The sequence below is a fragment of the Paracoccus sp. J55 genome, assembly GCF_000513975.1.
Lineage (GTDB): Bacteria > Pseudomonadota > Alphaproteobacteria > Rhodobacterales > Rhodobacteraceae > Paracoccus.
Genome location: NZ_AZVA01000012.1, coordinates 1 through 108,802, shown reverse-complemented (window position 1 = coordinate 108,802; position 108,802 = coordinate 1). Strand labels below are relative to the sequence as shown.

Here is a 108,802-nt window from a genome sequence, read left to right as displayed (position 1 = left end):
CATTTCGCGGTCGACGATGATGCGCAGGGCGACCGACTGCACCCGGCCCGCCGACTTGGCGCCGGGCAGCTTGCGCCACAGGACCGGCGACAGGTTGAAGCCGACCAGATAATCCAGCGCCCGGCGCGCCAGATAGGCATCGACCAGCGGCTGGTCGATCTGGCGGGGCCTGGCCATCGCCTCGGTCACGGCATTCTTTGTGATGGCGTTGAAGGTGACGCGGCTGACTTCGGCACCCTTCTTCAGCGCCGGCGCCAGCGTCTCCAGCAGGTGCCACGAGATCGCCTCGCCCTCGCGGTCGGGGTCGGTGGCCAGGATCAGCTTCGGATCCGCGGCCAGCGCATCCTTGATCGCCTTGACATGCTTCCTGGATTCCGAGGCGACTTCCCATTTCATGGCGAAATCCGCCTCGGGATCGACGCTGCCATCTTTGGGCGGCAGGTCCCGCACATGCCCGAACGAGGCCAGAACCGTATAGTCGTCGCCCAGGTACTTGTTGATCGTTTTGGCCTTGGCCGGGGATTCAACGACGACGACGGGCATGAAAATTCCTTCGCATGATTCGGCGCCGGAACATGGGCACAGCCCGGCGGACTGTCAACGCCGGGCTTCTTTCTTGTCCAAATATCCTGCGGGGGTCCGGGGGCGCAAAGCCCCCGGCAGCGGCTCAGATCCCGTCGCCGACAAAGGCCTTTTCGACCACGAATTCCTTGGGATCGCTGTTGGCACCCTCGCGCAGGCCGAAGCCTTCCAGCACCGCCTTCACATCGGTGTTGAAGGCCAGGCTGCCGCAGATCATGGCGCGGTCATTTGCCGCATCCATGGGCGGCAGGCCCAGATCCCGGAACACCTTGCCCGAGGTCAGGTTGTCGGTGATCCGGCCCATGAAGGGCGATTCCTCGCGCGTCGTGGTCGGGTAATAAAGCAGCCGGCTGGCGAATTCCTCGCCATAAAGCTCGCCCAGCAGCGGGTCGTGGCGCAGGTTCTCGACCAGTTCGCGGCCATAGGCCAGCTCGTCGGCGGTGCGGCAGGTATGCATCATGATGACCTGCTCGAAACGCTCATAGCTCTCGGGCTCGCGCATCAGGCTGGCGAAGGGCGCGATGCCGGTGCCGGTGGCCAGGAACCACAGCCGCTTGCCGGGCAGAAGCGCGTCCAGCACCAGCGTGCCCACCGGCTTCGGGCGCAGGATGATCTCGTCGCCCGGCCGGATGTTCTGCAGCTTCGAGGTCAGAGGCCCGTCCGGCACCTTGATCGAATAGAATTCCAGCTCGTCGTCCCAGGCCGGCGAGGCGATGGAATAGGCGCGCAGGATCGGCTTGCCGTTGTCGCCGGGCAGGCCGATCATCACGAACTCGCCCGAACGGAACCGCAGGCTGGCCGGGCGCGTCACCCGGAACGAGAACAGCCGGTCGTTCCAGTGCCGGACCGAGGTCACGGTCTGCGCGTCGGGCAGGGTCTTGGCGGGTTTGGCGGCGAGGTCCACGGAGAGATCCAGTGTCATTTCGGGGTCCCGGTTTATCTAATGCATGGGAAGGCGGGGCGAAACCCCGGGTGTCAGCCGGCCAGACGCGACCGATGGTCCCAGTCCTGCCAGTCGGCGCGATAGAGCCATTGCTCCTGCGGCTGGCGCGCGGCCAGCGCGGCGGGGATCTGCACCTCGTCGAAGCCGACGCGGCGGGCCATGGCATATTGGTCCGAGATCAGCCCGCCCACGGCGCGCAGCCGCCCCCGATAGCCCTTTTCGCGCAGCAGGCGGGCCAGGGTAAAGCCGCGACCGTCGGTCATGGCCGGAAAGTCGATGGCGATCAGCGGCTGCTCCAGATAGCCGTCCAGCGCCGCCGGATCGGTATCCGGGGCCAGCACCACCGGCTCGGCCCCGTCATGGGGGTGAAAGCCGTCATCGCGGACCAGAAAGAAATCGCTCATGCATTCGCTCCCGTGCGGACCATCTTGCCGCCGATGAAATGGATGCCGCATTCGGTCTTGTTGCTGCCACGCCAGCGGCCGGCGCGCGGGTCCTCGCCCGGCTTGATCGGCGAGGTGCAGGGCGCGCAGCCGATCGAGGCATAGCCCTTGGCGACCAGGGGGTGACGCGGCAGGTTGTTCTCGGCCATGTAGTCCTGAACGTCCTGCGGACGCCAATGCGCCAGCGGGTTGATGCGCAAGCGCGAGGGCGGCTCGGATTCGAAGAATTCCAGCTGCTGGCGCTCGCCGCCCTGGAACCGCTTGCGGCCGGTGATCCAGGCGTCGAATTTCGACAGCTCGCGCTCCAGGGGAATGGTCTTGCGGAAATCGCAGCAGGCGTCGGTGTTGAACTGGTGCAGCGTGCCGTCCGGGTCGTTCAGCGCCACCTCGCGTTCGCTGGCGCGGATCACCCGCACGTCGGTCAGCCCCAGCTTCTGCGTGACCTCGACCTGGTAATCCAGCGTCTCCTGGAACAGCATCATCGTGTCGATGAACAGCACCGGCGTCCCCGGGGCCACCACCGAGACCATGTGCAACAGCACCACCGATTCCGCCCCGAAGCTCGAGACCAGCGTGGTCGAGCCCAGGTCGGGGTCGCGCAGGGCACGCCGCAGCACCTCGGTCGCGGCGTGATGGCGATAGCGGTCGTTCAGCCGCGCCGCGCGGGCATCCAGCGTCTGATCAAGCATCGGCCGGATACAGCGCCGCCTTGAACGGAGCCACCCCCACACGGCGATAGGTGTCGATGAAACGCTCCTCGGGCATGGCGCGCAGCTCCAGATAGGCGTTGATGACGCGGTCGATGGCCGGCACCACCTCTTCGGCCGGGAAGCCGGCGCCGGCGCGCTGGCCGATGGCCGGGATGTCGTAGCCGTCGCCGCCCAGCGTGATCTGGTAGTTCTCGACCCCGGCGCGGTCGAGGCCGAGGATGCCGATATGGCCCAGATGGTGATGGCCGCAGGCGTTGATGCAGCCCGAGATGCGGATGTTGAACTTGCCGATCTCCTCCTCCAGGCCGCGGGCGCGGAAATGCGCCGCGATGTCCTGCGCGATCGGGATCGAGCGGGCGGTGGCCAGGGTGCAGTAATCCATGCCGGGGCAGGCGACGATGTCGCTGATCAGCCCGGCATTGGCCGTCGCCAGCCCCGCCGCATTCAGCTCCTGGTAAAGCGCGAACAGGTCGGACTTGTGGACATGCGGCAGCACCACGTTCTGCTCGTGGCTGATGCGCAGGTCGTGATGGCCGTAGCGTTCGGCCAGATCGGCCAGCAGGCGCATCTGCTCGGCCGAGGCATCGCCAGGCGTCTGGCCCGGCGCCTTGAAGGTCACGGTGACGCTGGCATAGCCGGGCGTCTTGTGGGCCGAGAGGTTGGTGTCGGTCCAGCTGCGGAAGGCGGCATTCGCGGCGCGGCGCTCTTCGTAATCGCCCTCGGGCTCGTTGCGGAAGGCCGGCGGAGCATAAAGGTTCTTCAGCGCGGCCAGCAGGTCCTGGTCGGCACCGGTGAAAGTCTCGCGGCGGCGCTGGAACTCGGCCTCGATCTCCTCGCGCATCACCTCGAGGCCGCGCTCGGCCACGGTGATCTTGATGCGGGCCTTGTACTTGTTGTCGCGGCGGCCCGAAAGGTTGTAGGCGGCGATGATCGCCTCGACATAGGGCAGCAGGTCGGCCTCGGGCAGGTATTCGCGCACCACCTGGCCCAGCAGCGGCGTGCGGCCCAAGCCGCCGCCGATCCAGACCTGATAGCCCAGCTCGCCCTTGTCGTTCCTGACCAGCCGCAGCCCGATGTCATGCGCGGCGATCACGGCGCGGTCCTTCTTGCCGCCCGAGACGGCGATCTTGAACTTGCGCGGCAGGAACTGGAACTCGGCATGGTCGGTGGACCATTGCCGCAGCAGCTCGGCATAGGGGCGCGGGTCCGTCACCTCGTCGGCGGCGGCGCCGGCAAAGGCATCGGTGGTCACGTTGCGGATCGTGTTGCCCGAGGTCTGGATGGCGTGCAGCCCGGCATCGGCCAGCGCGTCCAGCATGTCCGGGATATCGACCAGCTTCGGCCAGTTGAACTGGATGTTCTGCCGCGTCGTCCAGTGACCGTAGCCCTTGTCCCATTTCTCGGCCAGCAGCGCCAAGGTGCGCATCTGGTCGGGGCTGATGGTGCCGTAGGGGATCGCCACGCGCAGCATGTAGGCGTGCAGCTGCAGATAGACACCGTTCATCAGCCGCAGCGGCCGGAACTCGTCCTCGGTCAGGCTGCCGTTCAGCCGGCGCTCGACCTGCTGGCGGAACTGCTGGGCGCGGTGGCGGAGATATTCGTTATGCTGGGGACGCGCGTCAAACATTGCTGGCCTCGAGTTCGGACTGGGCGAATTCGGCTTGCTTGCCATGGAAGTAGTTGGAGGGCCCGCGGCGGCGGAACGCCTCGCGGAAATGCGTGGGCTCGGGGCGGCCGTCGGGACCGCGGCGGGCCTCGGCCAGATAGGGGCCGACGACGACGTCCGACTGGCCGACGGCTTCGAGCAGCGCCAGCTCGGCGATGGCCTCGTCCTCGAAAAGCTCGGCCTCGCGCGGGTCGGCCGTCCAGCCGCCGTCACGCATCCACACGCAATGGCCCATGCGCAGGTCATTCGCGGTGATGACGGCGGGGGTCGCGGGGGATGGGGTGAAGCCTTTGGACATGGCTGTGCCTTTCGTTTTCTCTGGCGTATATATAGAAAAAAATCCCCCATATTGACGAGTGGGGCGGGAAAATAAGAAACATCTTCGCATGTCCGCCCGGCAGGAAGGATCAGGTTTCACGATGAGCGACGACAGACAAACACCCATCCGGCTGGACGACACGGACCGCAAAATCCTGTCCCTGCTGCAAGAGGACGCGACGCTGTCGCTGGACGACATCGCGGCCCGAGTCGGCGCCTCGAAGACCCCGGTCTGGAACCGGATTCGCAAGCTGCGCGAGGCGGGGGTGATCCGCGGCCAGGTGGCCTTGCTGGACCCCGATTCCCTGGGACTGGACGCCTGCTTCTTCGTGCTGATCCGCACCAGCGAGCACGACCCGGACTGGGCGCGGCGCTTCCTGGCCGCCGTGCGCGCCCGGCCCGAGGTGATCGAGGCGCACCGACTGGCCGGCGACATCGACTATATCCTGAAGGTGCGGGTGCGCAACGCGCGGGCCTATGACCGCTTCTATCAGGCGCTGATCTCGGAGGTGCGGATCCACAACGTCACCGCGCTTCTGTCGATGGAGGAGCTGAAGGCGACCACGGCGCTGCCCTTGGACTGACCTGCGCCCGCGGCGCGGCCGCATGGGTGTTTGGACAACGAAGAAGCGGTCAGGCCAGCGCCTTGAGTGCGCGGGGCAGCGCCTCGGCCAGGACGGCAAGTTCCGGTTCGGGCGCGCAGGAGACGCGGATGCAGCGGTCCAGCGGCGCGACGCCCGGCATGCGCACGAAGACGCCCTGCCCGGCCAGCGCCTCAAGCAGGGCGCGGGCGAAGGCACCGTCGCGATGCGTGTCGAGGGCGACGAAATTCGTCGCCGAAGGCAGGGCGGTCAGCCCGTTCGATTGCGCGATGGCAGCGATGCGGTCGCGGGCGGCGGCAACCTCGGCGCGGACATGCGCCAGCCAGTCCGCATCCTCCAGCGCCGCCAGCGCGCCGATCTGCGCCGTGCGGTTCATGCCGAAATGGTTGCGGATGCGGTCGAAGCCGGCGATCAGCTCGGCCGGGCCGATGGCATAGCCCACCCGGGCGCCCGCCATGGCATAGGCCTTGGAGAAGGTGCGGAAGCGGATCACCCGCGCGTCCTCGGGATCGATGCGCGGGATCGCCTCCGCCGGGGCGAATTCGGCATAGGCCTCGTCCAGCACCAGCAGGCCGGTTGCGGGCAGTTCGTCCAGCATGGCCTCGATCCGGGAACCGGGATGCCAGCTGCCCATGGGATTGTCGGGATTCGCAAGATAGACCAGCCGGGCGCCATGGCGATGCGCGGCGGCGGCCAGCGCCTCGGGGTCCTCGGCATCCTTGCGATAGGGCACCTTCACCAGCCGGCCGCCGAAGCCCGCGACATGGTAGTTGAAGGTCGGATAGGCCCCGTCCGAGGTCACCACCACCTCGCCCGGCGCCAGCATCAGCCGCACCAGCAGGCCAAGAAGCCCGTCGATCCCCTCTCCCACCATGACGTTTTCGGGTGCCGCCCCGTGCCGCGCCGCCAGCGCATGGCGCAGGTCGTGGCTGTCCGGGTCGCCGTATTTCCAGATCTCGGCCGATGCCCGGGCCATGGCCTCGACCGCCTTGGGCGAGGGGCCGAAGCCGTTCTCATTGGCGCCCAGCCGGGCGCGGAACGGCGCGCCGCGGCGGCGCTCCAGCGCCTCGGGGCCGGTGAAGGGGACCGTCGCGGGCAACGCGGCGGCGATGGGGGCAAAGCGGAACCGGGTCATGCCGCCACAGAAACCGCAATCCCGCGCGGCGCGCAAGGGCGCGCGTCCCGATGGCCCGGACGCCCGACGCAGCGCCTCGCCGCATCCGGCCGCCGGCAAAGCCCGATCGGCCCCGCCTACGGCCTCGGCATCGTCCTGCGCAATCGGCAGGCGGCCCGGGAACCGGCAGCCCGGCAGAGATGCGGTCTGCCGGGTCAAGGAGGCGAGTGCAGGTAGATCCGCCCCGGGCTGTCCGCCCGCCGCGAATCGCGCCGGACATGGATGCCGGTGCCCTGGCCATAGGCCAGCCATTCGTCGCGGGGCTGTTCGCGCCGCCGTCCATGGGCGCGCCTCGACCGCCGGCCGAGCCACAGGCCGAGGAGAAAGCAGAGGATTTCGGGCAGCAGGGACAAGCGGCGACTCCGGCGATTTCGCCCCCGGTCTAGCGCGAAATGGCTAAGGCCGGCTTAACGCGCGGCGAACTCTTCCCCGCCGTCCAGCGCGTCGAGGATCAGCCGGCCGTCGAGATGGTCGGCCTCGTGCTGGGCGATGCGGGCCTCGATGCCGTTCAGGGTCAGCAATTGCAGCGCCCCGCTCATGTCGAAACAACGCATCGAGATCGTGACCGGCCGCGTCACCGCCATCGGCCGGCCGGGGATCGAGAGGCAGGCTTCCTCCATGGTCGCGACCTCGCCGCCCAGCGGGGCGATCTCGGGGTCCATGACCACGCGGGGCAAGGGCGCGCCCTCCTTCCAGCCGTGATCCATGACGAAGATGCGCCAGCCTTCGCCGATCTGCGGCGCGGCGAGGCCGCGGCCGCCGGCGTCGTACATGGTCGCCAGCAGGTCGGCGGCCAGTTGCGAGACCTGGTCCCAGCCGAGCCGGCCGACCGGATCGCAGAGGCGGCGCAGCGCCGGGTCGGGATGAAGCAGGATCGGGCGGATGCGCCCGCGGGCGGCCAGCGCGGCGGGGTCGGGCCCCCCGGACGCCTGCGCGGCGTCCTGGCCCGACAGGGGCTCAGGCACGGTTCCGCTCGCGCTTCAGCTTGACCATCTTGCGGGTGATCATCTGGCGCTTGATCGGGCTCAGGTAGTCGATGAACAGCTTGCCGTCGAGATGGTCGATCTCGTGCTGGGCGCAGGTGGCCCAGAGCCCCTCGAACTCGCGCTCATGCGTCTTGCCGTCGAGGCCGAGCCAGCGCACCCGGACCTGGGCCGGGCGGGTCACGTCGGCATATTGGTCGGGGATCGACAGGCAGCCCTCCTCATAGGTGTTCAGCGCCTCGGACGTCCAGGTCACTTCGGGGTTGACCATGACGACGGGGTTGCGCGGCGCCTCGGGGTCCTTTTCGCAATCCATGACATAAAGCCGCGACAGCACGCCGACCTGCGGCGCGGCCAGGCCCACGCCCGGCGCGTCATACATGGTGGCCAGCATGTCGGCGGCCAGGGTCTCGATCTCGGGGGTGATGCGGGCCACGGGCTCGCAGGGCTTCTTCAGCCGCGGATCGGGGTGGAGGATGATGCTGCGCAAGGTCATGACCGTGATCTAGGGCAAGCCTTGGCCTTGCGCAACAAGCCGCTATGCTGCACGGCGACGGAAAACGAGGGGAAACCATGGCCCAGCCCGATTTCGACGAAATCATCGACCGCACCGGCACCGCCTGTTCCAAATGGGACGACATGCAGGCGATCTACGGCGTCTCGCCCCAGGACGGGATCGCGATGTGGGTCGCAGACATGGATTTCCGCCCGCCGGCCTCGGTGCAGCGCGCGGTCGAGGCGATGGCGGCGCATGGCGTCTATGGCTATCCCGGCGCCAACCCGGCCTATGTCGAGGCGATCCGCTGGTGGATGGAGACGCGCCACGGCTGGCAAGTGCAGCCGGAATGGATCCTCTCGGCGCACGGGCTGGTCAACGGCACGGCGGTCTGCGTCGATGCCTTCACCCGGCCGGGCGACCGGGTGATCATCATGACCCCGGTCTATCACGCCTTCGCCCGGGTGATCCGCGCGTCAGGCCGCGAGGTGGCCGAGTTCCCGCTGGCCATGCATGACGGGCAGTATCGCATGGACTGGGAGGGCTGGCAGAAGCTGCTGACCGGGCGCGAGCGGATGCTGATCCTGTGCTCGCCCCACAATCCCGGCGGCAGGGTCTGGAGCGCCGAGGAATTGCGTCAGGTCGCCGATTTCTGCGCCGCCCATGACCTGATCCTGGTCTCGGACGAGATCCACCACGACCTGGTCCTGCCCGGCGGCCCGCGCCATTCGGTGCTGGCCACCGTCGCGCCCGAGGCCGCGCCGCGGCTGGTGACGCTGACCGCCGCCACCAAGACCTTCAACATCGCCGGCGCCCATATCGGCAACCTGATCGTGGCCGACGAGAGGCTGCGCAAGCGCCTGCAAACCCGGCTGATGGCCCTGGGCATCTCGCCCGGGCTGTTCGGGCCGGGCATGGTCGCCGCCGCCTATTCGCCCGAGGGCGCGGCCTGGGTCGATGCGCTGACCGGCTATCTGGACGGCAACCGGCGGCTGTTCGACGACGGGGTGAACGCGATTCCCGGCCTGCGCTCGATGCCCTTGCAGGCAACCTATCTCGCCTGGGTCGATTTCTCGGACACCGGCATGGAACGCGCCGAGTTCACCCGCCGCGTCGAGCAGGGCGCCCGCATCGCCGCGAACCACGGCGGCAGTTTCGGCACCGGGGGCGAGGACTTACTGCGCTTCAACCTCGCCACCCCGCGCGCCCGGGTGGCCGAGGCCGTGGCGCGGCTGCAAGAGGCGTTCCGCGACCTGCAATGAAGCGGCTGGGCGGCATCTTCTCGGCGCTGTGCCTGGCGGCGGTGCTCTGGGGGCTGTGGCTGATCTGGGCGCCGCAGCCCGCGCCGCAGCCCCAGCCCCAGCCGCCGGCGGCGGGCTGGCACTGGCCGGGCTTGCCCGATCTGCGCCTGCCCGAGTTCCGGCTGCCGCGCATCACCCTGCCGCCGGTCTTCCAGCGCCCGCCGACAATGCCGGAGGCACCCATCGCCTCGCCCGTCCGGCGCATCCTGGTCGAGAAATCCGCCCGGCGCATGACCGTCTGGCAGGAAAGCGGCCCGCCCCGGACCTTCCGCATCGCCCTGGGTTTCGCGCCCGAGGGCGACAAGAGCCGCGAGGGCGACGGCCGCACGCCCGAGGGCATCTTCCGCATCGACCGGCTGAACCGGCAAAGCGCCTATCACCTGTCGCTGGGCATCGACTATCCGCAGGCCCGCCACCGCGAGGCTGCGCGCCGGCTGGGCGTCAGCCCGGGCGGCGACATCATGATCCACGGCCAGCCGAACCAGATCCCCGACGGCTTTCGCGTCAAGGGCGACTGGACCGCCGGCTGCATCGCCGTCGACAATGCCGAGATCGAGGAAATCTTCGCCCATGCCCGCATCGGCACCGAGGTCGAGATCCGGCCCTGAAACCTGCCCCGGCGTGACGGCTTGCCGCAGGCCCTGCCCAAGGATAAGGCAGGGCGCATGACGTTCAGCCGCTACGCCCCCCATCTCGGCGCGACCCTCGCGCTTGGACTGCCGCTCGTCGGCAGCCATCTGGCCCGCATGGCCATCCATGTCGCCGATACGGTGATGATGGGCTGGTATGGGGTGACGGAACTGGCGGCGCTGGTCATCGCCGTGTCCTTCTTCAACATCCTGTTCTTCCTCGGCATGGGTTTCGGCATCGGCGTCATGGGGGTGATCGCCGCCGCCATCGCGCGCAAGGACGAGGTCGAGGTGCGCCGCGCGGCGCGCATGGCGCTGTGGCTGTCGATCCTCTACGGCGTGCTGGTGCTGCCGGCGATGTGGTATTCCGAACCGATCCTGCTGGCCGTCGGCCAGGCGCCCGAGGTGGCCCTGCTGGCCCAGGACTATCTGCGCATCGAGGGCGTCGGGCTGATCGCGGTGCTGTGCCAGCTGACGCTGAACAGCTATCTCGCGGCGATGGAGCGCACGCAGGTGGTGCTGTGGATCACGCTGGCCGGGCTGCCGCTGGTGATCGTGCTGAACTGGGTGCTGATCTTCGGCAATCTGGGCGCGCCGGAGCTGGGGGTGCGCGGCGCGGCCATCGCCGCCGTGGCCGTGCAATATGCCGGGCTGCTGGCGATCGCCGCCTATGCGGCCTGGCTGCCCGTGGCGCGCAAGTATCACCTCTTCCAGCGGTTCTGGCGCCCGGACCGGGCCGCGATCCGGGCCGTGTTCCTGCTGGGCCTGCCCATCGGCCTGACCATGGTGGCCGAAGGCGGGCTGTTCGTCGGCTCGAACGTGATGATGGGCTGGATCGGCACCCGCGAGCTTGCCGCGCATGGCATCGCCCTGCAGCTGGCCTCGCTGACCTTCATGCTGCATCTGGGCATGTCGAACGCCGCCACGGTGCGGGTCGGCCAGGCCAAGGGCCGGGGCGACGCCCTCTGGATGCGCGACGCGGGCGTGACGGTGACGGCGGTCTCGGTGGTGATCGCGCTGCTGGCCATGGCGGCCTTCGAGCTGTTCCCGCGCCAGCTGGTCGGGCTCTATCTGGACGAGGCCCATCCCGAGACCCCGGCGATCATCGAACTGGCCGCCGGGCTGCTGTTCTATGCCGGGCTGTTCCAGCTGATGGATGCGATGCAGGTGATCGGGCTCGGGCTGCTGCGCGGGGTGCAGGACACGCGCGTGCCCATGGTGATCGCGGCCATCAGCTATTGGCTGATCGGCATCCCGGTGGCCTACGGGCTGGCCTTCGTGGCCGGCATCGGCCCGGCCGGCCTGTGGCTGGGCCTGGTCGCCGGGCTGACCTTTGCCGCCGTGCTGCTGATGCGCCGCTTCTGGCGCGGGCTGGCGCGCGGGGACTGGACCCGCGCCGCGCGCCCGGTCTAGTCTGGCCGCGCCAGAGATCGAGAGGTTCGCCATGCGCCCGGTTTTCGTCCAGTTCCGCTGCTCGCCCGGCAAGACCTATGAGGTCGCCGATGCGATCTACGACCGCGAGATCGTCAGCGAGCTTTACTCGACCTCGGGCGATTACGACCTGCTGGCCAAGATCTACGTCCCCGAGGATCAGGATGTCGGGCATTACCTGTCCGAAAAGCTGTTCGACATCCCGCATATCGTGCGGACGCTGACCACGATCACTTTCAAGGCGTTCTAGCCCGGCCCCACCGGGCCCGCGGCCCGGAAAGCCTGCCCCCCGCGCGTGGTCCGGGCATCCGCCGAACGGGCGGGCAATGCCGCTCCCGCCCGCCCGCCGCCGCAGGCCGCCGCTGGCGGGCCGGCACCGGGTTCGCGCCGATGACGCTGCGACGGGCTGCTGCGCGGCCTTTTCTTTGCCGCGGCAGCCGCTTAACCTCGGCCCGAACGGGCGGCGGCACGGCGCCTTCGCGAAATCCCCGCGTCCCGCGCCCGAAGTCCCGTTCCCGAAACCCGCCCGCCGCCCCCGGCGGGCCAAGCCCGAGAGACGGTCAGGCCAGTGATGTTTTCCGTGCTGCCCCTTCTTGCCGGCCTGCTGTTCTTTGCCGCCTCGCTCACGCCCTCGCTGATCCCGCGGGACTGGCTGATGCAGGGCGTGCTGGCCGGGGTCTCGATGGCGGCGGGCTATGTGATGACCCAGTTCCTGCTGGCGCTGTGGCGGGCGCTGGAGCTGCCGGTGCTGAAGGGCCGGCCGGCGCGCATCGCCCATGCGGTGCTGGCCGTGCCGGTGCTGGTGCTGCTGGGCCGCGGGGTGATCCTGTCGGGGGAATGGCAGAACAGCATCCGCGCCCGCATGGGCATGCCGGACCTGGAGGTGAACAACACCGCCAAGATGCTGGCCCTGGCCTTGGCGGTGTTCCTGGCGCTGTTCGTGATCGGCAAGGCGATCCAGGCGCTGTTCGACCTGCTGCGGCTGCGTCTGGCGCGCTATATCCCGGTGCGCAGCGCCAATGTGCTGGGCCTGCTGCTGGCGGCGCTGATCGTGGTGACGCTGACCCGCGACGGGGTGGTGAACGGGGCGATGCGCATCGCCGACAGTTCCTATGCCGCGGCCCAGCACCTGACCGACCCGAATGTCCCTCCGCCCGCCGAGCCGTGGCAGGCCGGCTCGGTCGCCTCCGGCATCGACTGGGAGCTGATGGGCAAGCCGGGGCGCGACTTCGTGCTGGGCGGGCCGCGCGCCCGCGCCATCTCGGGCTTCACCGGCCGGCCGGCGAAAGAGCCGCTGCGCATCTATGTCGGCCTGGCGCAGGACAAGGACCCGGAGGTGCGCGCCAAGGCGGCGCTGGACGAGATGCTGCGCGTGGGCGCCTTCGACCGCAAGGTGCTGGTTCTGGCCAGCCCCACGGGCACCGGCTGGATGGATCCGGCCAGCTATGACGCGCTGGAATACATGCATGGCGGCGACGTGGCGACGGTGGCGGTGCAATATTCCTATCTGCAAAGCCCGCTGGCCCTGATCTTCGAGACCGAGGCCGGGCTCGACCAGACCACGGCATTGATGCGCGCGGTCTATGAACATTGGCGCCACCTGCCGGCGGACCGCCGGCCGCGCCTGTATCTGCACGGCATATCGCTGGGCGCCTGGTCGTCCATGTATGCCTTCAACCCGTTCCAGATGATGAACGAGCCGGTCGCCGGCGCCTTCTGGGTCGGGCCGCCCTTCCCCTCGACGCTGTGGCGGCAGGCCAACGGCGCGCGCCAGCCCGGCAGCCGCTTCGTCCTGCCCGAACTGGATGAGGGCGAGGTGATCCGCTATGCCAGCCAATACGCGCCGCCCGACCGTTCGGGCCGGCCCTGGGGGCGGCTGCGCATCCTGTTCCTGCAATATGCCAGCGATCCGATCGTGTTCTACGATCCGGCCTCGCTGTGGCGGGCGCCGGAATGGATGCGCGAGGCGCCGGCGCCCGATATCTCGCCCCGGCTGCGCTTCACCCCGGTGGTGACGCAGCTGCAGCTGGCGGTGGACATGCTGGTTTCGACCTCGGCGCCGCCGGGCTTCGGCCATACCTATCACGCCCGCGACTATATCGACGGCTGGATCGCCGTCACCGCGCCCGAGGGCTGGACGGCAGCCGATACCGAAAGGCTCAAAGCGATCTGCGGCCGGGACGGAAGGCTCGGATGCGCAAACGGCTGATCCTCGCGCTGGCGATGCTGGGGCTGGTGGCGCTGGCGCTGGGGCTGAACACGGCGCGCAACTATGCCGGCTGGCAGCCCGCGACCGAGACCCCGGACGAGCGGCTGGCCCGGCTTGAGCCGCATTGGCGCATCCTGCGGCCCGAGGGTCCCGGCCCGCACCCCGCCGCGGTGCTGCTGTCGGGCTGCGACGGGGTGCATGACAACATGGATTATTGGGCGCGGCAATTCGTGGCCATGGGCCGGGCGGCGCTGATCCTCGACAGCCATGCGCCGCGGCTGCTGGACAAGGCGCAGGCCTGGCGCGCGCTCTGCGCCGGGCAGGTGCTGCCGGGGGCCGAACGCGCCGGAGACCTGGCCGTGGCGCTGGCGGCGCTGGGGCGGATGCCGGACATCGACGCCTCGGACGTGGCGCTGCTCGGCGCCTCGCATGGCGGTTGGACGGCGATGGAACTGCTGCGCGCACTCGGCGAGGACGAGCCGCCGCCCGGCCTGACCGCATGGCCCATCCCGCGCGACAGCCTGGCCGCGCAGCTTGGCCCGGTGGTGCTGCTTTACCCCTATTGCGGCCTCTTGAACGGCGCCGCAAAGGGGCCCTGGCCCGGCCATGTGCGGGGGCTGATGCTGCTGGCCGAGCTGGATTCGATCATCGATTCCGCCGATTGCCAGAGGATGGGCAAGGATCTGGTCGCCCGGGGCGCGCATCTGGCCGTCATCACCTATCCCGGCATCAATCACGGCTTCGACCAGCGCGAACGCTCGTCGCTCTCGCCGCTGGAATTCGACGCGCGGGCGCGGGCGCGCGCCACCCGCGACATCCGCGCCTTCATGCAGGGTTTTGCCGCGCCGGCGCCCGGGATATGAGGTCCCGACACAAGGAGGGCAGAGATGCGCGTCGTCTTCATGGGCACACCCGATTTCTCGGTCCCGGCGCTGCGGGCCATCGCCGCGCGGCACCAGGTCGTCGCGGTCTATTCCCAGCCGCCCCGCGCGGCGGGGCGCGGGCAGAAGCCCCGCCCCTCGCCCGTGCATCGCGCCGCCGAGGAACTGGGCCTGCCGGTCCGCACGCCCGAGCGGCTGAAAGCGCCGCAGGACCAGGCGGATTTCGCCGCGCTCGCCGCCGATGTGGCGGTGGTGGTGGCCTACGGGCTGATCCTGCCGCCGCCGGTGCTGGAGGCGCCGCGGCTGGGCTGCCTGAACATCCACGCCTCGCTTCTGCCGCGCTGGCGGGGGGCGGCGCCGATCCATCGGGCGATCATGGCCGGCGACGCGGAAACCGGCGTCGCCATCATGCAGATGGAGGCGGGGCTGGATACCGGCCCGGTGCTGGCCGAGGCGCGCACGGCCATCGGCCCCGGGGACACCACCGCCGACCTGCACGACCGGCTGGCCGAGATGGGTGCCGCGCTGATCGTCGAGACCCTGCACCGCCTGCCCCTGCCCGCCCGGCCGCAGCCGGCCGAAGGCGTGACCTATGCGCAAAAGATCGACAAGGCCGAGGCGCGGATCGACTGGACCCGGCCGGCGGCGCAGGTGGACCGGCAGATCCGCGGCCTCTCGCCCTTTCCCGGCGCCTGGTGCCTGATCGGGGGCGAGCGGGTGAAACTGCTGCGTTCGCGCCTTGCCGCCGGTTCTGGCGCGCCGGGCCGGGTGCTGTCGGGCTTCACCATCGCCTGCGGCGAGGGCGCCATCGAGGTGCTGGAGGCGCAGCGCGAGGGCAAGCGCCCGATGCCGGCGGCCGAGATCCTGCGCGGCATGAGCCTGCCCGAGCGGCTGGACTGACGGCATTGTAGCAAATCCGCCACAACTTTCGGTTGTTGAGCCCCGCGCGGGCCGTTCCGCGCAACCCCATGTTAACCTTTCCCTGTCAGGCCGGGTGCGAGGCTTTTCGATCCGGCGATCCCGAAAGGGCCTGAAAAGGGGGACGACTATCATGGAAAACCTGATCCGGGTGATGGCCGCTCACTGGTGGGTGCCGCTGCTGCGCGGCATCGCGGCGATCCTGTTCGGCCTGATGGCGCTGATCTGGCCGGGGCTGACCGTCTATGCACTGCTGCTGGTCTTTGGCGCCTATGCGATCTTCGACGGGGTGATGGCGATCGTCACGGCCTTCCGGCGCAAGGCAGCGGATGACCGCTGGTGGGCCTGGGCGCTGGACGGCGTCCTGTCGATCCTCATCGGCCTGATGGCGCTGTTCTGGCCCGAGGCGACGGCGCTGGCCTTCATCCTCTGGATGGCCGCCTGGGGCGTGGTCGCCGGCGTCTTCCGCATCATCGCCGCCATCCGGCTGCGGGACGAGATCGAGGGCGAATGGGCGCTGGGGCTCAGCGGCTTGCTGCTGGTCGTCTGGGGCGTGCTGATGGCGCTGGTGCCGGCCGCAGGGCTCTTGGGCATCGCCTGGCTGATCGGCCTCTTCGCGCTGCTGATCGGCGTGGCGATGATCGTGCTGGCCTTCCGGTTGAGGGGGTTGCGGACGGCCTAGGTTGCGCGGTTGCCGGAGTATTTGGGAAACGGTGAAATGGTCAGGTGCCGCGCGGCTTGGCGCGGGTGGTCGGGTCGGCCTCAGCCGGGTTTTCCGGCCAGGGATGGCGCGGATAGCGGCCGCGCATGTCCTTCCTGACATCGCCGTAGCCCCCGGCCCAGAAGCCGGGCAGGTCTGTGGTCACAGCGACGGGCTTGCCGCCGGGCGACAGCAGGGTGATGCGCAGGGGCCGGTTGCCGACCACCGGATGGCGCGACAGGCCGAACAGTTCCTGCAGCTTCAGCTCGACCGAGGGTGTCTCGTGGTCGTAGTCGATGGGCACCCTGCGGCCCAGCGGCGTGACGAAATGCGCCGGCGCCGCCTGGTCCAGCCGGCGCTGGCCGTCCCAGCCGATGCGCGCCTTCAGCGCCTCGGCCAGGTCCAGCCCGCGCAGGTCGGCCAGAGTCCGGGCCTTGCCCAGCCAGGGCAGCAGCCAGTCGGGATCGGCCAGCAGGCTGTCGTCATCGACCGGGCCGAGTTCCGGGATCAGCGCGATCCGCGCCCGCAGCCGCGCGGCGCCGGGGCTCCAGGTCAGCCCGTTGGCCCGCAGCCCCTCGAAGGCGGCGCGGGCCAGCGCCTGCAGGTCGGGATCGTCCAGCGCCCGGTCGGCAAGCGCCAGCGCGCCAAGGCGTTCCTGCCGCCGCGCGATGACGCGGTTGTCGCGGCGGGACCATTCCACCAGCTCGGCGGTCTCGATGCGGTCGGGGAACAGGGCGCGGATCTCGTCCTCACGCACCGCCACCGCCATGCGGATGCGGGCCTCGCGCGTATCGCCATCGAGGTCGGTGGCCACGATCAGCCGCTCGGCGGTCAGCGCGTCGCCCTCGGGCAGGATCGCGCCCTTGCCGCCCGACAGCACATAACGCGGCTGCCCGCCCTTGCGGCGCAGCCCGATGCGGTCGGGATAGGCCAGCGCCGCCATGGCGCCGGGCGAGAGGCCCGCGCCCTCGCCCGCCATGCGGCGCAGGCGCTTCGCCTCGTCGCGGATGCGGTGCAGCGTGCCGGGATTGACCGGCCAGGGGTGGCGGTCCTGATAGGCGCGCAGGTCGCGGATCGCCGCCAGCCGCAGGGTCAGGTCGGCGGGGGCGCCGGTCAGCGGGTCGCGCTCAGCCATCAGCGCGGCAAGGTCGGAGGCCTCGCGCCCGGCCGTGACCAGCATATGCGCCAGCCGCGGATGCAGCGGCAGCGGCGCCAGACGCCGGCCGTGCGGGGTGATGCGGTTGCCGCCATCCAGCGCGCCGAGGTCGCGCAGAAGCGCCCGCGCCTCGGAAAGCGCCGCTTCGGGCGGCGGGGTCAGGAAGGCGAGGTCGCGCCCGTCCGAACCCCAGATCGCCAGCTCCAGCGCCAGCCCGGCCAGGTCGGCCACGGCGATCTCGGGCGGGGCGAAGGCGGGCAGCGCGCCTTCTTCGGCCCGCGCCCACATGCGATAGCAGATGCCCGGCGCGACGCGGCCGGCTCGGCCCCGGCGCTGCTCGGCCTCGGCGCGGCTGACGCGCTCGGTCACCAGCCGCGACATGCCCGAGCCGGGATCGAAGCGCGCCCGCCGCGCCCGGCCGGCATCCACCACCACCTTCACGTCGGGAATGGTCAGCGAGGTTTCCGCGATCGCGGTCGCCAGCACGATCCGCCGCCGCCCGCCCGGGGGTTGCAGGGCGGCGCGCTGCGCCTTGAAATCCATGGCGCCATAAAGCGGCAGCACCTCGGCAGCGACGTCCAGCATGGCCTGGACGCGGCGGATCTCGCCCTCGCCCGGCAGGAAGGCCAGGATGGTGCCGCCGGTGTCGCGCGTCGCCGCCTCGGCCTGGGCAATCAGCCGCGCCGCCTCGGGCACCAGCCGGGCGCCCGCAGGCAAGGGGCGGTCCAGCCAGCGCGTCTCGACCGGGAAGGCGCGGCCTTCCGAGCGGATGACCGGCGCGCCCTCCATCAGCGCCGCGACCGGCTCGGCATCCAGCGTCGCCGACATCACCAGCAGCGCCAGGTCGGGCCGCAGCGCCTGCCGCGCCTCCCATGTCAGGGCCAGGCCAAGGTCGGCGTTCAGGCTGCGCTCGTGGAATTCGTCGAAGATCACGCAGCCGACGCCGGAAAGCTCGGGGTCGGACTGGATCATCCGGGTCAGGATACCCTCGGTCACCACCTCGATGCGGGCGCCCGGCACCGCCTCGCCGCGGATGCGATAGCCGACGGTGCGGCCCAGCGGCTCGCCCAGCGTCTCGGCCATGCGCTCGGCCGCGGCGCGGGCGGCGAGGCGGCGCGGCTCCAGCATGACGATACGGCCGGGGATGGCGGGCAGCAGCGCCAAGGGCACGCGGGTGGTCTTGCCCGCCCCCGGCGGCGCCATCAGCACGGCGCGGCCATGCGCGGCCAGCGCGGCGGTCAGGTCGGGCAATACGGCGTCGATGGGCAGATCCATGCCGCCTTATGGCAAAGCGCCGTCGGGGCGAAAAGAGGTGCCCCTACACATCCGCCGCCGGCCTGCCTATCTTGACCCGGCCAAAGCGAGGGACGGAATGGGTATCGCCGACGATCTGATGCAGGGCCTGGGCATCTCGGACCCGGTGATCCGGCTGGGGGTGACGGGGCTGTCGCGGGCCGGCAAGACCGTGTTCATCACCTCGCTGGTGGCGAATCTGCTGGATCGCGGGCGCATGGCGGCGCTGCGGGCCGCGGCCGACGGTTCGCTGAAGGCGGCGTGGTTGCAGCCGCAGCCCGACGACACCGTGCCGCGCTTCGATTACGAGCGGCATCTGGCGGCGATGACCGGCCCCGACCCGCATTGGCCCGAGGGCACCCGCCATGTCAGCCAGCTGCGCCTGTCGCTGCGCATCCAGCCGCGCGGGCTGATCGCCGGCTGGCGCGGCCAGCAGGTGCTGCATCTGGACATCGTGGACTATCCGGGCGAGTGGCTCTTGGACCTGCGGCTGATGGAGAAGGATTTCGACCAATGGTCGCAGGAGGTACTGGACCGCATGGCCGGCCGTCCGGGGGCCGAGGATTTCCGCGCCGCGCTGGCCGCCACCGACCCGGCCCGCTTTGACGAGACGGCGGCGCAGGCGCTGGCCGCGTCCTATACGAGGCACCTGCACCTGGCGCGCGAGGCGGGCTGGTCGGACTGCACGCCCGGCCGTTTCCTGATGCCGGGAGAGCTGGACGGCTCGCCGGCGCTGACCTTCACGCCGCTGCCGCACGAGATGCGGGCGACGCCCCTGGGTCGTGAGTTCGCGCGCCGTTTCGGAGCCTACAAGGCGCGGGTGGTGAAGCCGTTCTTCCGCGACCATTTCGCCCGCATCGACCGGCAGGTGGTGCTGATGGACGTGCTGGGCGCCATCCATGCCGGGCCGCAGGCGGTCGAGGACATGCGCCGCGCCATGGCCGACATCCTGACCGCCTTCCGCCCCGGCCGCGCCGGCTGGCTGGCGCAGCTGCTGGGCTCGCGCCGGGTGGGGCGGATCCTGTTCGCCGCGACCAAGGCCGATCACCTGCACCACATCCAGCACCCGCGCCTGACCGCGATCACCGCCGCCATGCTGCGCGAGGCCCGCGACCGCGCCGATTTCTCGGGCGCGCGGACCGAGGCCATGTCCATCGCCTCGCTGCGCACCACCACCGAGGAGATGATCCGAGAGGCAGGCGAGGAGCTGCCCGCGGTGCGCGGCACGCTGATGGACGGGCGGCAGGCGGCCTTCTATCCGGGTGAGTTGCCCGCCAATCCGGCCGAGCTCTTGGTGCCGGCAAGCCAGGGCGCGACGCGCTGGCTGGAGGGCGATTACGCGATCATGGATTTCGCCCCGGCCCCCGGCACGCTGCGGCCGGGCGACGGGCCGCCGCATATCCGGCTGGACCGCGCGGCCGAGTTCCTGATCGGCGACAGGCTATAGGAGAGCGCCATGGCTGAACCTCCGAAACGGCGCGGGCCGGTGCTGAAGGAGATGGGCGAGGCGCAGGGCGAACAGGCCGCGGCCGCCAGCCCCGCGCAGGCGCCGGGCGCCGCCCCGAGTCCTGGTGCCGGACCGGAGCGGCCCGGTCCCCTGGCCGTGGCTCCGACCCGCCCCGACCAGCGCGACCGCAAGGCGCCGCGGGCCGAGTGGCGCGAGGGCGAACCCGCGCCCTCGCCCGCCGATGCGCCGATGATCGACGACGGGCTGGCCCCGCCCTTGCCGCAGCCGCGCACCATGCAGCTTGTCGCCCGGCTGGTCGGGCGCGGGCCGTCGCGGCTGACGCGCTTCTTCATCAATACCGGGGTGGCGCTGTTCACCTTTCTGCTGTCCGTGGCGGCGCTGCGCTACCTGACCGGCCTGCTGAACAGCTATCCGCTGCTGGGCTGGATCGGCATCGCGCTGATGGTGCTGTTCTGCCTCGCGGCGCTGGGGATGGCGTTTCGCGAATACCGCGCCTGGTCGCGCTTTGCCGCCATCGATGGCATCAACCGCGAGGCCGGGGCGGCGCTGGCCTCGGGTGACCTGAAGGCCGCGCAGCATGTGGTGGCGCGGATGGAGAGCCTGTATCGCGGCCGGCCGGAGCTGGAATGGGGCCTGACCCGGCTGCGCGAGCGCAAGCCCGACGCCTATGATGCCGAGACGCTGATCGCGCTGGCCGAAACCGAGTTGCTGGCCGCCCTGGACCTTGAGGCCCGGCGCGAGATCGAGGCCGCCGCCCGCACCGTCGCTGCCGCCACCGCGCTGATCCCGCTGGCGCTGGCCGACGTGATCGCGGCGCTGGCGGCGAACCTGCGCATGATCCGCCGCATGGCCGAGATCTATGGCGGCCGCGCCGGCGCCGTCGGCGGCTGGCGGCTGGCGCGGACGGTGATGACGCATCTGATCGCCACCGGCGCCGTCGCCGCCGGCGACGACCTGATCCATACCGTGGCCGGCGGCGGCCTGCTCGCCAAGGTCTCGAAACGCTTCGGCGAGGGGGTGGTGAACGGCGCCCTGACCGCCCGCGTCGGCATCGCGGCGATGGAGGTCTGCCGGCCGCTGCCCTTCCTGCACCAGCCCCGGCCCCGGGTCGGCAACCTGATCGCGCGGGGCCTGAAGGGGCTCTTCGGCGAGGAGGAGGCGAAGTAGCCGCGGGTTGCGCCGCCGCGTGAGTATTTGGGAAACGGTGAAAGGCGGCGACATCCGGGCAGCGGCACGGTCGCATGAGCATTTGGGGAGCGAAGAAGGCGAGTTCTTTCCCGGCCGCGTCTGGCGTATTGATGGGGCATGAGATCGCGCCGCTTCGCCCTGTCGCTGATGGCTGCCGTCCTGGTCCTGGGCATCGGGGCCGGGGCGCGGGATCGCTTCGACGCCTGGGTCGATGCCACCGCTCTGCCCCGGCTGGAGGTGCCGGTCGGGGTCGAGGTCGCGGCGCGGGACGGCACGCTGCTGCGGGCGTTCCAGGTCGCGGACGGGCGCTGGCGGCTGGCTGCGGGGCCGGTCGATCCGCTGTTTCTCGACATGCTGATGATCTGGGAGGATCGGCGGTTCCGCCGCCATGCCGGGATCGATGCGCGGGCGCTCTTGCGCGCCGGCTGGCAGGCGGCGCGGCATGGGCGGGTGGTCTCGGGCGGCTCGACCCTGACCATGCAGGTGGCGCGGCTGATCGAGGAGGGGCCGACCGGGCAATGGGCCGGCAAGGCGCGGCAGATGCGGCTGGCGCTGGCGCTGGAGCGTCGGTTGGAGAAACGCGGGATCCTGGAGCTTTACCTGCGCCTTGCCCCCTATGGCGCCAATGTCGAAGGGGTCCGCGCCGCCAGCCTGCAATGGTTCGGCAAGGAGCCGCGGCGGCTCTCCCCCGCCCAGGCGGCGCTGCTGGTGGCGCTGCCGCAATCGCCCGAGACCCGGCGACCGGACCGTTTCCCGCTGGCCGCCAAGGCGGCGCGGGACCGGGTTCTGGGGCGGGCGGCGCGGGCCGGGCTGATCTCCGATGCCGACGCGCGGGCGGCGATGGAGGAGCCGGTGCCACGGATGCGCCGCGCCTTTCCGGCGCTGGCGCCGCTGCTGGCGGCGCGGCTGGTGCGGGAAAACCCCGGCGCGGCGCGGATCGAGACCACCATCGACGCGCGCCTGCAGCGCCGGGCCGAGGAGCTGGCCTCGCGCGCCGTGCGCAGCGCCGGGCGGCGGCTCTCGGCGGCCGTGGTGCTGGCCGATCACCGGACGGGCGAGATCCTGGCCGAGGTCGGCGCGGCGGACTGGACGGATGGCGCCTCGGCCGGTTTCGTGGACATGGCGCGGGCCTGGCGCTCTCCGGGCTCGACGCTGAAGCCCTTCGTCTATGGCCTCGCCTTCGACGACGGGCTGGCGCATCCCGAGACGCTGGTCGAGGACCGGCCCACCGCCTTCGGCCGCTGGCAGCCGCAGAATTTCGACCATCATTTCCGCGGCACCGTCAGCCTGAGGAACGCGCTGATCTGGTCGCTGAACATTCCGGTGGTGAAGCTGGCCGAGGCGGTGGGGCCGAACCGCATCGCGCAGGCGCTGCGCCGGGGCGGGGTCGAGCTGCGCCTGCCGGGCGAGGTGCCGGGGCTGGCCATCGTGCTGGGCGGCGCCGGCGTCACGCTGGAGGGGCTGGCCGAGGGCTATGCGGCACTGGCCCGGGGCGGGCGGGCCGTCACGCTTTCGGCCCTGCCGGGCGGGGGCGAAGAGCGGGCCGCACCGATGTTCGGCCCGGTCGCGGCCTGGCAGGTCGGCCATATCCTGAGCCAGAACCCCGCCCCGCATGGCGCGCGGTTGCGGCCGATGGCCTATAAGACCGGCACCTCCTACGGGCATCGCGACGCGCTGGCGGTGGGATTCGACGGGGCGCGGGTCGGCGCGGTCTGGCTGGGGCGGCCCGACGGCACGCCGGTGCCCGGCGCCTTCGGCGGCGAGCTGGCGGCGCCGGTGCTGTTCGACCTGTTCGATGCCCTGCCCGCGGTGGCGCTGCCGCCGCCTCCGCCGCAGACGCTGACCCTGCCGAACAGCGCCCTGCCCCTGCCCCTGCGCCGCTTTGCCCCGCCGGGCGCGGCCAGCGCCATGGCGGCCCGCCCCGCCAGCCCCGATGCGCTGCGCCTGACCTATCCGCCGGACGGGGCCGAGATCGAGGCGCAGGGGCCGCTGACCGCCAAGGCGCGGGGCGGGCGCGGGCCCTGGACCTTCCTTCTGAACGGCGCGCCCGCCGCCATCGCCCAGCCGCAACCCATGGCCAGCCTGCCCCATCCCGGCCCGGGCTTTGCCGAATTGACGGTGGTGGATGCGGATGGCGCCTCGGCGACTGCGGCAATACGGCTTCACTGACGCAATTTGCGCGTTTCGTGATTCGCTTGACCTTTTCTTAACCGGGATTTGCGACATATTCGCATCATGCTGCGCATCAACGACCAGATCACCATCCAGGAATGGGAGCTGTCCGAACAGTTCACCCGCTCGCAGGGGCCGGGCGGGCAGAACGTGAACAAGGTCGAGACCGCCGTGGAGCTGCGCTTCGAGGCCGAGCGTTCGCCGCACCTGGCCCCGCCGGTCAAGGCGCGGCTGAAGCGGCTGGCCGGGCGGCGCTGGACCCAGGACGGCGCGGTGCTGATCCGGGCCGAGGAAACCCGCAGCCAGGCCCGCAACCGCGAGCTGGCGCGCGAGCGGCTGGCCGAGCTGATCCGCCAGGCGCTGGTCGCGCCGCGCAAGCGCATCCCGACCCGTCCGACGCTGGGCAGCCAGCGCCGCCGGCTGGCCGCCAAGACCCAGCGCGGCGAGGTCAAGGCGGCGCGGGGCCGCATCCGCGACGCGGAGGATCCGGCATGATCGTCGAGTTCCGCGAAAGGCTGGCGCGGCTGATCGGCCGGCGCCCGCCCGACATGCAGGTCGCGGCGCTGTGCCTGAACGAGACGACCGGCGACGTGCTGCTGGTGACCAGCCGCGGCACCGGGCGCTGGATCGTGCCCAAGGGCTGGCCCATGCCCGGCCGCAGCCTGGCCGATGCCGCCCGGCAGGAGGCATGGGAGGAAGCCGGCGTCCGCGGCCGCGTCGGCGAGGCCGAGATCGGCCGCTATCACTATGACAAGGATCAGGATCGCGGCTTCGCCATCCCGGTCGAGGTGCGGGTCTTTCCGCTTTACGTCGACGGGCTGGAACGGGATTTCCCCGAGGCGCATGAGCGCAAGCGCCGCTGGTTCACGCCCGAGGATGCCGCCCGCATGGTGGCCGAGACCGGGCTGAAGCAGTTGCTGCGCGGCCTGCCCGCGGCCAAGCGCCGGTCCCCCCCGGAATGAGGCGCGAACCCCGCGAATACCGCACGCTCGACAAGGACCTGAGCCGCGTCACCAATACCGAGCGGGCGGTGCTGCATTCGGCGCGGCCCCTGCTGCGGCTGGGGCTGGCGCTGATCTTCATCGCCGCCGCCAGCTATGTCGGCACCGGCTTCTTCGCCGGCCAGCCGGCGATCGGCATCCTGGCGGCCGGCATGGCCGTCGCCGCCTATCTGGCGCTGTCGATCGGCGGCAACGACGTGGCGAACGCGCTGGGGCCGGCGGTGGGGGCGGGCGCCATCGGCATGACCGCCGGCCTGCTCTCGGTCGCGGCGATGGAGGTGCTGGGCGCGGTCATCGCCGGCAGCGCCGTCACCGCCACCCTGACCGAGGGTCTGGTCGGCAGCACGCTGGGCGCGGGCGAGGCGACGGCGCGGATGATGCTGGCGGCGCTGCTGGCGGCGGGCAGCTGGATCAGCCTGGCCACCTGGCTCGGCGCGCCGGTCAGCACCACCCATTCCGTGGTCGGCGCCATCGCCGGGGCGGGCATGGCGAGCTTTGGCCTGGGGGCGGTGAACTGGCCGGCCATGGCGATGATCGCCTTCGGCTGGATCGTGTCGCCGCTGGTCTCGGGCCTGGCGGCGGCGGGGCTGATGGCGCTTCTGCGCGGCCTGGTCCTGGACCGCGGGGACCGCGTCGCCGCCGCCCGCATCTGGATGCCGGTGATCGTCGGGCTGGCCTCGGCCATGCTGGCAGGCGTGGTCGAGCTGGCCTGGCAGGGTTCGGGGCTGGCGGCGAACGCGGTGCTGGTGCTGGCCTGCGGCACGCTGGGCTGGGTCTATACGCGGCGGCGCATCGACCGGCTGTCGCGGGGCGGGGGCGGCGGACGGCTGGCGATGAAGCAGCTTCTGGCGGTGCCGCTGGTCGCCGCGGCGCTGGTGATGGGCTTTGCCCATGGCGCGAACGACACCTCGAACGTGGCGGCGCCGCTCACCATCATCCTCGACAGCATGTCGGCGGGCGGGGACAACGCCTTGCGCGGGCGGCTGGTGCTGCTGCTGGGCGGGCTTGGCATCGCGCTGGGGGTGCTGCTGTTCGGGCGGCGGCTGGTGCATATGGTCGGCAGCCGCATCACCCGGCTGAACGCCTCGCGCGCGCTTTGCGTGTCGCTGGCGACGGCGGCGACGGTGCTGGGGGCCTCGCTGCTCGGCCTGCCGGTCTCGACCACCCATGTCGCGGTGGGCGGCGTCTTCGGGATCGGCTTCTATCGCGAATGGCGCGACCGGCGACTGGCGGCCGGCCACGCCCCCCTGCCGGCCGAGGAACGCCGGCGGCGGCATCTGGTGCGCCGCTCCTACATGCGGATGATCCTCGGGGCCTGGCTGATCACGGTGCCGGTGGCCGCGACGCTGGCCGCCGCGCTGGTCTGGATCGGCGGGTTCTAGGGCCGCCCCCTCCCGGGGAAAGCGCCGTTCCCCCGAGCATCGTCCGGGCCGAAAGGCGCCCCGAAGGACCAGCCCCGCCTGCGCGCAGCCGATCCGGGCCGCGACCTGCCCGCCGACCCTCGGCCCCCGGCCGGCCTTGCCGCCCGCTTCCCCCCTCAGGCCCGGCGCAGCGCCGCCTCGCCCGCCGCGCGGGTCTCGGAGAGCGTGGCGGTGGCGCTCAGCGCCTCGGGGTCGAGCATCAGCTCCAGCACCGCCAGCGTTCCGGCGGCCTGCGCGCGGGCGAAGGCCTCGGCGAAATCCTCCTGCCGCTCGACCCGCTCGCCGTGACCGCCATAGGCGCGGGCCAGCGCCGCGAAATCGGGATTGGCCAGCGCCGTGCCCGAGACGCGGCCGGGATAGCTGCGTTCCTGATGCATGCGGATCGTGCCGTAATGGCCGTTATTCGCCGCGATGACGATGACGGCCGCGCCATGCTGGGCGGCGGTGGAAAGCTCGTTCACCGTCATCTGCAGGCAACCGTCCCCGGCCATGCAGACCACGATGCGATCGGGATGCTGCAGCTTGGCGGCGATGGCGGCGGGCAGACCGTAGCCCATCGAGCCGGAGGTCGGCGCCAGCTGCGTGCCCCAGCGGCGGAAGCGGTAATAGCGATGGATGAAGGCCGCATAGTTCCCGGCGCCGTTGGCGATGATCGCGTCGGGCGGCAGATGGTCGGACAGCCAGCGCATCACCGCCTCCATCCGCACCGCGCCGGGGGTGGGCCGGGGCTGCTGCCAGGCCTCGTAACCCGCGCGCAGCCCGGCGGTCCAATCGTCCCAGCGCCGTGGTGCGGGCAGCGCCGCCAGCGCCGCCACCACCGCACGCGGATCGGCCACCAGCCCCGGATCGGGCCGCCAGAGATGCCCCAGCTCGTCCGGCGAGGGATGGACGTGGATCACCCGCGCATGCGGGCGCACCGGGTCCATCAGCTCATAGCCGCGGGTCAGCGTGTCGCCCAGCCGCGAGCCCAGCGACAACAGGCAATCCGCCTGCGACAGCGCCTGCCCCAGCGCCGGGCTCATGCCGACGCTCAGGTCGCCGACATAGTTCGGATGCGCATTGTCCATATGCCCCTGGCGGCGGAAGGGCACCGCGACCGGCAGGCCCCAGCCTTCGGCGAAGCGCGCCAGGTCGTCGGCGGCGGCCTGCGACCACAGCGTGCCGCCCGGCACCACCAGCGGCCGCTCGGCCCCGGCCAGCGTCTGCGCGATGACGGCGACGGATTCGCCGGCGACGGCGGAAAGCGGCGGCACGGCAGGGGCCGGGTCCGGCACCTCGGCCCGGGCGGAAAGCATGTCCTCGGGCAGCGCCAGCACCACGGGACCGGGCCGGCCCGACATGGCAAGATGGAAGGCGCGCGAGACATATTCCGGGATGCGCTCGGTCTGGTCGATCTCGGCCACCCATTTCGCCAAGGGGCCGAACATGGCGCGGTAATCGACCTCCTGAAACGCCTCGCGGTCGCGGTCGGCGCGGGCGATCTGGCCGACGAACAGGATCATCGGCGTCGAATCCTGCCGCGCCACATGCACCCCGGCACTGGCATTGGTCGCGCCCGGGCCGCGGGTGACGAACGCCACGCCCGGCCGCCCGGTCAGCTTGCCCTGCGCCTCGGCCATCATCGCGGCGCCGCCCTCGTGCCGGCAGACGACATTCTGGATGCCCGAGGCGTAAAGCCCGTCCAGCACCGCCAGAAAGCTTTCACCGGGGACCGAGAACACCCGCCCGACCTCGTTCGCCTTCAGCGCATCGACCAGAATCTGCCCGCCATGCCGCATTGCCGCTGCCTCCCTGCTTTTTCCTTCCGGGCAGTCTGGGCCAGCTTGCGCGGAACTGGCAAGATGGCGCCGGTCAATCGAGGTCGAACATGCCGCCGCCATCGGTCCTTTTCGTCTGCCTGGGCAATATCTGCCGCTCGCCGCTGGCCGAGGCCGCACTGCGCGCCGCCGCCAAGCGTGCGGGCGCGGGGCTGCTGATCGATTCGGCCGGGACCGGCGACTGGCATCTGGGCCATGCTCCGGACCGCCGTGCGCAGGCGGTGGCGGCGCGGGCCGGCATCGACATCTCGGCCCTGCGCGCCCGGCAGGTCGCGGCCGAGGATTTCCGCCGCTTCGACCATATCGTCGCCATGGACCGGCAGAACCTCGCGGACCTGCGCCGCATCGCGCCGCCGGACGGGCGGGCGCGGCTGTCGCTGCTGCTGGACCATGTGCCGGGCCGCGCGGGGCAATCGGTCGCCGACCCCTATTTCGGCGAGGCGGCGGGTTTCGAAGCCACCTGGCGCGACGTGACCGCCGGGACGCAGGCGCTGCTGCGGCTGCTCCTCGGGCCGGATTGAGGCCCGGGCTTTACAGGCGCGGCGCCCGGCTCTATCTCTGCCCGATCATGGCCACGAAATCCGACCCGAACTACAAGATCATCGCCGAGAACCGCCGGGCGCGCTTCGACTACTTCATCGAAAGCGATCTCGAGGTCGGCATCGTGCTGACCGGCTCCGAGGTGAAAAGCCTGCGCACCGGCCAGTCGAACATCGCCGAAAGCTATGCCTCGGTCGAGGATGGCGAGCTGTGGCTGATCAATTCCTATATCGCCGCCTACAAGCAGGCCGGCGTCTTCGGGCATGAGGAACGGCGCCGCCGCAAGCTGCTGGTCTCGCGCAAGGAACTGGCCCGCCTCTGGCAGGCGGTCGGGCGCGAGGGCATGACGCTGGTGCCGCTGGTGATGTATTTCAACGACCGCGGCATGGTGAAGCTGAAGATCGGCGTCGCCAAGGGCAAGAAGGTCGCCGACAAGCGCGAAACCGCCGCCAAGCGCGACTGGAACCGGCAGAAACAGCGTTTGCTGAAGCAGGGTTAAGCCTTGCCGCCCCGCGCGGCTGCGGTTACATCGGTGTCGTTTCTGCGCGCGCGGGGGGAAGGCCGATGTCCACCGATTCCGACGATCCGAAAGTGCTGGTCTCGACCGGCTGGCTTGCGGCCCATCTGAACGATCCCGACCTGCGCATCATCGACGCCAGCTGGTTCCTGGAACCGGGCCGCGACGCCCGGGCCGAATACATGGCCGCGCATATCCCCGGCGCCCGCTTCTTCGACATCGACGAGATCGCCGACAAGCGCAGCGAACTGCCGCACATGGCGCCGCAGCCCGAGATGTTCATCAGCCGCATGCGCGCCATGGGCATCGGCGACGGCCACCAGGTCGTGATCTACGACAATTCGCCGGTGCGTTCGGCGGCGCGGGTCTGGTGGACCTTCAAGCTGATGGGCAAACAGGACGTGGCGGTGCTGGACGGCGGTTTCGGCAAGTGGCTGGCCGAGGGCCGCGAGACCGAGGACATGCCGCCGATCCTGCGCGACCGTCACATCACCGTGCAGCGCCAGGCGGCGCTGGTGCGCGACGTGACCCAGGTCGCCGCCGCCAGCAAGCTGGGCGATCACGAGATCGTCGATGCCCGCTCGCCCGAACGCTTCCGCGGCGAGGCGCCCGAGCCGCGCCCCGGCCTGCGCTCGGGCCATATCCCCGGCTCGAAAAGCCTGCCCTTCGGCAAGCTCTACAACCCGGACGGCACGCTGAAGGCGCCCGACGCGCTGCGCGCCGAGTTCGAGGCCGCCGGGGTGGACCTGTCGAAACCCGTCATCACTACCTGCGGCTCGGGGGTGACGGCGGCCTCGCTGTTCCTGGCGCTCGAACGCATCGGGCACCGGGACCACTCGCTTTATGACGGAAGCTGGGCCGAATGGGGCAGCTTCCCCGACCTTAAAATCGCAACCGGAGACGCGTGATGCTGGGCAATCTGAAACCGCAGGCCCCCGACAAGATCCTGGCCCTGATGGGCGAATTCAAGGCCGATCCCCGCCAGGGCAAGATCGACCTGGGCGTCGGGGTCTACAAGGATGCCAGCGGCCATACCCCGATCATGCGCGCCGTCCGCGCCGCCGAACAGCGGATGCTGGAGACCGAGACCACCAAGACCTATGCCGGCCTGTCGGGCGAGCCCGATTTCCAGAAGGCCATGGCCGAGCTGATCCTCGGCGACCTCCACAAGCCCGAGACCACGGCGGCGCTGGCCACGGTCGGCGGCACCGGCGCCATCCGGCAGGCGCTGGAACTCGCGCGCATGGGGAATCCCGACCTGCGGGTCTTCGTCTCCGACCCGACCTGGCCCAACCATGTCTCGATCATGAATTTCATGGGCCTGCCGGTGCAGACCTACCGCTATTTCGACGCCGAGTCCCGCGGCGTCGATTTCGAGGGCATGAAGGCCGACATCTCGGCGGCGAAAAAAGGCGATGTGGTGCTGCTGCACGGCTGCTGCCACAACCCGACCGGCGCCAACCTGACGCTGGAGCAATGGGCCGAGGTCGCCGGGATCCTGGAAAGGACCGGCGCGCTGCCGCTGATCGACCTGGCCTATCAGGGCTTCGGCGACGGGCTGGAAGAGGACGCGGCCGGCACCCGGCTGATCGCCTCGCGCATCCCCGAGGTGCTGATCGCCGCCTCCTGCTCCAAGAACTTCGGCATCTACCGCGAACGCACCGGCTGCCTCTTGGCGCTTTGCGCCGATGCGGCGACCCGCGACCTGGCCCAAGGCGCCATGGCCTTCCTGAACCGGCAGACCTATTCCTTCCCGCCCTTCCACGGCGCCAAGATCGTCTCGACCGTGCTCAACACGCCGGAGCTCCGCGCCGACTGGATGGCCGAGCTGGAGGCGGTGCGCGGCGGCATGCTCAAGCTGCGCGAGCAGCTGGCGGGCGAGCTGCGCGACCTTTCCGGCTCCGACCGTTTTAGTTTCGTGGCCCGGCATCGCGGCATGTTCTCGCGCCTCGGCGCCACGCCCGAGCAGGTCAAGCGCATCAAGGAGGAATTCGGCATCTACATGGTGGGCGATTCGCGCATCAACATCGCCGGGCTCAACCAGGACACCATTCCGATCCTGGCCCGCGCCATCATCGAGGCCGGGGTCTGACCCCCTCGCCGGCACCGACCCGCTGAACCCGCGACCGCCGGCCCGCCCGGCGGTTCGCCATGTCCGGCCCCGCGCCGAAAGCCCCGGCTTTCTCTGTTTTCCAAATACCCTGGGGTCCGGGGCAAAGCCCCGGTCCGGCGGTGCCGCCGGGCGGCCGCTCAGCCCTTCCGGCCCAGCTTGCGGTCGATATAGTCCCGCAATTCCTCGATCTCGGTCAGGCTTTCGCGCAGCTGCCCCTGCGCCGCCCGCAGCTCCGCCTCGGCAGTCGAGAGCCGGGCGACCAGATCGGCCTCGCGCGTTTCCAGCTCGTCCACGGCGCGGTCGCGCGCCTCCTCGGCCTCGTGCAGCTGCTGGGCCATGTTCTCCAGCTCGCCCATCTCGGCGCGGGTGACGCGGGACAGGCGGTGGATCAGCCAGCTTGCGAACCAGCCCAGCATGAAGGCGGCGAACAGGATGATCGCGGTGGCGAGGATGAATTCGGTGCGGTTCATGCAGAGGCTTCGGGCAAGAGGTTGCGGATCAGGGCTCGGAAGGCGCTTCCGGGCGCGGCAGCGGGCGGTTGACATGCAGCGCATCGCGCGCCGGCATGGTCGCGGCCTCGACCGCGGCGCCCTGCAGCGCCTCCAGCGCCGGGCGGGTGGCGGCCTCGATGGGCTCGACCGCCTCGCCGGGCGGCGGCAGCAGGCCGGCGGCCGGCAGGGTGGCGGCCCGCAGCGCCGGCAGTTCCGGCAGCGCGGCCTCTTGCGCCGGCCGGCTGGCGACGCGCGCGGGATCGACGCCCGACAGCAGCAGCCGCACCGGTTCGGTCGCGGCGAACAGCGCCGCCTCGGGATCGGTCGGCACGCCAAGCGCCGGACCGATGGCGGCGGTCGCGGCATGGCGCGCGGCAGCCGCGGCCCGGGCCGCCACCGCCTCGGGGCTGTCGGTCACCCCCTTGACCAGCGCGGCCGGTTCGGGCGCCTCGGTCACCACCGGATCGTCGGCCAGCAGGGTGAATTCGATGCGCCGGTTGGCCTCGCGCCCGGCCTCGGTGTCGTTCTCGGCAATGGGCTGGCTTTCGCCATAGCCCTTGGCGGTCAGGTTGGCCGTGTCGATACCCGCCTCGGTCATCGCCGCCAGCACCGCCTGCGCGCGCGAGCGTGACAGTTCGGCGTTGAACGCCTCCGAGCCCTGCGAATCGGTATGGCCGCCGATCTCGATGCGGAATTCCGCGCAAGGCTGCATGGTCTCGGCCAGCCGCGCCAGGGTCGGGCCGGGATCGCCGGCGATGACCGACTTGTTCGGCTCGAAGCCGATCTCGGATTCCTGCATCGCGGCGTTCAGCCGGTCCACGCATTCGACGCCCGAAGGCAGGCCCAGAAGCGGGTCCATGCGCCGGTCATAGCGGATCGCCAGCTCGTAGCGCGCGCCGGCCCCCAGCCGCTGCGCCAGCCGCGCCGCCACCCCGTCCGAGGCGGTCTGGTTGCCCGAAACGCCGCTGATCCGCACCAGATCGCGGCTCACCGTGGCATTGCCGCGCTCCAGCCCGTCCAGCGCCTCAAGCGCGGCGATGGCGCGCAGGGTCCAACCCTCGGGCACCGAGGCGTCGGTCCGCAGGGCGCTGTCGACCTGCCCGAACCGCGCCCGGGCCAGGCTTTCCACCGCGTCGCGCATGCGCTCGTCGGTGATGCGGCCGCGCAGGCTGACGCCGCCCGGATCGACCACGGCCGAGAACTCGGCCGGCCCCGCCTCGGCCTCGCCGGGCTTTTCGTGCCGGGCGCTCAGCGTGAAGGCCGGGGGCAGCGCCGCCTCCAGGCGACCGACCGCCTCGTCGAAGCGCGCGGCCTCGACCTCGGCGGGGGCGAACAGCGCCACGTCGGTGTCCGAAAGCGTGACCGAACCGGCCCCCAGCGCCTCGATGGCGCGGATCGCGGGCACGGCGGCATCGGCCCAACGCGGCGAGGGCGCGCCAAGGCCCAGCGTGCATTGCGGCTCGCCCGGCACGCCGGCCTCGCGCCCCGCCTCCAGGATGCGGTCGCGCGCAGTTTCGGTATCGGCGGCGCAGGCATCGAAGCGGGTGCCGGTCGCATCCTTGACGAAGCGCAGGGTGAAGGGCGCGATCAGCGGGCGCGGCGCGGTGACATCGGCCACGAGCGTCACCGCCGCGGGCTTGGCGCGGTTCAGCGCCGCCTCGAGCTCGCGCTTTTCGCGCGGGCTGTCGGTGAGGGCACGGATCGAGACCTCGCCCGCCGCGATCGAGACCTTGGCCCGTTTGGCCAGCTGCGCGGCCTTGAGGCCGAAGGCAAAGGCGTCCTCCCAGCCCTCGGGGACAGGGTAGTCGGCGCTCTCCATCAGGTCCGAGACCTCGGCCGCGCCGGTCTGGCGCTTCAGCCGCTCGACCAGCGACGGGCGGTCCAGACCGGCGGGCACCAGGCCGATGATGGAAATGCCCTCGTCATTGCGCAGAAGCTCGATCTCGAAGGCGGGGGTGGCGCGCTCGGCGCTGGCCGCGACCTGCATCTTGTCGACCACCCGCCCCGCATCGACCACCGTCGCGGCCCGGGCGCGGGCGCGGAACCGCTGCACCTCGTCGGGCGCGATCCCCTCAAGCTGGACCTGCAGCCCGTCGGTCCTGACCTGCAGCCAGTCGTAATCGGCCAGCGCCGCGCGCAGGTCCTGGGCCGTGCTGGTCTCGATGAAATCGGCGGCCGCGCGGGCGCCCAGAAAGGACAGGCCGCCGGCCGCGACAAGGGCGATCAGGCTGGCTGCGACAAGGGAACCCCGGCGCGCGGTGCGCCTTGCGGTTCGCTGGGGATTGGCCATCAGGGGGACCTTCGGGCTGTTTCCGACCCGCCGCATGTAATGCCTGCGCCGGATTTCCGCAATCAGAACAGGCCGGCCAAGGCAAGAAACAGCGCAACCACCAGCCCGGCATCGCGGTTGCTGCGAAACAGCCGCAGGCAGCCGGCGCTGTCCGTCATGTCGAAGCGCCACAGCTGCCAGGCCAGATGCGCGGCAAACCCGACGACGCCCAGCAGGCCAAGCGTCAGGCCCAGCCCCTCGGGCGCCGCGGCCATCACCGCCAGCCCCAGCAGCAGCACCGAGCCGGTGCCGAAGCCCGCCAGCCAGCGCGGCGTGTCGCGGCCGAACAGCCGCGCGGTAGACTTGACGCCGATCAGCGCGTCGTCTTCGGCATCCTGATGGGCATAGATGGTGTCGTAGAAGATCGTCCAGGCGATGCCTGACAGGTAAGCCAGCACCGGCGCCGGGGCCAGGTTGCCGGTATGCGCCGCCCAGGCCAGCAGCGCGCCCCAGTTGAAGGCCAGGCCCAGAAAGACCTGCGGCCACCAGGTGAACCGCTTGGCGAAGGGATAGATCGCGACCAGCGCCAGCGAGGCCACGCCCAGCGCGATGGCCGCGCCCCCCAGCGTCAGCAGGATGGCGAAGCCGGCCAGCGACTGCGCCACCAGCCAGACCATCGCGCCCCGGACCGTCACCTGCCCCGAGGGGATGGGACGCGAGCGGGTGCGCGCCACCTTGTCGTCGATGTCGCGGTCGGTGATGTCGTTCCAGGTGCAGCCGGCGCCGCGCATCAGCACCGCGCCCACGCCGCAGGCCACCGCGATCCACAGGTCGCGCCATTCCGGCCGGTCGGCGATCATCGCCAGCCCGATGCCCCACCAGCAGGGCAGCAGCAGAAGCCAGGTGCCGATCGGCCGGTCGGCGCGGGACAGGCGCAGCCACGGCCTCCAGCCGGGCGGCGCGTAGCGGTCCACCCAGTTGTCGGGCGGCGCGTCGGCAACGGTGCTGTGGTCCTCTGGCGTCGGCCCCTCTGGCGTCTGACGGTCGGTCTGCATTAGGCTGCGCCCCATCATGGCGAAAATCAGACTGTTCATAGATCACCCGCTGGCCGAGGGACAAGGCATCGAGCTGAATCCCGACCAGGCGCATTACCTGTCCTCGGTCATGCGGCAGGCCCCGGGGGACGAGATCCTGGTCTTCAACGGGCGGGACGGCGAATGGCTGGCGCGGATCGGGCGCATCGCCAAGCGGGGCGGCGCGCTGGAGGCGCTGCGCCGGACCGCGCCTCAGCTGGACCCGCCCGACCTGTGGCTGGTCTTTGCCCCGATCAAGAAGGCGCGCACCGATTTCATCGTGGAAAAGGCGGCCGAGATGGGCGCCGCCCGCATCCTGCCGGTGCAGACCGACCACACCAATTCCGAGCGCATCCGCCAGGACCGCCTGCAGGCCCATGCCGTCGAGGCCACCGAGCAATGCGGCGGCACCTTCGTCCCCGAGGTCGGCGAACTGGTGCCGCTGTCGCGGCTGCTGGACGGCTGGGACGCCGGGCGGCGCATCCTCTGGGCCGACGAGGCGCTGGCGGGACCGGCGCAGGTGCTGTCCGCCCTGCCGCGCGGTCCCTGGGCGATTCTGATCGGCCCCGAGGGCGGCTGGTCCGAATCGGAACGCAAGCGGCTTTCGGCCATGGATTGCGTCACGCGCATCGCGCTTGGGCCGCGAATCCTGCGCGCCGACACGGCTGCCGTGGCATCACTGGCGCTGTGGCAGGCGGCGCTGGGTGACTGGCGTTGAGCGAACCGGGCTGAATCGCGCAATCTTTCCGCAACAAACCACCCCGCGGCAGGAGAATATTGCGCCGCAGCGTCGGTTAGGAGGTCTTGCCGCAAAAAGTTAAGTATTCCGGCGCCTTATGCACGCGCTGCATGGCAGAGATGCCGCTTTGTCCGTGGTTTTCGCAAATTGCCCGGCCTATATGCTGATGCATCAACGAAGCGCCCGATGAGCGGGCAATGATCTCAAGGTGAAAACTATGTCGGCGATTGACACGAACCGCATCCATGGCGGGGCGGGCTCTCTCGGTATTGGCTCGAAATTCTGGGCGGCCCTGTCGGCCTGGAACGATGCGCGCATCACGAAAAACGCGCTGAGCCGTCTTTCGGATCGCGAGCTGGACGATATCGGTCTGTGCCGCGGCGATATCGAACGGATTGCGCGCGCCCGCTAAGCAGCGGTTGAAGACGCGAAAACGGCTGCGCGGAAACCCCGGGGCAGACCTTTTCCCGGCCCGGAGGGGCAAGACGACCAGGCGGCCCGCAAGGCCGCCTTCAGTATTTTCTGCGGGGCGCTTGCCCCGATCAGCCGCGCCTGACGACCAGGGTGGACCATTCGCCGAAGTCGTCGCGCCGCTCCAGCGCCAACCCGCCCGCGGCATAGGCCGCGATGACCTCGTCCGCCTGGGTGGCGAGGATGCCCGACAGGATCGCCCTGCCCCCCGGCGCGACATGGCGCGCCATGTCCGGCACCAGGTCGATCAGCGGCTGCTTCAGGATATTGGCGAAGACCAGGTCGAAGGGCGCCGCGCTCTCGATCAGCGGATGGTCGAATCCCACCGCCTCGACGCATTCGACACGGCCGTCCAGCCCGTTGGCGATGACATTGGCGCGTGCCACGTCCACCGCCTGCGGGTCGATGTCGCCGGCCAGCACGATCACCGGGAAGGACCGCGCCGCCGCCATGGCCAGCACCGCGGTGCCGCAGCCGATATCGACGATGCGCTGCGGCTCGACGCCCTCGGCGATCATCCGGTCCAGCGCCAGCAGGCAGCCCTTGGTCGTGGCGTGATGGCCGGTGCCGAAGGCCATGGCCGCCTCGATCAGCAGCGCCTCGGCGCCCTCGGGCACCTTGTCGGCGTCATGGCCGCCATGGACGAAGAAGCGTCCGGCCTCGACCGGCGAAAGCTCGCGCCGGACATGGGCCACCCAATCCACCTCGGGCAGTTCCGAGACCGCGAAGGGCTCGGCGTCCCAGGCCGCGGCCAGCAGCGCCAGTCCCACCTCGTCGGGGGCCTCGGTGAAGTAAAGTCCCACCTCCCAGCGGTTCGAGCCGTCCTCGATCTCGAAAACGCCGGTGCCTACGGGTTCGGGGGTCAGCTCCTCGCCCGCCTCGGCAAGCGCCTCGGCCGCCTCGCGGCCGATGGTGTGGGTCAGCGCGGTCCAGGTCGGCATTCAATATCCCTCGGCTGTATCGGTCAGGGGGGCTTTGACACCCGTGCCGCGCAAGCCGCAATAGCCATCGGGATAACGGTCGAGATATTGCTGGTGATCGTCCTCGGCCCGCCAGAAGGGCCCGGCGGGAATGATCTGCGTGGTGATGTCGGGATAGCCCTGCACCGCCAGCCGGTTGCCGTAATCGGCCTTGCTGAGTTCCGCCGCCGCCTTCTGGCTGTCGTTGAACACCATGATGAGCGAGCGGTATTGCGAACCCACGTCATTGCCCTGGCGGTTGCCCTGGGTCGGGTCGTGGTTTTCCCAGAAGATCTGCAACAGCCGCTCATAGCTGACGCGCGAGCTGTCATAGACCACGCGCACCACCTCGGCATGGCCGGTGCCGCCGGCGCAGACCTGCTTGTAGCTGGGATTTTCGGCGGTGCCGCCGGCAAAGCCGACCTCGGTCAGCCAGACGCCCTCCTGCTGCCAGAACAGCCGCTCGACGCCCCAGTAACAGCCCATGCCGAAGATCGCCTGATCGTAGCCTTTCGGTATTTCGGCATCCAGCGGGCGGCCGAAGATCCTGTGAATGGGGGCATTCATGGTTGCGTCCTTTCGCATGTCCTGCCGCCTTAGGTAGGCGCGGCGTCGCCGTCCTGCAACGCCGGAATGCGGCCGCGGGTTGCGGGCGGCGGGGGGCGTCGTGCAGACTGCGGGCCGATCCCGCTTGCATGAGGCCCCGATGCGTCCCGGACCGCGAAACCTGATCACCGATGTTTCCGGCCTGCGGGTCGGCAATGCCCGCGACGACAGGCTGCGCTCGGGCAGCACGGTGCTGCTGGGCGAGGCGGCCTTCGCCTGCGGCATCAATGTCATGGGCGGCGCCCCCGGCACGCGCGAGACCGAGCTTCTGGCCCCCGACAAGCTGGTCGGCGGGGTCGATGCGCTGGTGCTGTCGGGCGGCTCGGCCTTCGGGCTTGCCGCCTGCGACGGCGTCTCGGAGGGGTTGCGCGCCATGGGCAGGGGCTTTCAGGTGGGCCCGGTGCGCGTGCCCATCGTGCCCGGCGCCATCGTCTTCGACTTGCTGAACGGCGGCGACAAGGATTGGCCCACGAACCCCTATCCCGCGCTTGGGCGTAAGGCGCTGGAGGCGGCCGGGGTCGATTTCGCGCTTGGCAGCGAGGGCGGCGGCACCGGGGCGATGACGCATCGCTGGAAGGGCGGGCTCGGCTCGGCCTCGGCGGTGCTGGAGGACGGCATCACCCTGGGCGCGCTGGTGGTGGTGAACGCGCTGGGATCGGTGACGGCGGGCGCATCCCGGCAGTTCTGGGCCGCGCCCTGGGAGCTCGGCGCGGAATTCGGCGGGCTCGGCCTGTCCGGCCCCTACCCCGCCACGCATGAGCCAGACCCCACGAAACGGCTGGGCGAGGCGACGACCATCGCCATCATCGCCACCGACGCGGCGCTGGACAAGGCCGGGCTGACGCGGCTGGCCACCGCGGCGCAGGACGGCATGGCCCGCGCCATCGTGCCCAGCCATACGCCTTTCGACGGCGATCTGGTCTTTGCCGTCTCGACCGGCGCCAAGCCCCTGCCCGATCCGGCGCTGACGCCCTTCCGGCTGGGCCATGCCGCCGCCTGCACGCTGGCCCGCGCCATCGCGCGCGGCATCCATGCGGCCCGGCCGCGCCCGGGCGATCTGCAGCCCTGCTGGAGCCGAGGATAAAGGGGGCTCTGCCCCCGCGGCTCGTCCGCCCCTGGACGGGGCGGGCGAGCCGCTCCCCCGGGATATTTGGACAAGAAAGAAAAAGGGACGGCGCGAGAGAGAAGCGCCGTCCCCAGTCACACACGCCAAGAGGGAAAACCTGACGATGAGGGTGCAACGCCGGAAAACCCCATCAGGTTCATCACAATTCCTCGAGCCGCGGGACGCGGAAGCTGCGGCTTGCGTTGCCCCGGCAAAAGCGCAAGCCTGCAAGGCGACCAGATTGGAAGGAGCCCCGCCATGAACAAGCCCGCGACCGACCTGAAGATGCTGCTGAAAGACCCCTCGCTGCTGGAGACCCGCGCCTATGTCGCCGGCGAATGGGTGGACGCCGACGACGGCAAGACCTTCCCGGTGGTGAACCCGGCCCGCGGCGACGTGATCGCCGAGGTCGCCGACCTGTCCCGCGCCGAGGTCGCCCGCGCCATCTCGGCCGCGGCCGAGGCGATGAAGGGCTGGGCCGCCCGCACCGCCAAGGAGCGCGCCCAGATCATGCGCAAATGGTTCGACCTGATGATGGAGAACCAGGACGACCTGGGCCGCATCCTGACTGCCGAACAGGGCAAGCCCCTGCCCGAGGCTAAGGGCGAAATCGCCTATGGCGCCAGCTTCATCGAATGGTTCGGCGAGGAGGCCAAGCGCATCTATGGCGAGACCATTCCCGGCCACCAGCCCGACAAGCGCCTGACGGTGATCCGCCAGCCGATCGGCGTGGTCGGCTCGATCACGCCCTGGAACTTCCCGAACGCGATGATCACCCGCAAATGCGGCCCGGCCATCGCCGCCGGCTGCGGCTTCGTCGGCCGCCCCGCCGCCGAGACGCCGCTTTCGGCCCTGGCGCTGGCGGTGCTGGCCGAACGCGCGGGCGTGCCCAAGGGGCTGTTCAGCATCGTGACCTCGTCGCGATCCTCGGATATCGGCAAGGAGTTCTGCGAGAACCCGCTGATCCGCAAGCTGACCTTCACCGGCTCGACCGAGGTCGGCCGCATCCTGCTGCGCCAGGCCGCCGATCAGGTGCTGAAATGCTCGATGGAGCTGGGTGGCAATGCGCCCTTCATCGTCTTCGACGATGCCGATCTGGACGCGGCGGTCGAGGGCGCCATGGCCTCGAAATTCCGCAACAACGGCCAGACCTGCGTCTGCGCCAACCGCATCTATGTGCAGGCCGGGGTCTATGACGAATTCGCCAGGCGGCTGGCGGCGGCGGTGGACAAGCTGCGCGTCGGCGACGGGCTGGAGGAGGGCGTGACCACCGGCCCGCTGATCAACCGGGACGCGGTCGAAAAGGTCCAGGAACATATCCAGGACGCGGTGGAGGGCGGCGCCACCGTCGTCACCGGCGGAAAGCCGCGCGACGGGCTGTTCTTCGACCCGACGGTCGTGACCGGCATCACCGACAGGATGAAGGTGGCGACCGAGGAGACCTTCGGCCCGCTGGCGCCGCTGTTCAAGTTCGAGACCGAGGAAGAGGCCGTCGAGCGCGCCAATGCGACGATCTTCGGCCTCGCCTCGTATTTCTATGCCCGCGACATCGGCCGGATCACCCGCGTGCAGGAGGCGCTGGAATACGGCATCGTCGGGGTGAACACCGGCATCATCTCGACCGAGGTGGCGCCCTTCGGCGGCGTCAAGCAATCCGGCCTCGGCCGCGAGGGCTCGCGCCACGGCATCGAGGACTACCTTGAGATGAAATACATCTGCCTGTCGATCTGACCGGCCAGGAAGAAACCCCGGAGCCTGGCTCCGGGGTTTTCGCGATCAGCGGCGGTCGTCCTCGTCCTCATCGTCATCCGCCTCGGGCAGGTTGAAGAAGCTGTCCGCATCCAGATTGTCGTCCTGCTCGGGCTTGTCGTCGTTCTTGCTGAGGCTGAAATTCTCCAGCCCGGCGATCGAGCTGGGCAGGCGCGGTTCGTCCGACATGGCCAGCGAGGTCTCGGTCGAGAGCAGCTTGCGGCGCTCGTCGTCGGTCATCGCCCCGCCCTCGGCGGCCTTGCGCTTGGCGGCCTTCTGCACGGCGGCGTCCAGCTCGGACTGCCGGCACAGCCCCAGCGCCACCGGGTCGATGGGCTGGATGTTCTGGATGTTCCAATGCGTCCGGTCGCGGATCGAGGCGATGGTCGGCTTGGTGGTCCCGACCAGCTTGGCGATCTGCGCATCGGCCAGCTCGGGGTGGAACTTGACCAGCCACAGGATGGCGGCGGGCCGGTCCTGGCGCTTGGAAAGCGGGGTGTAGCGCGGGCCGCGGCGCTTCTCCTCGCCCTCGGCGGCGGGGTTGTGCTTGAGCTTCAGCTTGTAGAGCGGGTTCTTCTGGCCCTTCTCGATCTCGGCGGCGTCGAGCTGGTTCGAGGCGACCGGGTCGAAACCCTTGACGCCGGCGGCCACGTCGCCATCGGCGATGCCCTGCACCTCGAGCTCGTGCATGCCGCAGAAATCGGCGATCTGCTTGAAGCTCAGCGTCGTGTTGTCGACCAGCCAGACGGCGGTGGCCTTGGCCATCAGCGGCTTGTTCATGACCTTCTCCTTAACAATATCTCTTCCGGCCGGGGAAAACGGCTTTCGGCGGCTGCCATTCCATTTTCGGGGGATTGACGGGCTATATAGGGCCAGAAAAGGTCAAAATAAAGCCTGAATTTCATGGCGCGCCGCCGGGCCGGGCGCTAGGTTCGCGAGCATGAAAGCCCTTGCCCTGATTGCCGCGCTGCTGATTGCCCCCGCCGCCCTGGCCCAGGACGCCGCCGGACGTTTCGACTATTACGTCCTGTCGCTGAGCTGGTCGCCCAGCTGGTGCCGGGCGGAGGGCGATGCGGAAGGCGCCGATCAATGCGAGAGCGGACGGCGCACCGGTTTCATCGTCCATGGCCTCTGGCCGCAATACGAGCGCGGCTGGCCCGAGGATTGCCCGACCGATGCCCGCGACCCCACGCGGCGCGAGACCCGGGCCATGGCGGATGTGATGGGCTCGGGCGGACTGGCCTGGTATCAATGGAAAAAACACGGCCGCTGCTCGGGCCTGCCGGCGGGGGACTATTTCGCGCTGACCCGCAAGGCCGCCGACGCGATCGCGATTCCCGAGCCGCTGCGCCGGCTCGACCGCGACGCCACCCTGCCCGCGACGGTCGTCGAGGACGCCTTCATCGAGGCGAACCCTGGTCTTGCCCGCGACGGAATCACCGTCACCTGCCGCAGCCGCGCCCTGCAGGAGGTCCGCATCTGCCTGACCCGCGAACTCGAACCCCGGGCCTGCGCCCCGGACATCCGGCGCGATTGCCCGGGCAGTTTCCTGATGCCGGCGCCGCGGTGATGGCGCGGCGGCGGGCCTCCGGCGGGGATATTTAGGCAAGAAAGAAGCTGTTAACCGAATCGCAAGGATTTCCTGTCAGTCTGGCCTCACGGTACAGGCGGGGACGCCGATGACCGTCAAGAGAGAAGCCACACCCCGACCTTTGCTGCGGCGGGCGGGGTGTGTGCGCTTCTTTCTTGTTCAAATATCCCCGCCGGAGGCCTCGGGCCGCGCCGTTGGCACCGAAGGGCTCAGTCCTCGGCCGAGACCTGCAACAGGATCTTGCCGATATGGTTGCTGCTTTCCATATGGCGATGCGCCTCGACCGCCTCGCGCAAGGGAAAGGCGCTGTCGATCAGCGGACGCACCGCTCCCGCCTCGATCAGCGGCCAGAGCCGCTCCTGCAATTCCCGGGCGATCCGCGCCTTGGCGAGGTCCGATTGCGGGCGCAGCGTCGAGCCGGTCACGGTCAGGCGCCGCGCCATGATCTGCGCGAAGTTGATCTCGGCCTTGGGTCCGGCGAGGAAGGCGATCATCGCCAGCCGGCCGTCATCGGCCAAGCACCGGATGTTGCGGGCGATGTAGTCGCCGCCCACCATGTCCAGGATCAGGTCGGCGCCGCCCGCCTTGCGCAGCACGGCGACGAAATCTTCCTCGCGATAGTTGATCGCCGCGGCGCCCAGCCTCTCGCAGGCCGCGCATTTCCCGGCCGAGCCCGCCGTCGCCCAGACCCGTGCCCCCAGCGCCCGGGCGGTCTGGATCGCCATGGTCCCGATGCCCGAGGAGCCGCCATGGACCAGGAACCGCTCACCCGGCTGCAACCCGCCGCGCATGACCACATTGGACCAGACCGTGAAGGCGGTTTCCGGCAGCGCAGCGGCGGCGCGCAACGACAGGCCCTGGGGGATCGGCAGGGCGTGCTCGGCCGGGCAGGTGGCGTATTCCGCATAGCCGCCGCCCGGCAGCAATGCGCAGACGCGGTCGCCCGGCTTCCAGCGCGTCACCCCCGGGCCGACGGCCGCCACCTCCCCGGCGCATTCCAGCCCCGGCAGGTCCGAGGCGCCGGGCGGCGGCGCATAGGAGCCGGCGCGCTGCAGCAGATCGGGGCGGTTCACCCCGGCCCAGGCGACGCGGATCAGGATCTGGCCATGTCCGGCCACCGGCACCGGCCGGGTCACCGGCCGCAGCATCTCCGCCCCGCCCGGAGACGAGATCTCGACCGCCTGCATCACATCGGGAATCACCCATCGCCTCCTTCTGTCCGGGCGCGCGGGCCTGCGCGCAACTCTCCGGGCAGATTGCGATTTTCCGGCCGCCTGATCCAGCCCGTTGCAAGCCCGGCCAGCGCCGAAACCCCGGGCAGCGCGCCGAGACGGTCCTTGAGGGTCTCGAATCGCATCGCGCCCTCGATGCGGCGGTCGAGGAACCTGCGCGTCTCTTCGGCCTCGGGCGAATCGTCGCCGAGCCAGTAGAGCACCGTCGCGCCGTAGACCGCCGACAGCGTCGCGCGCTTGGAATACCAGTTCACGTCCTCGGACCGGTCGCCCAGCCCGTCCCAGATCGCATCCGCCGTCTCCCAGACCAGCCGTGCGCCCAGGGCCGCGTTCTGCGGCAGCGCCAGGATCGCCGCCCCGGCCCGCGCCAGCTCGCGGTTGCTGAGCGACAGGCGATGCATCACCGCCGCCGAGACCCTGTCGCGGAACCGCCCCTCGGGCGGATGCGCGGCCAGCCAGTCGCGCAGCGCGGCATCGCCCCTGCGGTGATAGGCGGCGGCCAGATCCGCGCCGCCGCGCGGCAGATAGACGCGCGCCAGCGCCGGGTTGATGCCGATGTCGCGGGCGCCCTCGGCAATGGCCTTTTCGCCCATGCCCTCGAAGATGACATGCGACAGCGCGGCCTCGACCAGCCGCTCGCGTTCATCCGTCATGGCGCTCTCCTTCCTCCATCACGCGGACCCGGCCCGGAAAATCTGGACAAAGCCGATTCGCCTTGCTAGAAGCCCGCGTCCTGCAATCAGATCAACTCTAACCTAGGAAGGTGGTGACAACCACATGCAGGTAAGTGTTCGCGACAACAACGTCGAACAGGCGCTTCGTGCTCTGAAGAAGAAACTTCAGCGCGAGGGGGTGTTTCGTGAAATGAAGCTCAAGCAGCATTTCGAGAAACCCTCGGTCAAGAAGGCCCGTGAAAAGGCCGAGGCCGTCCGCCGCGCCCGCAAGCTGGCGCGCAAGAAAGCGCAACGCGAAGGCGCGCTGTAAGACGAGCGACACGTTCGTTTCAGGAAAACCCCCGTGCCCGGCGCGGGGGTTTTCTATTCACACCGGCAGCGCCGTGGTCTGCGCCACCGTGCGCAGCGAGAACGAGGAATGCATCTGCTGGACTCCCGGCAGTTTCGCCAGCCGCTGGCGGTGGATGCGGGCGAAATCGTCGGTATCCTGCGCCACCACCTTCAGCAGGTAATCCGCCGAACCCGCCATCAGGTGACATTCCAGCACATCCGGAATCGTGCGCACGGCGCGCTCGAAAGCCTCGAGCAGTTCATCGGCCTGGCCCGAAAGGGTGATCTCGACAAAGACCGTGGTCGGGCGCTCGAGCTTGCGCGCGTCGAGCAGCGCGACATAGCCGCGGATCACCCCCAGTTCCTCCAGCCGCTGCACGCGGCGGTGGCAGGCGCTGGCCGAGAGCCCGACCTCGGAGGCTAGGTCGGCATTGGTCATGCGTCCGTCGCGCTGCAGGACCGACAGAATGCGGCGATCCGTTGCGTCAAGCTCGATCATCGGGGCGATCCCTGTCTCGCGGACGCCCTGCGGCGCCGGTTTCTTCGACAATAGCGCGCCACGGCCGCCCGCATAAGCGAAAATCGCCAAGGCCCGAAACGACGAGGGCGCGACCCCCAGGCCGCGCCGCCGCACTATCCCGAAGGGGCGATCTCAGGCGCGGTTGGCGCGCAGCTCGTCGCGGATCTGCATCAGCAGCTCTTCCTGCGTCGGGCCGGCGGGCGCCGCCTCGTCCTCTTTCTTGCGGACCGCGGCGCTTTGCACCCTGTTCACCGCCTTGACCAGCAGGAACACCGCCCAGGCGATGATCAGGAAATTGATGACCGCCGAGAGGAAGGCGCCATAGGCAAAGACCGAGGCGCCGGAATCGCGCGCCACCTGCAGGCTGGCGCCCGGCGGAACCTCGCCCTTGAGCACGAGGTAATGCCCGCTGAAATCGGTCCCGCCGGTCAACAGGCCGATGATCGGGTTGATCAGGTCGGCCACCAGCGAATTCACGATGGCCGTGAAGGCTGCACCGATGATGATGCCGACGGCCAGGTCGATGACATTGCCACGGGCGATGAATTCCTTGAATTCCTTGAACATGGGCTTACCTTTTCCAGCCTGTTGCGCGCGTTCCGGCACAGGCTGCCATATCACGATTGCCCCTTGCAACATAGTCAGCACAGGAAACGACATGACGGCACTTTCCGATTTCCCGATCACCCGCCGCTGGCCGCCCCGGCGCCCCGAGGTGATCCAGCTCTATACGCTGAACACGCCGAACGGCATCAAGACCTCGGTCATGCTCGAGGAATGCGGGCTGGACTATGACGCCCACCGCATCAGCATCGGCGACCCCGAGGATCAGTTCACCCCCGAATTCCTGTCGCTGAACCCCAACAACAAGATCCCGGCGATGATCGACCCGAACGGGCCCGACGGCCGGCCCATCGGCCTGTTCGAGACCGGCGCCATGCTGATCTATCTGGGCGACAAGACCGGCCGGTTCCTGCCCGCCTCGGGCGCGGCGCGCTATCATACCATCCAGTGGCTGATGTGGCAGATGGGCGGCGTCGGGCCGATGTTCGGCCAGGTCGGCTATTTCCACCGCTACAAGGGCAGCGAGATCGAGGACCCCCGCCCGCGCACCCGTTATTACAACGAGGCGCGGCGGCTTCTGGGCGTGCTCGACCGGCAATTGCAGGGCCGCGACTGGATCACCGGCGACTATTCCATCGCCGACATGGCGGTCGGTCCCTGGCTGCGCACGGTGCGGGTGAATTACGAGGCCGAGAAGGAAACGGGGATGGACGGCTTTGCCAATGTCCAGGCCTATCTGGACCGCTTCCTGGCCCGACCGGCGGTGCAAAGGGGGATCGAGGTCGGCGCTGCTTGACATCGAAAGCGCCCCGCCAGCCGGGCGGGGCGCACCGCCGGGCGTAAAATCCCGAAGGCCGGGGAATAATCCGTCCCGCCGTCCGTAAACCTGCCGCAACGGTTGATGTTGCAGCTCAGAGGACGGACAGATGAAATCCTTGCACAAACTTCTTGCCGCCGCCACGTTCTCGGCGATGTCCTTGCCCGGTATCGCGCAGGCTGACGATGACGGACCATGGCGTTCTCACCCTCCCTCGCTGGAAAACCTGCTGATCCGCGGCCTGACCGGATGGGACGACCGGCTGTTGCAGCCTGGCTGGCGACATCCTGGTCGGGATCAGGGCGGCGGGTATCGCGCCCATCGCCATTGGGACCGAGACGACGACGATGATGACCGCCGCGGACGCCGCTGGCATGGCCGCGACGATGACGACGACGACGACGACGACGATGATTGAGGGGAAAGGCCGGGGCCCGTCCCCGGCCTGATCCATCCTGACCGGGGGACGCCCTTCCGGGTCTAGCCGCGCAGCACCCCGCCGGTGGCCTTGCCGACCTTCTCGACGATCTTCGCGCTGACCGCCTCGATCTCGGCATCGGTCAGGGTCTTTTCCCGCGGCTGCAGGCGCGCGGTGATGGCGATGGACTTCTTGCCGCCCTCCAGCCCGGTGAACTGGTCGAAGACTGTCACCCGCTCGATCAGCGCCTTGTCGGCGCCGGCCGCCGCATTCACCAGCGTCAGCGCCTCGACCTGCGCATCCACGACAAAGGCAAAGTCGCGCTCGACCGCCTGCAGGTCCGACAGCACCAGCGCCGGGCGCGAGGGCGTCCTGACCTTGGGCAGCGGCACGGCGGCCACGCGCACGGTAAAGCCGACCGCGGCGCCCTTGATGCCGAAATGCCGCAGCACGCGCGGATGGATCTCGCCGAAGGTCGCAAGCGCATTCGGCCCCAGCGCGATGTTCCCCGCCCGGCCCGGATGCCACCAGCCGTCCAGCTTGCGGTTGATCTGCGCCTTGGCGGGCGCGCCGATGGCCTGCAAGACCGCCTCGGCATCGGCCTTGGCGTCGTAGATATCCACCTTGCGCCGCGAGGCATAGGGGTCGCGCGGCGCGATAGAGCCGACGAGGATGCCCGAGAGATGCAGGTCCTGCTCGCCCGGCTCGCCGCCGCTGAACACGGGGCCGCATTCGAACAGCGCCAGATCGGCAAAGCCGCGTGCCTGGTTGCGCGCCGCCGCCGCCAGCAGGCCGGGCAGAAGGTCGGGGCGCATATGCGTCATCTCGCTGCTGATCGGATTCTCGATGCGGACGGCATCCGAGCCGCCGCCGAACAGCGCCGCCGCCTGTGCGTCGATGAAACTGTAGGTGACGCATTCGTTATAGCCGAGGCTTGCCGCCATGCGCCGCGCCGCCTGCTCGCGGCGCTGCAAGGGCGTCAGCACCGGCTGCGGCACCCCTGCCTGCGGGCGCGGCAGCGGCTGGCCTTGCAGCTTGGTCAGCGAGGCGATGCGCGCCACCTCCTCGACCAGGTCGGCGCTGCCCTGCACATCGGGGCGCCAGCTCGGGACGAAAGCCTGATCGCCATCCAGTCGGAAACCCAGCGCGGTCAGCGTGGCGCGCTGCTCGTCCTCGGGAATGTCCATGCCGACCAGGCTGCTGACCCGCGCCGGCTCCAGCCGGTAGCTGCGGCGGGTGTCGGGCACCGTGCCCGCCGTCACCACCTCGGAGGCCTCGCCCCCGCAAAGCTCCAGGATCATCCGCGTCGCCAGTTCCAGCCCCGGCCGGGTGAAGGCCGGGTCCACGCCGCGCTCGAAGCGGTAACGGGCGTCGGAATTGATCTTCAGCGCCCGGCCCGCCGCGGCGATGGCGATCGGGTCCCAATAGGCGCTTTCCAGGAACACGTTCACCGTCCCGTCCGAGCAGCCGCTATGCTCGCCGCCCATGATGCCGGCGATGCTTTCCGGCCCTGCCTCGTCGGCGATGATCATGGTGCCGGGCGCGAAGGCATAGGTCTTGCCGTCCAGCGCCAGCAGTTCCTCGCCCTCGGCCGAGGCGCGCACGGTCAGGTCCCCCTTGACCTTGTCGGCGTCGAAGACGTGCAGCGGCCGGTTCAGGTCGAAGGTGAAGAGGTTGGTGATGTCCACCAGCGTGTTGATCGGCCGCAGCCCGATGGCGGTCAGCCGCTTCTGCAGCCAGTCCGGCGAGGGGCCGTTCCTGACGCCGCGGATCAGCCTGCCGCTGAAAAACGGCGCCTTTTCAGCCATTTCCGGCGCGATCACCACCCTGATCGGCGAGGTGAAGCTGCCGGGCACGGTCACGTCCGCGACCGGCTTCAGCCGGCCCAGCCCGCGCGCCGCCAGATCGCGGGCGACGCCATGCACGCCAAGCGCATCGGGGCGGTTCGGGGTGATCTTGATCTCGATGACCGGATCGACCGCCTCGGGCCGGTTCGCGGCCAGCCAGTCGACAAATTTCTCGCCCACCCCGCCCGAGGGAAGTTCAATGATCCCATTGTGTTCGTCGGAAAGCTCCAGTTCGCGCTCCGAGGCCATCATGCCATGGCTCTCGACGCCGCGAATCTTGCCGACGCCCAGGGTCACGTCGATGCCGGGAACGTAGTCGCCGGGCTTGGCCAGCACCACGGTGATGCCGGCGCGGGCATTGGGGGCGCCGCAGACGATCTGCTTCTCGCCCTCGTCGGTCAGCACCTTGCAGACCCGCAGCCGGTCGGCATCGGGGTGCTGCACCGCCTCCAGAACCTTGGCGAGCGTGAAGGTCTTCAGCTTCGCGGCCGGATCGGTCACGCCCTCGACCTCAAGGCCGAGATCGGTCAGCGCCTCGGTGATCTCGTCGAGGCTGGCGGTCGTGTCGAGATGCTCCTTGAGCCAGGAGAGGGTGAATTTCATGGGCGAGGGCTCCGTCGGTTTGGGCGTCCCTTAGCGCATGGCGCGGCGGATTGGTAGGGTCGTGCACCGCCCCTGCCCGCCCGAGGCGGGTTTTCCAGCATTTGCCGGAGATCGTGCGGGAAAGGGCACGCCGGCCGCCCGGTCTTGTCGGGGCTGCGCGGCGACCTATATGTGAACAGGATTAACATGGGCATGGGAGCCAATGGACACGCAACGGGAACTGCTGATCGAACAGAGGGTCGCGAATGACGCGAAATCGCCGCTGGTCGCCTATCTGCTGGCGATCCTGCTTTGGGGCTTCGGGGCGCATCGCATGTATCTGGGCCGCTGGGCCAGCGGCCTCATCATGCTGGCGCTGTGGGGTCTGGGCTGGCTGACGGCGCCGATCCTGATCGGCTGGCCGCTGGTCGGGCTGGTCTGCCTGTGGGCGCTGGTCGACCTGTTCCTGATCCCCGGCATGATCCAGGAGGACAAGGACGAGATCCGCCGGCGGCTGGGCTCGGGCCTGCGCTGAGGCTTCAGCCGGTAAACAAGCCCAGGGTGACGAAGACCGCCGCCGCCGCCAGCCAGGCCGGCTTGTGCCGGTGGCCGAGGATGCCGAAACCCAGGCAAGGCGCGGCAAGGAACCAGGGCCAGTGCCGCGCCAGCCCCGGCGCGGCGCCGGAGATCCAGCCCGGCGCCATCAGCGCCAGGAAATAGCCGATCAGCGCCAGCACCCCGAAATAACAGGCGGCGGCCAACCCGACCTCGAGCACGGCGCGCTCGGTCCGCTCGTCGTTCCAGCGATGCGGGCGGGTCAGGTAGCCGCGCGACAGCGTGATGATGGTGACCGCCAGGAAGGTTGCCGCAGCAATGCCGAGCACCGGCAACAGATAGGCCTGGGTGATGGCCGAGGCGACGGGCGCCCCTTCGGTCACCCGCCCGGCATCGACAAGGCCGAACAGGCTGATCGAGGCCATGAAGGCCGAGGCATAGGCGGTGAGCGTGGTGGGGTTCGACATGCTGGCCCTTTGCTGCTGGCTTGGTGCGGTGACTCGCGGTCGGGCGCAAGATAGCGGCGCGCGGCAGAGCTGTCATCTGACAGGGGCGTGGGCTGCGGCTTGCTGCCAAGCCCGGCCGTCGCAGGTTGCGGCTAGGCGGGAACGGAGGACGCAGTGGACACGGTTCCGGTTGTGCCGGGCGTGGCGGCAAGCGGCGCTGCAACGGCTGGCACGCGATTCGCGGCAGGGCCGATAAAGGCCCGCATATCGCGCGGACGCCTAGCCGCTCACGGTAACGCCTCAGACGTGAAGCAATCCCGAGCGGCTTAGCGCGACAGACCGCCCGCCACGCTGGGCACATCCCCCGCAGCAAACCCGTAATGCCGCAGCCAGCGCAGGTCGCTTTCGAAGAACGCCCGCAGATCGGGAATGCCGTATTTCAGCATGGCGATGCGGTCGATGCCCATGCCGAAGGCGAAGCCCTGCCATTCCTCGGGGTCGATGCCGCCCGCCGCCAGCACCTTGGGATGCACCATGCCCGAGCCCAGGATCTCCAGCCAGCTTTCGCCCTGGCCGATGGTCAGCTTGCCGCCCTCCCACGAGCAGCGGATATCGACCTCGGCCGAGGGCTCGGTGAAGGGGAAATGGCTGGCGCGGAAGCGCAGCTCGACCTCGTCCACCTCGAAGAAGGCGCGACAGAACTCCTCAAGCGTCCATTTCAGGTTCGCCATCGAGATGCCCTTGCCCAGCGCCAGCCCCTCGACCTGGTGGAACATCGGCGTATGGGTCTGGTCCATGTCCATCCGGTAGACCCGGCCCGGGCAGATCACCCGGATCGGCGCGCCCGTCGCCTGCATGGCGCGGATCTGCACCGGCGAAGTATGGGTGCGCAGCACATGCGGCGGGCGCGGGTCGTCCGCCGCGCGGGCCATGAAGAAAGTGTCGTGCTCCTGCCGGGCGGGATGCTCGGGCGGGATGTTCAACGCGTCGAAATTGAACCAGTCGCTTTCGATCTGCGGGCCCTCGGCGACGCGGAAACCCATGTCGGCGAAGATCGCGGTGACTTCCTCGGTCACCTGGCTGATCGGGTGGATCGTACCCTGCGGCCGCGGCCGGCCGGGCAGCGTCACGTCCAGCCATTCCTGCTTCAGCCGCGCGTCCAGCGCCGCATCCTCGAGCCCCTGCTTGCGGGCGCGCAGCGCGGCGTCGATCTCGTCCTTCAGGCGGTTGAGCGCCGCGCCGGTGGTCTGGCGCTGCTCGGGCGTCATCCGGCCCAGTTCCTTCATCATGCCGCTGATCTCACCCTTCTTGCCCAGGGCGGCCAGCCGCACCTGTTCCAGCGCCTCGCCGTCGGCGGCGGTCGCGATGCGGTCGAGATAGGACTGGCGAAGGGCGGTCAGGTCGGACTGGTCGGACATGGGCAGGTTTCCTTGCGGTTCGCGGGCCGATTAGCACGCGGAGACCGCAGGGAAAAGCCCGGGGGAGGCCCTTAGCGGGCGAAGGTCTCGGCCACCCGCTCGGCCGGGCGGCACAGCCGCACGCCGCCGGGGCCGCAGACGAAGGGCCGCTCGACCAGCAGCGGGTTCTCGACCATGGCGGCCAGGATGTCCTCGTCGCTGGCTTCCGGCAGGCCGCGCGCCTCGGCATCGGTGCCCTTGACGCGCAGGGCCTGGCGCGGGGTCACGTCGGCGGCGGCGAACAGGCCCAGAAGCTGGCCGCGGGTCCAGCCGTCGCGGGCGTAATCGACGATCTCGGGCTCGTGCCCGGCGTCGCGGATCATCTGCAGCACCTTGCGCGAGGTCGAGCAGGTCGGCTTGTGATAGATGGTGATCATGTCCTATTTCCAGATCGAGGCGCTGGCGCCCGGCGCCACTGTGGGATGATCGGCCAGGCGGAAGGTCGGGTTCAACCCCTCGGCACGCTGGCGCAGATAGTCCCGGGTGACATAGGCGATGGTGCCGGAAAGCGCCACGATGGCGATCAGGTTGATCGTCGCCATCAGCCCCATCGAGGCATCGGCGAAGTCGAAGACGGTCTGCACGGTCTGGATCGCCCCCCAGATCACCATGGCCATGACGCCGATGCGTAGCGCGATCACCGGCACCGGGCTGCCATGGCCCAGGAAGACGATGGCGTTCTCGGCATAGGCGTAATTGCCGATGATCGAGGTGAAGGCGAAGAAGAAGATGGCGATGGCGACGAAATAATGCCCGAAGCCGCCGAAATGCTCGCCCAGCGCCGCCTGGGTCAGGGCGACGCCGGTCAACTCGGCCGAGGGCACGGCGCCCGACAGCAGGATCATGATCGCGGTGGCGGTGCAGACCAGGATGGTGTCGATGAACACGCCCAGCGCCTGCACGAAGCCCTGGCTGGAGGGGTGATGCGGATCGGGCACGGCGACGGCGGCGATGTTCGGGGCCGAGCCCATGCCGGCCTCGTTCGAGAACAGCCCGCGCTTGACGCCGTTCAGCATGGCGGCGGCGATGCCGCCGGCGGCGCCGCCCGCCGCCTCCTGCAGGCCGAAGGCCGAGCCGATGATCTGGCCGATCACCCCGGGCACCAGGGTGATGTTGGCGATCAGCACCCAGGCCGCCGCCAGCAGATAGGCGCCGGCCATGAAGGGCACGACATATTCCGCCACCCGGGCGATCTGCGGGATGCCGCCGAAGATGATCACCCCGGTCAGCGCCGCGATGGCGATGCCGACCACGGATTTGTCGATGCCGAAGGCGCCCGCGACCGCCTCGGCGATGGAATTGGACTGCACGGCGTTGAAGATCAGCCCGAAGGCGATGATCAGCGCCACGGCGAAGATGACCGCCAGCCAGCCCTGCCCCAGGGCCTTCTTGATGTAGAAGGCCGGGCCGCCGCGATACATGCCGTTCGGCCCGTGCTCCTTGTAAAGCTGGGCCAGGGTCGATTCGGCATAGGCCGTGGCCATGCCGACCAGCGCCACCATCCACATCCAGAAGACCGCGCCCGGCCCGCCCAGCGTGATCGCCACCGCGACCCCGGCGATATTGCCGGTGCCGACGCGGCTGGCCAGGCTGACGGTCAGCGCCTGGAAGGGCGAGATGCCGTCCTTGTCGGCCGTCCGCGAGCCAAGCACGCAGCGGAACATCTCGCCGAAATGCCGGATCTGGATGAAGCCCAGCCGGATGGTGAAGAAGATCCCCACCGCCAGCAGGCCATAGATCAGGACGTAGCCCCAGAAGATCGTGTTCAGGAAGTCGATGATGCCGGTCATGGTCGTGTCCCCCGTTCGCCGGGGGATTGTGTAACGGATGCGTGAGCATCGCAACCCGCCTGCCGCGGCGCGACCTGCAGCCAAACCCCGCCATGCGGGCGCAGGGTCAGGATCATGCGCGGCTGCGGCCGGCGCGCCGTCAGGGCAAAGCGGAAGCGCGAGACCAGCGTGGCAAGGATGATCACCGCCTCTTGCAGGGCGAAGCTGGCGCCGATGCAGATGCGCGGCCCGGCGCCGAAGGGCAGGAAGGCGAAGCGGTCGCGGGTCACGCCGGGGGCGAAACGCCCGGGGTCGAACCGGTCAGGATCGTCCCAGAGCATCCGGTGGCGATGCAGCGCATAGATCGGCAGCATGATCGTGTCGCCCGGCCGCACCTCGCGCCCGCCGAGGCTGTCGTGGATGCGGGCGGTGCGCGACAGGAAGGCGGCGGGCGGGTAAAGCCGCAGCGCCTCCTCGACCACCTGGCGGATATAGGTCAGGCGCGGCAGGTCGTCGGCGGTGGCGGCCCGGCCGGCCAGCGCAGCCCGGGCCTCGCGCGCGGCGCGGTCCTGCACCTCGGGGTCGAAGGCCAGCAGGTAAAGCGCCCAGGCCAGCGTCAAGGCCGTGGTCTCGTGCCCGGCGACGATGAAGGTCAGCAGGTTGTCGCGCAGCTCGGCCGGGGTCATGCGGCGATGCGTCTCGGGGTCCTCGCCGGCGCGCAGCAGGTCCAGAAGGTCCGGCACCGGGCGCGGACCCGAGCGCGCCCGGGCGCGGATCGCCTCGTCGGCGACGCGCTTCATCCGCCGCAGATCGCCGCCGGAGACCAGCCGCCCGGGCCGCGGAATCCAGCCCGGCAGGCCCAGGATGTCCAGGACCGAGATGCGGGCCGCGCCGGCGATATAGGCGTCGATGGCCTGATGCACCGCGTCGCGGTCGAAGCCCTCGTCGCCGGAAAAGGTCACGTCCGAGATCACCTCGAAGGTCGCGGCCACGGTCTCGGCAAAGACATCGACCGGGCCCTGCGCCGCCGCCAGCCGCCGGGCGCTGGCCTCGGCGGCGGCGGTCATCACCGGCGCCAGCGCCTCGACATGGCGCTGGGCGAAGGCCGGGGCGGCGGCCAGGCGCTGCCAGCGCCAATGCGCGCCCTCGGCCACGAACATGGAATTGCCGATGGCAGGCTCCAGGATCAGCCGGGTGACCAGCGATTTCGGATAATCCTCGACCCGGTCCTTGAGCACCCGGCGCAGCGCCTCGGGGTCCATGACCATGTGCCAGCGCTTGCCGGTCTTGCCCGAGACCATGGGCTGGCGCACGGCGATCTCGGGGATCAGCTCCAGCACGTTGCGCCGCGCGGTCATGGCGCTGGCCAGCACCCCCATCGGCTGGCGATGCAGGGGCACGCGGGCGGGGTAGCGGTCGGGCGACGGGTCCAGAGACATCAGCGGCCAAACCCGCCAAGGCGACCGAGGTTCCCGGCGGCCGATGCCGAAAGCTTCTTTCTTGCCCAAATATCCCGGGGGAACGCCGCACCGGCCCCGCCAAGGGGCCGGTGCGGCGTGGGGGCAGAGCCCCCGGACCCGCGCGCCGCCGGCAACGAAAAAACCCGCGCCTCGCGGCGCGGGTCCTGTCCGTTTCAGCCTTGGCCCGGAATCAGGCGGCGGCTTTCGCCTGCGCGACCACGGCGGCAAAGGCCTCGGGCTCGTGGACGGCCAGGTCGGCCAGGACCTTGCGGTCCACCTCGATCCCGGCTTTCGCCAGCGCGGCGATGAAGCGCGAATAGGTCATCTCGGCATCGACGGCGCGCACGGCGGCGTTGATGCGCTGGATCCACAGCGCGCGGAAATTGCGCTTGCGCGTCTTGCGGTCGCGGGTCGCGTATTGGTTGGCCTTGTCGACGGCCTGGGTCGCGGTGCGGAAGTTGCGCGACCGGTTGCCGTAATAGCCTTTCGCCGCGTCAAGAACCTTCTTGTGGCGGGCGTGGGTGATCTTACCCGATTTGACTCGTGCCATGTCCGGTTCTCCTTAGCGGTTGTAGGGCATGTATTTCTTGACGATCTTCGCGTCCGCATCGGACAGGACCATGGTCCCGGTCACGTCGCGGATGAATTTCGTCGAGCGCTTGATCATGCCGTGGCGCTTGCCGGCCGGGCCGGCCTTGACCTTGCCGGTGGCCGTCATCGAGAACCGCTTCTTGGCGGCCGATTTGGTCTTCATCTTCGGCATTTTACTCTCCTTGCGGTCAGAGTGAACGCGCGACTCGGCAATGCCATCTCGGCCGGCCGCGCGGGTGGAAGCGTGCCCTATAAGCGGGCACGCACGGATTGGCAAGGGTTATTGGCCCTGGGCCGGAGCCTCGGCCCCGTCCTCTGCCGCCGGCGCATCCGCAGCCGGGGTGTCGGCGGCGGGATCCTCGACAACGGGATCGGCGGCAGGCTCCTCCGCGGCGGGGGCTTCCGGCGCGGGGGCTTCCGGCGCGGAATCAGCCGGGGGGTTCTCGGCGGCAGGCGTCTCCGCGGGGGCTTCCAACGCCGGGGTCTCGGGCGCGGCCTCGCCGGCCGGGGCTTCCTCGGCCGGGGCCTCGGGCGCGGGCGCCGTGACCGGGTCGGTGCCGGTCGTCACCTCGCCGTTCACCAGCCGCTGCCAGCTTTCCTGCAGCGACTGGATGCCGAAGGGCCGCTGATCGAGCCAGCCGCCCGCCAGCAGCAGCACGATGCCCAGCACCAGCAGGATCGCGGCACCTCGGGGGGCCTGCGTGCGCGCCACCGACAGGATGGCCAGAAGGACCGAGAGGGCGCAAAGCGCCACGCCGGCCAGCAGCAGGATGTCGATCATCGGATCACCTTTCCGTTGCGGATCTCTTTGAACCCGCGGCTTATTCCGGATCGGTGCGGTAGATCAAGCGTTCGTCGCAGGGCGCGATGCGCAGGATGTTGGTGGTGCCCGGCACGTTGAAGGGCACGCCGGCCATGACGACGATCTGGTTCGACTCGTCGGCAAAGCCGAAATCCCGCGCCGCCTTGGCCGCGTTCACCACCGCCTGCTTGAAGCGTTCCAGCGAGGGGGTCTTGACGCAATGCGTGCCCCAGGTCAGGCACAGCCGGCGCAGCGTGCCCTGTTCCGAGGACATGGCGACGATCGGCACCCGCGGCCGCTCGCGCGCCGTCAGGCTGGCGGTGGTGCCGGATTGGGTAAAGGCGCAGATGCAGGAAATGTCGGTGGTCTCGGCGATCTCGCGCGCCGCGGCGACGATGGCATCGGCCACGGTCTGGCGCCTGGCGCTGCGCGAGCTTTCGATGATGTCGCGATAGGTCGGGTCGCTTTCGACCGAGCGCGCGACATTGTCCATGGTCGCCACCGCCTCGACCGGATAGGCGCCGGCCGCGCTTTCGGCCGAGAGCATCACCGCATCGGCGCCCTCGTAGATGGCGGTGGCCACGTCCGAGACCTCGGCGCGGGTCGGCATCGGGCTTTCGATCATCGATTCCAGCATCTGGGTCGCCACGATCACCGGCTTGGCCGCCGCGCGGCAGGCGCGCACCAGCCGCTTCTGGATCGGCGGCACCGAATGCACCGGCAGTTCCACCCCCAGGTCGCCCCGCGCCACCATGATCCCGTCCGAGACCTTCAGGATCTCGGAAAACGCGCGCACGGCGGCGGGTTTCTCGATCTTGGACAGGATGGCGGCGCGGCCCTTGGCCAGTTCGCGCGCCTCGATCACGTCCTCGGGGCGCTGCACGAAGGACAGCGCCAGCCAGTCCACGCCCAGCCCGCAGGCGAATTCCAGGTCGTCGCGGTCCTTGTCCGACAGCGCCGCCAGCGGCAGCACCACGTCGGGCACGTTCACGCCCTTGCGGTTCGAGATCGCGCCCCCCGCCGTCACCACGCAATCGGCGAAATCCGAGCCGCAGGCCTCGACCCGCAGGCGGATCTTGCCGTCGTTGACCAGCAGCTCGGCGCCGGGTTCCAGCGCCGCGAAGATCTCGGGATGCGGCAGCTGCACGCGGTTGGCGGTGCCCGGCGCCGGATCGAGGTCGAAGCGGAAGACCTGCCCGTCCTGCAGATCATGCGGCCCCTCGGCGAAGGTGCCGACGCGCAGCTTCGGGCCCTGCAGGTCGGCCAGCACCGCGATGGGCCGGCCCGATTCGGCCTCGACCTTGCGGATGATGTCGTAGCGGGCGCGCTGCTCCTCATGCGTGCCGTGGCTCATGTTCAGGCGGAACACGTCCGCGCCGGCCTCGAAAAGGGCGCGGATGGTGGCGAAATCGCTGGAGGCCGGCCCAAGCGTTGCCACGATCTTGACCTTGCGATGCCGTCTCATGCGTTCCTCCCGCGGATGTTTGCGCTATCGTCGCTGCGTTTATGGCCTATTGGCCGGTCTGCGGCAACTATGCTTGGCCTTGCGATTGGCTTTGGGCCCGAACTCATTGCCGGTCGGCCCCTCCATCATCGGGCGAAGAGGCTCAGGCCACCACCCCTTTCGCGTTCGCCCGACAGCCGACCATTCACGCCTTGAAGATGGCCGATGCATCGGAGGGACCGCGGCGGCAACCTCAGACCCGGTGCCGCGCCAGGAAACCCGCCAGCACCGAGGCCAGGCGGTCGGCCCAGAGCTGCTGGCCAGCCTCGTCCGCGATCAGGTCGTTCCTGACCTCGATCAGCACGTTCGGACGGCCATGCGCCAGGGCGTGGCGGTCGATGGAATCCCCATCCAGATGGCCGGAATAAGGTTCGTTCTCGCCGGTGATCCAGCCCAGGTCGCGGCATTCGCGCACCAGGGCCGGGCCCAGCCGCTTGTCGCGATGCGAATAGAGCACCCCCACCGCCCAGGGCCGGCGCGGCCGGCCGCGCAGCTGGCGGGTAAAGCTGTGGATGGCGCAGATCGCCCGGTCCGGCCGCCCGGCCGCCAGCCGCGCATAGGCGGCGTGATAGGGACGGTAGAGCCGCTCGAGCCGCCGCTCGCGCTCGGCCGCGTCCATGCGGCGATTCGCGGGAATCACCGTGCCGTCATAGATGCGCATCAGCAGGGTCGGATCGTCCTCGCCGCGGTTCGGGTCGATCACCAGCCGAGAGAAATCCGACAGGATCGCCGGCGCGTCCAGGCGCTCGGCCAGCGCGCGCGTCAGCCCGGCGGCGCCGACGTCATAGGCGATGTGGCGCGCCATGTCCTCTGGCGCGATGCCCAGATCGCCGCCCGCGATCCAGTCCGGCACGCGGTTCGTCGCATGATCGCAGGTGATCAACCAGCGCGAGGGCCGGTCCTCTCCGATCGTTGAATAGGGCTGTGCCGTCATCCGTCCATCGCCTTTCCGCAGCAAGCTTCGGGTTCCAGACTCATGGAGTTTCACAGCCAGAACAAGACGGCTGCAGCAAGGAGGATGGCGGACAGGAAGACCTTTCCGCCTGTCGCAGCGGGTTGCGATCCGGCGCCGCACGCTATGACAGAGGATCCGGAAACGCTGCAAATCCCTGGTCGCCCGGATGTGGGCCTTCGGGGTCTTCTGGTCCATGCCCCGGATGCGCTTGTCCTCGACCCTCGCTGACGATCACAGCGTCAGCCTGACGGAAGCGACGGCACTGCCGGCCCGGAAAATCGCGCTCGGCAGCTGGACTGTAACCTAAGATGAGGGCCTTGCCGGGCAGATCGCGGCATTGCGCGCAGAACGCCTGCCGCACGAAACCGGCAGCGTGCTGCTCGGCATCACCGGCAAACCGCCGCTCCGTTCACATCGTTACGGCTCTGCCGGAGCCGCGGGACAGTTCTGGCAGCGTCACCGCCTTTGAGCGGGGCATGTGCGGCCTTGCCGCCACCGTCAAGGAAACAGCTTTAAGGAATGCCCCGGCGCAGCTTTTGAGAGCGTCGTAGATCTGCAAAAGGCCGGGAGCGACGGCGCCGGGTGCCAAGCTTTGTTGGTAGCCATGGTCCGTCACCGGTGCATGGAGACATGACTTTCATGGGGCGTAAGACGAGAGGCAGAATGACCACCTCATGAAAAAAAAAGGCAGGACTCTCTGAAACGCCACACCAAGCGAAAACTGGTCGGAGCGAGAGGATTCGAACCTCCGACCCCCTGCTCCCGAAGCAGGTGCGCTACCAGGCTGCGCTACGCTCCGACCGTGTGGGGCAGGTAGCCCCTGGGACGGCGGAATGCAAGGGGGAATCTTGCGGTTCAGCCCCAGAAAAACCGCCTCAGCCCCGCTCGCGCAGCAGGCGCTGCAGCAGGCTCCAGCGCGGCGCGGTCACCGCATCGCTGCCAAAGCGCGCCCGCGTCGCCGGGCGCAGCCGCGACGCGCCCAGCCGCTCGCGCATCAGGATGTAGAGGCCCGAGCCCATTATCAGCCCCGCCCCCAGCACCGTCGGCCCGTCCGGGCGCTCTCCGAACAGGAACCAGCCATAGGCCACCGCCCAGAGCATCTGCGAATATTGCATCGGCGCGACATTGGCCGCCTCGCCGGCCTGATAGGCCAGGATCAGCAGGAAACCCGCCGCAAGGCCCAGGGCCGCGATCACCCCGGTCAGCGCCAGGTCCCCCAGCTCCATCGGGCGATAGGCGAAGCCCAGCGAGGCGCCGGTGAGCAGGAAATTCCCGATCATCGGCCAAAGCAGCAGGATCACCGTCCGCTCGGACCGGCCCAGCTTGCGCACGGCGATGGCGGAAAGCGCCGTCGCCGTCGCCCCCATCAAGGCCGCCAGATGGCCGAGGCCCAGGGAGGTCGCGCCGGGGCGCAGCACGATCAGCACCCCGCAAAGCCCGGCGCAGACCGCCAGCCAGCGGTGCAGCCCGACCTTTTCGCCCAGAAGCGGCACCGACAGCACGGTGACGATCAGCGGCGCGGCGAAGAGGATGGAATAGACCTGCGCCAGGGGCAGCACGGAAAAGGCGTAGAAGCCGCCGACCCCGGAGGCGACGATGCAAAGCGAACGCAGCCCGACCCAGAACGGGTTGCGCGGCCGCAATGTGCCATGCGTCGGGTCGCGCAGCAGCAGCACCGCCAGCGGCGGAAAGGACAGCAGCGCCGAGAAGAACAGGATCTGCAGCGCCGGGTAGCTCTCGCCCAGCAGCTTGATGATCACGTCATGGGTGGAATAGAGCCCCATGGACAGAAGGGCGAGCAGCGCGCCCTTGATATTGCCCGCCGTCATGCGCCCCTCCGACGCTCCGCGATGGGGCCGCGCCTGCCCGGGACAGGCGCGGCCGGCCGATTACAGCGCCGAAAGCGCCGCGACGATGTGGTCGCCCATCTCGGCGGTCGAGACCGGCTTGCCGCCCTCGGCACCCATCAGGTCGCCGGTGCGCACGCCATCGGCCAGCACCTTCTCGACGGCCTTTTCCAGCAGGTCGGCCTCGGCGCCCAGATCGAAGGAATAGCGCAGGCACATGGCAAAGCTCAGGATGCAGGCGATCGGGTTGGCCTTGCCCTGCCCGGCGATGTCGGGGGCCGAACCGTGCACCGGCTCGTAAAGCGCCTTGGGCCGGCCGTTCGCCATCGGCGCGCCAAGGCTGGCCGAGGGCAGCATGCCCAGGCTGCCGGTCAGCATCGCCGCCGCATCCGACAGGATGTCGCCGAACAGGTTGTCGGTCACGATCACGTCGAACTGGCGCGGGTTGCGCACCAGCTGCATGGCGCCGTTGTCGGCATACATGTGCGACAGCTCGACATCGGGATATTCGTTGTCATGGACCCATTGCACCTCCTCGCGCCAGAGGATGCCGGATTCCATCACATTGGCCTTTTCCATCGAGCAGACGCGGCCCGCGCGCTTGCGGGCCAGTTCGAAGGCCGAGCGCGCGACGCGGCGGATCTCTCCGCTGGTGTAACGCTGAGTGTTCACGCCGACGCGGCCGCCCTCGTTGCCAGGGGTGTCGTCGTCGGAAATGCCGCGTGGCTCGCCGAAATAGACGCCAGAGGTCAGCTCGCGCACGATCAGGATGTCGAGCCCGGCCACCACCTCGCGCTTGAGCGAGCTGAAATCGGCCAGCGCGTCGAAGCATTGCGCCGGGCGCAGGTTGGCGAACAGGTCCATCTCCTTGCGCAGGCGCAGCAGGCCGCGCTCGGGCTTCACCGAGAAGTCGAGGTCGTCGTATTTCGGCCCGCCAACGGCACCCAGCAGCACCGCATCGACCGCCTGCGCCTTTGCCATGGTCTCGTCCGCCAGGGGCTTGCCGTGCTTGTCATAGGCTGCGCCGCCGACCAGATCCTCGCTGACGTCGAAGGACAGGGCACGGTTCTTCTCGAACCAGCCGATGACCTTGCGCACCTCGGCCATGACCTCGGGGCCGATGCCGTCGCCGGGCAGGATCAGCAGGGAATAGGTCGTCATCGCAGGCATCCTCTATGCTTCTGGCACTTGGCGACCCGCCTAGCCTTGCGGCCCCGCTGCGTCAAGTTCACGGCGAATTGGGTTGCGCCGGCTGGGCGGATCGGGCGGGATGGGCGGGCAAACCGAACGCCCAGAACAAGCAAGGGAGCAATCCATGAAGGCACTCGCGGCTCTGGCCGGCACGCTGGTCCTGGTGTCAGGCGCGGCGCTGGCGGACGGCGGCATCACCGTCAGGCTTCCCGATGTCTCGGGCCTGTCCGAGGCCGAGGCGAAGTCGCTGATCGCGGACCTGGCGAATGTGAACGTCATCACCTCGAACTGCCCGGATTACCCGATCACGGACGGGGAATGGACGCTGATCACCGGCACGGGCGACCTGCTGGCGGCGAAACTGGGTCTGGACGCCTCGGCCTATGACCGGACCTATTACGGGCCGGCCTTCAAGCTTCTGGACGATCCGGGCGCCTGCGACCGCATCGGGCCGACGGCGAAGCCGCTGATCCAGCGGCTGGTCGGCATGGGCGGCGGCACGACGCCGCTGACGCAATCGCAATAAAGCCTCGCGCCGCCGCGCAATCGCGCGTCGCACCTTGCCCGCGCCCACGCCGCGGCCTAGCCTGCGGCCATGACCGCCGATCCGACCTTCAGAGGATTCGCGCTGGATGCCGAGACGGCGCTGGCGCTTCTGCAATGGCAGGCCGAGCTGGGCGCGGACGAGCCCTGCCTCGACGCGCCGCTCGACCGCTATGTCATGCCCGAGCGCGCCGAGCCGCCCCCCGCCCCGCCGCCGGCCGCCGCCCCGGCACCGCGCGACGAGGCCAGGGACGCGGCCGAGGACCTGGTCGCCCGCGCCGAGGCCATGGCGGCCGCCGCGAGGTCCCTGGACGCGCTTGCCGCCGCGCAGGAAGCCTTCGACGGGATCGAGCTGAAGAAGGGCGCGCGGAATTTCTGCTTCTGCGACGGCAATCCGGCAGCGCGCGTCATGATCATCGGCGAGGCCCCGGGCGAGGAGGAGGACCGCCAGGGCCGCCCCTTCGTCGGCCGCGCGGGCCAGCTTCTGGATATGATGTTCGACGCCATCGGCCTGTCGCGCAAGGCGGTGGATGCGGAACGCGCGCTCTATATCACCAATGTGCTGACCTGGCGCCCGCCGGGCAACCGCCGCCCCGAGCCGGCCGAGATCGCCATGATGCTGCCCTTCCTGCGCCGTCATGTGGAACTGGTCCAGCCCCAGCTGCTGGTGCTGATGGGCAACACGCCCTGCATCGCGGCGCTGAACCAGCAGGGCATCCTGAAGCTGCGCGGCAAATGGACCGCGGCCTTCGGCCTGCCGGCGCTGCCGATGGCGCATCCGGCCTATCTGCTGCGCACGCCGCTGGCCAAGCGCGATGCCTGGGCCGACCTGCTGTCGCTGGCAGCCCGGCTCGACGGCTAGTCGGCCACCTCGCGGCAGCCCTCGAACTCGACCGCGTCGTCGGGGCCGATCAGGGTCACCCGCAGCGCCTCCGGGTCCAGCGGAAACGGCTTGCCCGAGGCGGCGACGAAATCCGCCTGCGCCATCAGCCGCCCGCCCGCCTCGCGGGTTTCCGGCGCCGAGACCCAGATCTCGTCATCGGCCAGCTCCATCGCCACCTCGTCGCCGCGGGCGCTTTCCGCCGCGGGCAGGGTGGCGGTGACCTGCATGCCGTCCTTGATCCGGGCGATGCGGCATTCCGGCTGCCGGTCCGAGGCTTCGGGCTGGCGGGCGATGGCCGCCTCGATCCGCGGATCGGGCGTTGGGCCGGGCGGTCCGGCCTGCAAGGCCACCTGCACCGGCACGCAGATGTCCAGGCAGATGCCGAAATCGACCACGGCCCTCGGCTCGACCGGCACGCCGGGGCGGGCGGGGGCGATCTCGATCGGCAGGACCAGTTCCTCGTGATAGCCCAGCGTGCGCTCGCCGCCCGATTCGATCACCTCGGGGCGCGGCCAGAGCAGCCGCACCTCGCCCAGGTTCCGCGAGGCGCCCCAGTCGAAGCGCGGCGGCACGCCGGCATCGCCGGGGCTGCGCCAATAGGTCTTCCAGCCCGGCTCCAGCCGCAGGTGCAGCGCGGTCATGCGCTCGCCCTCGGCGGTGATCCAGCCGGGCAGAAGCTCGGCCGAGACCAGCCCGGGCGGCAGGTCCTGCGCCAAAGCCGGCGCGGCGGTCAGGAATAGCAGGGCAAGGGTCTTCATGGCGCCGTTCTAGTCGCCCCCCGCCCCCGGCGTGAAGTCACAATAGCGACAATCCCTTGCGAAAACAGCCGGCAGGACCGATCTTTAGGGAAAAGGACGGAGCAGATCATGGACCAGTCGAGCAACCTGACCGGCAAGATGCTGATCGCCATGCCGGGCATGCGCGACCCGCGCTTCGAACAGTCGGTGATCCTGGTCTGCGCCCATTCCGAGGACGGCGCCATGGGGCTGGTGGTCAACCGGCCGCTGCCCGAGATCGGCTTTTCCGACCTGCTGGCGCAGCTTGGCATCCATGCGGACGCGAATGCGCTGGACATTCCCGTGCGCTTCGGCGGCCCGGTCGAGCCGGGGCGCGGCTTCGTGCTGCATCGCGTGCCCCGCGACATCCAGCTTGACGAAAACCGGATGCGCATCGCCGACGACCTCGCCATGTCCACCACCCGCGACATCCTCGAGGATTACGCGCATGGCCACGGGCCGCAGCCGGCGATGCTGGCGCTCGGCTATGCCGGCTGGGGGCCGGGTCAGCTTGATTCGGAAATCCGCGACAACGGCTGGCTGACCTCGGACCGCGGCGACGAGATCATCTTCGGCCCCGACAATTCCGGAAAATGGCGCGCGGCGCTGAAATCGCTGGGCATCGACCCCTTGATGCTGTCGCCCAGCGCCGGCCATGCCTGACGCCTAGCGCGGCGCGGCGGCGCGGCGCAGCCGGTCATTGATCGCGGCGCCCAGCCCCCGTTCCGGCACCGGCGCCACGGCGATGGGCCGCCCCAGCTCGTCGGCGCGGCGCAGCAGGTCGAACAGCCGCGCCGCAGCCTCGGTCAGATCGCCCGTTTCGCTCAGCGTCATCTCGCCCGCCACCGGGCCGAAGCCGATCAGCACCTCGCCCGGCCGCGCGGCCCCGGCATCCAGCCGCAGGCTGGCGCGCGGCGCATAATGGCTGGTCAGCTGCCCCGGCGCGGTGGGCGCGTCGGGATCGGCCTCGGGCCGGGCCAGCGACCGGCCCAGAACCGCCTCGATCTCTTCCGCCGCGACGCCGCCGGGGCGCAGCAGCGCGGGCTGGCCCCCGACCCAGCCGACGATGGTGGATTCCACCCCGACCGGACAGGCGCCGGCATCCAGCACCGCCGCGATGCGCCCCCCCAGCCCGGTCTCGGGATCCGCGACATGGGCGGCCGAGGTCGGGCTGATCCGCCCCGAGGGATTGGCCGAGGGCGCCGCCAGCGGCCCGCCGAAGGCGCGCAGCACCTCCTGCGCCGCCGGATGCGCCGGCACGCGGATCGCCACCGTGTCCAGCCCCGCCGTCACCAGCGAGGCGATGCCGGCCCCCGGCCGCAGCGGCAGCACCAGCGTCAGCGCGCCGGGCCAGAAGGCCCGCGCCAGCGCCAGCGCCGCATTGTCGAAGACCGCGATGCGCTCGGCCGCGGCAAGGTCCGGCAGATGCACGATCAGCGGGTTGAAGCTGGGCCGGCCCTTGGCCTCGTAGATGCGCGCGACGGCGCGGGCGTCGCGCGCGTCGCCGGCCAGGCCGTAGACCGTCTCGGTCGGGATGGCGACCAGCTCGCCCTGCGCCAGCAGGTCGGCGGCGGCGCGCACGCCCCGGGGATCGTGGCCTAGGATCAGGGTCTGCATTCGTTACGTCGGGTTGTGGTTGATGGACGCGGGGCGGCAAATATGATCGAAACCAAGGCATCAGTTACGCGCCGCAGCCGGATTTGCCAAGGCGCCAGAGGGAGAGAGTGCGGATGGCCTATCAAGCCCCCGTCGATCAGATCGCGTTCATCCTGAACCGGGTCGTGTCGTTTCCGGACCTGTCCGGCACCGACCGCTTCGCCGAGGCGACGGCCGAGACCATGTCCGCCATCCTGACCGAGGCCGGCAAGCTGGCGACCGAAGTCGTCGCGCCGGTGAACCGCGCCGGCGACCTGACCCCCGCGCGGCTGGAGAACGGCAAGCTGCGCTCATCCCCCGGCTATGCCGAGGCCTTCCGCGCCTTGGCCGAGGGCGGCTGGATCGGGCTTGCCGCCGACCCCGAACATGGCGGCATGGGCCTGCCCCAGGCGCTGAACATGGCGGTGAACGAGATGATCGCCTCGGGCTGCCTGGCGCTGCAGCTGAATCCGCTACTGACCCAGGGCCAGATCGAGGCGCTGGAGCATCACGGCAGCGACGAGCTCAAGGCGCTGTATCTGCCCAAGCTGATCTCGGGCGAATGGTCGGGCACCATGAACCTGACCGAACCGCAGGCGGGCTCGGACGTGGGCGCGCTGACCACCAGGGCCGAGCGGGCCGGGGACGGCAGCTATCGCATCACCGGGCAGAAGATCTTCATCACCTGGGGCGACAGCGACGTGACGGAAAACGTCTGCCATCTGGTGCTGGCGCGCCTGCCCGACGGGGCCGCGGGCACCCGCGGCATCAGCCTGTTCATGGTGCCCAAGTTCATCCCCGACGAGGCGGGCAAGCCCGGCCTCGCCAACGACCTTCGCGTCGTCAGCCTGGAGCACAAGCTGGGCATCCACGGCAGCCCGACCTGCGTCATGAGCTTCGAGGGCGCGAAGGGCTGGATCGTCGGCGAAGAGCACAAGGGCATGGCCGCCATGTTCACCATGATGAACTGCGCCCGGCTGGGCGTCGGCGTGCAGGGCGTGGCCCAGGCCGAGGCGGCGCTGCAGCAGGCCGTGGCCTATGCCGCCGAGCGGGTGCAGATGGGCCCGATCATCCGCCATCCCGACGTGCGCCGGATGCTGGCGGAATCGCGGGCCGAGGTCTTTGCGGCGCGCGCCATCTGCCTGGGCTGCGCGGTGGCGCTGGACATGGCGCGGGCCACCGGTTCGGACGAATGGGCCGCGCGCGCAGCCTTCCTGACCCCGATCGCCAAGGCGCATGGCACCGATATCGGCATCCGCGTCGCCGATACCGCCGTGCAGGTGCATGGCGGCATGGGCTATATCGAGGAAACCGGCGCCGCCCAGTATCTGCGCGACGTGCGCATCACCGCGATCTACGAGGGGACGAACGGCATCCAGGCCATGGACCTGGTCGGGCGCAAGCTCTCGGACGGCGGCGCGGCGGCCATGGCGCTGCTGGACGAGATCCTCGACGGCGCCAAGGCCGCGCAATCGGCCGAGCCCGAGCTGGCCAACCAGCTCTGGCAAGCCGCCGAGACCCTGCGCGAGGCCACGCATGAGTTGCTGGAGCTGGGCATGGAGGACCGTTTCGCCGGCGCGGTGCCCTATCTTTCGGCCTTTGCCCGGGTGCTGGGGGCGCATTACCACCTGCGCGCCGCGACCGGCGGCGGCAGCAAGGCGCTGGCGCGGATCTACATCACCCGCATCCTGCCGCATTTCGCCGCCGATCTGGCGGCCGCGCGGGCCGGGCTGGCCGATCTGGCGGCGCTTGACGATGCCGCGCTGCTGGGTCAAATGGCTGGGTGATACGCAGCGAGACCCATAACCCGCCGGCCGAGGGCGAGGCGCATGAGATCGCCCCCGGCGTGTTCTGGTTCCAGCTTCCGCTGCCGTTCAAGCCCGATACGGTCAATGTCTACGCCCTTCGCGACGCGGATGGCTGGACCCTGGTGGACAGCGGGCTGGACACCCGCCGCACCCGCGGCATCTGGCAGGGCATCCTGCAGGGTCCGCTGGCCGGGGCGCCGGTCAGCCGGCTGATCGCCACCCATCACCATATCGACCACATGGGCCTTGCCGGCTGGTTTCAGGCACAGGGGGCCGAACTCTGGACCTCGCGCTCGGCCTGGCTCACGGCGCGGATGGGCATCCTCGACGTGCAGGAACGCCCGACCCCGCAGGCGATCGCCTTCTGGCGCGAGGCCGGCATGCCGCCCGAGCTGATCGAGGAACGCAGCCACGAGCGTCCCTTCAACAGCGCCGATGTCTGCGCCCCGCTGCCGCCCGGCTATCGCCGGCTGTGGGAAGGGCAGCAGGTCACATTCGGCGAGCGGCGCTGGATCGTGCGCATGGGCCATGGCCATGCGCCGGAACATGTGACGCTGTGGTCTCTGGACGACGATCTGGTGATCGGCGGCGACCAGATGCTGGCGACGATCTCGCCCAATCTCGGCGTCTATCCGACCGAGCCCGAGGCCGATACCGTCGGCGACTGGCTGGAAAGCTGCGCGCGGCTGGCGGAATTCGCCCGGCCCGAGCAGCTGGTGCTGCCCGGTCACAAGCTGCCCTATCGCGGCCTGCCGACCCGGCTGCGGCAACTGGCCGAGAACCAGCGCGCGGCGCTGGACCGCCTGCTGGACGGGCTGCGCCAGCAACCGCACAGCGTGGTGGACTGCTTCCCGCTGCTCTATCGCCGGCAGATCGCCAAGCCCGAATTCGGCCTGGCGCTGGCCGAGGCGGTCGGGCATATCAACCACCTGCGCGCGACCGGCCGGGTGTGGCCCATGGGCAAGACCGGGTCCGGCGCGGTGCTTTGGGGGGCGTGACACGGCCGCCGCCTTGCGCTATCCCTGCGCCCGACGCATCGCATCGTTACGGACAGGATCATGGCCTCGCATCACGAAATCACCGAACACAAGCATGGCGAAATGGACATCCGCGCCCAGCAGGCGACCTTTGCCGGCTTCATCAAGGCTGCGACCTGGGTCAGCATCCTTGCCATCGCCGTGCTGGTGTTCCTGGCGCTGACCAACGCCTGATCCTGACCGGGGAAAGACCAGAAATGCAAAGGCGTGCCTTCCTTGCGCTGGCGCTGCCGGCCGCGCTTGCGGCTTGCGGGGCAGACAACAAATGGGCCAGCGACGAGGCCATCCGGCGCGCGCGCTATGTCTCGGACGAGCCGCCCTCGATCACGCTGTTCAGCGTCATCGGCATCCCGCGCGGCGAGGGCGGGCATTCCGCGCTGATGATCAACGGCAGCCAGCGGGTGATCTACGACCCCGCCGGCAGCTGGGAACATCCGGCGATCCCGGAACGGCACGACGTGCTTTACGGCATCACGCCGAACTTCAAGAACTTCTACATCGATTATCACGCGCGCTCGACCTATTGGGTGGCCGAGGACACGGTCCGCGTGCCGCTGGCCGTCGCCGATGCCGCGATCCGCTCGGTCGAGCGGCAGGGCGCCTCGAACAAGAGCTTCTGCGCCGTCAACACCGGCAAGGCGCTGAGCCGCGTGCCGGGCTTCGAGGCCGCGCCGACCGGCTTCTCGGTGCTCAAGCTGCGCGACTGGTTCCTGACTCTGCCGGGCGTGACCTCCAAGAAGCACATGGACGGCGATCCCGCCAACAACCATGACGTGCTCCTGCGCCAGAAAAGCGGCACCATCGCCGGCTATGGCGCCGACGGCCGCCTTCACGTGATGAGATAAAGCGCCGTGTAAAGCGTGGCCATCCCGGACAGGATGGCCGCCAGCACGTTGCGCGTCGCGACCCCCACCGCCACGGCGACGACCGCCGCGATCATCCGCGCCGGATCGGGCGCGCCATGCGTCGCCGCCGGCCAGACCACCAGCGGCGCCACGATGGCCGGCAGCACCCCGACAGCGGTATAGCGCAGCAACCGCTGCGCCCAGAGCGGCATCGGCCGGCCGCCGAGCACGCCCAGGAAGGACCAGCGCAAGCCATAGGTCCCCAGCGCCAGGACAAGGATGATCAGCCAGATGGTGGCATTGCTGTAGCCGGTCACGGGCGGGCTCCGTTTCTGCGTTCCATCAGCGCCTCGACCCCTGCGCCGGTCAGCATGGCCAGCGGCGCGGCCACGAACAGCCCCAGCCCCGAGGGCAGGAAGGCGAAGACCAGCGAGCCCAGCACCGCGACCAGCGCCGCCGCGACATGGGCCGGGCTGCGCAGCATCGGCGCGATCAGCGCCAGGAAGGTGATCGGCATGGCGAAATCCAGCGCCCAGTCCTCGGGGATGGCCTTGCCCAGCCAGACGCCCAGCAGCGTGGCCAGCAGCCAGAACGGACAGGTCGCCAGCACCGCGCCCAGGAAATAGCCGATGCGCTGCTCAAGGCTCAGCCGGGGATGCTTTTCATAATGCTGGATCGCCAGCGCATAGCTCTGGTCAATCAGCACATAGGCGATCCAGGCCCGGTCGCGCGGCCTTGCCCCGCCCAGCCAGGGCACCAGCGAGGCCGAATACATCGCCATGCGCAAATTGACCGCGATGGCCGAGACGATGACCACCAGCGCCGGCGCGTGATCGGTCATCAGCTGCACCGCGGTGAATTGCGAGGCCCCGGCCAGCACCAGCACGGTGAAGCCCAGGATCTGCGGCAGGTCCAGCCCCGCATCGCTGGCGACCACGCCGAACAGCATGCCGAAGGGCAGAAGCACAAGGATGAAGGGCAGCGCCTGCAGGAAGCCATGGCGCAGGCATTGCGCCGGGCTGCGCTGCAGGGCGCGGCTCTGCTCGGGGGTCAGGCGGGAAGGGGCCGCAAGATCGGCTTGCGCGGACATGGTGAAAACGGCTCATGTTCGGGATATGGCTGGCGGCACATTGGCTAAAACCGCGGCCCGATACAAGAACCTCCATACAAGAACCTGAAGGGACCGCCATGCCCGGACCGCAGATCCCGCCCCGCATCCTGCGCGGCATCCCGCCCGAGCTGCAGGGCGCGGCGGCGGCGCTTTACTGGCGCCATTTCGGCGCGCAGGTCCTGCCGCTGCCGGTGGCGGCGCGGCAGGGGGTGGCGCTGATCCGCGCCGCCATGCGGGCCGAGCGGGCGCTGGTGGCGCTGGCGCCCTCGGGGCGGCTGGTCGGGATCGTCGGGCTGCGCGGGGCGGGCGGCGGCTTTCTCGACCCCAGCGCCGAGGGCTTCGTCGCGGTCTGGGGCCCGGCGCGCGGGCGGCTGCGGCATCTGGCGGCGGGGCTCTACCGTCCCGGTGCGGCGACCGCGGATCTGGTGCTGGACGGCATCGCCGTGCTGCCGCAATGGCGGCGGCAGGGCATCGCCCGCGCCCTGATCCGGTGCGCCGCCGCCCATGCAAGCGCACTGGGCCATCCGGCCCTGCGCGCCGAGGTGCAGGCGGGCAACCGTGAGGGGCTGGCGGCATGGCAGGCGATGGGCTTCCGCCCGCTGGCGCGGCAAAGGCTGGGCTGGCCCTGGTCGGCGCCGGCCCATGTGCTGCGGCTGCCGCTTTAGCCACGCCGCCCGCCTGGGGCGCAAGGCGACCCGCGCGCACCCTCGGCTTCAGGACCCCTCCGCCGCCTCGGCCTCTGCTCCGGCCTGGCCCAGCATGCCGGTCACCTGCGCCAGCAAGGTGAAGGCCCGGCCCGAGCGCGTCTCGGCCAGCACGGCCAGCAATTGCGGATCGCCGTCCTGCGCCTTGCGGCTCAGCAGCCGGTCGAAATGGCGCAGGAAATGATGGGCCACGTCGCGGAAGACCTCGTCTGCGCGCAGCATCGTCCCGGCGGTGGCCAGCGCGGCCTCGTCGCGGATCACCGCCAGCGCCGCCACGGCCTCGCCGCGCGCGCCCTCGGCGAAGCGGCGCCACAGTGCGGGATCGGCCTCGGCCAGCGCCAGCTCGTCCATATAGACCCCCTGCCCGGCCAGCAGCGTGACCACGTCCTGCGCCGCCCGGATCAGCCGGGCCATGCCCGGATCGGCCAGCGCTAGGCGCAGGCAGCGAATCGCCTCGCGATCCTCGGGACCGTCGGGGAAGTTCAGCGCATAGAACAGCTCGGTCGGGGTCAGCTCGGCCGCCGCCGGCGAATCAAGCTCCAGCGTGGCCTGGCGCGTGTCCGCCGCCGGCCGCGGCGGCGCGGGAATGGCATTGCGCCGCGCCGCCGCGGCGGGTGCGGGCGCGGCTGCGACGGGGCGCGGCTCGGCCATGGGCTCGGCCGCAGCGTCCTCGTCCTGCATCCGGGCCAGCATGGCGCGCAGTTCCTCGGCCTCCTGCCGCAGCGCCAGCAGGCTGCGCGCCGCCCAGACCGCCAGCCAGATCAGCGCCAGCGGCAGGAACAGGCCGACCAGCCAGAGCAGCCAGCCCGCCGCCCCGGTCCCTTCCGACTCGGGACCGAAAAGCGCGAACAGCCCGGCCAGCGCCAGCCAGGCCAGGCTGGACGCCGCGCCGACGGCCAGCACGCGGCCGCGCGCCTGTTCGATGGCCAGCCTGCGCAGCGGATCAAGCGAGTTCATGCGCCCGGCCCCATCCTTCAGACATAGCGGATCGAGATGATCTCATAGGATTTCCCGCCGCCCGGGGTGACGACCTCGACGCTGTCGCCCTCGTCCTTGCCGATCAGGGCGCGGGCCAGGGGCGAGCGGATGTTCAGCAGCCCGCGCTCCAGATCCGCCTCGGCCTCCCCGACGATCTGATAGGTGCGCTCTTCTTCGCTGTCCTCGTCGAGCAGGGTGACGGTGGCGCCGAACTTGATCGAGCCGTTCAGCCGGCTCGGGTCGATGACCTCGGCGCGGGACAGAATCATCTCCAGCTCCTTGATGCGGCCTTCGACGAAGCTCTGCTTCTCGCGCGCGGCGTGGTATTCGGCGTTTTCCGACAGGTCGCCGTGCTCGCGCGCCTCGGCGATGGCGCGGATCACCGCCGGACGCTGGACCGAGCGCAGCTCGCGCAATTCCTCGTCCAGCTGGTCATAGCCCGCGCGGGTCATCGGTATCTTTTCCATTCCAGTCCTTCCGGTCGCAACGGTGCGACGCCAGTCAACGCGAAACAAGGTGTTGGAACGCCCCCGACCTTGGGCCGGGGGCGTCCGCTGAAATCCGAAAGGCATCGTGGCCGGTTCCGGGCCCTGTTTCAAGCCCCGGCAAAGGCCATCCGCGAGACCTCGCGCAGAAAGGTCGCAGAATTGCAATTGTTCGTCGCGTTCCGATTGCCCGCAAGAATGTTACGCGTTAGGTGTTCGGCGCAGAGTCAAGAGCCAGGGGATTGGAGGCCGAGCCATGTCTGAGATCGTCCGCGAGTCGATGGATTACGACGTCGTGATCGTTGGCGGCGGGCCTGCGGGCCTGTCGGCGGCGATCCGGCTCAAGCAGCTCAACCCCGAACTTTCCGTGGTGCTGCTGGAGAAGGGCTCGGAGATCGGCGCGCATATCCTCTCGGGCGCGGTGCTGGACACCGCCGGCCTCGACAAGCTGATCCCGGACTGGAAGGAGAAGGGCGCCCCGGTCACCACCGAGGTGAAGGAGGACAACTTCTACATCCTCGGCCCGCATGGCCAGGTCCGGGTGCCGAACTGGCCGATGCCTCCCCTCATGAACAATCACGGCAAATACATCGTCTCGATGGGCAATGTCTGCCGCTGGCTCGCCGAGCAGGCCGAGGCGCTGGAGGTCGAGATCTTCCCCGGCATGGCCTGCTCGCAGCTGGTCTACGAGGGCGACCGCGTCGTCGGCGTCGTCGCCGGCGAGATGGGGCTCAACGCCGACGGCACCCCCGGCCCGGCCTATGAGCCCGGCATGGAACTGCGCGGCAAATACGTGCTGATCGCCGAGGGCGTGCGCGGGTCGCTGGCGAAGGAGCTGATCGGCAAATACGACCTCTCGGCCGGCCATGAGCCGCAGAAATTCGGCCTCGGCATGAAGGAGATCTGGGAGATCGACCCGGCCAAGGCCAGGCCCGGCACGGTGACGCATACGATGGGCTGGCCCTTGGGCAAGAACGCCGGCGGCGGCAGCTTCATCTATCACCTTGAGGGCAACCAGGTGCTGGTCGGCTTCGTCGTGCACCTGAACTATGCCAACCCCTATCTCTATCCCTATATGGAGTTCCAGCGCTTCAAGCACCATCCGCTGGTCGCGGAGCTGCTGGAGGGCGGCAAGCGCGTCGCCTATGGCGCAAGGGCGATCTCCGAGGGCGGCTGGCAGTCGATCCCGAAGCTGACCGTGCCGGGGGCGGCGCTGCTGGGCTGCTCGGCCGGGCTGGTGAACGTGCCGCGCATCAAGGGCAACCACAACGCCATGCTGTCCGGCATCGCCGCGGCCGAGGCGGCGGCGGCGGCCATCGCGGCGGGGCGCGCGGGTGACGAGCTGGCCGAATACGAGGCCGACCTGCGCTCGGGCCCCATCGCCCGCGACCTGAAGCCGGTCCGGAACGTCAAGCCACTCTGGTCGAAGCTGGGGCTCTGGGCCAGCCTGGCGCTCGGCGGCTTCGACATGTGGGTGGCGAACCTCACCGGCTGGAACCCGCTCGGCACCTGGAAGCACGGCAAGACGGATGCGCAGGCCACCGGCAAGGCCGCGGATTTCCAGCCGATCGACTATCCGAAGCCCGACGGCAAGCTGTCCTTCGACCGGCTGACCAACGTGGCGTTTTCCTTCACCAACCACGAGGAAAGCCAGCCCTGCCACCTGAAGCTGAAGGATCCCGCGATCCCGATCCAGGTGAACCTGCCGGTCTATGCCGAGCCGGCGACACGCTATTGCCCGGCCGGGGTCTATGAGGTGCTGGAGGGCGACGATGGCCCGCGCTTCCAGATCAACTTCCAGAACTGCGTCCATTGCAAGACCTGCGACATCAAGGACCCCAGCCAGAACATCAACTGGACAACCCCACAGGGCGGCGACGGGCCGAACTACCCGAATATGTGATCGCAGAGGCGCGCGCCGCGCCGGTCGCGGCGTTGCCCATCCGCGCTGCGGCGGCTAGGGTCGCTGGCGCAATCGCCGAGACATGGGCCCAAGCCGTGACCACAAGACTGATCCCCATGGCGCTGATCGCGCTGATCGCCCTGCCGCTGCCGCAGGGCGCCCTCGCCGCGCCCATGCTGGCCCAGGCCGAACAGCCCGCGCCCCCGAACGGCGAGCGGCCGGCGCACCGCCCGGCCGCGCCGGCGCCCGAGCTGCGCGGTCTTTCCGGCCCCTATCTGGCCGCGCGCATGGCGGCGATCCAGAACGACTATGCCCGCGCCGCGCATTACTATCTGCAGGCGCTGGCCCAGGATGACAGCGACGGCTATCTGCAGGACAGCGCCATGGTCGCGCTGATCTCGGCCGGAGAGATGGAGCGTGCCACCGCCCTGGCCGGCACCATGTCCGACCAGGGCCGCGCCACCGAGCTGGCCCGGCTGGTGCAGCGCGCCGAGATGGCTCGCGCCGGTCGCTGGGACGCGCTGCTGGCCGCCATCGACGCCGCCCCCCCGCCCGAGGACGAGGCCGGCGCGCCCGGCGGCGGCATGCTGGTCGACGGCATGATGCGGGCCTGGGCACTGCTGGGCGCCGGCCGGGCGGGCGAGTCGCTTTCCGCCTTTAAGAAACTGGCCGAGCTGCGCGGCGCCGAGCCGATGGTGAACTATCACCTGGCGCTGGCCAAGGCACGGGTCGGCGATTTCGAGGGCGCCGAGCTGCTGCTGGCCGATCCGGCCACAGGGGCGCATATCCTGGGCGTCGTGGCCCGCGCGCAGGTGCTGTCGCAGCTTGAGCGCAACAGGGATGCCATCGCCATGCTCGAAGCCACGCCGGGCTTCACGGAAGAGCCGCATCTGGTCGCCCTGCGCGACCGCATGGCCCGGGGCGAGACGCTGCCCTTCGATTCGATCCGCACGCCCTCGGACGGCATCGCGCAGGTCTTCCTGACCTTCGGCTCGGTTCTGGCGACCAGCGACGAACCCGACCCGCTGGCGCTGATCCATGCCCGGCTGGCCGAATATCTCGCCCCCGACCTGGGCGAGGCGCGGCTGCTGGCGGCGCAGCTCCTGCAGGGTTTCGGCCAGTTCGACCTTGCCGAGCGCGAATTCGAGAAGCTGCGCGAACTGGGCGACATGCGCCCCGTCGCCGAGCTGACCCGCATCGACGCGCTGGCCCGGGCCGAGCGGCTGGCCGATGCCGAAAAGGCCGCGCTGGCGCTGACCGCCGCCCATCCCGAGCTGGCGCAGGGCTGGATCGCGCTTGGCGACCTCTTGCGCCAGCAGGACAAGTTCGGCCAGGCGGTCCCGGCCTATGACAAGGCGCTGAGCCTCATCGGCGAGGACAATCCCGAGGCGCGCTGGTTCCCGCTCTATGCCCGCGGCATCGCGCTGGAACGCGCGGGCCAGTTCCCCAAGGCCGAGGCCGACTTCCGCGCCGCGCTGAAGATCCGCCCCGATTCCGCGCAGGTGCTGAACTATCTGGGCTACAGCCTGGTGGACCGCAACGAAAAGCTGGACGAGGCCCTGAAGCTGATCCAGCGCGCGGTCGAACTGCGGCCGGATGACGGCTATATCCTCGATTCGCTGGCCTGGGCCTATTTCCGCCTCGGCCGCTATCAGGAAGCCGTGGCGCCGATGGAGCGGGCCGTCGCAGCCATGGCCAGCGATTCGCTGGTCAACGACCATATGGGCGACATCTACTGGATGGTCGGCCGCAAGCGCGAGGCCGAGATCCAATGGCACCGCGCCCTGTCGCTGAAGCCGGAAACCGAGGCCGAGGCCAGCCGCATCCGCGCCAAGCTCGAGCGCGGGCTGGATGCGGTGCTGGAGGAGGAAAAGGCCAATGGCGGCAAGCTGCCCGAACCGCGCGCCCCCGAAACCCGCTCGCCGGACCCTGCCCGGGCCGACTGAGCCATGCCCCTGCCCCGGCGCGAGGCGGCCCCCGCCAAGCTGAACCTGACCCTGCATGTCACCGGCCGCCGCCCGGACGGCTATCACCTGCTCGATTCGCTGGTGGTGTTCCTGGAGCTGGGCGACGTGGTGACGGTCGCGCCGGGCCCCCTGTCGCTCAGCCTGACCGGCCCCTTCGCCCAGGGCCTCGCGGCCGAGCCCGACAACCTTTGCCTGCGCGCCGCGCGTCTGGCCGGGCGCGAGGCGCGGATCACCCTGGAAAAGAACCTGCCGGTGGCTTCGGGCCTCGGCGGCGGTTCGGCCGATGCGGCGGCGGTGCTGCGCGCGCTGGAGGCCGGGCCCGCGCGGCTGGAAACGCTGGGCGCCGACCTGCCCGCCTGCCTTGCCAGCCGGCCGGTGCGGATGCGGGGCCTGGGCGAGGTCCTGACGCCGCTGCCGCCCCTGCCGGCGCTTCATGTGCTGCTGGTCAATCCGGGGCGCGGCCTGCCGACCCCCGCCGTGTTCAGGGCACTGGCACGGCGCCACAATACGCCCATGCCCGAACCGCTGCCGGATTTTCCCGACGCCGGCGCGCTGATCGCCTTCCTGCAGGATTGCCGCAACGATCTCGAGGCGCCGGCCATCGCCCTGATGCCGGCAATCTCGGACTGCCTCGCCGCGATCCGGGCCGAAGGCGCGGCGCTTGCCCGCATGTCCGGCTCGGGCGCGACCTGCTTCGGGCTTTTCGCCAGCGCGGCCGCGGCCGAGGCTGCCCGCGCCCGCATCGCCGCGGCAAATCCCGGCTGGTGGGTGGCCGCATCTGGACTTGCGCCGGCAAAGCTCTAACCTGCCGTAAAAATCCGAGAGGGGAAACCATGCTGCGCCTCGGCGTCAATATCGACCACGTCGCCACCATCCGCAACGCCCGCGGCACGCCCTGGCCCGACCCGGTGCGCGCAGCGGAACTGGCCGAAGAGGCCGGCGCCGACGGCATCACCGCGCATCTGCGCGAGGATCGGCGCCATATCTCGGACGCGGATATCGACCGGCTGATGGCTGCGCTGCAACTGCCGCTGAACCTGGAAATGGCCGCGACGGCGGAAATGCAGGCCATCGCCCTGCGCCACCGCCCGCATGCCGTCTGCATCGTCCCCGAAAAGCGCGAGGAGCGCACCACCGAGGGCGGGCTCGACGTCGCCGGCAACGAAAGCTACCTGGCCGATTTCATCGCCCCCCTGCGCGAGGCGGGCTGCCGGGTGTCGCTGTTCATCGGCCACGAGCAGGAGCAGATCGAGGCCGCCGCCCGCATCGGCGCCGCGGTGGTGGAGCTGCATACCGGCGCCTATTGCGATTTCGACACCGAGGGGCGGCTGGCCGAACGCGACCTGGAACTGGAAGCCCTGCGCAAGGGCGCGGCACAGGCGTATCTTCTGGGGCTCGAGGTCCATGCCGGGCATGGCCTGACCTTCGACACGGTCGGCCCCGTCGCCGCCATCCCCGAGTTGCGCGAGCTGAACATCGGCCATTTCCTGATTGCCGAATCGGTCTTTCTCGGCCTCGGCCCGGCGATCCGCGAGATGCGCCGCCGCATGGACGCGGCCCGCCCCTGATTTCTTCGTTGCCCAAATACCCATGTCACCACAGGACCAACCAGGCGCATGATTCTCGGCATAGGCTCGGACCTCTGCAACATCGACCGCATCGCCGGGGTGCTGGACCGCCACGGCGACCGCTTCCGGCAGCGGGTCTTCACCGAGACCGAGCTGGCGCTGGCCCGCCGCCGCCGGCAGGAAGCCGCGACCCTGGCCAAACGCTGGGCCGCCAAGGAAGCCTGTTCCAAGGCGCTGGGAACCGGGCTCGCCATGGGGATCAGCTGGCGGGACATGGCGGTCAGGAACCTTTCGACCGGCCAGCCCACCATGCAGCTGACGGGCTGGGCGGCCGAGCGGCTGGCGGCGATGACGCCCTCCGGCCATCGCGCGCATGTGCATGTCACGCTGACCGACGACCACCCCTGGGCGCAGGCCTTCGTGGTGATCGAGGCGCTTCCCGACAGCGTGAAGACGACGGCATGAGGACGGGCACGGCTTGACTTTGCCGTCCCCCGCACCCCATGAACGCGCGACTTGCCGATGAAGGGAATGGCATCCATGGCGAAAAGCGTAGCCCGCAAGGATGGGGGCATCTGGGAAACCGTCAAGACCATCTTCTGGGCGCTGGTGATCGCGGGGGTGTTCCGCACCCTGTTCTTCCAGCCGTTCTGGATTCCCTCGGGCAGCATGAAGGACACGCTGCTGATCGGCGATTTCCTGTTCGTGAACAAAATGGCCTATGGCTATTCGCGGGTCTCCTGCCCCTTCGCGCTCTGCCCGATCTCGGGCCGCATCCTGGGTTCCGAACCCGAGCGCGGCGATGTCGTGGTCTTCCGCCACCCGACGCGGGGCGACGATTTCATCAAGCGGGTGATCGGCCTGCCCGGCGACCGCATCCAGATGAAGAACGGCGTGCTGTGGATCAACGGGCAGGAGGTGCCGCAGCAGCCCGCCGGCACCTTCACCGAACCCTACGCGCCGCAGGGCCCGCAGCAGACCCTGCCGAAATGCCGCAACGAGCCGGTGCCCGAGGGCGCGGCCTGCGAAAAGGACCGCCATACCGAGACGCTGCCGAACGGGCTGACGCATGACGTGCTGAACATCTTCGACAACGGTCCCGGCGACAACACGGCCGAGTTCACCGTGCCCGAGGGGAATTACTTCTTCCTGGGCGACAACCGCGACAATTCCGGCGACTCGCGCTGGCCGGCGGCGGTGGGCGGGGTCGGCATGGTGCCGGCCGAATACCTGATCGGCCGCGCCGACCGGATCATGTTCTCCTCGGCCGGGAAATCGCTTCTGTATTTCTGGACCTGGCGTCCGGACCGGTTCCTGAAGGCCGTGAACTAAGGGAAGAATTGCCGCGGCGCCCCGCGCCGTGGCAGGATCGGGACATGAAGATTTCTGCAGACCTGCGCGCATTCTCGGAACGGCTGGGGCATGAATTCTCGCGCCCCGAATTGCTGCGCCGCGCGCTGACGCATGGCTCGATCGCCAGCGCCACCCGGCCCGACAACCAGCGGCTGGAATTCCTGGGCGACCGGGTGCTGGGCCTGACCATGGCCGAGGCGCTGTTCTTGGCCGACCGCGCCGCGACCGAGGGCCAGCTGGCGCCGCGCTACAACGCGCTGGTCAAGGGTGAGACCTGCGCCGCCATCGCCCGCGAGATCGGGCTGGGCGAGGTGCTGAAGCTGGGCCGGTCCGAGATGATGTCGGGCGGCCGGCGGAAAGAGGCGCTGCTGGCCGACGCCATGGAGGCGGTGATCGCCGCCGTCTATCTGGATGCCGGCTTCGAGGCCGCGCGCAGCATGGTGCTGAGGCTCTGGTCCAGCCGGCTGAAGAACGTCGAAAGCGACGCCCGCGACGCCAAGACCGCGCTGCAGGAATGGGCGCAGGCGCAGGGCATGACCCCGCCGCGCTATCTCCAGACCGCGCGCACGGGCCCGGACCACGCCCCGGAATTCGAGATCACCGTCCGGCTGGACGACGGCCGCGAGGCCGCCGCCCGCGGCAAGGGCACCAAACGCAGCATCGAACAGGCGGCCGCCGCCGCGCTGCTCGAGCAGATCGAAAGAACGACATGAGCGAAACACGCGCGGGCTTCGTCGCCCTGATCGGCGAGCCGAATGCCGGGAAATCCACCCTGCTGAACCGCATGGTCGGGGCCAAGGTCTCGATCGTGACCCACAAGGTGCAGACCACCCGCGCCCGCATCCGCGGCATCGCCATGCGCGGCGCGAGCCAGATCGTCTTCGTCGACACGCCCGGCATCTTCCGCCCGCGCCGGCGGCTGGACCGCAGCATGGTCAAGGCGGCCTGGGGGGGCGCGGCCGATGCCGACGTGATCCTGCTCTTGATCGAGGCGCACCGCGGGCTGACCGACGGCGCGCAGGCGATCATCGACAGCCTGCGCGAGCATGCCGGCCAGACCCCGGTGGCGCTGGTCATCAACAAGATCGACCGGGTGAAGTCCGAGGCGCTGCTGGCGCTGTCGCAGCAGCTCAACACGGCTTTCGACTTCACCCGCACCTTCATGATCTCGGCCGAAAAGGGCTATGGCTGCGACGACCTGCTTGACTGGCTGGCGCAGGAAGTGCCCGAGGGGCCCTGGCTTTACCCCGAGGACCAGGTGGCCGACCTGCCGATGCGCATGATCGCCGCCGAGATCACCCGCGAGAAGCTGACCCTGCGCCTGCACGAGGAAATCCCCTATCAGCTGACGGTGGAAACCGAACGCTGGGAGGAGAAGAAGGACGGCTCGGCCCGGGTCGAGCAGGTGGTCTATGTCGCCCGCCCCGGCCACAAGGGCATCGTCCTGGGCAAGGGCGGCGAGACGATCAAGGCCGTGGGCCAGGCGGCGCGGGCCGAGCTGGCCGAGTTCATGGGCCGCCCCGTCCACCTGTTCCTGCAGGTGAAGGTGCGCGAGAACTGGCTGGACGAAGCCGAGCGCTATAACGAGATGGGCCTCGACTTCCGCGACGGCGATGCCTGAGCCGCGGCTGGCCGCCGGCATCTGGGTCGCGGCCTATCTGCGCCGGCTGGGGCTGGCCGACATCCCGGCCTATGTCGCCCGGCACGGCGACGACACCGCGGGCAGCGTGATGGTGAAATGCGCCACGCTGGACGGCCGCGCCAGCCTGTGGATCCGCGAATGGGATTTCGAGACCGACCGGCGGATCTGGCTGCAGTTGAACGAGGCCGGTGAGCCCGAGATCGACGCCGAGATCGCCCGCAACGCCGCCCGCGACCCCGACCTGTGGGTGATCGAGATCGAGAGCCGCGACGGCCGCACCCTGCTGGACGAGGACGGGCTGGCTTGAACCGCCCGAATGAGTATTTGGAAAACGGTGAAAGGGTCGGCGGACTCGTCCGGCTTGACGGGCGGCATGGGTATTCGGGGAGCAAAGAAGCCGAGGTTCGGACCGGTTCCGTGCGATGGAAGCGTGACGCCGCGCGCATGCCGCGCGAACCGCTAAATCTTGTGGCTTTCCCGTGACATTCCGTGCGGCGCACACTATAAGATGCGGGTCCAAGGCAGGATAAGAAGACAATGACCGAACCCGCCCCCCAGACCTCCGATTACGGCGCCGATTCCATCAAGGTTCTCAAGGGCCTGGAAGCGGTGCGCAAGCGTCCCGGCATGTATATCGGCGATACCGACGACGGCTCGGGCCTGCATCACATGGTCTATGAGGTCGTGGACAACGGCATCGACGAGGCGCTGGCCGGTCATGCCGATTTCGTGCGCGTGAAGATCCATGCCGACAGCAGCGTCTCGGTGCGCGACAACGGCCGTGGCATTCCGGTGGACATGCACCCGACCGAGGGCGTCTCGGCGGCCGAGGTTATCATGACCCAGCTGCATGCCGGGGGGAAGTTCGACCAGAACAGCTACAAGGTCTCGGGCGGCTTGCACGGCGTCGGCGTCTCGGTGGTGAACGCGCTGTCGGACTGGCTGGAGCTGCGCATCTGGCGGGGTGGCAAGGAACATTACGCCCGCTTCGAGAACGGCGACACGGTCGAGCACCTGCGCGTCGTCGGCGAGGCCGGGCCCGGCGAGAAGGGCACCGAGGTGCGCTTCCTCGCCTCGTCCAAGGAGGACCGGCCGGACGGCACCTTCTCGAACCGCGACTTCAGCTTCAAGGTGCTGGAGAACCGGCTGCGGGAGCTGGCCTTCCTGAACTCGGGCGTGCGCATCATCCTGGAGGATGAGCGCCATGCCGAACCGCTGCGGACCGAGCTTTACTATGAAGGCGGCGTGCGGGAATTCGTGAAGTTCATCGACCGTTCCAAGACCCCGGTCATGCCCGAGCCGATCTTCATCCAGGGCGAGAAGAACGGCATCGGCATCGAGGTGGCGATGTGGTGGAACGACAGCTATCACGAGACGGTGCTGCCCTTCACCAACAACATCCCGCAGCGCGACGGCGGCACCCATCTGGCCGGCTTCCGCGGCGCGCTGACCCGGGTCATCAACAATTACGCCCAGTCGAACGCCCAGGTCCGCAAGGAAAAGGTCGATTTCACCGGCGACGACGCGCGCGAGGGGCTGACCTGCGTGCTGTCGGTCAAGGTGCCGGACCCGAAATTCTCCAGCCAGACCAAGGACAAGCTCGTCTCCTCCGAGGTGCGCCCGGCGGTCGAGGGGCTGGTGGGCGAGAAGCTGGCCGAATGGTTCGAGGAAAACCCGGCCGAGGCCAAGTCGATCCTCGGCAAGATCATCGAGGCGGCGCTGGCCCGCGAGGCGGCGCGCAAGGCCCGCGAGCTGACCCGGCGCAAGACGGCGATGGACGTGGCCAGCCTGCCCGGCAAGCTGGCGGATTGCCAGGAAAAGGACCCGGCGCTGTCCGAGCTGTTCATCGTCGAGGGCGACTCGGCCGGCGGCTCGGCCAAGCAGGGCCGCTCGCGCCAGAACCAGGCGGTGCTGCCCCTGCGCGGCAAGATCCTGAACGTGGAACGGGCGCGCTTCGACCGGATGCTGTCCAGCGACCAGATCGGCACGCTGATCACCGCGCTGGGGACCGGCATCGGCCGGGACGAGTTCAACCTGGACAAGCTGCGCTACCACAAGATCGTCATCATGACCGATGCCGACGTGGACGGCGCGCATATCCGCACGCTTCTGCTGACCTTCTTCTTCCGGCAGATGCCGGAGCTGATCGAGGCCGGGCATCTCTATATCGCCCAGCCGCCGCTCTACAAGGTCAGCCGCGGACGGTCCGAGGTCTATCTGAAGGACGAGGCGGCGCTGGAGGATTACCTGATCGAGCAGGGCATCGACGGCGCCAGCCTGCGGCTGGGCAATGGCGAAACCCTCAGCGGCGCGGACCTGGCCCGGGTGGTCGAGGAGGCCCGCACCGCGCGGCGCGTGCTGCGCGCCTATCCGACGCATTACCCGGCGCATATCACCGAACAGGCCGCCATTGCCGGCGCGCTGGTGCAGGGCCGGGTCGATGCCGATGCGCAGGGCGTGGCCAATGCCGTGGCGCAGCGCCTGGACATGATCGCCGAGGAATACGAGCGCGGCTGGACCGGCCGCCCGACCCAGGATGCCGGCATCCGCCTGACCCGGCTGCTGCGCGGGGTCGAGGAAAGCCGCACCCTGGACGGGCCGATGCTGCGCAGCGCCGAAAGCCGCCGGCTGGGCGCCATGACCGATGCGCTGCACGAGATCTATGGCCAGACCGCGCATCTGATCCGCAAGGACCGCGACATCCCCATCCACGGACCGATCAGCCTGTTGCAGGCCATCTTCCTGGAAGGCGAGAAGGGCCTGTCCTTGCAGCGTTACAAGGGCCTGGGCGAGATGAACCCGGAACAGCTGTGGGAGACCACGCTGGACCCGGCGGCGCGGACCATGCTGCAGGTGCGAATCGAGGATCTGAGCGAGGCCGACGACATCTTCACCAAGCTGATGGGCGATGTGGTCGAACCGCGTCGCGATTTCATCCAGCAGAACGCGCTGAGCGTGGAAAATCTGGACATCTGAGTCGCACCGTCGTCAAATCGCCACAGGCGAATCATCATTTCTTGTTACAACCTATGGTTTATTGTTGCCATCATGCCGCGCATTGCGCGACAGAGTGACCCCATCGCGACGCCGTTCTTGCAGCCTGCCGGTTGCAGGGCTAGCAGTTAGGAAATTCGATGCCTCGGGACGCTGCGCCCTGCCGGCATCACCATCTATAGGAGATGTGGACATGTGCGCTGTTTGTGTTAAGACCCCTCGCGCCGCCGCCGTCGCGGCCTCGCTGGTCCTTGGCTCGGCTCTGGCTGCGAATGCGGGTGGCTATACCCCCCCGGTCGTTGACACCGGCGTCGTGGCCCCGGTCATCGAGGCCGCGCCGGTTGGCGACTGGGCCGGCGGCTATGCCGGTCTGACGCTGGGCTATGCCTTCGGCGGCGACGACGCGGTCGGCGTGGACCAGCCCGAAGTCGGCACCCCCGCTTCGCTGGAGATCAGCGGGGCGAATGCCGGCCTGCGTCTCGGCTATCGCTGGCAAAGGGACCGCTGGGTCTTCGGCCCCGAACTGGGCTATGAAGGCGGCAAGATCGAGGACAGCTTCTCGACCGGCGGCTACGAGGCCGAATCGGAGATCAAGAGCGTTCTCGCCCTGCGCGTGAAGACCGGCTATCTGACCGGCAACGACATCCTGGTCTACGGGATCGTCGGTGTCGCCCGCGCCAAGGTCGACTACCGCGTCGAGGGCGACGGGGACCATGGCCCGATCGCCGTCAACGACTCCTATTCGAAGACCGGCTACATCGTCGGCCTGGGTGCCGAGAAGAAGCTGACCGAACGCCTGTCGCTGACCGGCGAATACGAATATGCCAATTTCGGCAAGGAAACCCTGGAAGACGGCCTCGGCGCCTCGACCCGTGCCACCCCGGATTTCCACAATGTGAAACTGGGTCTGAACTTCAAGTTCTGATCCGCCGTCCTGATCCGGCTCCACGGATTGAAAGGGTCGCCTTCGGGCGGCCTTTTTTCGTCAGCGCCGGGCCAGCGGCATGGCGATGGCGCGGGCCCCGCAGGCAACGGCCAGCCCCTGCGGCACCAGCGCGCGCAGTGCCGGATCGTCATGCATCAACCCGCCGGTATAGGCGCCGAAGGCCGGCAGCAGCAGATGGTCGCGCCCGATCAGAAAGGCGCGGCGGCGCTCGCCCGCCAGCCGCACGGCGGGATGGAAATGCCCGGCGATGTCAGGCCCTTCCGCCGGCTCGTGCCGCAACGCGACGCGGCCCAGGGTCGCGCTGTCCGCCACCCGCCCCGGCATGCCCGACGGCGCGCCGGGATCGTGGTTGCCGGCGATCCACAGCCAGCCCCGCCCCTGCGCCAGCCGCGCCAGCGAAGCCGCCACCAGCGGGTCCAGCGCCTCGGCCGCCGCCAGATCGTCGAAACCGTCGCCCAGGCTGACGACGCACTGCGGCTGCAGAACCGCGATCTCGGCCGCCAGCCGCTCCAGCGTCGCCAGCCCTTCATAGGGCGGCAAAAGCGGACCGCCGCGCCGGGCCAGACGCTCGGACTTGCCCAGGTGCAGGTCGGCCACGATCAGCCAGCCACCATCGGCCCACCACAGCGCGCCCGAGGCCCGCGCCTCAAGCCGCAAGCCATGGAAATCAAAGGCGTATCCGCTCATGCGATCCCTTCCAGCCCGGCCTCGGCCATCAGCGCCTCGGCCTCGATCTGCGCCAGCCGCTCGCGCCCCTCGCCGCGGATCGGCACCCGGCCGACCTCCAGTAGCAAGGGCGCGGCCATGGGCGAGACCCGGTCGAGCATCCGATGCTCGCGCCGGGGCGAGCGGTCCAGCATTTCCTCGATCCGGCCGAAATCGACAAGGCCCCGCCCGGCCTCCTCGGCGGTGATGCGCAGCAGCAAGTGGCCGGGATCGTATTTGCGCAAGGTGTCGTAAAGGATGTCGCTGGAAAACGTCGCCTGCCGCCCGGTTTTCCGCTGCCCGGGCATGTTGCGCTGGATCAGCCCGGCGACGGTGGCGACATTGCGGAAGGTGCGCTTCATCACCGCATTCCCGCCCAGCCAGTCGCCCAGGCCCGCCCGCAACCGCGCCCGATCCAGCAGCGGCGACGGATCGCGCAGCGGATCCAGCGACCAGACCAGCAGCGCGTAATCGGTGGACAGGAAACCCAGGGGACCCAGCCCCTCCTCCTCCATCTCGCGGGTCAGCAGCAGGCCCAGCGTCTGCAGGGCATTGCGGCCGGCGAAACCGTAAAGCGCGAAATGCCACAGCCCGGCATGGGGAAAGCTTTCCGACAGCAGCCCCGGCTCGGGCAGGGCCGAGACCCGGGCCTGCAGATCCAGCCAGTCGCGGGTCTGCTCCGGCAAGGCGCCATGCCGCGCCGGATCGCCGATCAGCGCCAGCACGCGATGCGAAAGCTGCGTGGACATGGCCAGCTTGACGCCGGAATAGACCGCGATCTTGGGCTGCCGGGTGGGGTCTGGCGTGACCTCGATCACCATCTCGCGCATCGCGTCCATGCGCACCACCCGGCCGCCGATCAGGAAGCTGTCGCCGGGGGTCAGGCTGGCGGCGAAGCCCTCCTCGACCTCGCCCAGCGGCACGCCGCCGCGGCCGCGCAGCCGGACCTTCACCATCTCGGCCTCGACGATGGTGCCGACATTCATCCGCAGCAACTTCGCCGCCCGCGGGTCGCGCAGCTGCCACAACCCGTCCCGCAGCATCAGCCGCTGCCAGCGGTCATAGGCACGCAAGGCATAGCCTCCGGTCGCGGCGAAATCCAGGCAGGCATCGAAATCCGGCCGCGTCAGGCCGCGATAGGGGCCGGCCGTCACCACCTCGGCATAAAGCGCATCGGCGTCGAAGGGCGCAGCGCAGGCGGTCAGAAGGATATGCTGGCACAGCACGTCCAACGGCCCCGGTCCGCGCGGATCGCCATCCAGGTCGCGTTCGCGCACCGCCTCCAGCGCCGCGACGCATTCGATCTGCTCAAAGCGGTTCGCCGGCACGATCCGCGCCTTCGAGGGCGCGTTGTAGCGGTGGTTCGCCCGGCCGATGCGCTGCACCAGCCGCTTGACGTTCTTGGGCGCGCCGACCTGGATCACCAGATCGACGGCGCCCCAGTCGATGCCCAGGTCCAGGCTGCCGGTCGCGACCACGGCGCGCAACTCGCCCGCCGCCATGGCCGCCTCGACCCGGGCCCGCTGTTCGCGTGCCAGACTGCCATGGTGCAAGCCGATGGGCAGGTTCTCGTCATTCTGGGCCCAGAGCGCCTGGAAGAACAGCTCGGCCTGGGCGCGGGTGTTGATAAAAATGATGGTGGTGCGGGCCTCGCGGATCGCCGCCAGCACCTCGGGGATGGCATGATGCCCGCCGCCGCCCGACCAGGGCGCGGGCCGGGCGGTGGGCAGCATGGCGATGTCGGGATCGGGGCCGGGATCGGCCTCGACCACCGACACCGGCTGCGCGCCCGCCATGAACCCCCCCAAAGCCTGCGGATCCTCGACCGTCGCCGACAACCCCGTGACCCGCAGCCCCGGCGCCAAGGTCCGCAGCCGCGCCAGCCCCAGCATCAGCTGGTCGCCGCGCTTGCTTTCCGCCAAGGCATGCAATTCGTCCAGGACCACCCGGCGCAAACCGCCGAAGATCGCCGGCGCCTCGGGATAGCTCAGCATCAGCGCCAGGCTCTCGGGCGTGGTCAGCAGGATCTCGGGCGGATCGACGCGCTGCCGGCGGCGCTGGCTCTGGCCGGTATCGCCCGTCCGGTCCTCGACCCGCACCCCCAGCCCCAGCTCCGCCACCGGCCGCGCCAGGTTGCGGCCGATATCGGCGGTCAGCGCCTTCAGCGGCGAGACATAGAGCGTATGCAGGCCCTTTCGGCCTTCTCTGTTTTCCAAATACCCATCCGGCCGCGCCGCCTGCGCCAGTTCCACCAGCGAGGGCAGGAACCCCGCCAGCGTCTTGCCGCCGCCGGTCGGCGCGATCAGCAGGCTGTCCCCCTCGGCGGCCAGCAGCGCCAGCTGATGCGGATGCGGCTGCCAGCCCTGGCGGGCGAACCAGTCCTGGAACGCGGCCGGCAGGATCACAGCATCGCCTCGAGCGTTTCCAAATGGTCCGCCTCGGCTGCCGGCTTGTCCCAGCGGATGCGGCTGATGCGCGGAAAGCGCATCGCCACGCCCGAGCGGTGCCGGGTCGAGCGGTTCAGCCCCTCGAAGGCCACCTCGACCACCAGCTTCGGCGCCAGCGCCCGGACGGGCCCGTAACGCTCGACGGTGTTCTGGCGCACGAAACGGTCCAGCTCGCGCAGCTCGGCATCGGTAAAGCCGAAATAGGCCTTGCCGACCGGCACCAGCTCGCCGCCATCCCACAGGCCGAAGGTGAAATCGGAATGAAAGCCCGAGCGCTTGCCATGGCCCCGCTGCGCATAGATCAGCACCGCATCGACCACCATCGGGTCGCGCTTCCACTTGAACCAGGGCCCGCGCGGCCGGCCGGCGACATAGGCGCTGTCGCGGCGCTTGATCATCACCCCCTCGATCACCGCGGCGGGCGGATCGGCACGCAGCGCGGCCAGATCCTCCCAAGTGGCGAAATCCAGCAGCGGCGAGATGTCGATGCGGGTGCCGAAATCCACCGCCTCCAGCACCGCGCGGCGCATCTCCAGCGGCTCGGCCCGCAGGTCGCGGCCCTCCCACAGCAGCAGGTCGTAAAGCCGCAAGCCCGCCGGATGGCTGGACAGCAGGCCCTTGCCGACGGTCTTGCGGTTCAGCCGCTTCTGCAGCTCGCCGAAGGGCGCGACCTCGCCCTCGCGGCGCACGATCAGCTCGCCATCCGCGCTGCCCTCGAACTCCATCGCCTCGATGACGTCGGGAAAGGCATGCGAGATGTCCTCGCCGGTGCGGGAATACAGCCGCCGCATGCCGCCTTCGCTGACCGCCTGCACGCGGATGCCGTCCCATTTCCATTCCGCAAAATACGCGCCGGGGTCCAGCGCGCGCAGCTCGTCCAGATCGGTCGGCGTGGACAGCATCACCGGGCGGAACGGCGCCAGCGCCGCGCTGTCCGGCCGCGTCCCGCCGCCCAGCCAGCCGAACAGGGCCGCATAGGGCGGCGCGAGCCCGTGCCAGATCTCCTCGATCTCGGGGACCGAGGGGGCGCCCATCCCCGCCAGCGCCATCCGCGCCATGCGGGCCGAGACGCCGACGCGCAGGTTGCCGGTGGCGAGCTTCAGGAAGGCCAGCCGCTCGGACGGGCCCAGCCGGTCCAGCATCGCGGCAATGGCGCCGGGCAGCGCCGCCTTGCCGGTGCCCTGCAGCAGCGCCACCGCCTGGGACAGCGAAGGATCATCCTCGGCGCCCTCGGGCCAGATCAGCGCGATGGTCTCGGCCAGGTCGCCGACGAAATCATAGCTCAGCGCCAGAAGCTGGTCGTCGACCCGCTCGGCCGCCAGCCCGCGCAGAAGCGAGGGCGTGACCCGGCGCAGTTCCAGATCGCCGGTCAGCGCCGCCAGGGCCCAGCCGCGATCCGGGTCCGGCGTGCGTTCCAGATAGTGCTGCAAAAGCTGCAGCTTGGCATTGCGCGCCGGCGTGAAGGCCAGCCGTTCCAGCAGGGCGGCAAAGGCCTTCATTCCGCCTCGTCCTCGTAACCCACCAGCCGCAGCGGCCGGGCGGGGATCTGCGCCAGCTCGCACCAGCGGATCACGCCGTCCTCGGCGCCATGCGTGACCCAGACCTCGGCGGGCGCCAGTTCCGCCAGCGTGCTGGTCAGCGCCGGCCAATCGACATGATCGCTGATGACCAGCGGCAGCTCCACCCCGCGCTGCCGCGCCCGCGCCCGCACCGCCATCCAGCCCGAGGCGAAGCCGATCACCGGGTCGCGGAACCGCTGCACCCAGGGGCTGGCAAAGGCCGAGGGCGGCGCGATCACCAGCTGCGCCGCCACATCCTCGGCGGTGGCCGGCACCAGTTCGCCCAGATCGACGCCGCGGGCTGCATAGAAATCGCACAGCACCTTCAACGCGCCATGGATGGCGATGGGCGCGTCATAGCCGGCCTCTCGCATCAGGGCGATGACATGCTGCGCCTTACCCAGCGCATAGGCGCCGACCAGATGCGGGCGGTCGGGAAACTCGGCCATGCTGGAGAGCAGCTTTTCCACCTGCGTCGCCGGGTCGGGAAAGCGGAACACCGGCAAGCCGAAGGTCGCCTCGGTCACGAAGACGTCGCAGGGCACCGGCTGGAACGGCGCGCAGGTCGGGTTCGGCTGGCGCGCGTAATCGCCCGAGACGACGACGCGGCAGCCCCCCGCCTCGACGGCGATCTGGCTTGAGCCCAGCACATGCCCGGCCGGGTGGAATCCCACGGTGACGCCGCCGATGCGGGTTTCCCCTTCAGCCGCCTGGACCGAGCCCGCGAAGCCGTCGCCCATGCGCAGCCGCATGATCTCCAGCGTTTCGGCCGTGGCCATGACCGCGCCATGGCCGAAGCGGGCATGGTCGGAATGGCCGTGGGTGATCAGCGCGCGCTCGACCGGCTTCAGCGGGTCGATATGAAAGCCGCCTTCTGGGCAGAAAAGGCCGGCTTCGGTCGGGAACAGGATGGAATCGGCGCGCATGATCCGAAGATGTAGAACATTTCGTGAAAATCAAGCCGGGGACAGCGGTCGGCCCTCGAAGATCGTCTCCATCGAGAAAACGCCGGTGACGCGTTCCAGATCCATATCGGCGATCAGTTGCTTGTAAAGCGCGTCATAGCCCGCCATGCCGCCCACCACCGCCTTGGCCATGTAGTCCCATTCGCCGCCGATGCGGTGGAACTCGGTGATCTGCGGCAGCGACTCGATCCGGGCGCGAAAGCGCCGCGCCCAGGCGTCGTCGTGATGGCGGGTGCGGACCATGATGAACACCGTCAGCCCCAGCCCCAGCGCCGCGGCGTCGATGACCGCGCGGCTGCCTTGCAGCACCCCGGCCTCGGTCAGCCGCTGCAAACGCCGCCAGCAGGCGTTCTGCGACAGGCCCACCCGCTCGGCCAGTTCGCGCTGGGACAGGCTGGCATCGCGCTGCAGCAGCGCCAGCAGGCGGTTGTCGATTTCATCAATTATGAGAGTTTTATCGTTCATTTGACAATCAAAACACAGGATATCGGCTGATATTAAGAATGATTCCTCGGCTATTGCGGGTCAAGATGCGCGCATGAAGATGAGGAACCCGATGCCGCCTTTCGACAGCTACCTCGCCCGGCTGGGCGACGATCCGATGCAGGTGATCCATGACGGCGTGATCGGCCGCGACGCGGTGATCGACGGCCCCTTCGGGCCGCGGCGGATGATCTATGCCGATTACATCGCCTCGGGCCGGGCGCTGCGGCCCATCGAGGACTGGGTGATGGAAAACCTCCTGCCCTGGTATGCCAACAGCCATACCGAGGCCAGCCATTGCGGCGGCACCATGACCCGGATGCGCCGCGCCGCGCGCGAGGCGATCGGCGCGATCACCCATGCCGGGGCAGAGCATGCGGTGATCTTCACCGGCGCGGGCGCGACGCAGGGCATCAACCGGCTGGTGCACCTGCTGGGCGCGGGGCCCGGCACGACCGTGCTGATCGGACCTTACGAGCATCACTCGAACATCCTGCCCTGGCGCGAAAGCGGCGCCGAGGTCGTGACGATCCCCGAAGCCGCCACCGGCGGGCCGGATCTGGCGGCTTTGCAGCAGGCGCTGGCGCGGGCCGAGGGGCCGGTGATCGGCAGCTTCTCGGCCGCCTCGAATGTCACCGGCACGCTGACCGACGTGGCTGAGGTCACGCGCATCCTGAAGGCGGCTGGGGCCAAGGTGGTCTGGGACCATGCCGGCGGCGCGCCCTATCTGCCCATCGACATGCGGCTGGGCATGGATGCGGTGGTGATCTCGCCGCACAAGTTCATCGGCGGGCCGGGCGCTTCGGGCGTGATGATCCTGCGCCGCGAGGCGGTGGTCGCCGACCGCCCCAGCCTGCCCGGCGGCGGCACGGTGCGTTTCGTCTCGCCCGAGAGCCACGACTATGCCCTGTCGCTGGAGGCGCGCGAGGAAGGCGGCACCCCGAACGTGATCGGCGACATCCGCGCCGCGCTGGTCTTCCTGACCAAGGCCGCCGTGGGTCAGGACGCCATCGACGCGCGCAATGCCGAATGGCTGGCGCTGGGGATGGCGCGGCTGCGGAACCATCCGAGGATCGAGTTGCTGGGCAATCCGGACGCGCCGCGCCTGCCCTTCTTCAGCTTCCGCATCCGCGACGGGCGGGGCGGCTTTGTCCATCAGCAATTGGCGACGCGGATGCTGTCGGACCTTTACGGCGTGCAGGCGCGCGGCGGTTGCGCCTGCGCCGGGCCTTACGTCCATCACCTGCTGGGGCTGGGCCCCGAGGATTCGGCCCGGCTGCGCGCCGCCATCCTGGCCGGGGACGAGATCGAGAAGCCCGGTTTCGTGCGGCTGAACCTGTGCTGGGCCGCCCCGCTTGCCGAAATCGAGGCGATCCTGGACGCCGTCTGCGACCTGGCCGAACGCGCGCCGGATCACCTGGCGCATTACCGCTGCGACCGCGCCACGGCGATCTTCACCCCGGTGGCGGCGGAGTAGCGCGGCAGGCGACATAGTCGCGCACCAGGGCCACGCGGCGGGGCCGGAAGCTTTCGCCGCCCGGCCGCATGGCCCGGATGCGCGGGATGTGGAAGGTGCGGAAATCCTGCCGCAGCCGGCAATGCGCCAGCAGCATCATGTGATTGTCGCTGTAGGACATGCCCAGCGGCCAGATCTCGCGCGTGCTGGCCCGGCCCTGCAGGTCCAGATAGTCGATGATCAGGCTGCGCTCTTCCCACAAAGCCTGACGCAGCAGGGCCATGTCCACCTGCGGACTGGGACGCTGCGCCGGCTCGCGGAACAGCCGCATGGTGGCGTGCATGGCATGGCGGCCCTGGCTTTCCGGCAGGGTGGCGATGATGCGGGCCATGGCATCCTCGCCCGCGCGGGTCAGTTCGGGATCGCCCAGCGTGCGCAGGCCCGAGATGGCGAGCAGCAGCGCCTCGATCTCCAGCCGCGAGAAGCTTTGCGGCGGCAGGGCGGGGTCCTCGGTCAGCGTATAGCCCAGCCCCGCCTCGCCGTCGATCAGCGCGCCGCCGGCGCGCAGCGTGGCGATGTCGCGATAGAGCTGGCGGAGGGAGACGCCGGTCTCCTCGGCCAGCCGCGCGGCGGTCACCGGCGCGGGCAGGCGGCGCATCGCGTCCATCAGGCGCATCAGCCGGTCGGTGCGGGACATGCTGTCACCTTCTGTCAGGGGGCCGGCCCCATCATGCCCCCGCAACCAAAGGAGGCCAAGATGCTGACCCTATACCATGCCCCGAAAAGCCGCTCTTCCAGCATCCTCGTGCTGCTGGACGAATTGGGGATCAGGGACAAGGTGGATATCCGCACCGTCACCATCCCGCGCCAGGACGGCTCGGGCGGGCGCGATCCGGCCAATCCGCATCCCGAGGGCAAGGTGCCCTATCTGGTCAACGGCGAGGACTGGGTGCGCGAGCGCGGCGCCGTCGTGCTTTACCTGACCGACATGTTCCCCGAGGCCGGGCTGGGCCCGCTGCCGGGCGACCCGAGGCGCGGCCAGTATCTCAGCTGGCTCAGCTGGTATCAGGGCGTGCTGGAACCGGTCGCGATCCTGAGCTTCTTCAGGATCGAGCATCCGGCCTTGACCGCGACCCTGCGCGACTACGACACCGCCCTGCAGCGGCTGGACGAGGTGCTGTCGGGGCAGCCCTACCTGCTGGGCGGCGATTTCTCGGCCGCCGACCTGCTGGTCGCAGGCCTGTTCCTGTATTTCGGCGAAAGCATGCCGCGCACGCCCGCCGTCGACGCCTGGGCGCGGCGGATTCAGTCTCGCCCCTCGATGGCACGCGCGGCCGAGGGCGACGGCTGAGGCGCAGCCGCGGCGGGCAGCTTGGCCAGCTGCACCATCAGGATGCCCGCCGCCACGATCATCGCGCCGATCACGTCCGAGGCGCCGAATCGCTCGCCCAGCATCACCGCGGCGATGGCGACGCCGAAGATCGGCGACAGGAAGTGAAAGGTCGCCGCCCGCACCGCGCCGATGCGGTTCACCAGCCGGAACCACAGCAAGGTCGCGCCGATGCCCGGCACGGCCACGGTATAGGCAAAGGCCCAGAGCAGGCCCGCGCTCCACGCCACGGGGCGACCCCATTCCATCAGCACCGCCGGGACCAGCAGCAGGACGGCGCCCACCGCCATCTGCAGGCCCACCATCATCATCATGTTGCGGCTGCCCCCGGCCCCGCGCGCCGCCAGCGTGGCGAAGGTCAGCGCCACCATGCCGATCAGGCACAGGATCACCCCGGGCACGTCCAGCCCGTGCTGCAGCCGCACCCCCATGATCAGCGTGACACCGGCCACGCCCGCGACCAGCCCGGCCACGGCGATGGGGCGCAGCCGCTCGGCATAGAGCAGCCAGCCCAGGAAGGCGACGACCAGCGGCATCATCGAGGCGATGATGGCCGAGACCGAGGCCTCGACATATTGCATGGCGACCCAGCTGAACCCGAGGTAGAGCGCGTTCTGGCACAGGCCGAACAGGATCACCGTGCGCCATTCGCCGCGGCTCAGCCGCCAGCTCTGGCCCATGGCGCGGGCCAGCGGGATCGCCACCAGGGCGGACAGGCTGAACCGGATCACCAGCGCGGTCAGCGGCGGCGCGGCCGTGACGATCATGCGTGTCGAGGTGAAGGCCGAGGCCCAGAGGACCGCGAAGCCGAAACCCATCAGAATGGCCCTGAAATCCATCTCGCCCCCCTGCCCTTGCCCCCCATGGGCTAGCAGATGGGCCGGCGGGCGCAAGGGCCCGGACCGGATCGGCGCCGGATCGGCGCCGGATCAGCGGCCGGAAACGAAAGAAGCCGCGCAGGTCATGCGCGGCCCCTTATGCGGCGAAAGCCGAAACTCAGGCGTTCACGCTGTCCTTCAGCGCCTTGGCGATGGTGACCTTGACCACCTTGTCGGCCGGCTTGGTCATCATTTCCTGGGTCTGCGGGTTGCGGACCTGACGCTCGGGGCGGGCGCGGCAGGCGACCTTGCCGATGCCCGGCAGGGTGACGGCGCCACCTTCGGCAACGGTGCGCGACACGACGGCCGAAAGCGCGTCAAGAGCCGCGGCGGCGGTCTTCTTGTCGCTGCCCATTTCATCGGCCAGCGTGGCGACGAGCTGAGTCTTGGTCATCGGTTTCGAAGCGGCCTGGGCCATATTCTGTCTCCTCGTTGTTCCCCGTTCGGGAAATTTTCGGACGCCACCTTGGCGGCACGCCTGCCGCTACACAAGCTTTTTCGGCGCAGATCAAGCTTTTTCGGCGGTTTTCCCCAGCAAACGCTGCGAAATTCGCCGCCAAAGCGCGGTTCTAGAGGAAGGCCGTCTCGTTGAAGGACCTCAACTTGCGCGAGTGGATGCGTTCCAGGGGTGTCGCGCGCAGCTTTTCCATGGCGCGGATGCCGATCAGCAGGTGGTTCGCGACCTGGGTGCGATAGAAATCCGTGGCCATGCCGGGCAGCTTCAGCTCTCCATGCAGCGGCTTGTCGCTGACGCAAAGCAGCGTGCCATAGGGCACCCGGAAGCGGAAGCCGTTCGCGGCGATGGTGGCGCTTTCCATGTCCAGTGCGATGGCGCGCGACTGCGACAGGCGCTGCACCGGGCCGGACTGGTCGCGCAATTCCCAGTTGCGGTTGTCGATGGTGGCCACCGTGCCGGTGCGCATGATGCGCTTGAGCTCGTAGCCGTCCAGCTGCGTGACCTCGGCCACCGCCTCCTGCAGGGCGACCTGCACCTCGGCCAGGGCGGGGATCGGCACCCAGACCGGCAAATCGTCGTCCAGCACGTGATCCTCGCGCAGATAGGCATGGGCGAGCACGAAATCGCCCAGGGACTGGCTGTTGCGAAGACCGGCGCAATGGCCGACCATCAGCCAGGCATGCGGGCGCAGCACGGCGATGTGGTCGGTCGCGGTCTTGGCGTTGGACGGTCCCACGCCGATATTGACCAGCGTGATGCCGTCGCCGTCCGGGCGCTTGAGGTGATAGGCCGGCATCTGCGGCATCTTGGCGCCGGTGGCGATGATATCCTCGGGGCGTTCCAGGATCTGGTTTCCCGGCGCGACGAAGCCCGTATAGCCCGAATCCGGATCGGCCAGCGCGCGGCGGGCGAAGGCCTCGAACTCGTCCACATAGAACTGGTAGTTGGTGAACATCACGAAATTCTGGAAATGCTCGGGCAGGGTCGCGGTGTAATGCGCCAGCCGGGCCAGCGAATAGTCGACGCGCTGCGCGGTAAAGGGCGCCAGCGGGTGGCTGCCGTCCGGGTTCGGCCCCGCGGTGCCGTTGACGATATCGTCGTTCATGGTGTTCAGGTCCGGCACGTCGAAGACGTCGCGCAGCGAATAGTCCAGCACGCCTTCCTGCGGGACGTTCAGGTCGCTTTGCGTCGCCACGGCGAAATGCACCGGCATCGGCGTGCCGCTGTCGCCGATCGCCACCGCCACGCCGTGATTGCGCATCAGCAGGCCGATCTGCTCGGTCAGGTAGCCGCGGAACAGGTCGGGCCGGGTGATCGAGGCCGAATAGGTGCCGGGCAGCGCGACATGGCCGAAGGACAGGCGCGAATCCGTCTTGGAATGCACCGGCACGGTCATGCGCAGTTCCGGGTAGAAGGCGCGATAGCGCGCTGCCGGCCGGCCGCCCTGCAGCGTGGCCAGGAACCGGTCCAGCAGGAAATGCGACGCCCGCTCGTAAAGCGCGATCAGCTGGGCCACGGCGGCGGCCGGGTCGTCGAAATAGACCCGCTCGGCCGGCTCGGGCGTTTCGATGGGGAGTCTCCGGCGGTCGGTCATCATGCGCGCTCTCCAGTTTCGGCGGAGAGTGCCAGCGCCGCCGCGGGCTGGCAAGCCGGCAGCGGAGGCCTTATCTGACAGGGGCAAAGGAGTGATCCGCATGGAATTTTCCATTCTCGACCTGGCGGTGGTGGCCGAAGGCTCGGACGCGCGGCGGGCCATCGCCAATTCCGTCGCGCTGGCGCAAGCCGCCGAAGGCTGGGGTTACAGCCGTTTCTGGCTGGCCGAGCATCACAACATGCCCGGCATCGCCAGCGCCGCCACCGCGGTGCTGATCGGCCATGTCGCCGATCATACGCGAACCATCCGCGTCGGCGCCGGCGGGGTCATGCTGCCGAACCACGCGCCGCTGGCCATCGCCGAGCAGTTCGGCACGCTGGCGACGATCCACGGCGACCGCATCGATCTGGGCCTTGGCCGCGCGCCGGGCGGCGACGGCGCGGTGATGCATGCGCTGCGCCGTTCGATGCAGCGCAACGAGGATTTCCCCAACGACGTGGTCGAGCTGCTGCGCTATCTGGGCCCGCCGCGCCCCGGCGCCCCGGTCGCGGCGCATCCGGGCGAAGGCACGAACGTGCCGGTCTGGATCCTCGGTTCGTCGCTCTATGGCGCCAGCCTCGCCGCCGCGCTTGGCCTGCCCTATGCCTTTGCCAGCCATTTCGCGCCGGGCGATCTCGACCAGGCCGTGCAGCTTTACCGCGACCGCTTCGAGCCGACCGAATTCGGCACCCGGCCGCGCTTCATGCTGGCGGTGAACGTCATCGCGGCCGAGACCGATGCCGAGGCGCAGCGCCTGCGCACAAGCCAGATGATCAGCTTCGCCCGGCTGCGGCTGGGCATGCCCGGCCTGCTGCCGCCGCCGGTCGAGGACGTGCTGGACGCGATCCCGGTGCGCATCCTGCCCGCCGTCGAGCATGCGCTTTCGGTCAGCGCGGTCGGCGCGCCGGAAACCGTCGCGGCCCGGCTGGAAGAACTGATCGCCCGCCACCGCCCCGACGAGCTGATCCTCGTCGGCAATATCCACGACCAGGCCGCGCGGCACCGCTCCTTTGCCATCGCGGCCGAGATCCTGCGGGGGCGCGCATGAGGATGCTGGTCTTCGGTCACGGCTATTCGGCCGGTTTCCTGACGCCCTTGCTGCTGGCCGAGGGTTGGCAGGTCGCCGGCACCACCCGGGAGGCGACGGATCGCGTCGCGCAGACCGGGGCCGAGCCGCTGCGCTGGCCGGGGCAGGAGGAGGCGCTGCGCGAGGCCATCGCTCAAGCCGACGCGATCCTGGTCTCGGTCGGGCCGGACCGGGGCGCGGACCCGGTTCTGGCGGCTTTCGGCGCCGAGATCGCCGCGGCGCGGCCGCGCTGGCTGGGCTATCTTTCCACCACCGGCGTCTATGGCGACCGCGAGGGCGGCTGGGTCGACGAGGAAACGCCCTGCGCCCCCTCGACCCGGCGCGGGCGCGAACGGGTCGCGGCCGAGCAGGGCTGGCAGCGGCTGGCCGCCGAGCATGGGCTGCCGCTGCATATCTTCCGCCTCGCCGGGATCTACGGGCCGGGGCGCGGCCCCTTCGCCAAGGTCCGTGCGGGCACGGCGCGGCGTATCGTCAAGCCGGGACAGGTGTTTTCCCGCATCCATGCCGAGGACATCGCGCAGGTGCTGCTGGCCTCGATCCGCGCCCCCCGGCCGGGCGCGATCTACAATGTCTGCGACGACGACCCGGCCCCGCCCGAGGCGGTGATCGCTCATGCGGCGGAACTGCTGGGCCTGCCCCTGCCGCCCGCCGAGGATTACGCCAATGCCGAGATGACCCCCATGGCGCGCAGCTTCTATGCCGAGAACAAGCGCGTCGCGAACGACCGCATCAAGCGCGAGCTGGGCGTGAGGCTGCGCTATCCCGACTATCGCGCCGGGCTGGCCGCGCTGGCCCGCGCCGAGGGGACCCCCGCCTAGCGGGCGATCGTGCAGCAGCCCGTCAGCATGCGCGAGGGCTGCTCCTGCCCGTCAAGGATCACGCTGACCGCCAGCGCATGGCCGCGGTCCGACATGCCGTCCGAACATTGCTCGGGCCGCAGGAAGGCGGTGAGCCGGCCCTTGTCGTCGCCGGCAATGATGCCGCGCGTCGGCTCCCCCTCGATGCCGCGATCCATGACCTTGCGCAGCGAAAGCTGGCGCTCGGGCTGGTCGGGCTCGCTGAAGACCAGCCCCTTCTGCACCGTCTTGACCGACCAGAAGGGCTCGGTCCCGCTGCATTGCAGCGACAGCGGCAGCTCGGCTGGCTTCCAGACCGTGGCCTGCGGCTTGAGAAAGCGCAATGCCACCCAGCCCGTGGTCTCGCCCACGTTCACGAGGCCCCATTTGCCCGATGCGTCGCGGTCCAGCAGCTCGACCCCCTTGGCGGTCGAGGCGAGCCGGCCGATGATCTTGGCCTGTCCATGCGGCGCCTCGCGCACGTTCAGCTTGTCCCAAGTCTCGACCACGGTGACGTCGAACAGGTTCGGAAGATAGTCCTGCGCCTGCACCGCCAGCGGGGCGGCAAGCACGAGGCCGGTCAGAAGGATACGCAGCATCGGTCTGCTCATGCGGGGCGAAGCCTCCAATCAGTCTACATCAAAGAAGTTAGCGTCAATCGAGCGTAACACATAGGTCCTGTCGATCCTGACACCGACGCCATGGTCGATCATCAGCCGGGCCAGCCGGGCACCGTCGATCAGCACGACACGCTGCTGCACGCGGCGCACGTAATCCCGCGCCTCGCGCGAAAAGGACGAGGTGGTCACGAACACGCCCTTGGTCGCGCTTTCGCCGGTCATTGACCCGATGAAAGCTTGCAGAGCCGGGCGCCCGACGACATTGTCCAGGGCATACCGCTTGGCTTGGATATAGACGGCGTCGAGACCCAGCTTGTCCTCGTTCACCACACCGTCAATGCCGCCGTCGCCCGAACGTCCGATAGCCTGCCCCATCTCGGCCCGACCATCGCCGTAGCCCATGGCAAGCAGAAGCTCGACGATCAGCTGCTCGAATCGGGCGGGGGAAAGGGTAAGAACCTGGTCAAGAAGGTCTTCGGTAAGGGCAGCATCCAGTTGTGCATACGCAGCCTCGATATGCTCTTCGGGCGTGGCAGCGTTGAGAGGCTCGACCACCGCGGCCGCTTCGCCGGCTCCGTCCTGCTGTTGTGAACGCCAGGCTTGATAGAGCGGGAACCGCTCCAGCACGGATTTGTCGATCCGCGCGCACCGTTGCGCCAAGAGCTGTTCACCCAGCGGTGTTATACGATAGCGCCCGCGCGATACCGCTTCGACAAGGCCAGCATGCTTCATGTAGTTCCGCGCCCAATGGGTGCGATTACTCATGGTGGTCTGCTTGCCGCTAGGCAGCAGTTCTTCCATCTGTTCATCTGTCAGGCCGAAGCGGGCCTGAAGGGCGGGAAGGCAGTCCGACACAGTCTGGCTTCCTGCCTGAATAAGCTCCAATACCGGCAACATGAGGTCTTCGAATTTCGGCAGATCGGCCCCACTCACGCCCGCTTTTCCCCAAGATGCGCCACGCCCAGAACCTCCAGCACCTTGGCCTCGATATCGGGGGCGGACATGCGGGCGCAGCGATACATGGCCTCGGGGCTGGCATGGTCGATGAATGTGTCGGGCAGCACCATCTGGCGGAAGCGCAGCCCGCCGTCGAAGACGCCCTCGTCGGCAAGCAGCTGCGCGACCAGGCTGCCGAAACCGCCGACCGCGCCCTCTTCGATGGTGATCAGCGCCTCATGCGTGCGGGCAAGGCGCAGGATCAGGTCGCGGTCCAGCGGCTTGGCAAAACGGGCATCGACCACCGTGGGCGTGATCCCGCGCGCCAGCAGCGCCTCGCGCGCCCGCATGACCTCGGCCAGCCGGGTGCCGAAGGACAGGATGGCGACGCGCTTGCCCTCGGCCATGACGCGGGCCTTGCCGATCTCCAGCACCTCGCCGCGTTCGGGCATCTCGACCCCGGTGCCCTCGCCCCTGGGATAGCGGAAGGCGATGGGGCCTTCGTCATGGGCGGCGGCGGTGGCGACCATATGCACCAGCTCCGCCTCGTCGGCGGCGGCCATGACCACGAAGCCGGGCAGGTTCGCAAGGAAGGCAATGTCATAGGCGCCGGCATGGGTGGCGCCGTCGGCCCCGACCAGACCGGCGCGGTCGATGGCAAAGCGCACCGGCAGGCGCTGGATCGCCACGTCATGGACGACCTGATCGTAGCCGCGCTGCAGGAAGGTCGAATAAAGCGCGCAGAACGGTTTCATCCCCCCCGCCGCCAGCCCGGCCGAGAAGGTCACGGCATGCTGCTCGGCAATGCCCACGTCGAAGCAGCGGCGCGGAAAACGCTCGGCGAAGAGGTTCAGCCCGGTGCCGTCCGGCATGGCGGCGGTGACGGCGACGATGCGGGCGTCGCGGCTGGCCTGATCGACCAGCGCCCGGGCAAAGACCGAGGTATAGCTGGGCGCGTTCGACTTGGCCTTGGCCTGCGCGCCGGTCTCGACATCGAATTTCGCCGTGGCATGGCCCTTGTCGGCGGCGCGTTCGGCCGGGCCGTAGCCCTTGCCCTTCTTCGTCACGGCATGGATCAGCACCGGCCCGGTGGCCCGTGCCTTGACGGTGCGCAAGAGCGGCAGAAGCTGGTCGAGGTCGTGGCCGTCGACCGGGCCGATATAGGAAAAGCCCAGCTCCTCGAACAGGGTGCCGCCGACGGTCATGCCCTTCAGCATCTCCTTGGCGCGGCGCGCCCCCTCCTGCAGCGAGGGTGGCAGGAAACCCACGGCGCCCTTGGCCACGGCCTTCAGGTCCTGGAACGGCCCCTCGGCGTAAAGCCGGGTCAGATAGCGCGACAGCGCCCCGGTGGGCGGCGCGATGGACATCTCGTTGTCGTTCAGCACCACGAACAGCCGCTTGCCCAGGTCGCCCGCATTGTTCAGCGCCTCGAAGGCCATGCCCGCGCTCATCGCGCCGTCGCCGATCACCGCGATGGCGTCGCCCGGATCGCCGCCGAGTTCGCGCGCCATGGCGAAACCCAGCGCCGCGCTGATCGAGGTCGAGCTGTGCCCGGCCCCGAACGGGTCATAGGGGCTTTCCGACCGCTTGGTGAAACCGGAAAGGCCGTTTTCCATACGCAGCGTGCGGATGCGGTCGCGGCGCCCGGTCAGGATCTTGTGCGGATAGCACTGATGGCCCACGTCCCAGATGATCTTGTCGCGCGGCGCGTCAAAGACCGCATGCAGCGCCACGGTCAGCTCGACCACGCCCAGCCCGGCGCCCAGATGGCCCCCGGTGACGGAAACGGCGCTGATCGTCTCGGCCCGCAGCTCGTCGGCAAGCTGCCGCAGTTCGCGATCCGACAGATCCTTCAGGTCGGACGGCAAGGCCACCCGGTCCAGGATCGGCGTCGAAGGGCGGTCGGAAGTCTCATGGGTCATGGCTTGCCCCTCTCCGGGCGGGCTGTCAGGCGTCGCGCTCGATAACGAAACGCGCGAGCTGCCGCAAGTTTCCTGCGGCCTCGCCATAGGGATCAAGGGCGGTTTCGGCATCGCGGACCAGCTGGCGCGCCTGGTCCTGCGCGCCCTGCAGGCCCAGCAGCGACACGAAGGTCGCCTTGTTGGCGGTGCCGTCCTTGCCGGTGCGCTTGCCCGTCTCGGCCTCGGTGCCGGTCACGTCGAGAATGTCGTCCTGGATCTGGAAGGCAAGGCCCAGACGGCGGGCATAATCCGCCAGCGGGCCGGGATCCTCGCCGGCCATGACCGCGCCGGCGGTGGCCGAGAACTGGATCAGCGCGCCGGTCTTGGCCTGCTGCAGCCGCGTGATGGCAGCAAGGTCCAAGGGCTCGGCGGCGGTCTCGGCGGCGATGTCCAGCGCCTGGCCCCAGACCATGCCGCCCCCGCCGACCGCCTCGGCGAAGCCGCGCACCAGCGCCAGCCGCCTTTCGGGCGCGCCGATCCGCGGATCGGCCAGCAGGCCGAAGGCCAGGCCTTGCAGCGCGTCGCCGGCCAGGATCGCGGTCGCCTCGGACCAACGCAAATGCACGGTGGGCAGGCCGCGCCGCAGATCGTCGTCGTCCATCGAGGGCAGATCGTCATGGACCAGGCTATAGGCATGCAGCGCCTCGACCGCCGCCGCGACGGGCAGCGCCGCCGGGTCGGCCAAGCCGAACAGCCGCGCCGATTCCATCACCAGGAAGGCGCGGATGCGCTTGCCGCCGGTGCAGGCATAGCGCATCGCATCGGTCAGCTCGCCCTCGGGCAGGCCGGCCATGGCCTCGTCCAGCGCGGTCTGGACCTGCGCCTTCACCTCGGCAAGGCGGTCCCGCATCACAGCCCCTCGGCCGGAACGGTCCCGTCGGGCTGGCCGTTGGCCGCCAAAGTGATCTTTTCCACCCGCTCCTCGGCCTCGCGCAGGCGCTTGTCGCAATGCGCCCGCAGGGCCGCACCGCGCTCGTAGAGCTTGATCGATTCCTCCAGCGTCGCCTCGCCGTGCTCCAGCCGGCCGACCGTCGCCTCAAGCTCTTTCATCGCCTCCTCGAAGGACATGTTCTCGATCTCGGTCACGCGGCAGTCTCCCTCAGCACATCGACATGGGCGCGCGCCGAGCGGCCCAGAGCGGCAAGATCATAACCGCCTTCCAGCGCCGATACCACCGGGGCCGAACAGGCCGCCGCCGTGTCGCAGATCATCCGGGTGATGGCGGTGAAATCCGCCTCGCGCCACATCAGCGCGGCGAGGGGATCGTCGGCATGGGCGTCGAACCCGGCCGAGACCAGCACCAGCTGCGGCCGCCAGGCCGCGACCCGGTCGCAGATCGCCCGCCAGGCCGCGCGCGCCTCGTCCCCGCCGCTGCCCGGCGCCAGCGGCATGTTGACGATCTGGCCATGCGCACCCCGCTCCGAGGCCGCGCCGGTGCCGGGATAAAGCGGAAACTGATGCGTCGAGGCGAAGAGCGCGCGTTTCTCCTCCCACAGCACGTCCTGGGTGCCGTTGCCGTGATGCACGTCGAAATCCAGCACCGCCACGCGGTCCAGCCCGTGATGGTCCAGCGCCCGCAAGGCCCCGATGGCGACCGAGGAAAAGATGCAGAAGCCCATGGCCCGCGCCCGCTCGGCATGATGTCCCGGCGGGCGCATGGCGACGAAGGCGTTGGGCGCCTCGCCCGCCAGCACCGCATCGACCGCCGCGCAAACCCCGCCGACGGCATGGCGCGCGGCTTCCAGGCTGCCGGGCGACAGATAGGTGTCGGAATCCAGCATCATCCAGCCCTCGGCCGGCGATTTCCGGCGCAGCCCGGACAGGTATTCCGGCGGATGGGCGCGCAGGATGTCCGCCTCCGCCGCCTCCGGCGCCTCGCCCCGGACCAGGTCGAGCCCGCCCAATGCGTCCAGGACGGTATCCAGCCGCGCCACCTGTTCGGGATGGCTGGGCGGCGTCACATGCAAGAGCCCCGAGGGGTGCGTATAAAGCAAGGTCATCGGCCAAGGATTATGTGCGGCTTTCCCGCGCGGCAAGCCAATCTTGCGCAACCGGCCCGATCCCATGGCGACCACCCCGCCGGAAACCCCGTCCTTCTCCGTTTTACAAATACCCTCGGGGGTCCGGGGGCAGACAGCCCCCGGCGCAACGGCGAAGGATCAGACCGTCAGCCGCTGACCGTCATGGCCGGCGATGCGCAGCTCCATCAGCGTGCCCTCGGGCATGTCGCGCTGGAAAGCCACCTCGGTGAAATGCTCCGTCCGGCCCAGCCGCGGCCCCTCGGTCAGCACCATGCGCATCTCTCCGACCTGCGCGGCCAGATGCCGGGCCAGCGCCGCATCGCCCGCCGCGCGCAGCCGCGCCGCACGTTCCTTGATCGCCGGGCCCGGCACGCGCGGCATCCGCGCCGCCGGGGTGCCCTTGCGCGCCGAATAGGGAAACACATGCAGGAAGGTCAGGCCGCAATCCTCGACCAGTTTCAGGCTGTTTTCGAACATCGCCTCGGTCTCGGTCGGGAAACCGGCGATGATGTCGGCGCCGAAGACGATTCCCGGCCGCAGCTTGCGCGCATCCTCGCAGAAGCGGATGGCGTCGTCGCGCAGGTGGCGGCGCTTCATCCGCTTCAGGATCATGTCGTCGCCGGCCTGCAGCGACAGGTGCAGATGCGGCATCAGCCGCGGCTCGCTGGCGATGGCCAGCATCAGGTTCTCATCCGCCTCGATCGAATCGATCGAGCTGATGCGCAGCCGCGGCAGGTCCGGCACCAGCCGCAGGATGCGCATGACCAGATCGCCCAGCCGCGGCGTCCCCGGCAGGTCGGCCCCCCAAGAGGTCAGGTCGACACCGGTCAGCACCACCTCGTTGAAGCCGCGGTCCCGCAGCCGCTTGATCTGGTCCACCACCACCCCCGCGGGCACGGAGCGCGAATTGCCGCGGCCATAGGGAATGATGCAGAAGGTGCAGCGATGATCGCAGCCGTTCTGCACCTGCACATAGGCGCGGTGCCGGCCGAAGCCGTCGATCAGATGGCCCGCCGTCTCGCGCACGGACATGATGTCGTCGACCTGTACTTTCTCGGTCTCGCCGATCAGGTCGGGGGCCTGCATCGCGGCCCAGGTCGCCGGCTGCATCTTTTCATGGTTGCCGATGACGCGGCTGACCTCGGCCATGGCGGCGAAGGTCTCGGGCTCGGTCTGGGCGGCGCAGCCGGTGACGATGACCGGGGCGCCGGGGTTCTCGCGCGCCAGCCGCCGGATCTCCTGCCGGGCCTTGCGCACCGCCTCGGCGGTCACCGCGCAGGTGTTCACGATCACCGCGCCTTGCAGCCCGGCGGCCTCGGCCATCTCGCGCATCGCCTCGGTCTCATAGGCGTTCAGCCGGCAGCCGAGGGTCGCGAAAACGGGCGGCTTCAGGTCCTTCATCCCCGCCAGACCCCGTCGAAGACATGCGCGGTCGGCCCGGTCATCCAGACCCCGTCCTCGCGCCAGTCGATCTCCAGCACGCCGCCCGGCACGTTGACCTTGACCCGCCGCCCGGTCAGCCCGCGCCGCGCCGCCGCGACCACCGCCGCGCAGGAGCACGAGCCCGAGGCCAGCGTGATGCCGGTGCCGCGTTCCCAGATGCGCAGCACGATCTCGCTGTCCGAGACGACCTGCACCAGCTCGACATTGCTGCGTTGCGGGTAAAGCGGATGATGTTCGTGCAGGGGGCCGAAGCGTTCCAGGTCGACCGCCGCGGCGTCGGGCACAAAGAAGGTCATGTGCGGATTGCCCATCCCCGTCGCCACCGGATCGCCTTCGATGGGCAGGTGCAGCGTATCGACATCCTCGGCCAGCGGGATCCGCGCCCAGTCTAGGACCGGCGCGCCCATATTGACGCGAGTCAGGCGATTGCCCGCATCCTCGGCCGCAAGCACGGCATGGTCGGTGGCGAGCCGCAGGGCCGAGGCGCCCGATTCGTCCATCAGGAAGCGGGCCACGCAGCGCGTGGCATTGCCGCAGGCGGCCGAAAGCGAGCCGTCGGCGTTGAAGAACACCAGCCGCGCATCGGCATTCTCGCCGGGCAGGATGACGGCCATCTGGTCGAAGCCGACGCCGCGATGGCGGTCGGCGATGGCGGCCACGGTCGCGGCATCGGGCAGCGCGCCCGAGCGGCGGCCGTCGATCACCACGAAGTCGTTGCCGAGCCCGTGCATCTTCATGAAGGGCAGAGGGGCGCTCTGGCCGGGGTTTTGCTGGTGTTCCATGGCGGTGACATACTCCTGCCGGAAAGATTCTGCCAGAGGCGGCGATTTTTCCGCTTGACCCTGTCCGCCGCCGACCGTAGTTAGCCCCCCGTGCGATGGGCCCGTAGCTCAGTTGGTAGAGCAACTGACTTTTAATCAGTGGGTCACAGGTTCGAATCCTGTCGGGCTCACCACTTTCCAGATTGTCAAGTGTCAAGCGACACTAGTAAGTATCGCAAACGACAGGGAAACTATCTCAAACGACACGCAAGATTATCTCAATCGGTGAGATCGCCGATTTTAAGGTGGTTTTCGCGGACATGGAAAAGCCCGCCGAACCGGTCGACGGGGCGCATGGTTCTGCGCGAGCGCGGCTCAGATCGAGATGATGGGCGCCGCCTCCCGACGCAGATAGATCTTGCTGCAACGTTCCGGCAACGGGATTGGCCAGACTTCCGCATCGTCCAGACGGACGGCGACATGCTTCGCCTGTGTTCCCAGCTCATATGCCATCAGACCAAGCGGGAGGTAGCGGTCAAGGAACCGCTCCACCTCTTCCGGCGCAACCAGCGACATGGGTTGGCGCGTCCGCGGGTGACGGGCTTCGGTGCTGGCGATCACGCCCTTCCCCATGAAAAGGGCGACAGTCGAGCAGTTGATATGCAGCCGCTTTCGCAGATCGTCGCGGCTCAGGCCCATCAGTGGGGCGGCCTCGAATCTGTCCAGAACTTCGGCCAGATCCAGATGCAGTGCTGCCAGTCCACGGATACCGCGCAGCCGCCAGACCTTTGCCAGCCTGCCGTCGATCACGGCACGGAGCAGGTCATTATACGGCAAGGTGGCCTTCTGGGCGATGGTCCGAAGCGGAAAGGCCCCCGTAGGTACCTCACCCGCCAGTCCAGCATTGGCAAAGACTGACACAAGAAAGCTGTCGAGGTCCTCGTGAAGAAACAGCTTGTCCATATGCGGTAAGGCCAAGGCATGTTTGATAAGCCTGAACTCGACAAGCTTGTCGATCGTGGCAGGATGAACGTTCAGATGCCGGCTCGCCTGCTTCCGGTCGAGGCCGGTCGAAAGAATCGTGAGCTCGACATCATGGCGACCGGGCGCAACACGCCGAAGATCGTCACCAGCGAGGCCGACAGCGCGCTGGAACCCCGCGATACGACCCGCCGTCAAACCATATCTCCGTCCGATCTCCGCCCAGGAAAACCATCGCCGCTGAGAACAGACCCGCCCAAGCACCTTTTGTCCGGGCGCCAAAGGATAGCTTTCCAGAATAAGGTCCCGGAAATGGTCAAGGATCGGTCGATAGCGATCCGGTTGCGTCAGCCGCTGGAGCCAGCGGGTGTAGAAGCCGAAGTCGGCGTAGAAGCCGCCCTTCGTACTGCGTGAACTGCGACGGATGCCATCATAGGCCTCTCGCAGCGCATCGGGTCCCTGGACGCAGGCCGCGAATCCCGATGCACCAACCGCAACCAGATCCTTGCGGTTCAGCGACCCTGGACGGGCTTCCGGACCAACATTAATCAGGGTACCAATATTTTCGCACAGGCGCGCGACCACCTCGATGGGCAAAGCATCGAGCCATGAGTGGCGTGCGCTTTGGCGTGGGGCATGCAGCCGATCGGAAAGCATGCGCGCATACCGCACGGCCTCGTCCCCTGCCTCGACAGCGGCTTCACCGACCAGCACCCGATTATCGGCAAGGCGACCGGCAAAATCATGCGGACAGCGAGGATAGTCCGGCGGGTCCAATCTTCCCAACAGCACGTCGTGATCCGGACAGACATGCAACGAATCGATCTGCCACAGGGCGCGTCCCCGTGTCCGGCCATGATTGTCCTGATCGGCTTTGATGCAGATAGGGCAGAACTTCAGCGCTGAGCGGTCAAGAAAGGACCGGGGCAGATTGCTGCCTTGCAAGCGGAAAGAGCTGTCACCGATCGGGGCAAAACTGTTCTTCGCAAGTCGCTCTGTATCGGTTCCCGTCAGATCGGCCAGTTGCTGAACCGTATCTGGATCAAGCTGCAATATCCGCCGCCAGGACAGATCCATATCCTGCACGAAGTCCTGCACATGGCGCGACCCCTTCTTCCGCGCGACATGCGAGACGAAGGACGGCAGAGTTTCCTGCGGCAGAATGGGCAGGCTAAGGCCGAGTCTCATTTCCGTCTCCCCCGATCTCCGGGCCCGGATTCGAGCTGCAACAACTTGCGTACATCCAGAGCCAGAAAATCTACGACCACGAAGGGATTGAGGCCTTCCGGACAGCCGGATCGCCGGGCAAAACAAGCTGCGAAGGATTTGGAGGAAAGCGTATTTTCGGGCGACAGCAGCGCCTCGCCGATGGCCTCACAGGTCATTTCGACCAGAATGCCGAAGCAATGATCGGCGGCATGGACAAGCCGTCTGACAAACCGCGGCTTGCGAAGCTTGTCGTCCTGTCAACGGCGGAGCAAAAGTCGGCCGGGGCGGCGGCGTAAAGTCCGGCCAGTTGGGGGGTGCGCCATGGCGCGCGCGCTGGCCACATAGCTGGCGCGAGCCATGGCGCACTGGCCCCTTAGGGCCAATCGTGGGTAGATATTTTATGGTGATCAGCGCTGTTTACGGGCTGTGCTGTTGGCGAGGCGATAGCTTTCGCCGTTCATCTCGATGATGTTGACGTGGTGGGTCAGTCGGTCGAGCAGCGCGCCGGTG

111 protein-coding genes and 2 tRNA genes (1 of these 113 cut by a window edge) are annotated in these 108,802 nt (G+C 69.4%); 52 read left to right on the top strand and 61 right to left on the bottom strand.

All coding sequences use genetic code 11. From position 1 onward, the window contains the following. From topA to PARJ55_RS0112805, 6 genes are all read right to left on the bottom strand, one after another. A protein-coding gene (topA, locus tag PARJ55_RS0112830) for a type I DNA topoisomerase (protein ID WP_028713422.1) crosses the window boundary here: on the bottom strand, positions 1–543 show its 5' end (the start). Its footprint begins 2,013 nt before the window's first position; 543 of the gene's 2,556 nt are visible here — the first part of the coding sequence; it begins with the start codon at positions 541–543; its stop codon lies beyond the left edge, outside the window. 124 nt (positions 544–667) lie between these two features. Further along, positions 668–1,504, bottom strand: a complete 837-nt coding sequence (locus tag PARJ55_RS0112825) for a ferredoxin--NADP reductase (RefSeq protein WP_036696987.1) — start codon at positions 1,502–1,504, stop codon at positions 668–670. Between the two features lie 53 nt (positions 1,505–1,557). Further along, entirely contained in the window at positions 1,558–1,929 is a 372-nt protein-coding gene (locus tag PARJ55_RS0112820) for a DUF934 domain-containing protein (RefSeq protein WP_028713420.1), read from the bottom strand. Next, complete coding sequence (locus PARJ55_RS0112815) at positions 1,926–2,657, bottom strand: phosphoadenylyl-sulfate reductase (RefSeq protein WP_028713419.1); 732 nt, start codon at positions 2,655–2,657, stop codon at positions 1,926–1,928. The genes PARJ55_RS0112820 and PARJ55_RS0112815 overlap by 4 nt, the downstream gene beginning before the upstream one ends. Then, positions 2,650–4,305 carry a nitrite/sulfite reductase gene (locus PARJ55_RS0112810; RefSeq protein WP_028713418.1) on the bottom strand — a complete coding sequence of 552 codons (1,656 nt, stop codon included), beginning with the start codon at positions 4,303–4,305 and terminating at the stop codon, positions 2,650–2,652. Before PARJ55_RS0112810 ends, PARJ55_RS0112815 begins: the two co-directional genes overlap by 8 nt. Then, positions 4,298–4,642, bottom strand: coding sequence for a DUF2849 domain-containing protein (locus tag PARJ55_RS0112805; RefSeq protein WP_028713417.1), 345 nt, complete (start codon positions 4,640–4,642; stop codon positions 4,298–4,300). The genes PARJ55_RS0112810 and PARJ55_RS0112805 overlap by 8 nt, the downstream gene beginning before the upstream one ends. Before the next feature lie 121 nt (positions 4,643–4,763). On the opposite strand from PARJ55_RS0112805, the gene PARJ55_RS0112800 reads away from it, so the two are divergent. Then, a complete protein-coding gene (locus tag PARJ55_RS0112800) occupies positions 4,764–5,246 on the top strand; it encodes an Lrp/AsnC family transcriptional regulator (RefSeq protein ID WP_028713416.1) in 483 nt (160 codons plus the stop codon). Between the two features lie 49 nt (positions 5,247–5,295). Here PARJ55_RS0112800 and PARJ55_RS0112795 read toward each other — a convergent pair whose 3' ends face one another. The 4 genes from PARJ55_RS0112795 to def form a co-directional block, all read right to left on the bottom strand. Continuing rightward, positions 5,296–6,399 (bottom strand): pyridoxal phosphate-dependent aminotransferase, encoded by a 1,104-nt coding sequence (locus PARJ55_RS0112795; RefSeq protein WP_028713415.1) that lies wholly within the window; start codon positions 6,397–6,399, stop codon positions 5,296–5,298. A gap of 194 nt (positions 6,400–6,593) precedes the next feature. After that, the gene (locus PARJ55_RS0112790) at positions 6,594–6,791 is read right to left on the bottom strand and encodes a hypothetical protein (RefSeq protein WP_028713414.1); all 198 of its coding nucleotides are present in this window, start codon (positions 6,789–6,791) and stop codon (positions 6,594–6,596) included. Positions 6,792–6,845: 54 nt separating this feature from the next. Further along, positions 6,846–7,403 (bottom strand): peptide deformylase, encoded by a 558-nt coding sequence (locus PARJ55_RS0112785; RefSeq protein WP_028713413.1) that lies wholly within the window; start codon positions 7,401–7,403, stop codon positions 6,846–6,848. Further along, positions 7,396–7,917 (bottom strand): peptide deformylase, encoded by a 522-nt coding sequence (gene def, locus PARJ55_RS0112780; protein WP_028713412.1) that lies wholly within the window; start codon positions 7,915–7,917, stop codon positions 7,396–7,398. Before def ends, PARJ55_RS0112785 begins: the two co-directional genes overlap by 8 nt. A gap of 77 nt (positions 7,918–7,994) precedes the next feature. Between def and PARJ55_RS0112775 the strand changes: the two genes are divergently transcribed. From PARJ55_RS0112775 to PARJ55_RS0112740, 8 genes are all read left to right on the top strand, one after another. Beyond that, a complete protein-coding gene (locus tag PARJ55_RS0112775; RefSeq protein ID WP_028713411.1) occupies positions 7,995–9,179 on the top strand; it encodes a MalY/PatB family protein in 1,185 nt (394 codons plus the stop codon). Next, entirely contained in the window at positions 9,176–9,826 is a 651-nt protein-coding gene (locus PARJ55_RS0112770; protein ID WP_028713410.1) for a murein L,D-transpeptidase family protein, read from the top strand. Before PARJ55_RS0112775 ends, PARJ55_RS0112770 begins: the two co-directional genes overlap by 4 nt. A 57-nt stretch (positions 9,827–9,883) precedes the next feature. Beyond that, positions 9,884–11,260, top strand: a complete 1,377-nt coding sequence (locus PARJ55_RS0112765) for an MATE family efflux transporter (RefSeq protein ID WP_028713409.1) — start codon at positions 9,884–9,886, stop codon at positions 11,258–11,260. Between the two features lie 31 nt (positions 11,261–11,291). After that, complete coding sequence (locus PARJ55_RS0112760; protein WP_028713408.1) at positions 11,292–11,528, top strand: Lrp/AsnC ligand binding domain-containing protein; 237 nt, start codon at positions 11,292–11,294, stop codon at positions 11,526–11,528. A 321-nt stretch (positions 11,529–11,849) separates the two neighbouring features. Continuing rightward, positions 11,850–13,487: an alpha/beta-hydrolase family protein gene (locus PARJ55_RS0112755; protein ID WP_028713407.1), complete on the top strand. Its 1,638-nt coding sequence runs from the start codon at positions 11,850–11,852 to the stop codon at positions 13,485–13,487. Next, the gene (locus PARJ55_RS0112750; protein ID WP_028713406.1) at positions 13,472–14,350 is read left to right on the top strand and encodes a dienelactone hydrolase family protein; all 879 of its coding nucleotides are present in this window, start codon (positions 13,472–13,474) and stop codon (positions 14,348–14,350) included. The genes PARJ55_RS0112755 and PARJ55_RS0112750 overlap by 16 nt, the downstream gene beginning before the upstream one ends. A gap of 24 nt (positions 14,351–14,374) precedes the next feature. Further along, positions 14,375–15,268, top strand: a complete 894-nt coding sequence (fmt, locus tag PARJ55_RS0112745) for a methionyl-tRNA formyltransferase (protein WP_028713405.1) — start codon at positions 14,375–14,377, stop codon at positions 15,266–15,268. Between the two features lie 151 nt (positions 15,269–15,419). Beyond that, positions 15,420–15,968 (top strand): HdeD family acid-resistance protein, encoded by a 549-nt coding sequence (locus PARJ55_RS0112740; RefSeq protein ID WP_028713404.1) that lies wholly within the window; start codon positions 15,420–15,422, stop codon positions 15,966–15,968. 40 nt (positions 15,969–16,008) lie between these two features. Here the strand turns inward: PARJ55_RS0112740 and hrpB are convergent, their stop codons facing one another. After that, positions 16,009–18,417 (bottom strand): ATP-dependent helicase HrpB, encoded by a 2,409-nt coding sequence (hrpB, locus tag PARJ55_RS0112735; RefSeq protein WP_028713403.1) that lies wholly within the window; start codon positions 18,415–18,417, stop codon positions 16,009–16,011. A 97-nt stretch (positions 18,418–18,514) separates the two neighbouring features. On the opposite strand from hrpB, the gene PARJ55_RS0112730 reads away from it, so the two are divergent. The 6 genes from PARJ55_RS0112730 to PARJ55_RS0112705 all read left to right on the top strand — a co-directional run bounded on the left by PARJ55_RS0112730 (position 18,515) and on the right by PARJ55_RS0112705 (position 25,646). Beyond that, positions 18,515–19,882 carry a YcjX family protein gene (locus tag PARJ55_RS0112730; RefSeq protein WP_028713402.1) on the top strand — a complete coding sequence of 456 codons (1,368 nt, stop codon included), beginning with the start codon at positions 18,515–18,517 and terminating at the stop codon, positions 19,880–19,882. A 9-nt stretch (positions 19,883–19,891) separates the two neighbouring features. Continuing rightward, entirely contained in the window at positions 19,892–21,070 is a 1,179-nt protein-coding gene (locus PARJ55_RS0112725) for a YcjF family protein (RefSeq protein WP_028713401.1), read from the top strand. A gap of 138 nt (positions 21,071–21,208) precedes the next feature. Then, on the top strand, positions 21,209–23,260 hold the full coding sequence (gene pbpC / locus PARJ55_RS0112720) for a penicillin-binding protein 1C (RefSeq protein ID WP_028713400.1): 2,052 nt from the start codon (positions 21,209–21,211) through the stop codon (positions 23,258–23,260). Between the two features lie 66 nt (positions 23,261–23,326). Further along, complete coding sequence (arfB, locus tag PARJ55_RS0112715) at positions 23,327–23,758, top strand: alternative ribosome rescue aminoacyl-tRNA hydrolase ArfB (protein ID WP_028713399.1); 432 nt, start codon at positions 23,327–23,329, stop codon at positions 23,756–23,758. Next, the gene (locus PARJ55_RS0112710) at positions 23,755–24,225 is read left to right on the top strand and encodes an NUDIX hydrolase (RefSeq protein ID WP_028713398.1); all 471 of its coding nucleotides are present in this window, start codon (positions 23,755–23,757) and stop codon (positions 24,223–24,225) included. The genes arfB and PARJ55_RS0112710 overlap by 4 nt, the downstream gene beginning before the upstream one ends. Beyond that, the gene (locus PARJ55_RS0112705; protein WP_028713397.1) at positions 24,222–25,646 is read left to right on the top strand and encodes an inorganic phosphate transporter; all 1,425 of its coding nucleotides are present in this window, start codon (positions 24,222–24,224) and stop codon (positions 25,644–25,646) included. The genes PARJ55_RS0112710 and PARJ55_RS0112705 overlap by 4 nt, the downstream gene beginning before the upstream one ends. A 155-nt stretch (positions 25,647–25,801) precedes the next feature. Here the strand turns inward: PARJ55_RS0112705 and PARJ55_RS0112700 are convergent, their stop codons facing one another. Beyond that, positions 25,802–27,463, bottom strand: a complete 1,662-nt coding sequence (locus PARJ55_RS0112700) for a thiamine pyrophosphate-binding protein (protein WP_028713396.1) — start codon at positions 27,461–27,463, stop codon at positions 25,802–25,804. An 89-nt stretch (positions 27,464–27,552) separates the two neighbouring features. On the opposite strand from PARJ55_RS0112700, the gene PARJ55_RS0112695 reads away from it, so the two are divergent. The 4 genes from PARJ55_RS0112695 to PARJ55_RS0112680 all read left to right on the top strand — a co-directional run bounded on the left by PARJ55_RS0112695 (position 27,553) and on the right by PARJ55_RS0112680 (position 30,651). After that, the gene (locus PARJ55_RS0112695) at positions 27,553–28,023 is read left to right on the top strand and encodes a low molecular weight protein-tyrosine-phosphatase (RefSeq protein WP_028713395.1); all 471 of its coding nucleotides are present in this window, start codon (positions 27,553–27,555) and stop codon (positions 28,021–28,023) included. 47 nt (positions 28,024–28,070) lie between these two features. Then, entirely contained in the window at positions 28,071–28,541 is a 471-nt protein-coding gene (gene smpB / locus PARJ55_RS0112690; protein WP_028713394.1) for an SsrA-binding protein SmpB, read from the top strand. 65 nt (positions 28,542–28,606) lie between these two features. After that, positions 28,607–29,467: a 3-mercaptopyruvate sulfurtransferase gene (sseA, locus tag PARJ55_RS0112685; protein WP_028713393.1), complete on the top strand. Its 861-nt coding sequence runs from the start codon at positions 28,607–28,609 to the stop codon at positions 29,465–29,467. Continuing rightward, on the top strand, positions 29,467–30,651 hold the full coding sequence (locus tag PARJ55_RS0112680; RefSeq protein ID WP_028713392.1) for an amino acid aminotransferase: 1,185 nt from the start codon (positions 29,467–29,469) through the stop codon (positions 30,649–30,651). The genes sseA and PARJ55_RS0112680 overlap by 1 nt, the downstream gene beginning before the upstream one ends. Positions 30,652–30,809: 158 nt before the next feature. Here PARJ55_RS0112680 and PARJ55_RS0112675 read toward each other — a convergent pair whose 3' ends face one another. The 3 genes from PARJ55_RS0112675 to ubiA all read right to left on the bottom strand — a co-directional run bounded on the left by PARJ55_RS0112675 (position 30,810) and on the right by ubiA (position 34,487). Continuing rightward, complete coding sequence (locus tag PARJ55_RS0112675; protein WP_028713391.1) at positions 30,810–31,142, bottom strand: hypothetical protein; 333 nt, start codon at positions 31,140–31,142, stop codon at positions 30,810–30,812. Between the two features lie 28 nt (positions 31,143–31,170). Continuing rightward, positions 31,171–33,453: an OmpA family protein gene (locus PARJ55_RS21975; protein WP_232215701.1), complete on the bottom strand. Its 2,283-nt coding sequence runs from the start codon at positions 33,451–33,453 to the stop codon at positions 31,171–31,173. A 62-nt stretch (positions 33,454–33,515) separates the two neighbouring features. Then, entirely contained in the window at positions 33,516–34,487 is a 972-nt protein-coding gene (gene ubiA / locus PARJ55_RS0112665; RefSeq protein WP_028713389.1) for a 4-hydroxybenzoate octaprenyltransferase, read from the bottom strand. Positions 34,488–34,503: 16 nt separating this feature from the next. Here ubiA and PARJ55_RS0112660 point away from each other — a divergent pair, with 16 nt between their 5' ends. After that, a complete protein-coding gene (locus PARJ55_RS0112660) occupies positions 34,504–35,223 on the top strand; it encodes a 16S rRNA (uracil(1498)-N(3))-methyltransferase (protein WP_028713388.1) in 720 nt (239 codons plus the stop codon). 238 nt (positions 35,224–35,461) lie between these two features. Further along, the gene (locus PARJ55_RS0112655; RefSeq protein ID WP_028713387.1) at positions 35,462–35,656 is read left to right on the top strand and encodes a DUF1127 domain-containing protein; all 195 of its coding nucleotides are present in this window, start codon (positions 35,462–35,464) and stop codon (positions 35,654–35,656) included. Between the two features lie 130 nt (positions 35,657–35,786). Here the strand turns inward: PARJ55_RS0112655 and PARJ55_RS0112650 are convergent, their stop codons facing one another. Both PARJ55_RS0112650 and msrA read right to left on the bottom strand, forming a co-directional pair. Beyond that, positions 35,787–36,656, bottom strand: coding sequence for a 50S ribosomal protein L11 methyltransferase (locus PARJ55_RS0112650; protein ID WP_028713386.1), 870 nt, complete (start codon positions 36,654–36,656; stop codon positions 35,787–35,789). After that, complete coding sequence (gene msrA, locus PARJ55_RS21970; protein ID WP_084637843.1) at positions 36,657–37,241, bottom strand: peptide-methionine (S)-S-oxide reductase MsrA; 585 nt, start codon at positions 37,239–37,241, stop codon at positions 36,657–36,659. A gap of 139 nt (positions 37,242–37,380) precedes the next feature. Here msrA and PARJ55_RS0112640 point away from each other — a divergent pair, with 139 nt between their 5' ends. Both PARJ55_RS0112640 and PARJ55_RS0112635 read left to right on the top strand, forming a co-directional pair. Next, positions 37,381–38,364, top strand: coding sequence for a P1 family peptidase (locus PARJ55_RS0112640; RefSeq protein ID WP_028713385.1), 984 nt, complete (start codon positions 37,381–37,383; stop codon positions 38,362–38,364). Between the two features lie 279 nt (positions 38,365–38,643). Beyond that, positions 38,644–40,116 (top strand): NAD-dependent succinate-semialdehyde dehydrogenase, encoded by a 1,473-nt coding sequence (locus PARJ55_RS0112635; protein WP_028713384.1) that lies wholly within the window; start codon positions 38,644–38,646, stop codon positions 40,114–40,116. A gap of 45 nt (positions 40,117–40,161) precedes the next feature. On the opposite strand, the gene PARJ55_RS0112630 is transcribed toward PARJ55_RS0112635, so the two are convergent. Further along, positions 40,162–40,914 carry a DUF1013 domain-containing protein gene (locus PARJ55_RS0112630; protein WP_028713383.1) on the bottom strand — a complete coding sequence of 251 codons (753 nt, stop codon included), beginning with the start codon at positions 40,912–40,914 and terminating at the stop codon, positions 40,162–40,164. A 160-nt stretch (positions 40,915–41,074) separates the two neighbouring features. Between PARJ55_RS0112630 and PARJ55_RS0112625 the strand changes: the two genes are divergently transcribed. After that, the gene (locus PARJ55_RS0112625) at positions 41,075–41,704 is read left to right on the top strand and encodes a ribonuclease T2 (RefSeq protein WP_028713382.1); all 630 of its coding nucleotides are present in this window, start codon (positions 41,075–41,077) and stop codon (positions 41,702–41,704) included. Between the two features lie 230 nt (positions 41,705–41,934). Here the strand turns inward: PARJ55_RS0112625 and PARJ55_RS0112620 are convergent, their stop codons facing one another. Both PARJ55_RS0112620 and PARJ55_RS0112615 read right to left on the bottom strand, forming a co-directional pair. Next, on the bottom strand, positions 41,935–42,912 hold the full coding sequence (locus PARJ55_RS0112620) for an NAD(P)H-quinone oxidoreductase (RefSeq protein ID WP_036714094.1): 978 nt from the start codon (positions 42,910–42,912) through the stop codon (positions 41,935–41,937). Between the two features lie 11 nt (positions 42,913–42,923). Next, entirely contained in the window at positions 42,924–43,610 is a 687-nt protein-coding gene (locus tag PARJ55_RS0112615; RefSeq protein WP_028713380.1) for a COQ9 family protein, read from the bottom strand. Between the two features lie 124 nt (positions 43,611–43,734). Between PARJ55_RS0112615 and rpsU the strand changes: the two genes are divergently transcribed. Further along, positions 43,735–43,941, top strand: a complete 207-nt coding sequence (rpsU, locus tag PARJ55_RS0112610; RefSeq protein ID WP_011748553.1) for a 30S ribosomal protein S21 — start codon at positions 43,735–43,737, stop codon at positions 43,939–43,941. A gap of 57 nt (positions 43,942–43,998) precedes the next feature. On the opposite strand, the gene PARJ55_RS0112605 is transcribed toward rpsU, so the two are convergent. Together PARJ55_RS0112605 and mscL are read right to left on the bottom strand one after the other, a co-directional pair. Continuing rightward, positions 43,999–44,457 carry an Lrp/AsnC family transcriptional regulator gene (locus tag PARJ55_RS0112605; RefSeq protein WP_028713379.1) on the bottom strand — a complete coding sequence of 153 codons (459 nt, stop codon included), beginning with the start codon at positions 44,455–44,457 and terminating at the stop codon, positions 43,999–44,001. Between the two features lie 156 nt (positions 44,458–44,613). Continuing rightward, positions 44,614–45,048 carry a large conductance mechanosensitive channel protein MscL gene (mscL, locus tag PARJ55_RS0112600; protein WP_028713378.1) on the bottom strand — a complete coding sequence of 145 codons (435 nt, stop codon included), beginning with the start codon at positions 45,046–45,048 and terminating at the stop codon, positions 44,614–44,616. A gap of 91 nt (positions 45,049–45,139) precedes the next feature. On the opposite strand from mscL, the gene PARJ55_RS0112595 reads away from it, so the two are divergent. Beyond that, positions 45,140–45,841: a glutathione S-transferase C-terminal domain-containing protein gene (locus PARJ55_RS0112595; RefSeq protein ID WP_028713377.1), complete on the top strand. Its 702-nt coding sequence runs from the start codon at positions 45,140–45,142 to the stop codon at positions 45,839–45,841. Positions 45,842–45,971: 130 nt separating this feature from the next. Then, positions 45,972–46,280 (top strand): hypothetical protein, encoded by a 309-nt coding sequence (locus PARJ55_RS23960; protein ID WP_156929477.1) that lies wholly within the window; start codon positions 45,972–45,974, stop codon positions 46,278–46,280. Positions 46,281–46,342: 62 nt separating this feature from the next. Here the strand turns inward: PARJ55_RS23960 and pheT are convergent, their stop codons facing one another. After that, positions 46,343–48,730, bottom strand: coding sequence for a phenylalanine--tRNA ligase subunit beta (gene pheT, locus PARJ55_RS0112585; protein ID WP_028713375.1), 2,388 nt, complete (start codon positions 48,728–48,730; stop codon positions 46,343–46,345). Between the two features lie 202 nt (positions 48,731–48,932). Here pheT and PARJ55_RS0112580 point away from each other — a divergent pair, with 202 nt between their 5' ends. Continuing rightward, positions 48,933–49,244, top strand: coding sequence for a TM2 domain-containing protein (locus tag PARJ55_RS0112580; RefSeq protein WP_028713374.1), 312 nt, complete (start codon positions 48,933–48,935; stop codon positions 49,242–49,244). A 4-nt stretch (positions 49,245–49,248) separates the two neighbouring features. Here PARJ55_RS0112580 and PARJ55_RS0112575 read toward each other — a convergent pair whose 3' ends face one another. From PARJ55_RS0112575 to leuB, 13 genes are all read right to left on the bottom strand, one after another. Beyond that, complete coding sequence (locus PARJ55_RS0112575) at positions 49,249–49,731, bottom strand: hypothetical protein (protein WP_028713373.1); 483 nt, start codon at positions 49,729–49,731, stop codon at positions 49,249–49,251. A 305-nt stretch (positions 49,732–50,036) separates the two neighbouring features. Next, the gene (pheS, locus tag PARJ55_RS0112570; RefSeq protein ID WP_028713372.1) at positions 50,037–51,128 is read right to left on the bottom strand and encodes a phenylalanine--tRNA ligase subunit alpha; all 1,092 of its coding nucleotides are present in this window, start codon (positions 51,126–51,128) and stop codon (positions 50,037–50,039) included. A gap of 71 nt (positions 51,129–51,199) precedes the next feature. Continuing rightward, positions 51,200–51,544: an arsenate reductase family protein gene (locus PARJ55_RS0112565; RefSeq protein ID WP_028713371.1), complete on the bottom strand. Its 345-nt coding sequence runs from the start codon at positions 51,542–51,544 to the stop codon at positions 51,200–51,202. A gap of 3 nt (positions 51,545–51,547) precedes the next feature. Then, positions 51,548–52,957, bottom strand: coding sequence for a sodium:alanine symporter family protein (locus PARJ55_RS0112560; RefSeq protein ID WP_028713370.1), 1,410 nt, complete (start codon positions 52,955–52,957; stop codon positions 51,548–51,550). Further along, positions 52,954–54,375 carry a cytochrome P450 gene (locus tag PARJ55_RS21965; protein WP_230377644.1) on the bottom strand — a complete coding sequence of 474 codons (1,422 nt, stop codon included), beginning with the start codon at positions 54,373–54,375 and terminating at the stop codon, positions 52,954–52,956. Before PARJ55_RS21965 ends, PARJ55_RS0112560 begins: the two co-directional genes overlap by 4 nt. A 211-nt stretch (positions 54,376–54,586) precedes the next feature. Then, positions 54,587–54,946, bottom strand: coding sequence for a 50S ribosomal protein L20 (gene rplT, locus PARJ55_RS0112550; RefSeq protein ID WP_011748559.1), 360 nt, complete (start codon positions 54,944–54,946; stop codon positions 54,587–54,589). Between the two features lie 12 nt (positions 54,947–54,958). Further along, positions 54,959–55,159, bottom strand: coding sequence for a 50S ribosomal protein L35 (gene rpmI / locus PARJ55_RS0112545; protein WP_028713369.1), 201 nt, complete (start codon positions 55,157–55,159; stop codon positions 54,959–54,961). Positions 55,160–55,267: 108 nt separating this feature from the next. Beyond that, a complete protein-coding gene (locus PARJ55_RS0112540) occupies positions 55,268–55,768 on the bottom strand; it encodes a hypothetical protein (protein ID WP_028713368.1) in 501 nt (166 codons plus the stop codon). Positions 55,769–55,808: 40 nt separating this feature from the next. Continuing rightward, the gene (gene pyk, locus PARJ55_RS0112535; protein WP_028713367.1) at positions 55,809–57,254 is read right to left on the bottom strand and encodes a pyruvate kinase; all 1,446 of its coding nucleotides are present in this window, start codon (positions 57,252–57,254) and stop codon (positions 55,809–55,811) included. A gap of 232 nt (positions 57,255–57,486) precedes the next feature. Then, a complete protein-coding gene (locus PARJ55_RS0112530) occupies positions 57,487–58,227 on the bottom strand; it encodes an N-formylglutamate amidohydrolase (protein WP_028713366.1) in 741 nt (246 codons plus the stop codon). 743 nt (positions 58,228–58,970) lie between these two features. Beyond that, positions 58,971–59,047: transfer RNA gene (locus PARJ55_RS0112520), tRNA-Pro, on the bottom strand. Between the two features lie 76 nt (positions 59,048–59,123). Next, the gene (locus tag PARJ55_RS0112515; protein ID WP_028713365.1) at positions 59,124–60,077 is read right to left on the bottom strand and encodes a DMT family transporter; all 954 of its coding nucleotides are present in this window, start codon (positions 60,075–60,077) and stop codon (positions 59,124–59,126) included. A gap of 60 nt (positions 60,078–60,137) precedes the next feature. Further along, the gene (gene leuB / locus PARJ55_RS0112510) at positions 60,138–61,256 is read right to left on the bottom strand and encodes a 3-isopropylmalate dehydrogenase (protein ID WP_028713364.1); all 1,119 of its coding nucleotides are present in this window, start codon (positions 61,254–61,256) and stop codon (positions 60,138–60,140) included. Positions 61,257–61,410: 154 nt separating this feature from the next. Here leuB and PARJ55_RS0112505 point away from each other — a divergent pair, with 154 nt between their 5' ends. Beyond that, positions 61,411–61,812 (top strand): hypothetical protein, encoded by a 402-nt coding sequence (locus tag PARJ55_RS0112505; protein ID WP_028713363.1) that lies wholly within the window; start codon positions 61,411–61,413, stop codon positions 61,810–61,812. A gap of 69 nt (positions 61,813–61,881) precedes the next feature. Continuing rightward, positions 61,882–62,691 carry a uracil-DNA glycosylase family protein gene (locus PARJ55_RS0112500; protein ID WP_051416253.1) on the top strand — a complete coding sequence of 270 codons (810 nt, stop codon included), beginning with the start codon at positions 61,882–61,884 and terminating at the stop codon, positions 62,689–62,691. On the opposite strand, the gene PARJ55_RS0112495 is transcribed toward PARJ55_RS0112500, so the two are convergent. Then, positions 62,688–63,470, bottom strand: coding sequence for a protein-disulfide reductase DsbD domain-containing protein (locus PARJ55_RS0112495; protein ID WP_028713361.1), 783 nt, complete (start codon positions 63,468–63,470; stop codon positions 62,688–62,690). The genes PARJ55_RS0112500 and PARJ55_RS0112495 overlap by 4 nt on opposite strands. A gap of 108 nt (positions 63,471–63,578) precedes the next feature. On the opposite strand from PARJ55_RS0112495, the gene PARJ55_RS0112490 reads away from it, so the two are divergent. After that, the gene (locus tag PARJ55_RS0112490) at positions 63,579–64,151 is read left to right on the top strand and encodes a YqgE/AlgH family protein (protein WP_028713360.1); all 573 of its coding nucleotides are present in this window, start codon (positions 63,579–63,581) and stop codon (positions 64,149–64,151) included. Between the two features lie 3 nt (positions 64,152–64,154). Here the strand turns inward: PARJ55_RS0112490 and PARJ55_RS0112485 are convergent, their stop codons facing one another. Continuing rightward, positions 64,155–65,105: an L-threonylcarbamoyladenylate synthase gene (locus PARJ55_RS0112485; RefSeq protein ID WP_028713359.1), complete on the bottom strand. Its 951-nt coding sequence runs from the start codon at positions 65,103–65,105 to the stop codon at positions 64,155–64,157. Between the two features lie 113 nt (positions 65,106–65,218). Here PARJ55_RS0112485 and PARJ55_RS0112480 point away from each other — a divergent pair, with 113 nt between their 5' ends. Genes PARJ55_RS0112480 through PARJ55_RS0112465 form a run of 4 tightly spaced genes read left to right on the top strand, consistent with a single transcriptional unit; the run spans position 65,219 to position 68,813 of the window. Further along, positions 65,219–66,910 (top strand): acyl-CoA dehydrogenase, encoded by a 1,692-nt coding sequence (locus PARJ55_RS0112480; RefSeq protein ID WP_028713358.1) that lies wholly within the window; start codon positions 65,219–65,221, stop codon positions 66,908–66,910. After that, positions 66,907–67,929, top strand: a complete 1,023-nt coding sequence (locus PARJ55_RS0112475; protein WP_028713357.1) for an MBL fold metallo-hydrolase — start codon at positions 66,907–66,909, stop codon at positions 67,927–67,929. Before PARJ55_RS0112480 ends, PARJ55_RS0112475 begins: the two co-directional genes overlap by 4 nt. A gap of 60 nt (positions 67,930–67,989) precedes the next feature. Further along, positions 67,990–68,142, top strand: a complete 153-nt coding sequence (locus PARJ55_RS0112470) for an aa3-type cytochrome c oxidase subunit IV (protein WP_028713356.1) — start codon at positions 67,990–67,992, stop codon at positions 68,140–68,142. Positions 68,143–68,165: 23 nt separating this feature from the next. Then, a complete protein-coding gene (locus PARJ55_RS0112465; protein ID WP_028713355.1) occupies positions 68,166–68,813 on the top strand; it encodes a hypothetical protein in 648 nt (215 codons plus the stop codon). On the opposite strand, the gene PARJ55_RS0112460 is transcribed toward PARJ55_RS0112465, so the two are convergent. Then, positions 68,798–69,130: an AzlD domain-containing protein gene (locus tag PARJ55_RS0112460; RefSeq protein ID WP_028713354.1), complete on the bottom strand. Its 333-nt coding sequence runs from the start codon at positions 69,128–69,130 to the stop codon at positions 68,798–68,800. The genes PARJ55_RS0112465 and PARJ55_RS0112460 overlap by 16 nt on opposite strands. Continuing rightward, complete coding sequence (locus PARJ55_RS0112455; RefSeq protein WP_156929476.1) at positions 69,127–69,903, bottom strand: AzlC family ABC transporter permease; 777 nt, start codon at positions 69,901–69,903, stop codon at positions 69,127–69,129. The genes PARJ55_RS0112460 and PARJ55_RS0112455 overlap by 4 nt, the downstream gene beginning before the upstream one ends. 98 nt (positions 69,904–70,001) lie before the next feature. Between PARJ55_RS0112455 and PARJ55_RS0112450 the strand changes: the two genes are divergently transcribed. Further along, positions 70,002–70,589 carry an N-acetyltransferase gene (locus PARJ55_RS0112450; protein WP_028713352.1) on the top strand — a complete coding sequence of 196 codons (588 nt, stop codon included), beginning with the start codon at positions 70,002–70,004 and terminating at the stop codon, positions 70,587–70,589. 48 nt (positions 70,590–70,637) lie between these two features. Here the strand turns inward: PARJ55_RS0112450 and PARJ55_RS0112445 are convergent, their stop codons facing one another. Together PARJ55_RS0112445 and greA are read right to left on the bottom strand one after the other, a co-directional pair. Beyond that, a complete protein-coding gene (locus tag PARJ55_RS0112445; RefSeq protein ID WP_028713351.1) occupies positions 70,638–71,585 on the bottom strand; it encodes a hypothetical protein in 948 nt (315 codons plus the stop codon). A gap of 17 nt (positions 71,586–71,602) precedes the next feature. After that, positions 71,603–72,073, bottom strand: coding sequence for a transcription elongation factor GreA (gene greA / locus PARJ55_RS0112440; RefSeq protein WP_024845767.1), 471 nt, complete (start codon positions 72,071–72,073; stop codon positions 71,603–71,605). Positions 72,074–72,347: 274 nt separating this feature from the next. Here greA and PARJ55_RS0112435 point away from each other — a divergent pair, with 274 nt between their 5' ends. The 11 genes from PARJ55_RS0112435 (at position 72,348) to PARJ55_RS0112385 (ending at position 84,443) form a co-directional block, all read left to right on the top strand. Next, positions 72,348–73,994 carry an electron transfer flavoprotein-ubiquinone oxidoreductase gene (locus tag PARJ55_RS0112435; protein WP_028713350.1) on the top strand — a complete coding sequence of 549 codons (1,647 nt, stop codon included), beginning with the start codon at positions 72,348–72,350 and terminating at the stop codon, positions 73,992–73,994. 95 nt (positions 73,995–74,089) lie between these two features. Further along, positions 74,090–75,940 carry a tetratricopeptide repeat protein gene (locus tag PARJ55_RS0112430; RefSeq protein WP_232215700.1) on the top strand — a complete coding sequence of 617 codons (1,851 nt, stop codon included), beginning with the start codon at positions 74,090–74,092 and terminating at the stop codon, positions 75,938–75,940. A gap of 3 nt (positions 75,941–75,943) precedes the next feature. After that, positions 75,944–76,765 (top strand): 4-(cytidine 5'-diphospho)-2-C-methyl-D-erythritol kinase, encoded by an 822-nt coding sequence (locus PARJ55_RS0112425; protein WP_028713348.1) that lies wholly within the window; start codon positions 75,944–75,946, stop codon positions 76,763–76,765. A gap of 29 nt (positions 76,766–76,794) precedes the next feature. Continuing rightward, positions 76,795–77,529 carry a pyridoxine 5'-phosphate synthase gene (locus tag PARJ55_RS0112420; RefSeq protein WP_028713347.1) on the top strand — a complete coding sequence of 245 codons (735 nt, stop codon included), beginning with the start codon at positions 76,795–76,797 and terminating at the stop codon, positions 77,527–77,529. A 48-nt stretch (positions 77,530–77,577) separates the two neighbouring features. Continuing rightward, complete coding sequence (acpS, locus tag PARJ55_RS0112415; RefSeq protein WP_028713346.1) at positions 77,578–77,994, top strand: holo-ACP synthase; 417 nt, start codon at positions 77,578–77,580, stop codon at positions 77,992–77,994. Positions 77,995–78,060: 66 nt separating this feature from the next. Then, positions 78,061–78,861: a signal peptidase I gene (lepB, locus tag PARJ55_RS0112410; RefSeq protein WP_028713345.1), complete on the top strand. Its 801-nt coding sequence runs from the start codon at positions 78,061–78,063 to the stop codon at positions 78,859–78,861. Between the two features lie 44 nt (positions 78,862–78,905). Beyond that, positions 78,906–79,595, top strand: coding sequence for a ribonuclease III (gene rnc, locus PARJ55_RS0112405; protein WP_028713344.1), 690 nt, complete (start codon positions 78,906–78,908; stop codon positions 79,593–79,595). Continuing rightward, positions 79,592–80,503 (top strand): GTPase Era, encoded by a 912-nt coding sequence (gene era, locus PARJ55_RS0112400; RefSeq protein ID WP_028713343.1) that lies wholly within the window; start codon positions 79,592–79,594, stop codon positions 80,501–80,503. The genes rnc and era overlap by 4 nt, the downstream gene beginning before the upstream one ends. Continuing rightward, the gene (locus tag PARJ55_RS0112395; RefSeq protein WP_028713342.1) at positions 80,496–80,831 is read left to right on the top strand and encodes a DUF1491 family protein; all 336 of its coding nucleotides are present in this window, start codon (positions 80,496–80,498) and stop codon (positions 80,829–80,831) included. Before era ends, PARJ55_RS0112395 begins: the two co-directional genes overlap by 8 nt. A gap of 230 nt (positions 80,832–81,061) precedes the next feature. Continuing rightward, positions 81,062–83,500, top strand: coding sequence for a DNA topoisomerase (ATP-hydrolyzing) subunit B (gene gyrB, locus PARJ55_RS0112390; protein ID WP_028713341.1), 2,439 nt, complete (start codon positions 81,062–81,064; stop codon positions 83,498–83,500). A 211-nt stretch (positions 83,501–83,711) separates the two neighbouring features. Next, complete coding sequence (locus PARJ55_RS0112385) at positions 83,712–84,443, top strand: outer membrane protein (RefSeq protein WP_028713340.1); 732 nt, start codon at positions 83,712–83,714, stop codon at positions 84,441–84,443. Between the two features lie 60 nt (positions 84,444–84,503). Here PARJ55_RS0112385 and pdeM read toward each other — a convergent pair whose 3' ends face one another. The 5 genes from pdeM to PARJ55_RS0112360 are packed head-to-tail and all read right to left on the bottom strand — an operon-like array spanning position 84,504 to position 90,605. Beyond that, positions 84,504–85,151, bottom strand: coding sequence for a ligase-associated DNA damage response endonuclease PdeM (gene pdeM / locus PARJ55_RS0112380; RefSeq protein ID WP_028713339.1), 648 nt, complete (start codon positions 85,149–85,151; stop codon positions 84,504–84,506). Then, positions 85,148–87,574 (bottom strand): ligase-associated DNA damage response DEXH box helicase, encoded by a 2,427-nt coding sequence (locus PARJ55_RS0112375; RefSeq protein ID WP_028713338.1) that lies wholly within the window; start codon positions 87,572–87,574, stop codon positions 85,148–85,150. The genes pdeM and PARJ55_RS0112375 overlap by 4 nt, the downstream gene beginning before the upstream one ends. Beyond that, positions 87,571–89,115, bottom strand: coding sequence for a cisplatin damage response ATP-dependent DNA ligase (locus tag PARJ55_RS0112370; protein WP_028713337.1), 1,545 nt, complete (start codon positions 89,113–89,115; stop codon positions 87,571–87,573). The genes PARJ55_RS0112375 and PARJ55_RS0112370 overlap by 4 nt, the downstream gene beginning before the upstream one ends. Beyond that, entirely contained in the window at positions 89,112–90,101 is a 990-nt protein-coding gene (locus tag PARJ55_RS0112365) for a ligase-associated DNA damage response exonuclease (RefSeq protein WP_028713336.1), read from the bottom strand. The genes PARJ55_RS0112370 and PARJ55_RS0112365 overlap by 4 nt, the downstream gene beginning before the upstream one ends. Before the next feature lie 30 nt (positions 90,102–90,131). Beyond that, positions 90,132–90,605, bottom strand: coding sequence for an Lrp/AsnC family transcriptional regulator (locus PARJ55_RS0112360; RefSeq protein WP_028713335.1), 474 nt, complete (start codon positions 90,603–90,605; stop codon positions 90,132–90,134). Between the two features lie 73 nt (positions 90,606–90,678). Between PARJ55_RS0112360 and PARJ55_RS0112355 the strand changes: the two genes are divergently transcribed. Further along, entirely contained in the window at positions 90,679–92,100 is a 1,422-nt protein-coding gene (locus PARJ55_RS0112355) for an aminotransferase class V-fold PLP-dependent enzyme (protein ID WP_028713334.1), read from the top strand. Here the strand turns inward: PARJ55_RS0112355 and PARJ55_RS0112350 are convergent. Continuing rightward, positions 92,078–92,776, bottom strand: coding sequence for a YafY family protein (locus PARJ55_RS0112350; protein WP_028713333.1), 699 nt, complete (start codon positions 92,774–92,776; stop codon positions 92,078–92,080). The genes PARJ55_RS0112355 and PARJ55_RS0112350 overlap by 23 nt on opposite strands. A gap of 60 nt (positions 92,777–92,836) precedes the next feature. Between PARJ55_RS0112350 and PARJ55_RS0112345 the strand changes: the two genes are divergently transcribed. Next, the gene (locus PARJ55_RS0112345; protein ID WP_028713332.1) at positions 92,837–93,430 is read left to right on the top strand and encodes a glutathione S-transferase family protein; all 594 of its coding nucleotides are present in this window, start codon (positions 92,837–92,839) and stop codon (positions 93,428–93,430) included. On the opposite strand, the gene PARJ55_RS0112340 is transcribed toward PARJ55_RS0112345, so the two are convergent. From PARJ55_RS0112340 to PARJ55_RS0112330, 3 genes are all read right to left on the bottom strand, one after another. Then, on the bottom strand, positions 93,385–94,308 hold the full coding sequence (locus tag PARJ55_RS0112340) for a DMT family transporter (RefSeq protein ID WP_028713331.1): 924 nt from the start codon (positions 94,306–94,308) through the stop codon (positions 93,385–93,387). The genes PARJ55_RS0112345 and PARJ55_RS0112340 overlap by 46 nt on opposite strands. A 157-nt stretch (positions 94,309–94,465) precedes the next feature. Continuing rightward, positions 94,466–94,765 carry an HU family DNA-binding protein gene (locus PARJ55_RS0112335; protein ID WP_019352361.1) on the bottom strand — a complete coding sequence of 100 codons (300 nt, stop codon included), beginning with the start codon at positions 94,763–94,765 and terminating at the stop codon, positions 94,466–94,468. Between the two features lie 151 nt (positions 94,766–94,916). Next, positions 94,917–96,401, bottom strand: coding sequence for an AMP nucleosidase (locus tag PARJ55_RS0112330; RefSeq protein ID WP_028713330.1), 1,485 nt, complete (start codon positions 96,399–96,401; stop codon positions 94,917–94,919). A gap of 97 nt (positions 96,402–96,498) precedes the next feature. On the opposite strand from PARJ55_RS0112330, the gene PARJ55_RS0112325 reads away from it, so the two are divergent. Both PARJ55_RS0112325 and PARJ55_RS0112320 read left to right on the top strand, forming a co-directional pair. Next, positions 96,499–97,485 carry an LLM class flavin-dependent oxidoreductase gene (locus PARJ55_RS0112325; protein WP_028713329.1) on the top strand — a complete coding sequence of 329 codons (987 nt, stop codon included), beginning with the start codon at positions 96,499–96,501 and terminating at the stop codon, positions 97,483–97,485. Next, on the top strand, positions 97,482–98,342 hold the full coding sequence (locus PARJ55_RS0112320) for an SDR family oxidoreductase (RefSeq protein WP_028713328.1): 861 nt from the start codon (positions 97,482–97,484) through the stop codon (positions 98,340–98,342). Before PARJ55_RS0112325 ends, PARJ55_RS0112320 begins: the two co-directional genes overlap by 4 nt. Here PARJ55_RS0112320 and PARJ55_RS0112315 read toward each other — a convergent pair. The 8 genes from PARJ55_RS0112315 to dapF form a co-directional block, all read right to left on the bottom strand. Next, the gene (locus PARJ55_RS0112315) at positions 98,339–98,959 is read right to left on the bottom strand and encodes a COG3650 family protein (RefSeq protein ID WP_028713327.1); all 621 of its coding nucleotides are present in this window, start codon (positions 98,957–98,959) and stop codon (positions 98,339–98,341) included. The genes PARJ55_RS0112320 and PARJ55_RS0112315 overlap by 4 nt on opposite strands. A gap of 30 nt (positions 98,960–98,989) precedes the next feature. Further along, positions 98,990–99,913: a restriction endonuclease gene (locus PARJ55_RS0112310; RefSeq protein ID WP_028713326.1), complete on the bottom strand. Its 924-nt coding sequence runs from the start codon at positions 99,911–99,913 to the stop codon at positions 98,990–98,992. After that, complete coding sequence (dxs, locus tag PARJ55_RS0112305; RefSeq protein ID WP_028713325.1) at positions 99,910–101,838, bottom strand: 1-deoxy-D-xylulose-5-phosphate synthase; 1,929 nt, start codon at positions 101,836–101,838, stop codon at positions 99,910–99,912. The genes PARJ55_RS0112310 and dxs overlap by 4 nt, the downstream gene beginning before the upstream one ends. Before the next feature lie 25 nt (positions 101,839–101,863). Next, complete coding sequence (locus PARJ55_RS0112300; RefSeq protein WP_028713324.1) at positions 101,864–102,727, bottom strand: polyprenyl synthetase family protein; 864 nt, start codon at positions 102,725–102,727, stop codon at positions 101,864–101,866. Continuing rightward, positions 102,727–102,963 carry an exodeoxyribonuclease VII small subunit gene (locus tag PARJ55_RS0112295; RefSeq protein WP_028713323.1) on the bottom strand — a complete coding sequence of 79 codons (237 nt, stop codon included), beginning with the start codon at positions 102,961–102,963 and terminating at the stop codon, positions 102,727–102,729. Before PARJ55_RS0112295 ends, PARJ55_RS0112300 begins: the two co-directional genes overlap by 1 nt. Next, the gene (locus PARJ55_RS0112290; protein ID WP_028713322.1) at positions 102,960–103,877 is read right to left on the bottom strand and encodes a histone deacetylase family protein; all 918 of its coding nucleotides are present in this window, start codon (positions 103,875–103,877) and stop codon (positions 102,960–102,962) included. The genes PARJ55_RS0112295 and PARJ55_RS0112290 overlap by 4 nt, the downstream gene beginning before the upstream one ends. Positions 103,878–104,036: 159 nt before the next feature. Continuing rightward, positions 104,037–105,299, bottom strand: a complete 1,263-nt coding sequence (mtaB, locus tag PARJ55_RS0112285) for a tRNA (N(6)-L-threonylcarbamoyladenosine(37)-C(2))-methylthiotransferase MtaB (protein ID WP_028713321.1) — start codon at positions 105,297–105,299, stop codon at positions 104,037–104,039. Next, the gene (gene dapF, locus PARJ55_RS0112280; protein ID WP_028713320.1) at positions 105,296–106,123 is read right to left on the bottom strand and encodes a diaminopimelate epimerase; all 828 of its coding nucleotides are present in this window, start codon (positions 106,121–106,123) and stop codon (positions 105,296–105,298) included. Before dapF ends, mtaB begins: the two co-directional genes overlap by 4 nt. Before the next feature lie 97 nt (positions 106,124–106,220). Here dapF and PARJ55_RS0112275 point away from each other — a divergent pair. Beyond that, positions 106,221–106,296, top strand: a tRNA-Lys gene (locus tag PARJ55_RS0112275). A 181-nt stretch (positions 106,297–106,477) separates the two neighbouring features. On the opposite strand, the gene PARJ55_RS23340 is transcribed toward PARJ55_RS0112275, so the two are convergent. Both PARJ55_RS23340 and PARJ55_RS21960 read right to left on the bottom strand, forming a co-directional pair. Further along, positions 106,478–108,271: a TniQ family protein gene (locus PARJ55_RS23340; RefSeq protein WP_084637842.1), complete on the bottom strand. Its 1,794-nt coding sequence runs from the start codon at positions 108,269–108,271 to the stop codon at positions 106,478–106,480. 428 nt (positions 108,272–108,699) lie between these two features. Next, positions 108,700–108,802, bottom strand: a 103-nt coding sequence (locus PARJ55_RS21960; protein ID WP_036714085.1) for an ATP-binding protein, incomplete at its 5' end; no start/stop codon positions are given.

What these genes read in the sequence shown, in the direction of transcription:
- PARJ55_RS0112825 (WP_036696987.1), bottom strand. Translation starts at nt 1,504, where the DNA reads ATGACACTGGATCTCTCCGTGGACCTCGCCGCCAAACCCGCCAAGACC.
- PARJ55_RS0112820 (WP_028713420.1), bottom strand. Translation starts at nt 1,929, where the DNA reads ATGAGCGATTTCTTTCTGGTCCGCGATGACGGCTTTCACCCCCATGAC.
- PARJ55_RS0112815 (WP_028713419.1), bottom strand. Translation starts at nt 2,657, where the DNA reads ATGCTTGATCAGACGCTGGATGCCCGCGCGGCGCGGCTGAACGACCGC.
- PARJ55_RS0112810 (WP_028713418.1), bottom strand. Translation starts at nt 4,305, where the DNA reads ATGTTTGACGCGCGTCCCCAGCATAACGAATATCTCCGCCACCGCGCC.
- PARJ55_RS0112805 (WP_028713417.1), bottom strand. Translation starts at nt 4,642, where the DNA reads ATGTCCAAAGGCTTCACCCCATCCCCCGCGACCCCCGCCGTCATCACC.
- PARJ55_RS0112800 (WP_028713416.1), top strand. Translation starts at nt 4,764, where the DNA reads ATGAGCGACGACAGACAAACACCCATCCGGCTGGACGACACGGACCGC.
- PARJ55_RS0112795 (WP_028713415.1), bottom strand. Translation starts at nt 6,399, where the DNA reads ATGACCCGGTTCCGCTTTGCCCCCATCGCCGCCGCGTTGCCCGCGACG.
- def (WP_028713412.1), bottom strand. Translation starts at nt 7,917, where the DNA reads ATGACCTTGCGCAGCATCATCCTCCACCCCGATCCGCGGCTGAAGAAG.
- PARJ55_RS0112775 (WP_028713411.1), top strand. Translation starts at nt 7,995, where the DNA reads ATGGCCCAGCCCGATTTCGACGAAATCATCGACCGCACCGGCACCGCC.
- PARJ55_RS0112770 (WP_028713410.1), top strand. Translation starts at nt 9,176, where the DNA reads ATGAAGCGGCTGGGCGGCATCTTCTCGGCGCTGTGCCTGGCGGCGGTG.
- PARJ55_RS0112765 (WP_028713409.1), top strand. Translation starts at nt 9,884, where the DNA reads ATGACGTTCAGCCGCTACGCCCCCCATCTCGGCGCGACCCTCGCGCTT.
- PARJ55_RS0112760 (WP_028713408.1), top strand. Translation starts at nt 11,292, where the DNA reads ATGCGCCCGGTTTTCGTCCAGTTCCGCTGCTCGCCCGGCAAGACCTAT.
- PARJ55_RS0112755 (WP_028713407.1), top strand. Translation starts at nt 11,850, where the DNA reads ATGTTTTCCGTGCTGCCCCTTCTTGCCGGCCTGCTGTTCTTTGCCGCC.
- PARJ55_RS0112750 (WP_028713406.1), top strand. Translation starts at nt 13,472, where the DNA reads ATGCGCAAACGGCTGATCCTCGCGCTGGCGATGCTGGGGCTGGTGGCG.
- fmt (WP_028713405.1), top strand. Translation starts at nt 14,375, where the DNA reads ATGCGCGTCGTCTTCATGGGCACACCCGATTTCTCGGTCCCGGCGCTG.
- PARJ55_RS0112740 (WP_028713404.1), top strand. Translation starts at nt 15,420, where the DNA reads ATGGAAAACCTGATCCGGGTGATGGCCGCTCACTGGTGGGTGCCGCTG.
- hrpB (WP_028713403.1), bottom strand. Translation starts at nt 18,417, where the DNA reads ATGGATCTGCCCATCGACGCCGTATTGCCCGACCTGACCGCCGCGCTG.
- PARJ55_RS0112730 (WP_028713402.1), top strand. Translation starts at nt 18,515, where the DNA reads ATGGGTATCGCCGACGATCTGATGCAGGGCCTGGGCATCTCGGACCCG.
- PARJ55_RS0112725 (WP_028713401.1), top strand. Translation starts at nt 19,892, where the DNA reads ATGGCTGAACCTCCGAAACGGCGCGGGCCGGTGCTGAAGGAGATGGGC.
- pbpC (WP_028713400.1), top strand. Translation starts at nt 21,209, where the DNA reads ATGAGATCGCGCCGCTTCGCCCTGTCGCTGATGGCTGCCGTCCTGGTC.
- arfB (WP_028713399.1), top strand. Translation starts at nt 23,327, where the DNA reads ATGCTGCGCATCAACGACCAGATCACCATCCAGGAATGGGAGCTGTCC.
- PARJ55_RS0112710 (WP_028713398.1), top strand. Translation starts at nt 23,755, where the DNA reads ATGATCGTCGAGTTCCGCGAAAGGCTGGCGCGGCTGATCGGCCGGCGC.
- PARJ55_RS0112705 (WP_028713397.1), top strand. Translation starts at nt 24,222, where the DNA reads ATGAGGCGCGAACCCCGCGAATACCGCACGCTCGACAAGGACCTGAGC.
- PARJ55_RS0112700 (WP_028713396.1), bottom strand. Translation starts at nt 27,463, where the DNA reads ATGCGGCATGGCGGGCAGATTCTGGTCGATGCGCTGAAGGCGAACGAG.
- PARJ55_RS0112695 (WP_028713395.1), top strand. Translation starts at nt 27,553, where the DNA reads ATGCCGCCGCCATCGGTCCTTTTCGTCTGCCTGGGCAATATCTGCCGC.
- smpB (WP_028713394.1), top strand. Translation starts at nt 28,071, where the DNA reads ATGGCCACGAAATCCGACCCGAACTACAAGATCATCGCCGAGAACCGC.
- sseA (WP_028713393.1), top strand. Translation starts at nt 28,607, where the DNA reads ATGTCCACCGATTCCGACGATCCGAAAGTGCTGGTCTCGACCGGCTGG.
- PARJ55_RS0112680 (WP_028713392.1), top strand. Translation starts at nt 29,467, where the DNA reads ATGCTGGGCAATCTGAAACCGCAGGCCCCCGACAAGATCCTGGCCCTG.
- PARJ55_RS0112675 (WP_028713391.1), bottom strand. Translation starts at nt 31,142, where the DNA reads ATGAACCGCACCGAATTCATCCTCGCCACCGCGATCATCCTGTTCGCC.
- PARJ55_RS21975 (WP_232215701.1), bottom strand. Translation starts at nt 33,453, where the DNA reads ATGGCCAATCCCCAGCGAACCGCAAGGCGCACCGCGCGCCGGGGTTCC.
- ubiA (WP_028713389.1), bottom strand. Translation starts at nt 34,487, where the DNA reads ATGCAGACCGACCGTCAGACGCCAGAGGGGCCGACGCCAGAGGACCAC.
- PARJ55_RS0112660 (WP_028713388.1), top strand. Translation starts at nt 34,504, where the DNA reads ATGGCGAAAATCAGACTGTTCATAGATCACCCGCTGGCCGAGGGACAA.
- PARJ55_RS0112655 (WP_028713387.1), top strand. Translation starts at nt 35,462, where the DNA reads ATGTCGGCGATTGACACGAACCGCATCCATGGCGGGGCGGGCTCTCTC.
- PARJ55_RS0112650 (WP_028713386.1), bottom strand. Translation starts at nt 36,656, where the DNA reads ATGCCGACCTGGACCGCGCTGACCCACACCATCGGCCGCGAGGCGGCC.
- msrA (WP_084637843.1), bottom strand. Translation starts at nt 37,241, where the DNA reads ATGAATGCCCCCATTCACAGGATCTTCGGCCGCCCGCTGGATGCCGAA.
- PARJ55_RS0112640 (WP_028713385.1), top strand. Translation starts at nt 37,381, where the DNA reads ATGCGTCCCGGACCGCGAAACCTGATCACCGATGTTTCCGGCCTGCGG.
- PARJ55_RS0112635 (WP_028713384.1), top strand. Translation starts at nt 38,644, where the DNA reads ATGAACAAGCCCGCGACCGACCTGAAGATGCTGCTGAAAGACCCCTCG.
- PARJ55_RS0112630 (WP_028713383.1), bottom strand. Translation starts at nt 40,914, where the DNA reads ATGAACAAGCCGCTGATGGCCAAGGCCACCGCCGTCTGGCTGGTCGAC.
- PARJ55_RS0112625 (WP_028713382.1), top strand. Translation starts at nt 41,075, where the DNA reads ATGAAAGCCCTTGCCCTGATTGCCGCGCTGCTGATTGCCCCCGCCGCC.
- PARJ55_RS0112620 (WP_036714094.1), bottom strand. Translation starts at nt 42,912, where the DNA reads ATGCAGGCGGTCGAGATCTCGTCTCCGGGCGGGGCGGAGATGCTGCGG.
- PARJ55_RS0112615 (WP_028713380.1), bottom strand. Translation starts at nt 43,610, where the DNA reads ATGACGGATGAACGCGAGCGGCTGGTCGAGGCCGCGCTGTCGCATGTC.
- rpsU (WP_011748553.1), top strand. Translation starts at nt 43,735, where the DNA reads ATGCAGGTAAGTGTTCGCGACAACAACGTCGAACAGGCGCTTCGTGCT.
- mscL (WP_028713378.1), bottom strand. Translation starts at nt 45,048, where the DNA reads ATGTTCAAGGAATTCAAGGAATTCATCGCCCGTGGCAATGTCATCGAC.
- PARJ55_RS0112595 (WP_028713377.1), top strand. Translation starts at nt 45,140, where the DNA reads ATGACGGCACTTTCCGATTTCCCGATCACCCGCCGCTGGCCGCCCCGG.
- PARJ55_RS23960 (WP_156929477.1), top strand. Translation starts at nt 45,972, where the DNA reads ATGAAATCCTTGCACAAACTTCTTGCCGCCGCCACGTTCTCGGCGATG.
- pheT (WP_028713375.1), bottom strand. Translation starts at nt 48,730, where the DNA reads ATGAAATTCACCCTCTCCTGGCTCAAGGAGCATCTCGACACGACCGCC.
- PARJ55_RS0112580 (WP_028713374.1), top strand. Translation starts at nt 48,933, where the DNA reads ATGGACACGCAACGGGAACTGCTGATCGAACAGAGGGTCGCGAATGAC.
- PARJ55_RS0112575 (WP_028713373.1), bottom strand. Translation starts at nt 49,731, where the DNA reads ATGTCGAACCCCACCACGCTCACCGCCTATGCCTCGGCCTTCATGGCC.
- pheS (WP_028713372.1), bottom strand. Translation starts at nt 51,128, where the DNA reads ATGTCCGACCAGTCCGACCTGACCGCCCTTCGCCAGTCCTATCTCGAC.
- PARJ55_RS0112565 (WP_028713371.1), bottom strand. Translation starts at nt 51,544, where the DNA reads ATGATCACCATCTATCACAAGCCGACCTGCTCGACCTCGCGCAAGGTG.
- PARJ55_RS0112560 (WP_028713370.1), bottom strand. Translation starts at nt 52,957, where the DNA reads ATGACCGGCATCATCGACTTCCTGAACACGATCTTCTGGGGCTACGTC.
- PARJ55_RS21965 (WP_230377644.1), bottom strand. Translation starts at nt 54,375, where the DNA reads ATGTCTCTGGACCCGTCGCCCGACCGCTACCCCGCCCGCGTGCCCCTG.
- rplT (WP_011748559.1), bottom strand. Translation starts at nt 54,946, where the DNA reads ATGGCACGAGTCAAATCGGGTAAGATCACCCACGCCCGCCACAAGAAG.
- rpmI (WP_028713369.1), bottom strand. Translation starts at nt 55,159, where the DNA reads ATGCCGAAGATGAAGACCAAATCGGCCGCCAAGAAGCGGTTCTCGATG.
- PARJ55_RS0112540 (WP_028713368.1), bottom strand. Translation starts at nt 55,768, where the DNA reads ATGATCGACATCCTGCTGCTGGCCGGCGTGGCGCTTTGCGCCCTCTCG.
- pyk (WP_028713367.1), bottom strand. Translation starts at nt 57,254, where the DNA reads ATGAGACGGCATCGCAAGGTCAAGATCGTGGCAACGCTTGGGCCGGCC.
- PARJ55_RS0112530 (WP_028713366.1), bottom strand. Translation starts at nt 58,227, where the DNA reads ATGACGGCACAGCCCTATTCAACGATCGGAGAGGACCGGCCCTCGCGC.
- PARJ55_RS0112515 (WP_028713365.1), bottom strand. Translation starts at nt 60,077, where the DNA reads ATGACGGCGGGCAATATCAAGGGCGCGCTGCTCGCCCTTCTGTCCATG.
- leuB (WP_028713364.1), bottom strand. Translation starts at nt 61,256, where the DNA reads ATGACGACCTATTCCCTGCTGATCCTGCCCGGCGACGGCATCGGCCCC.
- PARJ55_RS0112505 (WP_028713363.1), top strand. Translation starts at nt 61,411, where the DNA reads ATGAAGGCACTCGCGGCTCTGGCCGGCACGCTGGTCCTGGTGTCAGGC.
- PARJ55_RS0112500 (WP_051416253.1), top strand. Translation starts at nt 61,882, where the DNA reads ATGACCGCCGATCCGACCTTCAGAGGATTCGCGCTGGATGCCGAGACG.
- PARJ55_RS0112495 (WP_028713361.1), bottom strand. Translation starts at nt 63,470, where the DNA reads ATGAAGACCCTTGCCCTGCTATTCCTGACCGCCGCGCCGGCTTTGGCG.
- PARJ55_RS0112490 (WP_028713360.1), top strand. Translation starts at nt 63,579, where the DNA reads ATGGACCAGTCGAGCAACCTGACCGGCAAGATGCTGATCGCCATGCCG.
- PARJ55_RS0112485 (WP_028713359.1), bottom strand. Translation starts at nt 65,105, where the DNA reads ATGCAGACCCTGATCCTAGGCCACGATCCCCGGGGCGTGCGCGCCGCC.
- PARJ55_RS0112480 (WP_028713358.1), top strand. Translation starts at nt 65,219, where the DNA reads ATGGCCTATCAAGCCCCCGTCGATCAGATCGCGTTCATCCTGAACCGG.
- PARJ55_RS0112470 (WP_028713356.1), top strand. Translation starts at nt 67,990, where the DNA reads ATGGCCTCGCATCACGAAATCACCGAACACAAGCATGGCGAAATGGAC.
- PARJ55_RS0112465 (WP_028713355.1), top strand. Translation starts at nt 68,166, where the DNA reads ATGCAAAGGCGTGCCTTCCTTGCGCTGGCGCTGCCGGCCGCGCTTGCG.
- PARJ55_RS0112455 (WP_156929476.1), bottom strand. Translation starts at nt 69,903, where the DNA reads ATGTCCGCGCAAGCCGATCTTGCGGCCCCTTCCCGCCTGACCCCCGAG.
- PARJ55_RS0112450 (WP_028713352.1), top strand. Translation starts at nt 70,002, where the DNA reads ATGCCCGGACCGCAGATCCCGCCCCGCATCCTGCGCGGCATCCCGCCC.
- PARJ55_RS0112445 (WP_028713351.1), bottom strand. Translation starts at nt 71,585, where the DNA reads ATGAACTCGCTTGATCCGCTGCGCAGGCTGGCCATCGAACAGGCGCGC.
- greA (WP_024845767.1), bottom strand. Translation starts at nt 72,073, where the DNA reads ATGGAAAAGATACCGATGACCCGCGCGGGCTATGACCAGCTGGACGAG.
- PARJ55_RS0112435 (WP_028713350.1), top strand. Translation starts at nt 72,348, where the DNA reads ATGTCTGAGATCGTCCGCGAGTCGATGGATTACGACGTCGTGATCGTT.
- PARJ55_RS0112425 (WP_028713348.1), top strand. Translation starts at nt 75,944, where the DNA reads ATGCCCCTGCCCCGGCGCGAGGCGGCCCCCGCCAAGCTGAACCTGACC.
- PARJ55_RS0112420 (WP_028713347.1), top strand. Translation starts at nt 76,795, where the DNA reads ATGCTGCGCCTCGGCGTCAATATCGACCACGTCGCCACCATCCGCAAC.
- acpS (WP_028713346.1), top strand. Translation starts at nt 77,578, where the DNA reads ATGATTCTCGGCATAGGCTCGGACCTCTGCAACATCGACCGCATCGCC.
- lepB (WP_028713345.1), top strand. Translation starts at nt 78,061, where the DNA reads ATGGCATCCATGGCGAAAAGCGTAGCCCGCAAGGATGGGGGCATCTGG.
- rnc (WP_028713344.1), top strand. Translation starts at nt 78,906, where the DNA reads ATGAAGATTTCTGCAGACCTGCGCGCATTCTCGGAACGGCTGGGGCAT.
- era (WP_028713343.1), top strand. Translation starts at nt 79,592, where the DNA reads ATGAGCGAAACACGCGCGGGCTTCGTCGCCCTGATCGGCGAGCCGAAT.
- PARJ55_RS0112395 (WP_028713342.1), top strand. Translation starts at nt 80,496, where the DNA reads ATGCCTGAGCCGCGGCTGGCCGCCGGCATCTGGGTCGCGGCCTATCTG.
- gyrB (WP_028713341.1), top strand. Translation starts at nt 81,062, where the DNA reads ATGACCGAACCCGCCCCCCAGACCTCCGATTACGGCGCCGATTCCATC.
- PARJ55_RS0112385 (WP_028713340.1), top strand. Translation starts at nt 83,712, where the DNA reads ATGTGCGCTGTTTGTGTTAAGACCCCTCGCGCCGCCGCCGTCGCGGCC.
- pdeM (WP_028713339.1), bottom strand. Translation starts at nt 85,151, where the DNA reads ATGAGCGGATACGCCTTTGATTTCCATGGCTTGCGGCTTGAGGCGCGG.
- PARJ55_RS0112370 (WP_028713337.1), bottom strand. Translation starts at nt 89,115, where the DNA reads ATGAAGGCCTTTGCCGCCCTGCTGGAACGGCTGGCCTTCACGCCGGCG.
- PARJ55_RS0112365 (WP_028713336.1), bottom strand. Translation starts at nt 90,101, where the DNA reads ATGCGCGCCGATTCCATCCTGTTCCCGACCGAAGCCGGCCTTTTCTGC.
- PARJ55_RS0112360 (WP_028713335.1), bottom strand. Translation starts at nt 90,605, where the DNA reads ATGAACGATAAAACTCTCATAATTGATGAAATCGACAACCGCCTGCTG.
- PARJ55_RS0112355 (WP_028713334.1), top strand. Translation starts at nt 90,679, where the DNA reads ATGAAGATGAGGAACCCGATGCCGCCTTTCGACAGCTACCTCGCCCGG.
- PARJ55_RS0112350 (WP_028713333.1), bottom strand. Translation starts at nt 92,776, where the DNA reads ATGTCCCGCACCGACCGGCTGATGCGCCTGATGGACGCGATGCGCCGC.
- PARJ55_RS0112345 (WP_028713332.1), top strand. Translation starts at nt 92,837, where the DNA reads ATGCTGACCCTATACCATGCCCCGAAAAGCCGCTCTTCCAGCATCCTC.
- PARJ55_RS0112340 (WP_028713331.1), bottom strand. Translation starts at nt 94,308, where the DNA reads ATGGATTTCAGGGCCATTCTGATGGGTTTCGGCTTCGCGGTCCTCTGG.
- PARJ55_RS0112335 (WP_019352361.1), bottom strand. Translation starts at nt 94,765, where the DNA reads ATGGCCCAGGCCGCTTCGAAACCGATGACCAAGACTCAGCTCGTCGCC.
- PARJ55_RS0112330 (WP_028713330.1), bottom strand. Translation starts at nt 96,401, where the DNA reads ATGATGACCGACCGCCGGAGACTCCCCATCGAAACGCCCGAGCCGGCC.
- PARJ55_RS0112325 (WP_028713329.1), top strand. Translation starts at nt 96,499, where the DNA reads ATGGAATTTTCCATTCTCGACCTGGCGGTGGTGGCCGAAGGCTCGGAC.
- PARJ55_RS0112320 (WP_028713328.1), top strand. Translation starts at nt 97,482, where the DNA reads ATGAGGATGCTGGTCTTCGGTCACGGCTATTCGGCCGGTTTCCTGACG.
- PARJ55_RS0112315 (WP_028713327.1), bottom strand. Translation starts at nt 98,959, where the DNA reads ATGCTGCGTATCCTTCTGACCGGCCTCGTGCTTGCCGCCCCGCTGGCG.
- dxs (WP_028713325.1), bottom strand. Translation starts at nt 101,838, where the DNA reads ATGACCCATGAGACTTCCGACCGCCCTTCGACGCCGATCCTGGACCGG.
- PARJ55_RS0112300 (WP_028713324.1), bottom strand. Translation starts at nt 102,727, where the DNA reads ATGCGGGACCGCCTTGCCGAGGTGAAGGCGCAGGTCCAGACCGCGCTG.
- PARJ55_RS0112290 (WP_028713322.1), bottom strand. Translation starts at nt 103,877, where the DNA reads ATGACCTTGCTTTATACGCACCCCTCGGGGCTCTTGCATGTGACGCCG.
- mtaB (WP_028713321.1), bottom strand. Translation starts at nt 105,299, where the DNA reads ATGAAGGACCTGAAGCCGCCCGTTTTCGCGACCCTCGGCTGCCGGCTG.
- dapF (WP_028713320.1), bottom strand. Translation starts at nt 106,123, where the DNA reads ATGGAACACCAGCAAAACCCCGGCCAGAGCGCCCCTCTGCCCTTCATG.
- PARJ55_RS23340 (WP_084637842.1), bottom strand. Translation starts at nt 108,271, where the DNA reads ATGAGACTCGGCCTTAGCCTGCCCATTCTGCCGCAGGAAACTCTGCCG.